The 115343-nt window shown below is 58.5% G+C and carries 106 protein-coding genes, 1 tRNA gene and 1 pseudogene; 63 read left to right on the top strand and 45 right to left on the bottom strand.

Translation table 11 applies throughout. From position 1 onward, the window contains the following. Positions 1-80: 80 nt before the first annotated feature. The 6 genes from J0909_RS05505 to J0909_RS05480 all read right to left on the bottom strand — a co-directional run bounded on the left by J0909_RS05505 (position 81) and on the right by J0909_RS05480 (position 7797). Positions 81-1844 (bottom strand): amino acid ABC transporter permease, encoded by a 1764-nt coding sequence (locus J0909_RS05505; protein WP_207261146.1) that lies wholly within the window; start codon positions 1842-1844, stop codon positions 81-83. A gap of 72 nt (positions 1845-1916) precedes the next feature. Next, complete coding sequence (locus J0909_RS05500; protein WP_207261144.1) at positions 1917-2741, bottom strand: ABC transporter substrate-binding protein; 825 nt, start codon at positions 2739-2741, stop codon at positions 1917-1919. A 73-nt stretch (positions 2742-2814) separates the two neighbouring features. Beyond that, entirely contained in the window at positions 2815-3543 is a 729-nt protein-coding gene (locus J0909_RS05495; RefSeq protein ID WP_207261142.1) for an amino acid ABC transporter ATP-binding protein, read from the bottom strand. Between the two features lie 166 nt (positions 3544-3709). Next, the gene (locus J0909_RS05490; RefSeq protein WP_207261140.1) at positions 3710-5071 is read right to left on the bottom strand and encodes an L-serine ammonia-lyase; all 1362 of its coding nucleotides are present in this window, start codon (positions 5069-5071) and stop codon (positions 3710-3712) included. Between the two features lie 2 nt (positions 5072-5073). Beyond that, the gene (locus tag J0909_RS05485; RefSeq protein WP_207261138.1) at positions 5074-7266 is read right to left on the bottom strand and encodes a malate synthase G; all 2193 of its coding nucleotides are present in this window, start codon (positions 7264-7266) and stop codon (positions 5074-5076) included. Positions 7267-7428: 162 nt separating this feature from the next. Continuing rightward, complete coding sequence (locus tag J0909_RS05480) at positions 7429-7797, bottom strand: response regulator (protein ID WP_207261136.1); 369 nt, start codon at positions 7795-7797, stop codon at positions 7429-7431. Between the two features lie 566 nt (positions 7798-8363). Here J0909_RS05480 and J0909_RS05475 point away from each other — a divergent pair. From J0909_RS05475 to J0909_RS05400, 16 genes are all read left to right on the top strand, one after another. Then, a complete protein-coding gene (locus tag J0909_RS05475) occupies positions 8364-10079 on the top strand; it encodes a sensor histidine kinase (protein ID WP_207261134.1) in 1716 nt (571 codons plus the stop codon). Then, the gene (locus J0909_RS05470) at positions 10072-10503 is read left to right on the top strand and encodes a response regulator (protein ID WP_207261132.1); all 432 of its coding nucleotides are present in this window, start codon (positions 10072-10074) and stop codon (positions 10501-10503) included. Before J0909_RS05475 ends, J0909_RS05470 begins: the two co-directional genes overlap by 8 nt. A gap of 17 nt (positions 10504-10520) precedes the next feature. Further along, the gene (locus J0909_RS05465) at positions 10521-10919 is read left to right on the top strand and encodes a response regulator (protein ID WP_207261130.1); all 399 of its coding nucleotides are present in this window, start codon (positions 10521-10523) and stop codon (positions 10917-10919) included. Continuing rightward, a complete protein-coding gene (locus J0909_RS05460) occupies positions 10916-11299 on the top strand; it encodes a response regulator (protein ID WP_207261128.1) in 384 nt (127 codons plus the stop codon). The genes J0909_RS05465 and J0909_RS05460 overlap by 4 nt, the downstream gene beginning before the upstream one ends. Positions 11300-11359: 60 nt before the next feature. Beyond that, positions 11360-12634, top strand: a complete 1275-nt coding sequence (locus J0909_RS05455; protein ID WP_207261126.1) for a sulfite exporter TauE/SafE family protein — start codon at positions 11360-11362, stop codon at positions 12632-12634. 4 nt (positions 12635-12638) lie between these two features. Then, positions 12639-13325 (top strand): hypothetical protein, encoded by a 687-nt coding sequence (locus tag J0909_RS05450; RefSeq protein WP_207261124.1) that lies wholly within the window; start codon positions 12639-12641, stop codon positions 13323-13325. A 133-nt stretch (positions 13326-13458) separates the two neighbouring features. Further along, positions 13459-14949: a PAS domain-containing sensor histidine kinase gene (locus tag J0909_RS05445; RefSeq protein ID WP_207261122.1), complete on the top strand. Its 1491-nt coding sequence runs from the start codon at positions 13459-13461 to the stop codon at positions 14947-14949. Then, the gene (locus tag J0909_RS05440; protein WP_207261120.1) at positions 14946-16292 is read left to right on the top strand and encodes a sigma-54-dependent transcriptional regulator; all 1347 of its coding nucleotides are present in this window, start codon (positions 14946-14948) and stop codon (positions 16290-16292) included. Before J0909_RS05445 ends, J0909_RS05440 begins: the two co-directional genes overlap by 4 nt. A gap of 130 nt (positions 16293-16422) precedes the next feature. Beyond that, positions 16423-17463: an FUSC family protein gene (locus J0909_RS05435; RefSeq protein WP_207261118.1), complete on the top strand. Its 1041-nt coding sequence runs from the start codon at positions 16423-16425 to the stop codon at positions 17461-17463. A gap of 635 nt (positions 17464-18098) precedes the next feature. Next, the gene (locus tag J0909_RS05430) at positions 18099-18578 is read left to right on the top strand and encodes a cytochrome c3 family protein (protein ID WP_207261116.1); all 480 of its coding nucleotides are present in this window, start codon (positions 18099-18101) and stop codon (positions 18576-18578) included. A 3-nt stretch (positions 18579-18581) separates the two neighbouring features. After that, a complete protein-coding gene (locus J0909_RS05425) occupies positions 18582-19727 on the top strand; it encodes an electron transporter RnfC (RefSeq protein ID WP_207261115.1) in 1146 nt (381 codons plus the stop codon). 52 nt (positions 19728-19779) lie between these two features. Then, on the top strand, positions 19780-20751 hold the full coding sequence (locus tag J0909_RS05420) for an RnfABCDGE type electron transport complex subunit D (RefSeq protein ID WP_207261114.1): 972 nt from the start codon (positions 19780-19782) through the stop codon (positions 20749-20751). A 2-nt stretch (positions 20752-20753) separates the two neighbouring features. Continuing rightward, positions 20754-21323, top strand: coding sequence for an RnfABCDGE type electron transport complex subunit G (gene rnfG / locus J0909_RS05415; protein ID WP_207261113.1), 570 nt, complete (start codon positions 20754-20756; stop codon positions 21321-21323). An 11-nt stretch (positions 21324-21334) separates the two neighbouring features. Beyond that, positions 21335-22027 carry an electron transport complex subunit RsxE gene (gene rsxE, locus J0909_RS05410; protein WP_207261112.1) on the top strand — a complete coding sequence of 231 codons (693 nt, stop codon included), beginning with the start codon at positions 21335-21337 and terminating at the stop codon, positions 22025-22027. Between the two features lie 3 nt (positions 22028-22030). Then, complete coding sequence (locus J0909_RS05405; RefSeq protein ID WP_207261111.1) at positions 22031-22606, top strand: electron transport complex protein RnfA; 576 nt, start codon at positions 22031-22033, stop codon at positions 22604-22606. A gap of 24 nt (positions 22607-22630) precedes the next feature. Continuing rightward, the gene (locus tag J0909_RS05400) at positions 22631-24745 is read left to right on the top strand and encodes an FAD-dependent oxidoreductase (protein ID WP_207261110.1); all 2115 of its coding nucleotides are present in this window, start codon (positions 22631-22633) and stop codon (positions 24743-24745) included. Positions 24746-24909: 164 nt separating this feature from the next. On the opposite strand, the gene speA is transcribed toward J0909_RS05400, so the two are convergent. The 6 genes from speA to J0909_RS05370 all read right to left on the bottom strand — a co-directional run bounded on the left by speA (position 24910) and on the right by J0909_RS05370 (position 32349). After that, entirely contained in the window at positions 24910-26823 is a 1914-nt protein-coding gene (speA, locus tag J0909_RS05395; RefSeq protein ID WP_207261109.1) for a biosynthetic arginine decarboxylase, read from the bottom strand. Between the two features lie 498 nt (positions 26824-27321). Then, the gene (locus tag J0909_RS05390) at positions 27322-27840 is read right to left on the bottom strand and encodes a hypothetical protein (RefSeq protein ID WP_207261108.1); all 519 of its coding nucleotides are present in this window, start codon (positions 27838-27840) and stop codon (positions 27322-27324) included. A gap of 475 nt (positions 27841-28315) precedes the next feature. Continuing rightward, positions 28316-29509 (bottom strand): tyrosine-type recombinase/integrase, encoded by a 1194-nt coding sequence (locus J0909_RS05385; RefSeq protein WP_207261106.1) that lies wholly within the window; start codon positions 29507-29509, stop codon positions 28316-28318. A gap of 959 nt (positions 29510-30468) precedes the next feature. Beyond that, positions 30469-31407: a hypothetical protein gene (locus J0909_RS05380; protein WP_207261104.1), complete on the bottom strand. Its 939-nt coding sequence runs from the start codon at positions 31405-31407 to the stop codon at positions 30469-30471. A 94-nt stretch (positions 31408-31501) separates the two neighbouring features. Then, entirely contained in the window at positions 31502-31855 is a 354-nt protein-coding gene (locus J0909_RS05375; protein ID WP_207261102.1) for a hypothetical protein, read from the bottom strand. Positions 31856-31929: 74 nt separating this feature from the next. Then, the gene (locus J0909_RS05370) at positions 31930-32349 is read right to left on the bottom strand and encodes a hypothetical protein (RefSeq protein WP_207261100.1); all 420 of its coding nucleotides are present in this window, start codon (positions 32347-32349) and stop codon (positions 31930-31932) included. A 109-nt stretch (positions 32350-32458) separates the two neighbouring features. Between J0909_RS05370 and J0909_RS05365 the strand changes: the two genes are divergently transcribed. Next, the gene (locus J0909_RS05365) at positions 32459-32890 is read left to right on the top strand and encodes a hypothetical protein (protein ID WP_207261099.1); all 432 of its coding nucleotides are present in this window, start codon (positions 32459-32461) and stop codon (positions 32888-32890) included. Here J0909_RS05365 and J0909_RS05360 read toward each other — a convergent pair. The 6 genes from J0909_RS05360 to J0909_RS05335 form a co-directional block, all read right to left on the bottom strand. Continuing rightward, complete coding sequence (locus tag J0909_RS05360) at positions 32880-33110, bottom strand: hypothetical protein (RefSeq protein WP_207261097.1); 231 nt, start codon at positions 33108-33110, stop codon at positions 32880-32882. The two genes, J0909_RS05365 and J0909_RS05360, sit on opposite strands and share 11 nt — an antisense overlap. Position 33111: 1 nt before the next feature. Then, positions 33112-33630 carry a hypothetical protein gene (locus J0909_RS05355; RefSeq protein ID WP_207261096.1) on the bottom strand — a complete coding sequence of 173 codons (519 nt, stop codon included), beginning with the start codon at positions 33628-33630 and terminating at the stop codon, positions 33112-33114. Positions 33631-34380: 750 nt separating this feature from the next. Further along, the gene (locus J0909_RS05350; RefSeq protein WP_207261095.1) at positions 34381-34755 is read right to left on the bottom strand and encodes a hypothetical protein; all 375 of its coding nucleotides are present in this window, start codon (positions 34753-34755) and stop codon (positions 34381-34383) included. A gap of 1 nt (position 34756) precedes the next feature. Continuing rightward, complete coding sequence (locus J0909_RS05345; RefSeq protein WP_207261094.1) at positions 34757-35122, bottom strand: hypothetical protein; 366 nt, start codon at positions 35120-35122, stop codon at positions 34757-34759. A 30-nt stretch (positions 35123-35152) separates the two neighbouring features. Beyond that, entirely contained in the window at positions 35153-35554 is a 402-nt protein-coding gene (locus J0909_RS05340; protein WP_207261093.1) for a hypothetical protein, read from the bottom strand. A gap of 179 nt (positions 35555-35733) precedes the next feature. Further along, a complete protein-coding gene (locus J0909_RS05335; RefSeq protein WP_207261092.1) occupies positions 35734-36417 on the bottom strand; it encodes a DnaB-like helicase C-terminal domain-containing protein in 684 nt (227 codons plus the stop codon). A 1460-nt stretch (positions 36418-37877) separates the two neighbouring features. Between J0909_RS05335 and J0909_RS05330 the strand changes: the two are divergent. Further along, positions 37878-38917: pseudogene (locus J0909_RS05330) on the top strand (IS481 family transposase). Between the two features lie 198 nt (positions 38918-39115). Here J0909_RS05330 and J0909_RS05325 read toward each other — a convergent pair. Beyond that, complete coding sequence (locus J0909_RS05325) at positions 39116-39508, bottom strand: hypothetical protein (protein ID WP_207261088.1); 393 nt, start codon at positions 39506-39508, stop codon at positions 39116-39118. 654 nt (positions 39509-40162) lie between these two features. Between J0909_RS05325 and J0909_RS05320 the strand changes: the two genes are divergently transcribed. Together J0909_RS05320 and J0909_RS05315 are read left to right on the top strand one after the other, a co-directional pair. Continuing rightward, positions 40163-40582, top strand: a complete 420-nt coding sequence (locus tag J0909_RS05320) for a hypothetical protein (protein ID WP_207261086.1) — start codon at positions 40163-40165, stop codon at positions 40580-40582. Positions 40583-40626: 44 nt separating this feature from the next. Then, positions 40627-41190: a DUF6884 domain-containing protein gene (locus J0909_RS05315; protein ID WP_207261084.1), complete on the top strand. Its 564-nt coding sequence runs from the start codon at positions 40627-40629 to the stop codon at positions 41188-41190. A 268-nt stretch (positions 41191-41458) separates the two neighbouring features. Here J0909_RS05315 and J0909_RS05310 read toward each other — a convergent pair whose 3' ends face one another. Then, positions 41459-42034, bottom strand: a complete 576-nt coding sequence (locus tag J0909_RS05310) for a hypothetical protein (RefSeq protein WP_207261082.1) — start codon at positions 42032-42034, stop codon at positions 41459-41461. 75 nt (positions 42035-42109) lie between these two features. Between J0909_RS05310 and J0909_RS05305 the strand changes: the two genes are divergently transcribed. Further along, entirely contained in the window at positions 42110-44971 is a 2862-nt protein-coding gene (locus tag J0909_RS05305) for a caspase family protein (protein WP_207261080.1), read from the top strand. Between the two features lie 278 nt (positions 44972-45249). On the opposite strand, the gene J0909_RS05300 is transcribed toward J0909_RS05305, so the two are convergent. From J0909_RS05300 to J0909_RS05280, 5 genes are read right to left on the bottom strand one after another with little or no spacing between them, the layout of a single operon-like run. Next, positions 45250-45543 (bottom strand): hypothetical protein, encoded by a 294-nt coding sequence (locus J0909_RS05300; RefSeq protein WP_207261078.1) that lies wholly within the window; start codon positions 45541-45543, stop codon positions 45250-45252. Then, positions 45540-46067 carry a hypothetical protein gene (locus tag J0909_RS05295; RefSeq protein WP_207261076.1) on the bottom strand — a complete coding sequence of 176 codons (528 nt, stop codon included), beginning with the start codon at positions 46065-46067 and terminating at the stop codon, positions 45540-45542. Before J0909_RS05295 ends, J0909_RS05300 begins: the two co-directional genes overlap by 4 nt. 1 nt (position 46068) lies before the next feature. Continuing rightward, the gene (locus J0909_RS05290) at positions 46069-47610 is read right to left on the bottom strand and encodes a hypothetical protein (protein WP_207261074.1); all 1542 of its coding nucleotides are present in this window, start codon (positions 47608-47610) and stop codon (positions 46069-46071) included. Next, a complete protein-coding gene (locus J0909_RS05285; protein ID WP_207261072.1) occupies positions 47597-48160 on the bottom strand; it encodes an OmpA family protein in 564 nt (187 codons plus the stop codon). The genes J0909_RS05290 and J0909_RS05285 overlap by 14 nt, the downstream gene beginning before the upstream one ends. 23 nt (positions 48161-48183) lie before the next feature. After that, complete coding sequence (locus J0909_RS05280; RefSeq protein WP_207261070.1) at positions 48184-49710, bottom strand: DUF4384 domain-containing protein; 1527 nt, start codon at positions 49708-49710, stop codon at positions 48184-48186. On the opposite strand from J0909_RS05280, the gene J0909_RS05275 reads away from it, so the two are divergent. Next, a complete protein-coding gene (locus tag J0909_RS05275) occupies positions 49694-50029 on the top strand; it encodes a hypothetical protein (RefSeq protein ID WP_207261068.1) in 336 nt (111 codons plus the stop codon). The two genes, J0909_RS05280 and J0909_RS05275, sit on opposite strands and share 17 nt — an antisense overlap. Here J0909_RS05275 and J0909_RS05270 read toward each other — a convergent pair. Further along, positions 50026-50313 (bottom strand): hypothetical protein, encoded by a 288-nt coding sequence (locus tag J0909_RS05270; protein WP_207261067.1) that lies wholly within the window; start codon positions 50311-50313, stop codon positions 50026-50028. The genes J0909_RS05275 and J0909_RS05270 overlap by 4 nt on opposite strands. 136 nt (positions 50314-50449) lie before the next feature. Further along, on the bottom strand, positions 50450-51034 hold the full coding sequence (locus J0909_RS05265; RefSeq protein WP_207261066.1) for a hypothetical protein: 585 nt from the start codon (positions 51032-51034) through the stop codon (positions 50450-50452). Between the two features lie 206 nt (positions 51035-51240). Between J0909_RS05265 and J0909_RS05260 the strand changes: the two genes are divergently transcribed. Continuing rightward, entirely contained in the window at positions 51241-51699 is a 459-nt protein-coding gene (locus J0909_RS05260) for a hypothetical protein (RefSeq protein WP_207261065.1), read from the top strand. A gap of 65 nt (positions 51700-51764) precedes the next feature. Here J0909_RS05260 and J0909_RS05255 read toward each other — a convergent pair whose 3' ends face one another. Next, on the bottom strand, positions 51765-53054 hold the full coding sequence (locus J0909_RS05255) for a hypothetical protein (protein ID WP_207261064.1): 1290 nt from the start codon (positions 53052-53054) through the stop codon (positions 51765-51767). 1063 nt (positions 53055-54117) lie between these two features. On the opposite strand from J0909_RS05255, the gene J0909_RS05250 reads away from it, so the two are divergent. From J0909_RS05250 to J0909_RS05135, 24 genes are all read left to right on the top strand, one after another. After that, positions 54118-54660, top strand: coding sequence for a hypothetical protein (locus J0909_RS05250; protein WP_207261063.1), 543 nt, complete (start codon positions 54118-54120; stop codon positions 54658-54660). A 66-nt stretch (positions 54661-54726) separates the two neighbouring features. Next, positions 54727-55116: a hypothetical protein gene (locus J0909_RS05245; protein ID WP_207261062.1), complete on the top strand. Its 390-nt coding sequence runs from the start codon at positions 54727-54729 to the stop codon at positions 55114-55116. A 576-nt stretch (positions 55117-55692) separates the two neighbouring features. After that, complete coding sequence (locus J0909_RS18540; RefSeq protein ID WP_353616741.1) at positions 55693-55965, top strand: DUF4258 domain-containing protein; 273 nt, start codon at positions 55693-55695, stop codon at positions 55963-55965. Between the two features lie 324 nt (positions 55966-56289). Next, a complete protein-coding gene (locus J0909_RS05235) occupies positions 56290-56997 on the top strand; it encodes a hypothetical protein (RefSeq protein ID WP_207261059.1) in 708 nt (235 codons plus the stop codon). Positions 56998-57331: 334 nt separating this feature from the next. Continuing rightward, positions 57332-58048 (top strand): 3-oxoacyl-ACP reductase FabG, encoded by a 717-nt coding sequence (gene fabG, locus J0909_RS05230; RefSeq protein WP_207261057.1) that lies wholly within the window; start codon positions 57332-57334, stop codon positions 58046-58048. Further along, positions 58029-59276 carry a beta-ketoacyl-[acyl-carrier-protein] synthase family protein gene (locus tag J0909_RS05225; RefSeq protein WP_353616738.1) on the top strand — a complete coding sequence of 416 codons (1248 nt, stop codon included), beginning with the start codon at positions 58029-58031 and terminating at the stop codon, positions 59274-59276. Before fabG ends, J0909_RS05225 begins: the two co-directional genes overlap by 20 nt. Next, positions 59276-60763: a phytoene desaturase family protein gene (locus J0909_RS05220; RefSeq protein ID WP_207261055.1), complete on the top strand. Its 1488-nt coding sequence runs from the start codon at positions 59276-59278 to the stop codon at positions 60761-60763. Before J0909_RS05225 ends, J0909_RS05220 begins: the two co-directional genes overlap by 1 nt. Then, positions 60760-61986 carry a beta-ketoacyl-[acyl-carrier-protein] synthase family protein gene (locus J0909_RS05215; RefSeq protein WP_353616737.1) on the top strand — a complete coding sequence of 409 codons (1227 nt, stop codon included), beginning with the start codon at positions 60760-60762 and terminating at the stop codon, positions 61984-61986. The genes J0909_RS05220 and J0909_RS05215 overlap by 4 nt, the downstream gene beginning before the upstream one ends. Beyond that, positions 61979-62236, top strand: coding sequence for an acyl carrier protein (locus J0909_RS05210; RefSeq protein ID WP_207261054.1), 258 nt, complete (start codon positions 61979-61981; stop codon positions 62234-62236). Before J0909_RS05215 ends, J0909_RS05210 begins: the two co-directional genes overlap by 8 nt. Before the next feature lie 20 nt (positions 62237-62256). Beyond that, positions 62257-62721 (top strand): Sbal_3080 family lipoprotein, encoded by a 465-nt coding sequence (locus J0909_RS05205; protein ID WP_207261052.1) that lies wholly within the window; start codon positions 62257-62259, stop codon positions 62719-62721. Next, positions 62721-63479 carry a lysophospholipid acyltransferase family protein gene (locus tag J0909_RS05200; protein ID WP_207261050.1) on the top strand — a complete coding sequence of 253 codons (759 nt, stop codon included), beginning with the start codon at positions 62721-62723 and terminating at the stop codon, positions 63477-63479. Before J0909_RS05205 ends, J0909_RS05200 begins: the two co-directional genes overlap by 1 nt. A 25-nt stretch (positions 63480-63504) precedes the next feature. Beyond that, positions 63505-63906, top strand: a complete 402-nt coding sequence (locus J0909_RS05195; RefSeq protein ID WP_207261048.1) for a hypothetical protein — start codon at positions 63505-63507, stop codon at positions 63904-63906. Between the two features lie 123 nt (positions 63907-64029). Continuing rightward, positions 64030-64470 (top strand): hotdog family protein, encoded by a 441-nt coding sequence (locus J0909_RS05190; RefSeq protein WP_502757429.1) that lies wholly within the window; start codon positions 64030-64032, stop codon positions 64468-64470. Then, positions 64467-65096: a LolA family protein gene (locus J0909_RS05185; RefSeq protein WP_207261045.1), complete on the top strand. Its 630-nt coding sequence runs from the start codon at positions 64467-64469 to the stop codon at positions 65094-65096. Before J0909_RS05190 ends, J0909_RS05185 begins: the two co-directional genes overlap by 4 nt. 26 nt (positions 65097-65122) lie before the next feature. Continuing rightward, a complete protein-coding gene (locus J0909_RS05180) occupies positions 65123-67456 on the top strand; it encodes an MMPL family transporter (RefSeq protein ID WP_207261043.1) in 2334 nt (777 codons plus the stop codon). 634 nt (positions 67457-68090) lie between these two features. Next, positions 68091-68477 (top strand): ApeI family dehydratase, encoded by a 387-nt coding sequence (locus J0909_RS05175; protein ID WP_207261041.1) that lies wholly within the window; start codon positions 68091-68093, stop codon positions 68475-68477. Next, positions 68474-68935, top strand: a complete 462-nt coding sequence (locus J0909_RS05170; RefSeq protein ID WP_207261039.1) for an acyl-CoA thioesterase — start codon at positions 68474-68476, stop codon at positions 68933-68935. The genes J0909_RS05175 and J0909_RS05170 overlap by 4 nt, the downstream gene beginning before the upstream one ends. Beyond that, positions 68935-70314: a lipid biosynthesis B12-binding/radical SAM protein gene (locus J0909_RS05165; RefSeq protein WP_207261037.1), complete on the top strand. Its 1380-nt coding sequence runs from the start codon at positions 68935-68937 to the stop codon at positions 70312-70314. The genes J0909_RS05170 and J0909_RS05165 overlap by 1 nt, the downstream gene beginning before the upstream one ends. After that, a complete protein-coding gene (locus J0909_RS05160; RefSeq protein WP_207261034.1) occupies positions 70311-71480 on the top strand; it encodes a DUF2062 domain-containing protein in 1170 nt (389 codons plus the stop codon). Before J0909_RS05165 ends, J0909_RS05160 begins: the two co-directional genes overlap by 4 nt. Beyond that, entirely contained in the window at positions 71477-72382 is a 906-nt protein-coding gene (locus J0909_RS05155) for an LpxL/LpxP family acyltransferase (protein WP_207261032.1), read from the top strand. The genes J0909_RS05160 and J0909_RS05155 overlap by 4 nt, the downstream gene beginning before the upstream one ends. 5 nt (positions 72383-72387) lie before the next feature. Then, complete coding sequence (locus tag J0909_RS05150) at positions 72388-72639, top strand: phosphopantetheine-binding protein (RefSeq protein WP_207261030.1); 252 nt, start codon at positions 72388-72390, stop codon at positions 72637-72639. Position 72640: 1 nt separating this feature from the next. After that, positions 72641-73828 carry a beta-ketoacyl-[acyl-carrier-protein] synthase family protein gene (locus J0909_RS05145; protein ID WP_207261028.1) on the top strand — a complete coding sequence of 396 codons (1188 nt, stop codon included), beginning with the start codon at positions 72641-72643 and terminating at the stop codon, positions 73826-73828. Then, entirely contained in the window at positions 73825-74682 is an 858-nt protein-coding gene (locus J0909_RS05140; RefSeq protein ID WP_207261026.1) for a beta-ketoacyl synthase chain length factor, read from the top strand. Before J0909_RS05145 ends, J0909_RS05140 begins: the two co-directional genes overlap by 4 nt. A gap of 5 nt (positions 74683-74687) precedes the next feature. Next, the gene (locus J0909_RS05135) at positions 74688-75857 is read left to right on the top strand and encodes an AMP-binding protein (RefSeq protein WP_207261024.1); all 1170 of its coding nucleotides are present in this window, start codon (positions 74688-74690) and stop codon (positions 75855-75857) included. 379 nt (positions 75858-76236) lie between these two features. On the opposite strand, the gene J0909_RS05130 is transcribed toward J0909_RS05135, so the two are convergent. The 5 genes from J0909_RS05130 to J0909_RS05110 form a co-directional block, all read right to left on the bottom strand. Next, positions 76237-76845 (bottom strand): hypothetical protein, encoded by a 609-nt coding sequence (locus J0909_RS05130; RefSeq protein WP_207261022.1) that lies wholly within the window; start codon positions 76843-76845, stop codon positions 76237-76239. Positions 76846-77134: 289 nt separating this feature from the next. Beyond that, on the bottom strand, positions 77135-77998 hold the full coding sequence (locus J0909_RS05125) for a hypothetical protein (protein WP_207261021.1): 864 nt from the start codon (positions 77996-77998) through the stop codon (positions 77135-77137). Positions 77999-78012: 14 nt separating this feature from the next. After that, positions 78013-78390, bottom strand: coding sequence for a hypothetical protein (locus J0909_RS05120; RefSeq protein WP_207261019.1), 378 nt, complete (start codon positions 78388-78390; stop codon positions 78013-78015). 8 nt (positions 78391-78398) lie between these two features. Next, a complete protein-coding gene (locus J0909_RS05115; RefSeq protein ID WP_207261017.1) occupies positions 78399-78725 on the bottom strand; it encodes a hypothetical protein in 327 nt (108 codons plus the stop codon). 320 nt (positions 78726-79045) lie between these two features. Continuing rightward, positions 79046-79122 (bottom strand) — tRNA-Pro (locus J0909_RS05110). A 239-nt stretch (positions 79123-79361) separates the two neighbouring features. Here J0909_RS05110 and J0909_RS05105 point away from each other — a divergent pair. From J0909_RS05105 to J0909_RS05085, 5 genes are all read left to right on the top strand, one after another. Next, the gene (locus J0909_RS05105) at positions 79362-80408 is read left to right on the top strand and encodes a protein-glutamate methylesterase/protein-glutamine glutaminase (RefSeq protein ID WP_207261015.1); all 1047 of its coding nucleotides are present in this window, start codon (positions 79362-79364) and stop codon (positions 80406-80408) included. Positions 80409-80446: 38 nt separating this feature from the next. After that, a complete protein-coding gene (locus tag J0909_RS05100; protein ID WP_207261013.1) occupies positions 80447-82378 on the top strand; it encodes a HEAT repeat domain-containing protein in 1932 nt (643 codons plus the stop codon). 15 nt (positions 82379-82393) lie between these two features. Next, entirely contained in the window at positions 82394-83269 is an 876-nt protein-coding gene (locus tag J0909_RS05095) for a CheR family methyltransferase (protein ID WP_207261011.1), read from the top strand. A gap of 58 nt (positions 83270-83327) precedes the next feature. Beyond that, positions 83328-83696 (top strand): response regulator, encoded by a 369-nt coding sequence (locus tag J0909_RS05090; RefSeq protein WP_071546983.1) that lies wholly within the window; start codon positions 83328-83330, stop codon positions 83694-83696. Between the two features lie 90 nt (positions 83697-83786). Next, on the top strand, positions 83787-86738 hold the full coding sequence (locus J0909_RS05085; protein WP_207261009.1) for a chemotaxis protein CheA: 2952 nt from the start codon (positions 83787-83789) through the stop codon (positions 86736-86738). Positions 86739-87108: 370 nt separating this feature from the next. Here J0909_RS05085 and J0909_RS05080 read toward each other — a convergent pair whose 3' ends face one another. Then, entirely contained in the window at positions 87109-88035 is a 927-nt protein-coding gene (locus J0909_RS05080; protein ID WP_207261007.1) for a hypothetical protein, read from the bottom strand. 192 nt (positions 88036-88227) lie between these two features. Here J0909_RS05080 and ybgF point away from each other — a divergent pair, with 192 nt between their 5' ends. The 9 genes from ybgF (at position 88228) to J0909_RS05035 (ending at position 97344) form a co-directional block, all read left to right on the top strand. Next, complete coding sequence (gene ybgF / locus J0909_RS05075) at positions 88228-89133, top strand: tol-pal system protein YbgF (protein ID WP_207261005.1); 906 nt, start codon at positions 88228-88230, stop codon at positions 89131-89133. A gap of 91 nt (positions 89134-89224) precedes the next feature. After that, entirely contained in the window at positions 89225-90463 is a 1239-nt protein-coding gene (dprA, locus tag J0909_RS05070) for a DNA-processing protein DprA (protein ID WP_207261003.1), read from the top strand. A gap of 30 nt (positions 90464-90493) precedes the next feature. After that, positions 90494-90766 (top strand): TMEM165/GDT1 family protein, encoded by a 273-nt coding sequence (locus tag J0909_RS05065; RefSeq protein WP_014320867.1) that lies wholly within the window; start codon positions 90494-90496, stop codon positions 90764-90766. A gap of 74 nt (positions 90767-90840) precedes the next feature. Next, positions 90841-91236, top strand: a complete 396-nt coding sequence (locus J0909_RS05060) for a hypothetical protein (protein ID WP_207261001.1) — start codon at positions 90841-90843, stop codon at positions 91234-91236. Then, the gene (locus J0909_RS05055; protein ID WP_207260999.1) at positions 91233-92075 is read left to right on the top strand and encodes an HDOD domain-containing protein; all 843 of its coding nucleotides are present in this window, start codon (positions 91233-91235) and stop codon (positions 92073-92075) included. Before J0909_RS05060 ends, J0909_RS05055 begins: the two co-directional genes overlap by 4 nt. 333 nt (positions 92076-92408) lie before the next feature. Beyond that, positions 92409-94841 (top strand): methyl-accepting chemotaxis protein, encoded by a 2433-nt coding sequence (locus J0909_RS05050; protein ID WP_207260998.1) that lies wholly within the window; start codon positions 92409-92411, stop codon positions 94839-94841. 98 nt (positions 94842-94939) lie between these two features. Next, entirely contained in the window at positions 94940-95902 is a 963-nt protein-coding gene (locus J0909_RS05045; protein WP_207260996.1) for a GGDEF domain-containing response regulator, read from the top strand. Next, on the top strand, positions 95877-96824 hold the full coding sequence (gene xerC, locus J0909_RS05040) for a tyrosine recombinase XerC (RefSeq protein WP_207260994.1): 948 nt from the start codon (positions 95877-95879) through the stop codon (positions 96822-96824). The genes J0909_RS05045 and xerC overlap by 26 nt, the downstream gene beginning before the upstream one ends. A 13-nt stretch (positions 96825-96837) precedes the next feature. Next, the gene (locus J0909_RS05035) at positions 96838-97344 is read left to right on the top strand and encodes a peptidylprolyl isomerase (RefSeq protein ID WP_207260992.1); all 507 of its coding nucleotides are present in this window, start codon (positions 96838-96840) and stop codon (positions 97342-97344) included. A gap of 88 nt (positions 97345-97432) precedes the next feature. Here J0909_RS05035 and J0909_RS05030 read toward each other — a convergent pair whose 3' ends face one another. The 7 genes from J0909_RS05030 to J0909_RS05000 form a co-directional block, all read right to left on the bottom strand. Continuing rightward, positions 97433-98602, bottom strand: coding sequence for an NAD(P)H-dependent flavin oxidoreductase (locus tag J0909_RS05030; RefSeq protein WP_207260991.1), 1170 nt, complete (start codon positions 98600-98602; stop codon positions 97433-97435). A gap of 89 nt (positions 98603-98691) precedes the next feature. Further along, entirely contained in the window at positions 98692-99888 is a 1197-nt protein-coding gene (lhgD, locus tag J0909_RS05025) for an L-2-hydroxyglutarate dehydrogenase (protein WP_207260990.1), read from the bottom strand. 2 nt (positions 99889-99890) lie between these two features. Continuing rightward, entirely contained in the window at positions 99891-100334 is a 444-nt protein-coding gene (locus J0909_RS05020) for a PPC domain-containing DNA-binding protein (RefSeq protein ID WP_207260989.1), read from the bottom strand. Positions 100335-100342: 8 nt separating this feature from the next. Continuing rightward, positions 100343-103270: a PD-(D/E)XK nuclease family protein gene (locus tag J0909_RS05015; RefSeq protein ID WP_207260988.1), complete on the bottom strand. Its 2928-nt coding sequence runs from the start codon at positions 103268-103270 to the stop codon at positions 100343-100345. Further along, the gene (locus tag J0909_RS05010) at positions 103271-106420 is read right to left on the bottom strand and encodes a UvrD-helicase domain-containing protein (protein WP_207260987.1); all 3150 of its coding nucleotides are present in this window, start codon (positions 106418-106420) and stop codon (positions 103271-103273) included. Between the two features lie 3 nt (positions 106421-106423). Beyond that, entirely contained in the window at positions 106424-107308 is an 885-nt protein-coding gene (locus J0909_RS05005; protein ID WP_207260986.1) for a DMT family transporter, read from the bottom strand. Between the two features lie 2 nt (positions 107309-107310). Next, the gene (locus tag J0909_RS05000) at positions 107311-107532 is read right to left on the bottom strand and encodes a hypothetical protein (protein ID WP_207260985.1); all 222 of its coding nucleotides are present in this window, start codon (positions 107530-107532) and stop codon (positions 107311-107313) included. A gap of 195 nt (positions 107533-107727) precedes the next feature. Here J0909_RS05000 and J0909_RS04995 point away from each other — a divergent pair, with 195 nt between their 5' ends. Beyond that, entirely contained in the window at positions 107728-108555 is an 828-nt protein-coding gene (locus J0909_RS04995; protein ID WP_207260984.1) for an RluA family pseudouridine synthase, read from the top strand. Between the two features lie 29 nt (positions 108556-108584). Here J0909_RS04995 and J0909_RS04990 read toward each other — a convergent pair whose 3' ends face one another. From J0909_RS04990 to ftsY, 3 genes are all read right to left on the bottom strand, one after another. Then, entirely contained in the window at positions 108585-109358 is a 774-nt protein-coding gene (locus tag J0909_RS04990) for a substrate-binding periplasmic protein (protein WP_207260983.1), read from the bottom strand. Between the two features lie 122 nt (positions 109359-109480). Further along, complete coding sequence (locus J0909_RS04985) at positions 109481-110941, bottom strand: 30S ribosomal protein S1 (RefSeq protein WP_207260981.1); 1461 nt, start codon at positions 110939-110941, stop codon at positions 109481-109483. A 27-nt stretch (positions 110942-110968) separates the two neighbouring features. Then, the gene (ftsY, locus tag J0909_RS04980) at positions 110969-112342 is read right to left on the bottom strand and encodes a signal recognition particle-docking protein FtsY (RefSeq protein WP_207260980.1); all 1374 of its coding nucleotides are present in this window, start codon (positions 112340-112342) and stop codon (positions 110969-110971) included. A gap of 152 nt (positions 112343-112494) precedes the next feature. On the opposite strand from ftsY, the gene asnS reads away from it, so the two are divergent. After that, positions 112495-113862 (top strand): asparagine--tRNA ligase, encoded by a 1368-nt coding sequence (gene asnS, locus J0909_RS04975; RefSeq protein ID WP_207260979.1) that lies wholly within the window; start codon positions 112495-112497, stop codon positions 113860-113862. Positions 113863-113907: 45 nt separating this feature from the next. Here the strand turns inward: asnS and J0909_RS04970 are convergent, their stop codons facing one another. Continuing rightward, a complete protein-coding gene (locus tag J0909_RS04970) occupies positions 113908-114804 on the bottom strand; it encodes an AraC family transcriptional regulator (RefSeq protein ID WP_207260978.1) in 897 nt (298 codons plus the stop codon). Between the last annotated feature and the right edge of the window lie 539 nt (positions 114805-115343).

The following is a 115343-nucleotide window of genomic DNA, read 5'->3' as shown; positions in this document are numbered from 1 at the left end:
TTGCGCACGGCCGATGCCCGGGATGCAAAAAAGGAGGACGCTTATGGCGTCCTCCCTTTTTTGCGTCCTCAATGGACCGGCTACATTTCGATACGTATGGTTTCAGGGCTGAGTTTTCGTTCGAGATGTTTGGCGTAGAGGCTCATGAAGTAGCTGAAGACGAAGTAGAGCACAGCCACGGTGGTGTAGATCTCGAAGGGGTAGACCATGATCCGGTTGTTGATGGCATAGGCCGCGCGGGTCAGCTCCATGACGCCGATGATGTAGGCCAGCGAGGTGTCCTTGAATGCGGCGATGAACATGCCGACCAGGGCCGGGAGCATCTGCTTGAGCGCCTGGGGCAGGACGATCTTGCGCATGGTTTGGAAGTAGGTCAGGCCCGAGGCCTTGGCCGCCTCCACCTGGCCGGGCGGGATGTTCTCGATACCGCCGCGCACGGTCTCGGCGATGTAGGCCCCGAAGAAGAAGGTCATGGCGATGGTCGCGGCCCAGAACGCTTGGACGTCCACCTTGAAGACGAATTCGAGGATGGCTTGGTAGAACCACAGGATGACCAGGATGAGCGGCACGCCCCGGATAAGTTCGATGTACAGCAGACAGGGGATGCGGAAGACGCGGTTGCGGGAGGTGCGGCCCATGCCGACTGCCAACCCGATGAAAAAGCTGCCGGTGATGGAGATGGCGGCCATGAGCAGGGAGCCCGCCAGTCCACCCAGGCCGTAACAGAATTCGGTGTCGTCGCCGCCGGGGAAACGCCAGATGAGCAACGTCTTGAGGTTGGCCCGGATGATTTCCCAGTTGAAGTGGATCACCGCCATGGCGGTCTTGTAGAGGACGTAGATCAGGATGGCCACGAAGAGGATCTTGAGGCCCAGGACGAGCTGCTTGCAGAACTGGCTCAGGGCGCGTCTCACGGGCGAGACCGTGCGTTGGTCCGGGCTTTTGCGGAAATACCAGAACACGTATTCCAGTTTACGGCCGAGAAAATCAAAGGGCCAGAAAAGGGCGTCCGCCACCCGGCGCAGGGGGGTGATCCTGTCGCGGGGCATGATCTTGAGGCGTTCGTTGACGATGTAGAGGATGCCCGCGATGGCCAGGGACAGGCCCAGGTAGACCAGGGTAGCCACGGAGAACGCCTCGAAGGTCCGGTAGGTCAGGGAGTACACCTCGGTCATGGACCAGCACAGTTCGGATACGCCGATGGTCATGGCCAGGGAGGTGTTCTTCATGTTGTTGAGAAATTCGCTGCCCAGGGGCGGGATGATCTCGCGGAAGGCCAGCGGCAGGATGATCTTGCGCAGGGTCTGGGGAAAAGTCAGCCCGGAGGAATAGGCGGCTTCGAGCAGTCCCTTGGGAATGGACTGGATGCCCGCGCGGATGATCTCGGCCATGAACGCGCCGGTGAAGATGCCGCAGCCCACGGTGGCGCACCAGAACTCGAAGTTCATGTCGAAGAGCTTGAAGCGTATTTCCTCGGGAAAGGCGTAGGGCAGGGCGAAGTTCCAGAAAAAAAGCTGGATGAGCAGCGGCGTATTGCGGAAAAGTTCGACATAGCACGTGGCGAACCAATAGACCGGTTTGAAGGAGGACAGTCGGGCCAGGCCGAAGACCGTGCCCATGACCAGGGCGATGGCCGCCGAATAAACGGTGATGGTCAGGGTGGTGTTGATGCCGTTGAGCATCAAGTGGCCCATGTGGCCGTATTGGCCTTCTACGAAGAAGACGGCCCAGTCGAAATCATATTTGAATTCAAAGATGAAGGCGAAATAGTAGATAACCAGGCCGGTCAGGGCGAGGAGGGTCAGGTTTTGGACCCAGATTTTTTCGAAGTACCGTTTTATCATCGTGCTCTTTTTAAGGCAGAGGTCCCGGAGCAAGGTGCTCCGGGACCTGTATTATCGGCTTAGGCGTTGCGCTTAGGGCCACATCTCGATCTTGGAGGTCAGCGGGAACGGATACTGGGAATCCGGGCCGAACCACTTGTTGTAGATCTTCTTGTAGGTGCCGTCCTTCCAGATGTCCTGGATGGTGAAGTTGATGATGTCGCGCCAGGCGGAATCGTCCTGGGGCAGGCCGATGCCGTAGGGCTCGTCGGAGATGAAGTCGCCGACCAGTTCGAACTGACCGGGCACCTTGGCTGCGTAGCCGAGCAGGATGGTGGAGTCGGTGGTGATGGCCTGCACGCGGCCGGAACGCAGGGCCTCGAACATGGCGACCTCGCCGTCATAGCCGGTGACGGAAGGATTCTGGTTGCCCAGAGACTTCAGGTAGGCGGTGGCGTTGACGATGGAGGTGGTGCCCTGCATGGAGCCGACCTTCATGTTGGCCAGGTCCGCGACGTCCTTGACCGTGCCTTTCTTGGCCAGGAACTTCTGGCCGTCGAAGAAGTAGGTGATGGAGAAGTCGATCTTCTCGTCGCGCACGCGTTTGTGGGTCATGTTGGACAGGACCATGTCCACCTTGGGCGGATTGGTCTGGACGAAGGAAATGCGGGTGTTGTTGTTGACCACGACCTTTTCGAGCTTGCAGCCGAGGCGCTTGGCGATCTCGGTGGCCATATCGACATCGAAGCCGACCCACTCGTTCTTGTCGTCGATGAAGCCGAAGGGAATACCCTGGTTGGACAGGCCGACCTTGATGGTCTTGGTGGACATGACCTGATCGTAGGTGGGCCCGGCGAACGCGACGGAAGCGGCCAAGACCAGCAGCGCGGCCATAGCGGTGACTTTGAGAACTCTCATTTACCTCTCCTGGTTATTGAGTCCGTATGAAAAGCCCTTGTCGGACACCGTGTCCGGCAAGGGCGAAAATCCGTCAGTGGCTGAGTATCTTGCTGAGGAAGTCCTTTGTTCTATCGGATTGTGGATTGTGGAAGAATTCCTCGGGCGTGTTCTCTTCTATGAGGTAGCCGTCGTCCATGAAGATGACCCGGTCCGCCACTTCGCGGGCGAAGCCCATTTCGTGCGTGACGCAGACCATGGTCATGCCCTCGCGGGCCAGGGACTTCATGACGTCCAGGACCTCGTTGATCATCTCGGGGTCCAGGGCTGAGGTGGGTTCGTCGAAGAGCATGATTTTGGGTTGCATGGCCAATCCCCGTGCGATGGCCACGCGTTGCTGCTGACCGCCGGAGAGTTGAGAGGGGTAGGCCCCGGCCTTGTCCGGGATGCCGACCTTCTTGAGCAGGTCCATGCCGATGGCCGTGGCGTCGCCCCGGCTCATGCCGCGCACCAGCGTGGGGGCCAGGGTGATGTTTTCCATGACCGTCATGTGCGGGTAGAGGTTGAACTGCTGGAAGACGAAGCCGACTTCGGCGCGCAGCAAAGTCATGTTGGTGCGCGCGTCGGAGACGTTCATGCCGTCCACCAGAATGTCCCCTTCCTGAATGGGCTCAAGGCGGTTGATGCAGCGGATCATGGTGGATTTGCCGGATCCGGAGGGCCCGCAAACCACGACCACTTCCCCTTTGGTCACATTGAGGTTGATATTCTTGAGGACCTGGAAGTCCCCATACCATTTGTTGACGCCTCTGAAAGAAATCACTGTGAACTCCCAAGAAGAAAAAGGGCAAAAGCCAAGAGGATTTTTTATCAGTGAACCGATTGTAAAGCAAGAGAATTCTGCCCCCGGCCTATGCCGCTGAAGCGTGTTCAGGGGGCGGCCGGGGGCGGACAAGAGGGGCCGGACCGGACGGGCGTCCGGCGGATCGTCAACACTCCGTGAAGCTTAGGGCCAGCCCGGCCTCGGAGGTCTCCTTATATTTGTTGGACATGTCCCGGCCGGTCTGGGCCATGGCCCGGATGGCCTTGTCCAGATCCACCTTCTGGTAGCTTTCGTCCAGGGTGGAGGCGATGAGATAGGCGTTGAACGCTTTGACCGCGCCCATGGCGTTGCGCTCGATGCATGGGATCTGAACAAAGCCGCCCACCGGATCGCAGGTCAGTCCCAGATGGTGTTCCAGAGCGATTTCGGCGGCATTTTCCGTGACCTGGAAGCGGTAGCCCCGGGCATAGGCGATCATGGCCGCGGCCATGGTCGAGGCCACACCCACTTCGCCCTGGCAGCCGACTTCGGCCCCGGAGATGGAAGCGTTGTGCTTGCACAGGAAACCAATGGCGCAGGCGGCCAGCAGTCCCTCGCGCACCTCGGTCTGCAAGGCCCCGGTATGCCGCTTGAGCATGAAGATGATGGCCGGTATGACCCCGGCGGCCCCGCAGGTGGGGGCCGTGACCACGCAGTGCCCGGCCGCGTTCTCTTCGGAGGCGGCCAGGGCGTATGCGTTGAGCGCCTTGATGAAGCCCGGTCCCTGGAAATACTCCTGGCGGGCGCGGTCGTACATGGCCGCGGCCTTGCGTTGGAGGCCGATGGGTCCGGGCAGCACGCCCGATGTCCGGATGCCGTTTTCCACGGCCTGCTCCATGACCGCGATGATGTGGTCGAGTCCCAGATTGATCTCTTCCTCGGTGGCTCCGGTGATGGCCGTTTCGTTGGCCAGGATGAGTTCGTGCAGCCGCATGGATTTGTCCCGCAGGTGCTTCTTCAACTCGGCCATGGTCGAGTAGGGGTGGAGCGGCGCGCCCCGTTCGGGCTCTTCCCAGCCGTCCCAGCGCAGGAACCCGCCGCCCACGGAGTAGTAGATGCGTTCCAGCAGGATGCGGTCCCCGACCTTGAGCCGGAAGATCATGGTGTTGGGATGGGCGTAGTCGTGTTGCACCGCGTCCATGATGATCCGGCCGGGCGCAAAGGCCAGGGTCTTGCCTCCCAGGTCCAGGTCGAAGGATTTGTCCTTGTCCATGAACTGTTCCAGGGTGTCGGCCCCGCAGGTGTCGGGCTGGGAGCCGAGCAGCCCGGACATGATCGCCCGGGGGGTGCCATGTCCCTCGCCCGTGGCGGACAGGGAGCCGAACAGCCGGATTTCGAGGTCGTCGGCGCTTTGGCGGTCCGCTTCGGGCAGTTCCCGGATCAAACGCATGAAATCGAAACCGGCCCGCATGGGGCCGATGGTGTGCGAGCTGGACGGGCCGGGGCCGATCTTGAGCAGTTCGAAGATGGATGTGGTGATGGACGCCATGTTTATTTCTCCACGGTGGCGGGTTTATCGGCGGCTTTTACTTGGCGGCGCCGGGCGTGCAGGATCGGTTCGGTATAGCCGTTGGGCTGGCGCGCGCCTTTGAAGATCAGGTCGCGGGCCGCCTGGAAGGCGAAACTCTTGTCGAAGTCCGGGGCCATGGGACGGTAGTCCGGATCCCCCTGGTTCTGGCGGTCCACCACCTCGGCCATGGCCTTGAGGGTGTTCATGACCTCCTCCCCGGTGCAGATGGAATGACGCAGCCAGTTGGCCAGGTGCTGGCTGGAGATGCGCAGGGTGGCCCGGTCCTCCATGAGGCCCACGCCGTTGATGTCCGGCACCTTGGAGCAGCCTACGCCCTGGTCCACCCAGCGGACCACGTAGCCGAGGATGGACTGGCAATTGTTGCTCAGCTCAAGGGCGATGTCCTCGGCGGTCGGGCGTTCGCCGCGCATGAGCGGCAGGGTGGTCAGGGCGTCGAGGGAGGCGCGCATCTTCCCGGCCAGCTCGCGCTGGCGTGCGAAGACGTCCGTCTGATGGTAATGCAGGGCGTGCAGGGTGGCCGCCGTGGGAGAGGGCACCCAAGCGCAGTTGGCCCCGGCCTTGGGGTGCGCGCCCTTGGTCTCGACCATCTCGCGCATCATGTCCGGCTTGGCCCACATGCCCTTGCCTATCTGGGCCTTGCCGGAAAACCCGCAGGCCAGGCCGATGTCCACGTTCCAGTCCTCGTAGGCCTCGATCCACGGCTCGGCCTTGATGGCCTCCTTACGGACCACGGGACCGGCCTCCATGGCCGTGTGGATCTCGTCGCCCGTGCGGTCCAGAAAGCCTGTGTTGATGAAGATGACCCGGTCTTTTGCCGCCCGGATGCATTCCTTGAGATTCAGTGTGGTCCGACGCTCCTCGTCCATGATGCCCACCTTGAGGCTCAACGGGGGCATGCCCAGGGCCGTTTCCACGGCCGAGAACAAGTCGCGGGTGAAGGCGACCTCGTCGGGACCGTGCATCTTGGGCTTGACGATGTATACGCTGCCCGTCCGGCTGTTTCGCCAGCGGCCGTCGCTGTGGAGGTCGTGCAGGAAGATCAGCCCGGTGGCCAGCGTATCGAGGATGCCTTCCGGCACCTCCTCGCCATCCAGCAGGACTGCGTCCGTGGTCATCAGGTGGCCCACGGTGCGGGCCAGCAGCATGCTCCGGCCGGGCAGGGTCACGGTCCCTCCGTCGGGCGCGGTGTAGGTCCGGTCGTCGTTCAGGGTGCGAGTCACGATCCTGCCGCCTTTGTCGAAACTGGCTTCGAGGTCGCCCCTGATCAGGCCGAATAGGTTCAGGTAGGTCAGGGCCTTGTCTTCGCCGTCCACCACGGCGACGGAGTCTTCGCAGTCGAGGATGGTGGATATGGCCGACTCCAGGACCACATCCTTGACGCCCGCCGGGTGGTCGCGGCCCACCGGGTGCTCGGGGTCGAACTGCATTTCGATGTGCAGGCCGTTTTTGACGAAGAGCAGGGCCTTGAGTTCGCCGTCCCGCTCGATGAAGCCCGCGAATTGGGACGGGTCGCGCAGGGATGTACCCTTGCCGTTGAGCAGGGAGACGGAGATTTCCTTGCCCGACGGGCCATCAACCACGTTGAATCCGGCCGCGTCGCGGTGCGCTCCGTCGGCCAGGGGGACGGCGACGTCCAGATGGGCGGCCGCCCAGGCCATGACCTGCTGTCCTCGTTTGGGGTCGTATCCCTTGGCCGGAATCTCGTCCCGCTCAATGACATCCGAGCCGTAGAGCGCGTCGTACAGGCTGCCCCAGCGGGCGTTGGCCGCGTTCAGGGCGAAGCGGGCGTTGGTCGCCGGGACCACCAATTGCGGCCCGGCTATGGTGGCGATCTCGGGGTCTACGTTCTCCGTGGAGATGGTGAAATCCCCGCCTTCGGGCACAAGATAGCCGATCTCGCGCAGGAAGGCGTGATAGGTTTGCTTGTCCCCGGGCTGGCCGGGGTGCGCCCCGTGCCATTCGTCCATGGCGGCCTGGATGCGGTCGCGTTCGGCCAACAGCTCCCGGTTGCGCGGGGTGAAGCTCCGGAACACGGCTTCGGCTCCGGCCCAAAAGGCGGCTTCGGTCAATCCTGTGCCGTTGGCGATGGTTCGCACGGCCCGGGCGAGATCCTCGTGTATCGACAGATTGCCTGCCTGTATTCTCTGCGTCACATTTACTCCTGATGGGCTGGTTTGAGGGACGGTCTCCAAAGGAGGCACCCTTATCAGATTGCCCGGAGTCGGGCGGCAATGCAACCATAACCAACTCTTTCGGCACCACGTTTTGCATGGCGGGAAGTTCTTCTGCCGTCCGGGCCGATCGGAGCGCGGGAATTATCGTCCGGCGGCGTCCAGAATGCGTTTCCAAAGCCGTTCCAGGGGGACGGGCTTGAGGAGAAAGTCGAAGGCGCCGGCATCCAGGGATTGCATGTGCCGGGCCATGTCGCCTTCGCCCGTGAGCACGATGACCTCAGTGGCCGGAAAATTCTTGCGGATGATCTTGAGGGTCTCGATTCCGTTCAGGTCGGGCATGTTCATGTCCAGCAGAACCACGTCCACGGGGCCGGATTCCAGCACGGCCCAGGCCTCGACCCCGCCCTCGGCCGTATGCACCCGCGCCCCCATATGGCCGAGTCGGCGGGACAGGACCGAGACGAAGGCGGGTTCGTCGTCAACGAGTAATATGCGGATGGAATCGGGCATGACGTGGTCTCTCCTGTGAGGTTTCTCTTCAATGAACATGCTGACGGTGGGAAATGCAACAGGTCATGATACTTTTTTCTCCACTTGTTGAATGTTGCTAATACTCTGTTATTACAATTTGTTATGGCATTGTGGTTCGGAAGGAACCGGCGAGCGGGCCTACCGGGGTGAAAAAAAATGCCAAACCTATTCAAAGGAATGAATGGAAAAGTGGGGCGTTTTTACCCATGTCATGCTATGGATTGGATGTGTGCCCTTTCATACGGGGATCCGGGGTGTATTGATGGGTGCGGTACTTTTTGTTCCGCCGGGGCAAAAAGTACCGATTTTACCCCAAAAGCGTAGGCATCGGGATGTCGCGCCCGCCTCCCGGTCGTCGAGAATGAGACGGTTGCGGGGAAATGTCTTTAAACAAGGTTAGTAATTCTAGTATATTGTGATTAATCGTCGTCATCACTGTCCCATTGGGGCGAAGGCGGTTATGGCACACGGCTTGCTCATGGTGATCAGGTAGAGGTGAAGGGTATACGGCCGGGACGGCCGAGACCGCAACCGAGAGTGGGGCCATGCATCCCGAGCGGAAGTCATCATACGACAACCTGTCGCGCAATCTGTCGCTGACGGTCATCACGGTATCTTTCGCCCCGCTCATCTTAGTGGGCGGACTCATCTTCCATCAGTTCCGCTCAATATATACCGAAAAGGTTTTCGCCCATCTGGGCGAGGTCGTGGACAAGCACGCGGCCGACATCAACACTTTCCTGCAAGACAAGCTCACCGAGGTCCAATACATCGCCCGGACCTCCTCTTTCGAATACCTGACCACCTCGAACCACCTGGAAAAGGCCCTGCGCGGGATGCAGCAGCAGTACGGCCGCATCTTCGTTGACCTGGGCGTGGTTGACAGCCAAGGCCGCCAGGTGGCCTATGCCGGTCCGTTTAACCTTTTGGGAGCGGACTACTCCGGGGCGGACTGGTTTCGCAACTCCAAGGAACGCGACGCCATCATCAGCGATGTGTTCGAGGGGTTGCGCCAGTCCCCCCACTTCATCATCTCCATCAGCCAGGGACGGGGCGAGGCGCGCTGGACTCTCAGGGCGACCATCGACTTCCTGTCCTTCAGCTACCTGGTCCAGAACATCCGCATCGGCGAGACCGGCTTCGCCTACATCCTGAACGGGCGGGGCGTGTACCAGACCCGGCCCAAGGACGAGCGCAACCAGGATCTGGAATTGACCCCGCGCCGTCAGGTTGGCGACATCAGCTCCTTGGCCGGGGTATCCATCTTTGAATCCGTGGACCGCGGGGGCGATACGTACGTCACGGTGACCGCGCCCCTCAAGGGCGGGGATTGGAAGCTGGTCTATCAGCAGAAGACCTCCGACGCCTTCTCGGCCATGACCCGCACCGAACTTGTGACCCTGGGCATCTTTCTCATCGGTGGCCTGGCCATCGTGGCCATGGCCCTGATCATCTCGCGCAAGCTCGTGCTTCGTTTCCAGGCCATCGATCAGGAGTCCGAGCTCATGAGCAAGCAGATCGTCGAGACCGGCAAGCTGGCGGCCATCGGCGAGCTGGCCGCCGGCATCGCGCACGAGATCAATAATCCGGTAGCCATCATGATCGAGGAGGCGGGCTGGGTCGGCGACCTCATGGAGGACGAAGGCAAGGACCTGCCTTCCTATGGCGAGATTCGGCGGGCGTTGACCCAGGTGGGCAACCAGGGGCGACGGTGCAAGGATATCACCCACAAGCTCCTTTCCTTTGCTAGGCAGTCCGATTCCCGGGTGACCGAGATGGCCGTACCCGATTTCATCCGCGAAGTGGTGGACATCTCCATGCAGCAGGCCCGGTTCGCCCAAGTGGACTTCAACCTCGATCTGGACGAGTCCATGCCGTGCATTTCCGCATCGGCCACCGAACTGCAACAGGTCCTGCTCAATCTGGTCAACAACGCGATCCAGGCCATGGAGCCAGACGGCGGCAAGCTGTCCCTCCGTTGCGGCGTGCAGGACGGCCAGGCGGTCATTGCCGTGGAGGACACTGGCCCCGGCATTCCGGCCGCGAATCTGGGCCGCATTTTCGATCCGTTCTTCACCACCAAGCCTGTGGGCAAGGGGAGCGGACTCGGATTATCCATATGTTTCGGCATTATCCACCAGATGGGTGGAGAGATAGACGTGGAAAGCGCAATGGGCAAGGGCACGCGGTTCACCATCCGTTTGCCGCTGCCCGCGTCCACCAGGCAACCTGAAACGCGACAGGAGATTCAACATGACTGATGCCACTGTTTTGATCGTGGACGACGAGCGAGGGTTCGTCGAAACCATGGCCAAGCGGCTCGAAAAGCGCAACATGACCGTTTTCCAAGCCTTCGACGGTGACGAGGCCATGGTCCAGTTGGCGGAATATCCGAACATTCAGGTGGTCATCCTGGATATGAAGATGCCCGGCAAGGACGGCCTGGTCGTGTTGCAGGAGATCAAGGAAGCGCACCCCCTGGTCGAAGTCATCATGCTGACCGGCCATGCCACGGTCCCTTCGGCCGTGGAAGGCATTCAGCACGGGGCATATGACTACCTTATGAAGCCGTGCAGCTTCGAGGACCTGAACAAGAAGATCGCCGAAGCCGTGGCGCTCAAGGGCGAGCGCGAGGAAGAGGCCATCGAGGCCCGGGTTAGCGACATCGCCGGGCGCATGGGGTAGGCGGCGTGGACAGGACCGTGGACACAGCCGGCGGCGCGGGCCGGGACGTGCGTTTGCTCATCGTGGACGATGAGACCGGGTTCGCCGAGGTCCTGTGCAAGCGCATGCGTCGGCGCGGCGTGGAAGCGGCGTCGGCCGCGAGCGGCGATGAAGCGGTGCGGCTGCTTCGCCGCGAGGAGTTCGACGTGGCCATCGTGGATCTCAAGCTCCAGGGCATGAGCGGGATCGAGATTCTCAAGGTGTTCCGGCTGATGGCCCCGGACATGCCGGTGCTCATGCTGACCGGCCACGGCAGCGAGGAGGCCCGCGACGAGTGCATCAAGCTCGGTGCGGCGGGCTATCTCTCCAAGCCCGTGGAATTTGACCGATTGCTCACCAAGGCACTCGAACTGGGGGCCGGGAGCGTACGGGCATGAACGACGTCAGGGTACTGCTCATCGACGACGAGGCCGGGTACACCGATGCCCTGGCCAAGCGTCTAGGCCGGAGGGGGGTGTCCGTAATGACCGCGGGCGGCGGGGCTCAGGCCCTTGAGATCATGGCCTCTAGTCCCTTTGACGTGGTCCTGCTCGACATCAAGATGGCGGGCATGGACGGGATCAAGACCCTGAGCGCCATCAAGCGGCGTCATCCCGAGGTGGAGGTGGTCATGCTGACCGCCCACGCCAATACGGACATCGTCATTTCCAGTTTGGCCATGGGGGCGTTCGATTACCTCCTGAAGCCGGCGGATCTGGAGGAGCTGGTTCGCAAAATAGAAGATGCGGCCATGAGGAAGAGAAGCAATTCGAAGTGATCGGCCCGAGGGTGGGTGCTTCGGACGGGTTGAACAAAACAAGAGGAAGCGAGGATAATCATGCGATTTTTCAGCCAATGGGGTAGATTCATGATGGCGGGGGCCGGAGCCCTTGCCCAGTGGGAGATCGAAAACGCCAAGTCCATCGTGAGTAGCCGCAAGAAATTGCTGCTCATCGGACTGATGATCATTCCCATCATTTTGATCGGCGTGGCCTTCGCCGACGACATCGGGCCGGCCCTGCCGCACCTGCTCGGCGGCAAAAAGGCATACAGCCCGGCTTTCTACAGCCTGGGCATCTTTCTGGTTTCCATCGCCATCGGTGTGGGCGCGGGCCTGATTACCGGCTGCATCGGCGCGGGCGGCGGTTTCATCATCGCCCCGGCGCTCATGTCCGCAGGCATCAAGGGCATCCTGGCCGTGGGCACCGACCTGTTCCACATCTTCGCCAAGGCGATCATGGGCAGCGTCATCCACCGCAAGCTGGGCAACGTGTCCGTGTCCCTGGCCGTCGTCTTCCTGGTGGGTGCCGTGCTCGGAGCCACAGCGGGCGGCGTGATCAACCGCGTGCTGTACGAGATCAACCCGATCTTGAGCGACGCCTTCATCACCACCGTGTACTCCCTGATGCTTGGCTTCCTGGGCTTTTACGCCCTGGCCGACTTCCTGCGCTCGCGCAAGGCGGAGAAGGGCGGCGACGCCCACGGCGGCGAAGGGGTCGAGATCGGCGCCCTGTGTCGTAACCTGCAGGACGTCAAGTGCCCGCCCATGATCAAGTTCGACCAGGACCTGGTGGCCGGAGGCCGTCAAATCTCCTGGATATTCCTGGTCATGTCCGGCGCTCTGGTCGGCCTGGCCGCGGGCATCATGGGTGTCGGCGGCGGCTTCCTGACCTTCCCGATCTTCGTTTACGTGCTCGGCGTCTCCTCCATGACCACGGTGGGCACCGACATATTCCAGATCGTGTTCACGGCGGGCTTCGCGTCCATCACCCAGTACGCCATCTACGGCTTCATCTTCTACACCCTGGCCATGGGCATGCTCATCGGTTCCCTGCTGGGCATCCAGATCGGCGCCCTGGTGACCAAGATCGTGCCCGGCATCACCATCCGGGGCTTCTACGCCATGGCCGTGTTGGCCGGTTTCATGAACCGGATATTCGCCCTGCCGAGCAAGCTGGCCGAAATGGAGATCATCTCGCTCTCGCCGGGGACCGGAGCCGTGCTCAATACCATCGGCATCTGGGCGTTCTTCATCGTCATCGGCGGATTCTCCGTCTGGGTGGTGGGGACCTTCCTGATGAACATTTCCAAGCTCAAGAGAAAGGAGGCTTAAGGCCATGATCTACAACAAAAAGGAATTCTATACGGGCTTCAGCCTGCTGGCCGTCTTCTTCGTGGTCCTGTTCATGATGTTCCAGCCTATCTACCATGGGCACAACGCCATGCAGTTCCTGGACAATTTGTACAATTCCATCTCGAAGGGGTCCATTGACTACTCGGGTGCGTTGAAGACCGATGTCGCTCCCTACAACGACAAGGATGTGGATCTGAACCTGACCTACGGCACCGATGCCGAGGCCCTGCAATCCGCCCAACTGTTCACCAAGGCCGGTGCGACGGCTTCGGTGGACGGCCCGGCCCTGCGCGTGACCGGTTCCCTGGGGACAATCCTGGGGGCGAGTCTGGACGACGCCAAGCTTATGTACGACAACAACGGCGACGCCATGCAGACCAAGTACGGCATAGCTCCGCGCCGTTCCCTGTTCAACTGGTGGACATCCCTCAAGCTCATGAGCAAGTCCCTGAACAAGCAGAGCATGTTCGAGTCCGCCAAGGTCGTGGACACGGTCCGGACCAAGGCTATTGAGGCGTCCTATAATTATTACAAGGTGGAGGCCCAGCACATCAGCGACGATATCGGTCTGGTGATCTTCTCCCTGGTCTTCTATGTGGCTTATACCTTGTGGTACGGCTTCGCCATCCTCTTCGTCTTCGAAGGGTGGGGGCTCAAGCTCAGTCACTAGACCTCGGAATGCGCAGCATACCCTAGCCCCGCGTGGTCCGGCGGCTTTCTTGGCCGCCGGATCGCGCATTCATCCATGAGGGGATTTACTCCTGGCCGAAATGATTGTATTTTCTTCAAATGAGGAAGCGTGCATGAATCTCCAGAACTATTACGACACCGTCATGGAGTTGACCCACGGCATCGTGGTCTCGCTCGACCTGGACGGGGGGATCATCCACGGCAACTCCGAGCTGGAACACCTCTCCGGCTATCACCTCCAGGAACTGGCGGGCCGCGACTGGTTCGAGGTCTTCATTCCCCGGGATGAGCGGGAAATGGCCCGCCGGGCCCTGCTCGAAGGGGCCCACGGCCAGGGCGTGACCGCCTTTGCCGGGCGCATCCGGGCCAAGGACGGCGACACGGTCTACGTCAACTGGAATCTCAAGCCGCTGACCGATTCCAACGGCGAGGTGGTCAGCCTGCTGTGTGTTGGCCAGGACGTGACCGACCTGGTCCTGCGCGAAAAGGGGTTGTTGCGCGAGCGGTTCACCCTGCTTGAGCGCAACAAGGAACTCAGTTGTCTCTATTCCCTGAGCCAGCTCATGGGTGAGATTCACCGGTCCATGGACGATCTCCTGAACCAGGTGGTCGAGCTCCTTCCGGCGGCCTTTCAGAACCCCGAGATGACCTACGCACGGCTTCGGCTCGGGCATAAGATCTTTCAGACTCCCGGCTTCGAGGAGAGCGGCCATATGCTCAAGTCCGATCTCGTCGTCAACAACGAGAAGCGGGGGTCGCTCAGTGTGGCCGTGCGTGACGACGCGGCTCGGCCCGGTTTTCTGGAGGACGAGTGCGATCTGTTTACCACCGTGGTCCAGCAGGTGGTCATTCTCGTGTCCAAGCGGGAAACCCGCCTGGCCAAGCAGGAACTCGAACGTCAACTGCGGCAATCCGACAGGCTGGCCAAGATCGGCCAATTCTCGGCCGGGGTCGCCCATGAGATCAACGAACCCCTGGCCAATATCCTCGGGTTTGCCGAACTTGCCCTCCAGACCCCGAACCTGCCCACCCAGGTGGCCACGGACCTGAACAACATCGTGGACTCTTCGCTGCACGCCCGGGAAATCATTCGCAAGCTCATGTTCTTCGGGCGCCAGTTGCCGCCCCAGCCGACGTTCATCGATTTCAACGAAACCGTGGAGCAGGCCCTGCGCATCACCGAGTCCGGGGCCCGGCGCAACGACATCGAGATCGTTCGCGACTTCGATCGCACCCTTCCGAAGATCCTGGCCGACCCGCAGCACATGAAGCAGGTAGTGGTCAACCTGGTGGTCAACGCCATCCAGGCCATGGTCAACGGCGGCACCGTGACCATCCGGACCATCAATCACGAGAGCGATGCCTATCTGGTGGTCGAAGATACCGGGCCGGGCATGACCCCGGACGTGCTTAAGATGATTTTCACCCCGTTTTTCACCACCAAGGACGTGGACAAGGGGTCGGGCCTGGGGCTGTCCGTGATACATGGCATCGTCAAGGCCCACGGGGGATTCATTCAGGTGGAAAGTTCGCCGGAGGAGGGGACCCGGGTGGAAGTCGGCTTTCCCTGCCATCTGCGCGACCCGGAGGATGATGGGGCATGAGCAGGAATATCCGCATATTGGCCGTGGACGACAGTAAATCGACTCTGGAGGTGCTCAAGCGCAATCTTGTGCCCGCCGGATACGACGTCTTCACCTGCGGCCGGGTGGATGAGGCCGTGGCCCTGCTCGAAGACCAGGCCATCGACCTGGTCATCACCGACTACCGCATGCCCGTGGCCTCGGGGCTGGACCTGATCAGACACGTGCGGGCCAACCTGCCGGATGTGGAAATCATGATGATCACCGGCTATCCCTCCATCCCCGGAGCGGTGGAGGCCATCAAGGACGGAGCCGGGGAATATTTGGCCAAGCCGTTCACCACCGAAGAGCTGCTTTCCTCGGTGGGGCGCATCGTGGAGCGGCTGCAGCGCAGGCGGGTGCTGTCATCGGCCGACACGCCGCCGGACAATTTCGGGATTATCGGCACCTCGCCCGAGCTGGAGCACGTCTTTCAGCGCATCGGCAAGGCTTCGGCCTCGGACGCCAATGTGCTCATCAGCGGCGATTCCGGCACCGGCAAGGAGCTGGTGGCCCGGGCCGTGCACTACAACAGCGACCGTCGGACCGCGTCGTTCGTGCCGGTCAACTGCACGGCCATCCCGGACAGCCTGGTGGAAAGCGAACTGTTCGGTCACGTCAAGGGGGCCTTCACCGGGGCCAAGGAATCCCGGGCGGGCTTTTTCGAGGTAGCCAACGGCGGGTCCATTTTCCTGGACGAGATCGGCGACGCCAGCCCGACCATGCAGGCCAAGCTCCTGCGGGTTCTCCAGTCCAAAGAATTCTGCAAAGTGGGGTCGAGCATCGGCAAGACCGTGGACGTGCGCATCCTGGCCGCCACCCACAAGGACTTGCGGCGTATGGTGGACGAGGGGACATTCCGCGAAGACCTCTTTTACCGGATCAACGTCATTGATATCCACGTGCCGCCCCTTTCCGAACGCGGGGACGATCTGCTCGTACTCATCAACCATTTCCTGGCCGAGTTCTCCAAGGGCATGCACCGCGTGCCGCCGACCATCTCGGATGAAGCCCTGCAGGCCTTGCGGCGCTACGACTGGCCCGGCAACGTCCGCGAACTTGAAAACCTTATCCAGCGGCTGGTGGTCATTGTGGACCACGACACCATCGGGGTCACCGACCTGCCCGAAGCCATGCGCTTCAGCCTGCCGCGCGAGGGCAGCGTCAACCGTACGCTGGAGGAGGTCGAGCTCGAACACATCCGTAACGTCCTGGTCATGACCGGGGACAACAAAACCCGGGCGGCCGAAATCCTCGGTATCAATCGCAAGACACTGCGCGAAAAGCTCAAGCGCTTCGAAGGGATGGCCAAGCCGGGCGAATAGGTCCTCCAACCGTTCCGGTGTGAAACTTCGGGGTTGACCCGACCCGGTCCTTATGCGAAAGGGCCGGACGGCGTTGACCTGTCCGTTCATTCGGATATGGTCGACATACAATCACCCCACAAGGCACGGAATGGCTTTCAACGCGGAAAATATCAGCAGTCACGTTCGGCACGGACTCAAGGTCGGCCTGGCCAGCGTCCTGGCCTATGCGGCCGCAGGCTGGATAGGCATGCCTTATGGCTATTGGGCGGTCATCACCACGGTCATTGTCATGCAGATGCATGTGGCCGACTCCATCCAGATGAGCCTGTACCGGTTCACCGGCACCGCCATCGGCGCGGGCATGGGCATCCTGATGATCCTCATTTTTCCGCCCACCCATGGTTTCACCCTGGTGGCCATCTTTCTGGGCACGGGCATCTGCGCCTACCTGACGCGCTACGATGTGCGCTACCGCATGGCGGCCATCACCATGTCCATTGTTTTTCTGACCAGCCTGGGGGCGGAGCACCGTATCGAATTCACCCTGTTCCGAGTGGCTGAGATCGGTATCGGCGTGCTTTGCGCCTTCCTGGTTTCGGTGGCGGTCTGGCCCAACCGGACCACCTCGGCGCTTCTCGGACGGTTGAGCGACCAATATGACCAGGTGGCGGACAACGTTTTGCTGCTCATGGGCAACTTTCTTCATCGCCAGCGGAAGACCGATCCGGACCTGTTCTTCGACCTGGCCCGCGAGGTCCAGGCCAACCGGGTGCTGTACAACAAAATCTATTCCACCGAGAGGCGGGTCTTCCGCGACGACATGGATTTGCTCGCCGTGCAGGTCAACACGCTCAATTCGGTGGTGGAGCGGCTTCAGTCCACGCCCAGCCTGCTCAACGAGGTGGAGGGCGATGGTTTCGACATCATCATGGCTCCGGAACTCACCCAGTTGGCCGAGAATATAGCGCAGGCACTGCGAGCCATCGGACGGGGCGCCCATTACGACCCCCACCCCCTGGCCAAGGCCGTGGACGAAGTGGAGAAGCGATTCATCGAATTGCGCGAAGAAGGCGTCATCGAACGGTTCGAGGTGCGCCGCTACTTTCAGGTTATGAGCTTCATCAATACCGCCCAACATCTGGCCGAATTCCTTCTGGTCGTCCTGAACAAACCGCAAATGCCGAGCTGACGGCCTTTGCGGCCGCTCGAGTGCGCGCGCGAACGGCGTTTCGTGTCGTTGGTGCGTGACCTGGACAACGCTCCGCCGGAATCGTCCCGGTTTATCTTTTGGGACAGTGAGCGCCCATCTAAAATATTGGATAAAAGTGGTGGCCGGGGGAAATCTTCCCGGTTTGTTCGCGCAAAAGGGGGGTGGCGTCGATTTTGCGCGATTCACCGGGTTGCGAGATGTGGGGGAATGCCCCTGTAATGGCGAGTTTATTGCGTTGTTGTTAAATAGAACATATTAATTTCAAAGGAGGATCTTCTGAATAACCGCTGACGGGTAGAGGCGGGATACGCCCAGTTTCTGCTAAAATCCATACCGCAAAAGTATACTTTGCGAGATCTGGGCTGACAGGTTCGGGGGGCTTGCATGATTCCCTGGCTGGACACGCTGTCTCGTTTGCTATTATTTCAGTCATTATATTAATATGTTGTAACTATTTTATCTAGTTGGGGTAATGCGTCTTAAATGGCATGCTTTCTGCTTCCTTTATTACTGATTGACTAATCAATCGGAACGTGGGAATGAGGCCGGGCGCCCAAAAAGACGGGAGTACCTCCCGTGTGTGTAAAACCCTTATCCGAGCGAGGATTGACCAGTTGAAGAACCGATATTTCATCATTTCAGCGATCGTGGCGCTCCTGTTTGCAGGGGCCGTGATCGGCTATGCCATCCCGGTGGAGAAGCAGGATGTGCCGGCGCGGGTCATCCTGGACAACACCGGCGGGCGGGTCGTGTTCGCCCACCAGGTGCACGCCCAGGACTATGGAGCCGATTGCGAAGACTGTCACCACGACGGCATTGAAGGCGAGAAAAGCTATCTGCCGTGTGGAGCGTGTCATCCGGCGGAGTTCGACGAACAATTCCGTCTCAACCACCCCAAGGCGTTTTCGGATCAGAAGGCCTGCCTGCGCTGTCATGACGGCGTGCCCGCCGGCCCCCTTCCCAAGGATGAGTGGCCGGACGTGGAATCCATTCCCACCCGGGGCGAGGCCTTCCACACCCTGTGCATGGGGTGCCACGAGGAAAACGGCGGCCCCTTCGGCGACGACGCCTGCTACCAGTGCCACGCGAGGTAATCCATGCTCAAGATACAATATTCCCTTGATTCAGAACTGATCAATTCCATTCGCGATCTGGCGCTTCCGGAAGAACTGCATATCCAGGTCCGCAACCTGGTGCTGAAAACCAAGAAGGGCAGCGTCCTGACCAAGGGCGAGGTTATTGCCGAACACCCCGCTCCCGGCGGAGGAGCCTTCCACGCGGCCGCGGGCGGCAAGGTCACGGGCGTCAACTATCACAGCCTGATCCTGCGCTGCACGGGCGGCGAAGAGACCGTTTCCCCGGTGGACGTGAACTCCATGGGCAACGGTGCGGAGCTGCTGCGCGTCCTGCAGGGGCTCGGCGTGAATGTTATTCAGCTCATGGGCAGGGCCGAGGTCCTGGTTATCAACGGCCTGAATCCGGAACCGGGCGTTTCCGTGGCCCAGCAACTGCTGCGGGACGGCCGCGAGGAGTTGGCCGCCGGTCTGGCCCTGGCGCGCAAGCTGCTTGCGCCCAATCGGACCGTCCTGGCCGCGCCCAAGGGCGATCCGGTCTCCATTCCGGGGGCCGAGACCGTAGGGGTCCGGGCCAAGTACCCATATTCCCTCGACGCCCTGGTGGTCCGGGCCGTGACCGGCAAGGAATTCCCCGAGGGCACCCGGGTCATCAACGTCATGGATCTGTATGACTTGGGCCAGGTGGTCCTGACCGGGTTGCCCATCACCGAGACCGTGATGACCATCGCCGGGCACAACTATCGCGTGCCCATCGGTACGCCCGTGCGGCATCTTTTGGATATCCTCGGTCTCGACACCCATCCCGGCGACACCATCGTCCTGGGCGGGCCGTTCCGGGGCGAGGCCATCTACAGCCTGGACGAGGGCGTGAAGAAGACAGACTACGGCCTGTTCATCACCTCCTCGGACGCCATTCCGGCGGTTCAGGACGCCGCCTGCATCAACTGCGGGGAATGCGTCCTCCAGTGCCCGGCACGGGTCCAGCCTCATCTCATCAGCCGCTGCGCCGAATACGAGCGGTTCGAGGAAGCCGAGCGGTACGGCCTGAACAGTTGCTTCGAGTGCGGTCTGTGCGCTTTCAACTGTTTCGCCAGGCGGCCGTTACTCCAATATATCCGTTTCGCCAAAGCGCAGCTCAGGGCCAAGGGCCAGGACGCCCAGGCCTAGCCGGTACGGGGAACAACCACGAAGTTCGACAACACTAAGGATGATGAACGATATGAATCCTCCCATACTCAAAGCCATGTCCGACGTCTCGCTCCGGTTGACGGTTTCGCCGCCGCCGCACTGGCGCAGCGGGCGGACCATCCAGGGCATGATGCAGGCCCATCTGCTGGCTCTGCTGCCGGCCGCCGTCATGGCGGTGGTCATGTACGGTTACCGCGCGATCTCGGTCATCGGCCTGGCCGGAACCGCGGCCGTGCTCACCGAAGTCCTCTGTCTGCGGCTCCAGAAGCGCGACGTGGACGTTGACAATTACTCGGCCCTGTACGCGGGCGTGCTCTTCGCCTTCCTGCTCCCGGCCACAGCGCCCTGGTGGCTGGTGGCCATCGGCGGCGTCCTGACCATCGCCCTCGGAAGGACCGTGTTCGGCGGTTTCGGCTGCAATCCGGTCTGCGCCCCGCTGGTCGCCTGGGCCGTCTGTCGCTTCTCCTGGCCCGCGGCCATGGATATCGACCTCAATCTGGCGAGCTACGTGGCCAACAGCCCCGTGGACCAGCTCATGCATTTCGGAGTGAGCAGCCTCCTCCAGTTCGACTATATGGACCTGTTCGTCGGGCGGCAGCTCGGCGGCCTGGGGTCGTCGCAGGTCATGGCCCTGGCCGCGGGCGGTCTTTTCCTGCTCGCCACCCGCTGGATCCGCCTGTTCATCCCGGTGGGCTTCCTTCTGGGCGTGGCGGGCACGGCGACCGCCTTCTGGATGATCGACCCCACGGCCTATGCCGATCCCATGTTCCACCTTCTGGCGGGCAGCACCGTGTTCGGGGCCTTTTTCCTGGCCCCTGACGTGGCCTCCAGCCCGGTCGGCAAGATTCCCCAGACCGTGTTCGGCCTCATTGTCGGGGCCATGGTCGTGATCATCCGCGTCTACGGGGTGTATCCCGACGGCGTGCCCTTCGCCATCATGGTGGCGAACCTCCTCAGCCCGCTGTTGGACCGTCTTCGTCCCAAGTTCTTCGGAGTCAGATAGCCATGCGTGAAATTATCAATATGATCGTGGTCCTGTCCCTTATCTGCGCCGCTTCCGGTACCCTTTTGGTCAACCTGAAGCGGGCCACCAAGGACAAGATCGAACAACAGGTGCTCGTCAATGTTCAGGGCCCGGCCCTGATGACCGTGCTCGCCGGGTGCGACAACGACCCCATCGCCGAGAGAAAGACCGTGGACGGGGTGACCGTGTTCCCGGCCAGGCGCTCCGGCAAGCTCGTGGGCGTGGCCTTCGAGACATTCGCTCCCGGCTATTCCGGGGATGTCGGGGTCATGGTCGGCTTCGACGTGAACGCCGATCGGCTCATCGGCATCGGCATCACCACCCAGACCGAGACCCCGGGCGTGGGCACGCGGATCATGAAGTCCGCCTTCCTCAAGCAGTTCAAGGGACATGGCCTCGACTCCATGGCCCTGAGTTCGAAGGACGGCGACATCGACGCCGTGGCCGGAGCGACTTATTCGTCCACCGGAGCGGTGGACGCGGTGCGTAAGGCCCTCACTCTGTACAAGGGCATCAAGCCGCAAATCGCCGACCTCTGGCCGGCGTCCTAAGGAGCTATATAATGAGTGCTTCCCTCAAGAAGGAATTCCTCAAGGGGCTGTGGGACGAGCTGCCGCCGTTTCGCGTGGTCCTCGGGCTGTGCCCGACCCTGGCCGTGACCTCCACGGCGGAGAACGGACTCGGCATGGGCGTGGCCGTGCTCTTCGTCCTGACCCTGTCCAACGCCATTATCTCGGGCCTGCGCAAGGTCATTCCGAGCAAGGTGCGCATCGCCTGCTTCATCGTCATCGCGGCCTCGCTGGTGGTGGCCGTGGAGCTGCTCATGCAGGCCTATACCTATTCCCTGTACCAGAAGCTTGGCATCTTCGTGCCGCTCATCGTGGTCAACTGCATCATTTTGGGCCGCGCAGAGGCCTTCGCCTCCAAGAATCCGGTCCTGCCGTCCATCGCCGACGGCCTGGGTATGGGGCTCGGCTTCACCCTGTCCCTGACCTTTCTCGGGGCCTTGCGCGAGGGCTTCGGCAGCGGCACGGTCTTCGGCATTCCGGTGGCCTGGGACTCCTTCCAGCCCGCGCACTTTATGGTCATGGCCCCCGGCGCATTCGTCTGCCTGGGAGTGATCCTGGCGGGCATGAATGCGTTCAACCGGTATCTGAGCCGACGCAAGGGCGAACCCGAAACCGAGCCGCAGAATACGGCCTGCGCGTCCTGCGCGGGCTGCAACCTGTGCATTACGGCCAAGAGGGAGGGCTAGATCATGGATTACTTCATGCTGTTCATCTCGGCCATCTTCATCAACAACATCGTCCTGGTCCAGTACCTGGGCACCTGTCCGTTCATGGGCACGTCCAAGTCCACGGACGTGGCCATCGGCATGGGCGCGGCGGTCATCTTCGTCATGCTCATGGCCACGGCCTTTACCTGGCCCCTGCAGCAATATGTGTTGAACCCCTACGGCATCGGCTACCTCCAGACCATTGTCTTCATTCTGGTCATCGCTTCCCTGGTCCAGTTCGTGGAGCTCTTCCTGAAGAAGGTCATTCCGCCCCTGCACGCCTCGCTCGGGTTGTTCCTGCCGTTGATCACCACCAACTGCGCGGTCATGGGCGTGGCCATCATGGTTCAGCGCAGCAACTATTCGTTCGTTAAGGCGATGGCCTTTTCCCTTGCCTCGGGCATCGGTTTCCTCATCGCCCTGGTCATCATCTCCGCCATCCGTGAGCGGCTTGACGTTTCTCCGGTGCCGGTCGTTTTCCGCGGCATTCCGGTGGCGCTCGTCACGGCGGGCATCATGTCGCTGGTCTTTCTCGCCTTTCAGGGCATGGCCGCGTAACCGTACAAGTACAAGGACGAGATCATGGTAACCTCATCCATATTGGTTTTGTTTCTCCTGGGGCTGACGGCGGCCTCCATCCTGGCCGTCGCTTCCCGCATCCTCTACGTCAAGGAGGACCCGCGTGTGGCCAGGGTCGAAGCGTGCCTGCCCGGCGCCAACTGCGGCGGCTGCGGATATCCGGGCTGCACGGCGGCGGCCGCCGCCGTGGTCAACGGCGAGGCCGCGCCCGAGGTCTGCGTGGTGGCCAGCCAGGAAGTCGCGGCGCGCATCGCCGGGATCATGGGGGCCGAGGTGCAGTTCAAGGAGCCCAAGGTGGCCACGAACATATGCAGCGGCGGCTCCCGGGCCAACCTGCTGTTCGACTACAAGGGCGTGGAGGACTGCCGCGCCGAGGCGCTGCTTTACGGCGGCGAGAAGTCCTGCGGCATCGGCTGCATCGGTCTGGGCACCTGCGTCAAGGTCTGCGGCTTCAACGCCATCCGCCTGAGCGACGCCGGGTTGCCGGTGGTGGACTGGAACGCCTGCCGGTCCTGCGGCAAGTGCGCCGAGGCGTGCCCCACCGGGGCCATCCGCATCTCCAGCGTGACCAGCGTGCTCCTGCATCTTAACCAGACCGACGACTGCCTGGCTCCGTGCATGCAGAAGTGCCCGGCCCAGATCAACGTGCGCCGGTACATCCAGCAGCTCAAGCAGGGCGACATGCGCGGCGCGCTCCTGACCATCAAGGAGCACAATCCGCTGCCTCTGGCCGTGGGCCGCGTCTGTCCGGCCCCGTGCGAGAACATTTGCCGCCGCAAGATCGTGGACGAAGGCGTGGCCATCCACACCCTGCACCGTTTCGTGGCGGACTGGGAGATGCGCTCGGGCAATCGCGTCGCCCTGCATTGCAATCCGCCCAGCGGACACAAAGTGGCCATCATCGGCGGCGGCCCGGCCGGGCTGTCCTGCGCCTACTTCCTGCGCCGCGTGGGGCATGAGCCGGTTATCTTCGAGAAGCGCCAGAACATCGGCGGCATGATGCGCGGCATCATCCCGGAGTACCGGCTGCCCAAGAAGGTGGTGGATTGGGAAGTGCAGACCATTCTCAACCTCGGTGTGGAGGCCCGCACCGGCGTGACCTTCGGCCGGGACGTGACCTTGGCCGATCTTGAGAATGAGGGGTTCGAGGCGATCTTCATTGCCACGGGCGCCTGGAAGGTGCCGTCGCTCGGCATCGAAAACGATGATGTTCAGGGAGTGCAGGACTCCATTTCCTTCCTGAACGCCGTTGGGCGGGAATACACCGACCTTCGCGGCAAGACAGTGGTCGTGGTCGGCGGCAGCAACACGGCCATGGACGTGGTCCGCAGCGCTATCCGCCTCGGCGCCACGGCCATCGCCCTGGTGCCGAGCATCCAGCGCAAGATGTCCGCCAACAAGGAGGAGATTCAGCGTGCCGTCGAAATCGGGGCAGACCTCCGCTACATGACCGCGCCGCTGGGCCTGGTGGCCGAGGACGGCATTGTCTGCGGTGTGACTTATTGCGACCTGGCCTACGACGATCCGGAAAAGGCCAAGGGCGGCCCCAATCCCGTGTCCGGGACCAATTCCTTTGTGGCGGCCGATATGGTCGTCGCAGCCACGGACCGCCTGGTGGACGACAGTCTGCTGCGCGATGCCGAGGGCAATCCCCTGTTCAATATGGATAAGAAGACCGGTGGGATCAGCGCGAACCCGACCACGTTGCAAACCGACATCCCCAACGTGTTCGTGGGCGGAGAGGTCCACACCGGCCGCAACATCCTCATCCAGGCGGTGTCCGAAGGACGCCGTGCCGCACGTTCCATCCACTTTCACGTCACCCAGGGAACGGTTCCCGAGCCGGACAATCAGCAGGTCCAGGTCATCCCGGAATCCATTCTCAAGGACATGCGCGTGACATACTCCATCCCCAGGGTTCAAGAGCCCCTGGTTAGCGTGGAGGAGCGTCGGCACACCTTCAAGGAGGAAGTGGCCGGTTCCATCTCCTACGAAAAGGCTCGGAAGGAGGCGAGTCGCTGCCTGCGTTGCGGACTGACCTGCTACGACGCGGATGCCGGGGCCGAATACACCCGGGACGCCGACGTCACGGTCATTGCCGAAGCGGGCAGGGACTAAGCTCAGGACCCTCCGGGCGATCTCCCGTTCGGGCCATCATGTGCCTCACCCTCCGAGGATAGCGCCCCCTGTCGCCCGGTGGACAGGCGCATGAAGCCGCAGCCCCGGACACCAATGGTGTCCGGGGCTGCAATTGTTTTGTCGGACGGAGCGGGCGGGGTCGCCTAACGTTCGAGGTAGGTGTAGCCTTGCAGCCCGTTTCGGTAGGCCTGGAGGATTTCCCGGCGTTGTGCCGGGGTGATCAGTCCCTTGCGCACGCTCGCCTCGGCGGTTTCGCGGAACCGGGTGAGCAGGGCCTTGGTGTCGTACTCCACATAGGACAGTACATTTTCCACGGTGTCGCCTTCGAGTTCGCTCACAAATTCGTACTTTCCGTTGTCCATGATGCGGATGGTCACCACGTTGGTGTCGCCGAAGAGGTTGTGCAGATCACCCAGGGTTTCCTGGTACGCGCCCACGAGGAACACGCCAAGGTAGTATTCCTCCAGCGGCCTGAGGGCGTGCAGGGCCATGGTCCGGTCCACCCCGGCCCCCTCGATGAAGCGGTCGATCTTGCCGTCGCAGTCGCAGGTGATGTCGGCCAGGGACCCCTCGCGAGTGGGCTTTTCATCCAGCCGGTGCACCGGCATGACCGGAAAGAGCTGGTTGATGGCCCAGGCGTCGGGCAGTGATTGGAACACACTGAAATTGCAGTAGTAGATATCCGACAAAGTGCGGGTCAATCCCTCAAGCTCCAGGGGCAGGGAGGGCAGGTCCCTGGCCAGGACCGCTATGGTGCGCATGGTCAGCCAGAAGACGTTTTCGCCCAGCGCTCGTTCTCGGAAGGTGATGATTCCCTGGTTGAATGCCTGGCGGACCTCGTCCCGGTAGTAGAGGGCGTCGTTGAAGCTCTCCTGGACGTTGTCGCGGGTCAGGGCGAGCATGGTCTCGTGAAGGTGCCGGATGTGGATGTTGGTGTCCTCGGGAAGGGCACCGGGCAGGGGCTCGGGCTCGAAGCGTGCGGCGTCAAGCACGTTGAGAAGCAATATGGAATAGTAGGCGACCAGGGCCCGCCCGGACTCGGTGATGATGGTCGGGTGGTCCACGCCCTGCTCGTTGAGTACGGTCATGACTCCTTCAATGATGTCCGCGCAGTATTCGTGGACCGAGTAGTTGCGGCTGCTGGACAGGCTGGTCCGGGTGCCGTCGTAGTCCACGGCCAGGCCTCCGCCCAGGTCGAGGTAGCGCATGCCCGCGCCTTCGGCCGTGAGTCCGGCGTAGATGCGTCCCGCCTCGGCCACGCCGGTGCGGATCGCCCGGATATTCGGAATTTGCGAGCCCAGGTGGTAGTGGAGCAGTTGCAGGCAATGGAGCATGCCCGCCTCCTTGAGGCTGTCGATGATCTCAATGATCTGGGAGGCGTTGAGGCCAAAGATGGAGCGGTCGCCGCCGGACTCGGCCCATTGACCCGTGGCCTGGGAGGAGAGCTTGGCGCGCACGCCGAGGATGGGCTCCACGCCCAGCGCCCGGGAGCGTTCGATGATCAGTTGAAGCTCGCTCGGCATCTCGATGACCAGCACGCACCGGAAGCCGAGCTGTACGGCGTGCAGAGCCAGGTCCACGAATTCCTCGTCCTTGTAGCCGTTGCAGACAAGCACGGCGTCGGGGTCGTTGTGCATGCCCAGGGCGGCGATAAGCTCGGCCTTGCTCCCGGCCTCCAGCCCGTGGTGGTATTTGCGGCCATGGCGGGTGACCGCCTCGACTACCTGTTGCTGCTGGTTGACCTTGATAGGGTAGGCGCCGAGATAGGCGCCCCGGTAGGCGAGTTTGTCCATGGCCTGGAGAAAGCTCTCGTTGAGCAGCGTGATTTGGGTTTCCAGGAGATTCTCGATGCGCAGCAGCACCGGCATGTCCAGCCCGCGCGCCTGGATTCCCCCGATGATCTCGGGAATGGATACCGCCCCGGAAAAATCGCCGGGCCGGGCGGTTACCTGCAAGTCCCCGTTCTCGGAGACACCGAAAAAGCCCGCGCCCCAATCCCGGACGCGATAGAGTTCCGCGGACCGCTCGACGGTCCATTCTTCCTGTGCATGGGTCATGTCCCATCCTCCCTTGATTCATGGACTCCGGCAACCCCGGCCTGTGTTGGCGGCATGTAGGGGCGGGGGGCTCGAATGTCAACACGAATATGGGGGAAAGCACGAATGGTGACAAGAAATGTCCTTGGACCCGTCGGAGTCGGGGCGTTGTCGCGTGAAATGCCGTTGGGCCAACCGGGCTCTCGATGTCGTTGTTGTGACGAGTCGCTCGACGGGCCATGCCGTTTTGCAGGGCGCCCCATGGGGGGGCGCAATCGGAAGATGAGCAGATGAGGAAAAGACAAAGGGGTTACGCTATTGCGTAACCCCTTGATTTATCTGGTCGGGATGAGAGGATTTGAACCTCCGATCTCTGTGTCCCGAACGGGATGGCTTGCGTTGTATGGTTTGTAATACTTGGATTTATTTTTGTATGTCACATAGAAAATACCCGTAAATGGGGTCTAGAATGTGACAAGAAATGTGACAGTATCAAGTCGTACTGGTTTGTTCTATTAATTAGACTTTTAGCCTTTTTTTTACTGTGGCTCGGTAATCAATGAAGGCTGCTTTGAATGCCTCTGCGAGTATGTCACTTTTGGGCATTACTTCCTGTTCGAACCTGACCCTTTCTCGATCCCGATCAAAAATCCCCTCCATCGTTGCGGGGTCAATAGACTGATCATCGTTACGAGTGGGTAGTCCTTCTATGGCATAGTAGCTTAGTAACTCATCGGTTGCTTTCAGGAGCTGCGTTTTCTTGTTTTCGATAATATCAAAAAGGAATTTGTTAGATGCTTTCGGTGCCTCTGAGAGATAGTGATAAAAATTATTTCTAGCCTGACCAATATGGTAGCTTGAGCGTGCGCCTCCGTAGATTGCTCTCATAGCATTTTCGTCGGCTATGGCATCAAGCGTATGAAAGACCCTGATATCGTGTTCAGTAGTGAGGTTTTTACTGTCGATATACCGCTTCGACAGGAAGCCTAGGCCAAAAGTCAAAATTGGAATTCCTATGTCCTTAATTAGTTCCCACATGGCAATATCTTGGTACGGGGTTAGGACTTATAGTGGCAAGAGCTGTAGACTGATATTTAAGTATATCTTTTTATCAGGGCAATCAATGAATGCACGAGGAGCAATCTATGCGTTCCGAGCGCAAAGCATATAGTTGATATCGTGTTATAATCTTAGCTTATTTTTGACTCGGTGTTAGAAAAATGTGACAAATGATGTGACAAAAGAAAAAGGCACTTACATGAATGTCATGTAAGTGCCTGTTTTTTCTGGTCGGGATGAGAGGATTTGAACCTCCGATCTCTGCGTCCCGAACGCATGGAATGCGTTCTAACTGTCTGTTTTTGCAAGGCAAAAACAGGCTTATCCGACAGTGAAACGGATAAAATAGGGCTAAAAACGGATAAGTTGTAGGATAAAAATCGGTTCAAGTCGGTTCGGGACACAGAGCTAAAAAAGGCGGCGCCGGAGCGCCGCCAGGTTGATGGTGGGGTAGCTATTTAGCTTTGGCGAGATCTTGTGGGCCTGTGTCCAGGTCCGGCAGTTCCAGCTCCGAGGTGGAGTTGATGACCGCCGCCTTGGTCTCCTCGACGACCTCCTGGTAATGCTTGAGGATCATGGTTGGGTCTGCGTGACCGGCGATCGTTGATATGGCTTTGAGGTCGCACCCCTTGCGAAGGGCCTCTGTTATGAAATGGTGGCGGCAGTCGTATGGGCGGATGCGGCGAGTGATCCCGGCACGTTCCAGTGTCTTCCACCAAGCCGTTTTGAGAGATTTGATCGGTTTCCCGCGCCAGTGGATGATGTGACCTACGTGTCCGGTGTCCGCGTCTTTCTTGCGCCAGTATCTCAAGGCATCCATTACATTTGGCTTAAGCTGGATATCCCGATACGTGATGTTCTTGTTTTTCTCGGCCGACGCGATACGGATGCAGCTGCGCTCGAACGACACGTCCGCCCATGTCGCCTTCAGCAACTCGGACCTGCCCATTCTTGCCCCGGTCCCGACACCGAGGACAACGGCGCGGCGGACATGATCGGAGGCCGCAGCGACGATGAGGTTGGCCTCCTCGACGGTTGGCGGGGCTGGTTTATTGTTCGGCCCACGCTTGGCCCCGGAAAAACGGAAGACCGGGTTCTCCTCGATAAGCTCCTGCTCCTCGGCCCAATTTAGGGCGCTTTGGACGATGCCGACCTTCCTGTTTATTGTCGTCTGGGAGTTGCCCTTGACCTCGCGCTTGACCTTCTTGACCTTGCCATCATTGGTGTAAGTCATGTCGATTACATGCGGCTTCCGCAGTTCTGCGACCACCTCCCGCAGGTGTGTCTTGGTCAGTTCGGAGACAGGGATGTGGCCGATGATTGGGCGGACGAATTTCAGGTGGGACAGAGTTGTCGCCATGTTCTCTTTCGCAAGATCCTGCCCCTTTTTTCTTGCGGCGACATCCTGCAGGTACAGCAACAGTATGTCGTCGACGGTAGGCCCGGTCTTCTCCGTGTCGTCAACATGCCGCTCCGGCAGGAACGACTCCCTGTCGTACTTGAGCAAATATTTCACTTCCGCATTGCGTTTCTTGGCCGCATCCTCGTCGTGTCCGAACGGCTCGTAGACAGTCTTGTCCAGATACGGGTGTCGATAATAGACGTGATACAGCGTCTCTTTCTTCCCCACTTGCCGCTTGATCGCCATAAGTCCTCCTCAAGACTCGGAATATTTCATGGAACCGATATGGTGCCCCGCCTCGAAAATGGCGTCAACGGGACTCTGCTATTCGCCGAAAAGGTCGGCCATGAGCGTCGGACTATCAAGACCGTGCGCCTTCTTGCGTGGCCGTGGCCGAGGAGCAGGTGTCGTCCGGTGCGGCCTGGTTTTTTCGAGTGCCGCAACGACATCAGCCGTCCGCCAGCGGTACCCCATTCCGCGTCCGGGACCGAGATCAGCGCACGGATCCACCCCCCACTTCTCAAGCAGTCTGACAGCCGTCTTCTGCGACACGCCAAGGGTCTTGGCGACCTCCGATCTTTTCAAATGCGATTTCCCCATATCGACGGAATCGTACCACGCCGATTCTGCAAATCAACAACTATTTCAACAAGTTGACGATTCATTGTTTTTGCATTACGCATAAAAATATTGAAATAACTGTATATTTTTAGATTGTGCAAAATATTGCATCAAAAAAAGTTTCGTAATGTGCAGTTTTTGCACCGCATATGGCAAAAAAAGTGGAAGCTGGCGGCCCTTTTTAGGGGGTGGGTCCCGCGGCTTCCAGGAGGAAGTGAGATGAGAATGGGTGGGGAATGCATCCCCAAAGAATCCGATCATCGCTCGGCGCAATCTCCAGGGTCAAGTTTTTGCGGGGAAAAAGATTTAAAAAGAGGAAGGCCCCTTTCGGGGCCTCCTGTTGCAGGTCAATAGTGATCAGATCTCGCCTCTGGCTCTTGCCATCTCGTCAGCCTCGGCCTCGGCCAGGTCGAACCTTGAATAATGGATTTCCCTGTTAAGGGGGCCGCCGGATCCACGGTCCTCCCGGAGACGTGCCGACACGGACACGTCGATCTCGTAGAGCAGGGCGGCGGTTTCGGCGTCGTCCTATTCTGTGTCGTATCCGAACGACGTGTAGCCGGCGTAGGTGTTGTCTGGTGCGGTCATGCTGTTGCCTCCAGGAGGTTGGACGGGGCGGACAGTCGGGGGACGGGGACGGTGTAGGCTCCGCGGAACGTGCCGGCGGTTTCGGCGGTGTCTGGGAGGTCGGATTCGTGGCAGATCCCTACGATTGTGACCATGAAGTGGTCGTATCCGATCTTGTCGGCCAAGACCATGACGTACGTCGTTTCATGGTGCCTCTCGTGCGGCCGTACAGCGAGGCGGAACTTTTCCGGGGCGGCGTGTCTTGCGAACCTGAGTGTCGTCTTGAAGTCGATTCGCATAGATCCGATCAGCGCATCCACGCCGCCGTCGCCGCGGTATTTGTCGGCGTTCCGGACCTGCCGCTCCGTGCTGTACCGTGCCATTCCGGCTACGGGGCCATGGAGATAGATTTGCCCGGCAGCCTCGCCGATCTGTCCGGCAAGGTTCGACCTGAACTTGCTTGTCGGTTTACCGTTGCCGTCCTTGATCTTGGAGGCGGTATCCAGGGTGCATTCCCTGGCATTTTCCGCAATTAACTGTGCCGCAGATCCGGTGAACTCGACGACTGTCCGTCCGGAGTCGTCTGTGCTGACCTTGATTTCGTGATGGCTGGTGAGTGTGGTGGGGACTGGGTGGTGGACGGCCCTTGCTCGTGTCATGGCCTCCTCGACGGTGTGTCCCTTGTCGATGACCTGGCCGTTACCGAGGTCGATCATGTCCGCCTCGGAGATGGTCCGGACAGGGGCAACGTCGTCGCCGGAGACGCGGACGATGACGATGTTTCGCTCCCTGGTCTCGACGATACAGTCGTGTCCGAGCCGTCTCAGCTCCGTGGCGACGTGATCAGCTGCGGCTTTGTCGTCGAACGCCCCGGCGCAACCGTCGATCGCGCCGCCGTTGGTGGTGAATACGAGATGGGTTTCTGCCGATTTTGCTTCTGTCTTTTTTGTGTGCATCGCTCCTCCAAGAGCGCATGCACACGGGCCTTCACGACGCCTCCTGCGGCCGCCCAGCCACTGTTTCCTGGGTCCGGCCGCGTCGCCTGTTTATTTATTGATATATCTCTTCGGCAACGATCATGTCCTCAATCATCGCAACGCCGTCCATGGCCCCGGCCGCCACGAGCACGGCGCTTGTGCGCCGGTACATCTCCCGCTTGTCGTCATCCGGCATGTCCGGGAAAACGGCATTGATCATGTGCGGGAAGAAAACCAGTTGCATGTCCGGGGACTCCGTTGCGATGCCGTTTACCGGTCTTGCCGTTGAAAGCCGATAACTGCCCCGCGTGTCCGTCGTCGCCTGGACGACGTTCTGCTCATCGACAAGCAGGTACCGTTCGACGAATCCGGTGGCGTCAACGCTGGCACCGTCATCTGTCTTGATGATTCTTCTCTTTGACCCCATTTTTTTCTCCTTTTTCTTCCCGTTTATAATCCAACGCCCCGGGCGGCCGTTGGGCCGCCTCCAGGGGCGTGTGGTTAGCTGTTATTGATCATGTTGATCTTGCAGACCTCGGCTGCGGCATCGTTCAAGATACGAGTAAATTCCTCGTCGCTGATCTCCGGCAGACCGTCGGGGTAGTAGAAAAAGTTGTCAGCAGGGGCGTTGTCGAGCGAGGTGCAACCGTAGAGCAAAAGCAGGAGCATTTTGTTTGTGAGCCGCACGTCGTAAATGGTGTCCGTCTCGCCGTAATCGTCGACGTAGTAGTGCGGGTGGCGCAAGTAGAGGTCTCCACGCCGGTCTCTGCAGACGGTCGCGCTGTGGAACTGACCGCCGTTTGGAGTCAGGCCGGGGATAAACCCGGACACGTTGCGGATTTCCATCTGCTTGTCGCCGACGAGCAGGCTAAGGAGCACGCGAATCGAGTTGGGGGGCTGTTGTTTACTGTTGTCGGTCATCTATTTCCTCCGGTTTTTTGCGGTATCTTGAACGTCCGGGCCAACCTCTCGGCCTCGGCATTGTCACCGTCATGAGCAGATTGGACACCCTCGAAATCCAGAAAGTCAAGTGCGTAACATCAAGAAATCGCTTGATAAAGCGCTGTTTCAAGTGGTCGTAAACATGGCGCACGGAAAAACCTGTGAGCGCCAGTGGTTTTTCTCCGGTGACACGCCGAAAAAAGACGTGCCACCGGCGGTTTTGAGCGGATTTTTGGCGTTAGAATGGCGGCTCGTCGCGTGGATCCCAGTACGGCAATGGGCCGATCAGCTCGGGCTCGGGGCAAGTCAGGTCGCAGCGCTCAAGGGGGCGGCGACATCTACCGAGCCGTGTCGGATCGTCATACGAAGATTCGTAGATGACATCCTCGTGGCAGTCGTGATCGCGGAGGAACGCCTCGTAATAGGGGAAATCGCAGGTCGGATGAAGGGGCCACGTGCCAGGGCGGAGATCGATAAGGTCGAACCCGACAAGGAACCTGGTCATGAGCTTAGGCTTTGACATTGCGAACCCCCTTTTTACAGCGGACATGCGGACGGATACGCGGGGCGTTGTGCCGGCGGTGTTTGGAGATGACACAGCAGCATGAGCCGTCGTCGTTGCCGATCAGACAGGCGGCATGGGCCGCCGTGATGATCTCGTTGACGGGGACGACGAGCAGGACAAGGCCACAGGATCCGGCTTCGTCGGTCAGGATGTAGGGGGTGAGACAGCTATTCACATTACACCCCCAGGGCACAGATCGATGCTGTAGGGCGGCGGCAATGGGGCTTGGCTTTTGTTGCCGCGACCAGTTTCTCGCCGTCCTTTTTGTCGAACGTAGCGCCGTTCGGAACGAGGTTGCCGTTTTCTTTTTGGATGAACGCGCTGACGCCGTATCTATTGCCGACGCGCATGATCAGCGAACCGCAGAGCAGGTCGCCGCCAAGGGCCGGGACATGGGCTGTGACTTTGGTCACGAGCAGTTCGCGGTACGGTGCCGCGCCAATGGTTTTTTTGTTTTTTACGGCGGTCCGGACGATCCAATTCGCAACGTCGTAATCGACGCGCAACGAGATATCGCGGTCCTGGAATTTGCCGGTCACGTTCGCGTACGTACCGTAATTCTCGACGAGGGTGCCGCTCGAGAGCTGACCGTCGTAAAGTGGCACCTCGCGACAGGTCGTGAAGACCTCGATCGGGGTGGTGGGGATGTCCCGGACGACGCCGGGGACAGGGTTGGTTTGGGGTTTACAGTTCATGGCCGTCCTCCTTGGAAAGAGGGTGCCGGACAACAGAATTGTTGGCCGGGTGGCAGGACCACACAACGCTTAGAATTTGTTATTTATAGGCATTCTCCCTGATTTTTTTTGGGGGTAGTGATACCGGAGGAGTCTCCGGACGAGGCTATACCTCTCATATTGCGAGAGGTTCTGTCAACCGATTTCTGATTTTTTCAGAACTATAATATATAGGCACGTTTCGTGGTGGTCGTAAACTCTTTTCTTCAACGAAAAAAGCCCTCAAAAATGAGGGCTTTATGGCCGGACGGCTTGTACAGAGAGGCAATCTGTCGCGCGACGTGCGCTATATAGCCCCCGGCAAATTCCTGAAATATCCGATTTTGGACCGATCATATCCGGCCCTGGCTTTCGATCGCAACCTCATCGCGAACGAAGAGCAAGACCCCCGAAGGGGCCTCTGGTTCCGGGAGCGGGGTGGTGTTCCGCCGCTCCCGGTTGTTTACTCTCTCGCCCGGATCCCGAGCAGGACCCGACGCTCCATCGGCCGCCGCATGAAATGACCGAACATGGTCGCCATGGCGATTTCCTGGACGTTGCCGTTCCCGGTCAGACGGTCGGCCAAAAAAAGATGAAAAAGTTGGAAAAAGATGGGGCTTGATGGTGGTGAAAATGTGGCGTGGGAGCGATTGACAGAGCGAGGAGTAAAGCCCCTGGAAGGGGCCTTGGCGGGTGTTGGCGGGGTGGCTGAAGAAGGTTGTGTTGGACGGGCTACTTGAGGCGTGAAATGTCGGTGGTCAACATCGGGGACTTGATCATGAAGGAGGTCAAGATCCTGGCCGAGATGCACATGCACGTGCCGAGCAAGACCGGGATGGCGTCGCCAGAATCGACGGCCGACAAGGCCGTGAATGCGGCCATGGCCGTGCCGGAGATGCCGATCCCGGCGAGGGTCATTGGCGTGTGCCTTGGACAATCCCAATGACCGAGGACGGCCCATATGTACGCCGGCAAGGTCAGCAGGGTCGGGGTCATGGCGTACCAGATCGACGCGTCGGACGGTGCCGCGAATCTGATCAGGAACACTGACACGAGGCCGATGGCCATGGCCACCCAGGCGGCCAAGTTGATGCGAGCGATTCCCACGTTAGACCTCCTCTTTTTCAAACGGCATGATGACCGACACCTTCGTGTTGGCCTCGGTTTCGACTGCCTCAGCTCCGATCTGCAGTATTCGATCAGCGGCCTCGGACCTGCTGACCTGCCACCGCTCGGCCAGGAGGTCGATGATGGCCAGGATGTGCGTCGGGAGTTGGAACGTGACCCGCTCGACGTCGCCCCTGGGCGTGTGAAGTGGAGACATTCCGTCTGCGAAAACGAGCCTGGTGCATGTCGCCAATGCCGTCGGCAACGAGATGCCGTTCTGCTTCCACTTCTCAAGCCGGTCCCTTGTCTCGGCGCAGAGCGTCAGGTTGACGCGTGTCCAGTTTTTTTCAAGCGATACTGTTGCCATTTTCATTCTCCTCCGAAATTTGTATCTTGTTTATGCCCCGAAGTCAGCCTTGGCCTTGGCTGTCCAGGCACCAAACCGCAACTCCCTGTTGTCCAGCCACCACTTTGCGGCGGTAGCCTTGGACAGGGTGTCGATAACGTCCTGTTCCTTGTCTGCGTTGACCATTCGAAGAGCGTCGCGAACTCCATCACGGCGGATTGTTTCGGCGTATGCGACTTGTGCGGCGGTGCCGGTCAGCTCTGGCAGCCCCATCTCGGCGTTAGCCAGGGCGGCCTCTTCGCACCGTGCGACGAACAGGGCTTCTTCGGCGGCCTTGCGACACTTCGGGCAAGGCATGGCCGCGCGGTGTTCGATCTGGCGCCTGACAGAGTGTGCAGGGCCGTAGAGCCGGTACTTCCGTTCGCATCCGTATCTGTGTCTGACTTCTTCCATTTTCGATCTCCTTCGTTTTGCGGCTATTGCCGCCGTCCATGGTGTGAATATTTCACATTTCGATAGCGGAAGTCAAGCTGTTTGGCGAATGAAATGAAAAAAGTTGAGAGATTTCTCGCTGTTGAAAAAGGATTGAAGAGGAGGAAAAGGAGAAAGCCCTGCGGGCAGCGGGGCAATGGCTAGGATTTGGCGATGATGCGGGTGGAGTGGTGATCATGGCCAGGAGTCAGCAGGATGACCATGTCGCTTGCGTCAGCCAAGGCTTGATTCAGATCCGACAGTTCTGGGCGGCGATCCGGGCGCTCATCAACATGTCGTGGAAGTTGGAACAGAATAATGACCGGTGCATCCAGATCCTCTGCTAGTTTTTTCAAGCCTGGAACCACGCGATTGATCTCGTCTTCCGGGCTTCCATGCTCAAGTCCTGACTGCAGGAGCTGGAGGTAGTCGATGACGACGAGTCCAAGTGGCGCCAAGTCTCTGCATCGGTCAGTCAGCTTTAGCTCGGATATACCCGGTGTGTCATCGATCACGATTGGGGCTTGTGACAGCAGAGTTGCGGCTTGGTGCAGGTTGCCGCAGAAGACGGCAGACAAGATACGCATAGCGAACATGTCGGTCGCCTCCTCTAATGAAAACACTGCGGACGAGACCGGTGTTGGCGTCAGTGCAGACACCCTCGCTACGACATGCGCCGCTAGGTTCGTTTTGCCGACGCTCGGCCGACTGGTCACGGTTATCAGCTGACCGCCATGGAGGTTGCCGATGACGCAAGCGGCGGCAGTTTCAGGTTCGTGGTTGGGAAATTCGTTTACGAGACCGGGGACAGTGCTGTTGATATGTGTCGGTGCCTTTCTTCTCATGTACGAGACTGTGCTCGGAGTTGCGTTGGCTGTCCACTCCGTCTCCGGGATAAGGAAATAAGGATCAGCGCCGCGAAGGCGATTCCGAGGAAAAAGGATCAAAAAGGAAATTTTGCCCCCTTCACTCTTGTCTCTTGTCCTCCCTGGCATAGAGGGAGTGGGGGAAACAGCCGTAACGAGAAGAAAAAAGGATCATCTGCGGTGGGCCAAGGATCTCTGCCCCCTTCATCTATAGTCGTATTCCCATGTCCATTGGGAAGCGTGGGGGAAACAGCAGAAATGGGGCGTCGTGTCACCGCCGTTCGCCACGGTGTTCGGCCTTGCAGTCGAACATCGGTGGATCCTGGTTGCGGCGACCGGCGAACGCCGCCAAGGCGCGGAGGAGCATCCGGTCATCGCGTCTTGGTGGCATTGCGGCGTGTGTTTGGTTGGGTTGTACATTGGATGGCCGGAGAATCGTGAGGAGGCTGTCAAGAAGCCCCATGGAACCTCCGGACGGCGGCCGTTGCCACAATCTCGTCGGCCATTGCGTATGGCCACTTCCAACGCCTCTCGGGTGGGAGCATAGCCATGCCTACTTCCCTCCCTTGCCGTTACGCTTCGCGTTCCGTCGGAGCTGAACAGCGCACTTGTCGCACACCTCGACGATCTCGGCCCCGGCCTTGCCATCTGTCTTCGTGTCGAGCTTGTTCAAATCCCTGTACGGCTGACCGCAGATGTAGCACCTGGTCAGCTTTTCCCATCCTTGCCAACAACCATCCCGCCATTTCTGATCTTTGCCATTTGATTCTCCTTGGCCGCGTTTTTTTTTGCGGTCCTACCTACTCATTCGCCGAAGGACCGCAGCTCCGGCAAAAAAGAGCATCGGATCAGCAAAAAAAAATGGAAGGAAATTGCCGCCCCCCTTTACTCGATGCGGTTCCGGGTGGGGGAAAGTGGGTATGGAATGGCGTTTTTTAATCAAAATAGACCGAAATCCGCGTTTCGATCGCAAAACGCGAAAACGATTCAAAAACGCAAAAATGGCCTATTTTGATCAAAAACGGCCATTTTTTACATCGCTAAAAACAAGGATCTTTTAAGAGATTTGTCAGATAGGGGCCTCATAAAGGAAATTAAAGAGTTGTCATCACCTCAGGCAACCCATGAAAAAAGCGGCCGCAGATAAGCAAGAAACCCACGGCCGACTTGATCACCTAAGCCGCCTCCTTTTGCAAAAGTTCCTGATGACATTTCAAAGAAAGGCGCATTGCGAAAGCAACACCTTTGAGCCAACTGACAATTTCACCCAGACTGCCCGCTTCCGTGCAGACGGTTTGGTGGTCAAACACTCGATAACGAAACTGAAGTGAAGTAGTTTCGATTTGATCTGACAGTTCCTCTTGAAAAACGAGAGGTTCTCCCTTTTGATGGAAATGTTGAACACCATCAAACCGAGCCCTGTGCTCAAGGAGAACCTCATGTCCAGTTTCAATCACAACGTCATAAAACACAAGGTCGGCCTGCTCAATCTGGCGGAAGAACTCGGCAACGTCTCGAAGCCTGCAAGCTGATGGGCTCTTCTCGGGACACCTTTTATCGATATCAGGCCGCCAAGGAAGACGGCGGTGTTGAAGCTCTGCTTGACAAGAACCGGCGCAAGCCGAATCTGAAAAATAGAGTCGATCCGGCCATCGAAGATGCCGTCGTTGCCTATGCCACCGACTTTCCCGCTTACGGACAAACCAGAGCCACCAACGAACTCGGCAAGCTCGGGACGTTTGTTTCGCCTTCCGGCGTGCGGTCGATCTGGCTTCGGCACGATTTGCACAACTTCAAGCTGCGTTTGCGAGCATTGGAAAAGCTCTCCGCAGAATCGGGAATGATTCTGACCGAAGCCCAGGTGCAGGCGCTTGAGAAAAAGAAGGACGACGATCTTGCCCACGGCGAGATCGAGACGGCACATCCTGGATATCTTGGAAGCCAGGACACGTTCTACGTCGGCACGATCAAAGGCGTTGGCCGCATTTACCAGCAAACCTTCGTCGACACGTATTCAAAATGGGCAGCGGCCAAACTGTACACGACCAAGACTCCGATTACTGCCGCGGACATGCTCAATGACAAGGTTCTGCCGTTTTTCGAGGAGCAAGGCATGGGCATCCTGCGGATATTGACGGATAGAGGCACGGAATACTGTGGCAGTGTGGAGAAGCACGACTATGAGCTTTTTCTCGGTGTGTGCGGCGTCGAGCATACGAAAACGAAGGCCAGGCATCCGCAAACCAACGGCATCTGCGAGCGCTTTCACAAGACCATCCTCAATGAGTTTTATCAGGTCGCATTTCGGCGAACCCTTTACACTTCATTGGGCTCTTTGCAGGCTGATCTTGACGCATGGATTGGCGAATACAACTCGGAACGGACGCATCAGGGGAACATGTGTTGCGGACGAACGTCCATGGAAACTATGATTGACGGAAAGCAGCTCTGGACGGAACACGTTTCAAAGCTCAACTAATCTGACAATTCAGGCTCCGTCAAAAGGGCAGACTGTCAGATCAAGTATGAACCACTACAACTGAAGTATCCACCGGGGGGCCTCATGAACATCTCCCAATGGTTTCATACCCACTCTGGCCCGCATTTCGTTGATGGTACGGATCTGATTTCGAGCAATCCGCAGCAGACTTTCCTTTTCAGACACGCCACGTCCCCCCTATGACAAATCTTCCCAGAAAAGGTCGCTGTAGCCGCCGATCTGAGCTTGTTCGATAGCTTCGGACTCCAAGAATTTCTCATGAGGCCATCCGTAGTAGTAAACGTTGTTTTCGCCGCACCACAATTTGAAGAGTTCCAGACCGGCCTGGCCCTCGGGGCTGGTGTCGCCATAGATCACACATTCGGCATCCTCCGTGCCGCCGGCCACGTACATACCTTCTTGAAGCTGGAAGATAACCCCGCCAATCTCCTTAATGTCGGACTGCTTTTGCCCAGACTCCTCAATCATTGTTTTGCTCTTCAGGTTGAAGTTGAAAAGGGAATGGACTCCCCACAACGTAATTTTACCATGCCTATTCAGAAAGGGGGAAGGGGGCAAAACGGAAAACATCAAAAAAATCTCTCTCCTTTTTTTCAAAGGAGAGAGATTTTGGCATTGTGCATTCTAAAGAGAAAACGCCAATGGCTTTCTCCGCGTAATTTTCTCACTGCTCATAACCGATCAAAAAACCTTTGATTTTTCCTTCTGGAAGTCACCGTTAGTTTTAGATATGGTTCTGGGCAGTGGGGATTTGTCCCCTCCCAGGGCTGCCTCTACCCCTGGCCAAACGGGTTGTGGTTAACGAGGTATGCCTATGAAGACGTTCATTGAGCTGTTCGTGCAGGAGGTCCTCATGGACTGCTTGCGCGACATTGATTGGCCTTCTGCACTGGAAGCCATCAAAGCCCTTCTTGATCACCTTCTCAAATAGTTAGGGATCAAAAAAGGAAGAGGCCGGTTGCAGCCGACCTCTTCCCTTGAGCTTGTCTGGGGTGAACGTGCTGAGACACGTTCCTTTCGTTTGTCCCGTAACGGGGTATGCGGCCCTGGTTCACAGAACCTCCCGTTCGCCCTTATTATGACCATGACCCTTCTGTTACTGTCAACTCCTTTTCGTCTCAACTCGCAATCTCTCCAAGCCTGACGCGAAACTCGCACTTTAGCCAAAAGCCTTGGCAGATGTGGGTAATCACCGGGAATAGAAATTGTCCGCGGGGAACAGAGTTGTCACTGATCAGCTTAGGCTTGCGGCCAAGGTCGTTCTTCTGGAGAAGAAAAGATGTTCAAGTTCAACAAGATGAAATTCGCCTACGCCTTGCGTACTGCGGGATTGGCCTTTTTCTCAAGGCCGTGCGCAAAGCCTCCTTTTCCGTGACGGCTGTTTTCGCCGGGCCGGGCTGTGACTCCCTCGTGGGACAGAAGCTCGCCCGCCAGTTCAGCCTGCCGTTTCGCGGCGTGCCTGTGGACTGTCAGAAAGAAGAGGATGTCTGCGAATATTTGCAGGGCGTTCTCACTCGAAGAAAGATCGAAGCTGTCGTAGCACTATGGGACGGCACCAACCTTGAGGTGCATAACATTCTCATTCGTGCTCAAACGGACGGGTTGCAGGTACAAATCGCGAGGGTGGAGCCGTGGCTTTCCTAGAGTGTGGTGCGACTCCTCAGGAACAGGCCATCCAGAGGCTTGAGATGGCTGCGAAGATGGGAGCTCATAAGCGGATCAGGTCCTTCCCTTGGGTTACGGTGGGGGGCGGTTTTGCCGTAAACTCTCGTAAATGGGAGCGGAGTCTTGAGCGTCGGGGGGAAGTCGAAGAGCTCGCGGCCAGGTTCGGGCAGATTGAGACTCTTCGGCGCAAGCTGGCCCGCATCCGGGGGGAGTCCTACAAGCCCGCCTCGGTGCCGATCTTCGTCATTGTGCCGTGCGACAAGAGCAAGATCTTTGATAGCCCGCACATGCTGGCCAAGCTGCAGTTGGGGATGACCCTGGAGCTCAAGGGCGGTGCCGTGGTTGTACAGGCCCAGGCCGCGTATGTGTCTCGTCTCTTCAAGGCGGGTTTGGCTTTCGCTAAATGTTTTGGAGACACGTACCGGATACTGTCTGCAAAATACGGTCTGCTCGAGGGGCACAGATTCATTGGAAATTATGACGAGAGCTTCACCAACCCGGGGCCGGGGGTGGTCTCCACTGAGGAGCTGCAGGAGCAGGCCCGGATGATCCAGTACCAACTGCTCATTTTGACTGCGGATGCCTAGCAGGAGGGGGGGGAGAGGACCGGACGGCACCCTATCAGATGGATCCCCGATCAACACATGTCCATTATTGGGAACGAACGGAGGTCAATTAACATGAAATATTTCAAAATGTTGCGTGTTGAGCCAGACTGTTTTTTTGGGTGTTGACAAGCTGAACAACATAAAGGGTTTGCACCGTCAATGGTGCAAACCATTATCGTAAATCAATTAATCAATTTCAACAAGTCAAGTCCGGCAGAATATCAACCGTTTTGGAAATTGGATCGGCTTATTGGGTAATCTTGATTGCCTCAGACGCCTTTGCGACAAACTGCTCAGCCATATCAGGATACAGTGCGTAAAAACCTTCGATATCCTCAACCTCTTTACACATCTGCAGATTGAGCAAGGTATTATCTACGTAAATAGCTAAAAGGACTTTATCATTCAAGGTGGATATACTGCTGAGGCCAAGGGCGCAGCCTCCACCTTTCAATCTATCTATGGAGGGAAGATTCCTGACACTCAGGTCAGACTGTTCGATCCCCAAAACTTCCACCAACTCAGGGTCCTGACTCATTCGATGCATGGAAGACCTGAGGTAATCATCCTTGTCGACTGTGCCTATGACTATCCAATCTTTTCCCAGTTCATACACATATGTTTTCATGCGCATGCCATAAACTATCTGATCGGCCTGCCCCACAAAGCGAGCATTCGCGACTTGGGTTACTACGGACTCCTTTGATTCATTGTCATTTAAAACGACTTTGTTTCCATAACGGCTGGTCGAATATCGTGAGACACACCCAGTCAGCAGGGTAATGGTTACCACCAAAATGGCCAGTTTGAATACGCGCACCATGGAGAGCTCCTTGACAGTAAATAAGTAGAGTGATCTAAATTACAACCGTAACCATGTAGCACAGGAAGGTCTATTTTGGCAACTAGAACAGATAATTGTCGGTTGGTTTTTCTTTTTATACTCATAGTCGTTACAATATCATTGCCCATTACGGCTTTAGCCGGGTCTTTTGATCTCAGTGCTATCATTAGCGGGAAATCTTCAACCCCGCTTTTCATGAAGTTGAATACTGAGATGCACAACGGTTTGCTTAATAGTGCGGCCATCAGCAACAATAAAAAATACCTTGTCTCCTGCTCGATAGATAAAACATGTAAGGTTTGGAATGCCTCAACTGGACGTTTGTTATCCACCATAAGGGTGGAAATGAATGCGGGCCTTGTCGGGTTAATGGCAGGTGCCTCCGTCTCTGATGATGGCAAGATGGTTGCCGCACCGCACATGGGCCCAATTGGCAGCAACTTTTTTGTATATGTTTTCTCCGCTGAAACCGGTGACATGGTCGGTTCAGTCGTAGTGCCGGGGATTTTTAGCTCCCATGGATTCACAATATCGGCAACCGCATTTTCGCCGTCAGGTGAACACCTTGTGGTGGGTGCATCCAGAACTTTGGTCATTGTCAATAGGAAGACGCTGAGGATTGAGAAACGCGTTATTATGCCCGACAGCATCAACGGTATTCACTTTGCTGACAACAACTCCATGCTTGTTTTTTACAAGACCGGATACACTGTGCTGGACAACAGATTCGGTACAATTTTCAAGGAGAATCTTAAAAAAGGAAAAATGTATGACGCCACCATCTCTTCCGATGGTGCAAAGGCAGCGTATACAACCTTCGACAATGATATACATGTCGTCGATATAATGACTGGGAGAAAAACAAAAATCCACATTGAATCAAAATATAAGCGGGAAAGTTTGTCTTGGAGTCAAAAGCTTGATGGTCCGGTGTTGTACGGATTGAGGTATGACAAGATCTACGCCATGAGTCCGAAAAATAACTATATCCCTGAAGAAATCAACGTAACCGATAAAGCCTTTGAGGAAGCATTCTACATTGAAGGCGGCCATCTCGTGATAACGCCAAACGGCTTCTATTTCCTTGACGATGATAAAATTCGATACCATCGGGTACTGCCGTCGTTGATTACTTATGTTGAAGGGGAAGTGAATAGGCTGGAGCTTTCTACTTCATCGGATGGACGGACTGTCTTCCTGCCTACTGACAATGGTCAAGGCGTCATCGTCGATTTGGAGAGGCGCCTTGTTTCAACCGGGCCAAATCCCAATCTGAGCAACAAGCCTGATACATCACATGCCACTGCATCGTTGAAAGTGGAAATGAAGAAAACCCGTTCTCCCATTATCAATGGAAAACGTGTCAGGATTCCCTTTAACTCATACGTTACCAGTTACAGCCATCTTCCAAACGGCGATACCGTCGTTGGAACGCACATGATGATAATCTGCTATACTCCCGAAGCCAAACTCAGATGGATTGACTTCACCTTAAGCCAGGTATTGAGCATCGTTCCAATAGACAACGGCAACAAAATTGTAACGGTATATCCTGATGGGTGTATACGATTCAACAATGCGAAAACAGGCTCCCTCATCTTGAGCTGCTTCATCCATCCTGATAAAAAACGCTGGATTATGTGGACGCCAGAAGGCTTCTTCGACCATTCGCCGGGAGGCGAGTCCCTCGTCGGCTTCCATGTAAATCAAGGTGCGGGCAAACAAGCGAAATTTTACAGCATAGACCGCTTTTATGACACCTTCTATCGCCCAGATCTCGTGCAATATCGTCTCATGGGCACCTATGAGAACCTCATCGCCCAGGCCAAGAAGGAGTCCGGCTCCATCATAAACCTCATTGATAAAGGTGCCCCGCCCAAGATTGCTATTGCATGTACGATTGAAGATGGAATAATTCAGGCTCGCGTTACTGCCACTGACAAGGGCGGCGGGATCGGTCCGATTTCATATTACATCAACGGCACCAAGGTTGCGGAAGACGGCTCGCCTTCCTCTGCGGCGCGGATTGGCGCACAGTACGCTCTGGAGCGGGCTTTTGTTGCCAGCCCTGGGCGAAATACTGTCGAAGTTCGCAGCTTTTCGATTGAAAGCGGTATTGAATCCGTCACCGCCACTGCCACCCTCAAAAACAACGTGTATGTCCAAAAACGAAACCTGTATATTCTGGCCGTGGGCGTCGATGCATACCTTGCAAAAGAACTCACCTTGCAAAATGCCGTCAACGATGCCCGCTATCTTTCTAGCGCCCTCAGAAAAGGCGCTCATGAAAGCTTTACCAATGTGTTTGTCGAAAACGTCGAAAACAGAAAGGCGACACGCAGCAGTATCATCAACGCTATTGAATCCATAGGAAAGAAGGCGAAACCCGAGGATTGCTTTGTCCTCTATCTTAGCGGCCATGGGCTGACATTGAACAGCAAATATCATTTCCTGCCAAGCGAATTGGAAACCGTAAGTGAACAATCCATTCTTCAACAAGCGCTCAATCAGGAACTGCTGAATCAGGCACTACTCAGCGTCCCTGCTCGCGAAAGCCTCATAATCCTCGATACCTGTCAATCCGGGGCATTTGTTGGCAAGGATTTTGAGTTCGCAATGAAGGCGGCGACGGGACGATTGAACAGAGCGACCGGGCGCGCTGTACTGACTGCTGCCTCTTCGCAGGGCAACGCCTTGGAAGGGTACAAAGGACATGGTCTATTTACATATGTCCTGGTCGACGGATTAAAGGGCAAAGCCGATAATATCGCGTCAGACAAGCAGGTAAGCCTCGTGGAGGTTGGCGAGTACGTAACCAAGGGGGTTCCTGCTCTCAGTTCGAAAGTATGGGGGATGGAGCAGCAGCCTACATTCTACCACAGAGGCAATGACTTTGTGCTGACCAACGCCGAGTAACGCTCTGCGAGACAAGCTCGTCCTTACGGGGAGCACGACAGTGCACCCCGTAAGGACGAGCGGCTCCAGCCAGAGTCCTGAAGTGTGCAAGGCTGGCAACACTGGCTTACGCACGGCACCGTCAGTAGGTCGGTTATAGGAATAGTTCGGTTGAACTCGGTCGTGATTTTATTTGTGTCAGGGAAAATGCCGCATTCTCGAATTCGGCTTCGCATTCCGAAATAATGATTCCGCTCCGGGAAAACAATTTCCCGTGTTTAGGCTGACAAAATCAAGCGTTAGCGTTTCATCTTTCCGATGTTATTCTGGGCGTCGCCGCCTCTCCCACCGGAATGCTGAAAAACATTCGTGGATGTCTGTTTGATGATAACGTCCCGCCCATGTTTTTTGGCGATGAATGCTTCTTTTGATATCTTATGCATTTCTGGAGCTCTGTCTTGGGCCAATACACCGGAGTTCTCGACCGCCGCGGTCTCATCATTTTCGGCAAAATCGGAATTATTGATACTGGCGCAGAGTCCCATGGATGATGAAAGAAGGAGCGTGAAAAGCGTCAGGGAAACGATCCTCATTGCGGCTCTCCCGAGAAATCCGTTGGCGCCTTGTGTATGGTCATGCCTTCCGGCTGAGGTGTCTTGAGAATATTGATGTCATACGCTTCAAAAGGCTGTGTAGAAACGTCGTACGCAGCGAAATCGACCTCAAACTCCTCATCTTCCTGGACCAAGCGTGTGCAAAGTCCTAGGGAGTCCTCATCGACGCACGACTCTATCATGCCATTTCTGTCTTTGGAGGCAACCGCATAGACGTTCAAGTTGATGAATTGAAACAAGGCTAACTGCCTTTCTGCGCAGCGAAACACGGTCACTGTGGTTTCCGGCCCTGGCACCTGCGGGAACTTGTCTGCGGAATAGGTCCTGATCTCTACGCATGTTGCGCTGCGCAGTTCATTCAGCGCAGGCATAGGCATGCCGGGAAGAATATCCAGAATTGACTCTGCGATAGAAGGACTTGGAAGAAGCAGAACGGCTGACGCAACCAGCCAGAAACAGAAAGCCTGCATAAGCCCGCCCCTGATCTGCTTGAAGAACGTCAAGCTAGTCACCCACTACTACAGATCCTACATTGACTTCTGCTTCACTCTGACGAGACTTCTTGATGACGGTGATATTGTTGCCACGGCCTTTAAGGGTTATATCGCCTGACTTCGCATTGCCATGTGCTTCAATGGAATGGATATTCACCTCAAGGTCAGCCCGGGTTTTGTTGATGACGGTCACGTCGTCGACTTTGGAATCGATAGTGATGTCTCCGAGATTTGGAGAACTGCTAGAGGAGTAAAGCCCAGAATTCCCTATCGAAGGATCGGTTGGTTGGTAGTTCTCGGGAAGGGAGGCCTCTGGAAGGGCGATCAGTCCCTCCACGGGAAGAGAGCTTTCCAGGCTTGCAATCATAGTTGCCAGAAATGACAGGTCCTGCTCCAGCAAAGCAATCACTGACGGGTCGAAGCTTCCTGTCCATTTTTCAATTTTTCCCATTTCGTTTTCATGTATCTGTGCCATCTCAAGTTGGATGCTGAGGTACGCGTGAGCCAGCTTGTATTGATCGAGGGAAGCACTCCAGGTAGGATCGGACTTCCTGAGGTATTGGTCAAGATTTGCCAAACAGCTTGCCTGCTTTTCGAGTTCCTTGAAGCGGCCTCCGGCGGCCCATGAACTTATTCCGTCCTTGGCAATCATAGCTGCTCCTGAAATAAGAAAACCCGCCCCTAGGGTCGAGACGGAAGCTGTCCCTACTATGTAAGCGGATATGTTGGCTGAAGCCATGGCGCCAATTTTAACATCCACGCCTGACTTCATGATTTCACCTGCCAGTTCATGCTTTCGCTCCTGCAATTCGTTGACGACGGCATCAGCATACCCTTTGTCTTCTTGAAGTTTTTTCAAGGCTGCCTCAATGCCGTCCAAAGCTGCAGTATCTGAGACCCCGGATTCCAGCATCCGTTGCTGGATGGTTTCAAGCTGTGTGATCTCCTGATCTCTTGATCGATCCGACGCCTTCTTGGCCTCCAGCATAACGTCGGCAAACAAAACGACTTTGTCCGCAATATCGACAAGGTCTCCTACGACTTCGGCGTGCCCCCCTATTTCTCCTACAATTTCAAAGTGGTATGTAGCTTTCAGGGTGTTCAGTATCTTTGATTGGGTAGCAAGGTCAGCCCCTCGGGCAACAATACCCAATGTATTTACCATTTTTTCAGTGACGTCCGTTGCAGCTCCAACGCTGTCGAGCGTCGTCTTGACATTGGCCAAAAAGTCCACGTCGGACTTCACGTTATTGTTGAGGGCATAGGTGGCAAAGGATCTAGAGTATGCTTCTACGCGTTCGTCGTAGTTCTTTAAATCGTCCTGAACAGTTCCCCCAAACTTGTTCTCGTAGTGCAAGCTGGGAATAACCATATGGTGGGGTACCAACTTGTCTCCAATCTCAAGGGTCTTATACTCAGTACGCCGCGTGTATCGTTCAATATAGTCTTCTGGCGCAGCGTGGGAGTTTGCAGAAAAGGTGAGTAAACCAATGATGCAAATTACACATGCACAGAGCAGGTTGGGCGCTTTGGGGTTCCTATTCAGCGACATTTACCACCTCTACCCGCCTGTTTGAGCCGGATTCAGGGTCAGCTTTGTCCAGCGGGCGTCTCTCACCGAGGCCCTTGGTGACGAGGCGGCTGCCATTTACGTTGCAGACAGTTTGGAGATATTGGGACGCAGCTTCGGCACGGCGTTTTGAAAGTTGCATGTTGTATGCATCGTTTCCGGTGGCATCCGTATGCCCTTCAAGTATGAAGTTATTGTTCTGGAGCTTGTCGGAATTCAGGGCTTTTCCCAGAGAATCCAACGTTTTCTTGGCCTTGGCAGTCAGGCGGTAGGAGTCGTACTCGAATTTTATGTCAAGGATGACCCGTGCGGTTTTTGGGGGAGCCTGAGGGGCAACGCTCGCCGTAGCCCCTTTCTTGCGTAGCTGGATACCGCGAATCCGGGGAGTCTTCTCAATTTCGGGTTCTGCCAGAGCTTCAACAAGTTCATCGCTGGTGGGGATTTTGTTCATGAAATTGACGGAGTCTTCAGACCAGGCAGGAAAGCTGACGGCAAGGATGACAGCCACGACTGAGAGAATTCTATTTATCATATCAAGTTCCTTAGTGTATTCGCTTAGGGAAGGGTTTCAATGGTCCATGTCGATATCGTCAACTGGGAAGATTTCGCATGCAGCTCTTTGGCAATCTCCGCCAAAGGCATTTCAAAATACCCCAAGCCGTCTGGGGTTGCCTTCATGGGAAGGTTCGGCAGAGGCTCCGGGCTGGCAAAAAGGATGATTTTCTCCGTTCCCAGTGGGGGGGTGACGTTCAAAGCGAAATTGTCATCATTGTTGGGAACGGTGTACTTTTTCCCCCCTTGAAAACGGCTCTCGTTTCGCAGAGCATTGGGTAGGAGTTGTGCTACACCACCATCCGCCATTACATAAAACAGTTTACCGTAAAAATCCTGATTACCGTCGAACTGTATCTGGACCGCCTCACCCTTTCGATATCGCTTTTTCATGGCCTGCACTTGAATCTGGAGGGAGGGCGCAGATGCGATCTGGGGGTGATTGGCGATGCTGACCTGTTTTGCAGATGCCATCTGCTGCTTGATCTTGGATCGGGTGAAGACCGGCATGTCGAGAAAAAGTCTTTCGTAGAAATCGGCATTCAGGGTATCACTCTTAACACCATACGCATCCTTATAGCTATACAGGGCGTTGACGGTATTGTTGTCGAGCTTGCCTGTCAGCGAAAGGTTGATACCATATACACTCAACAGCTTTTGGATCATCAGGATTTTGCGTTGTCCGCTCGCCTGGCTGTACTCTTCTTTGATGCGTTCCAGGACCAGCTGGTCCGCCGGGATGTCGGGGCCAATGCATTTCCAGTAGGGGATGTTCAAATACTTGCCGATCACCTCCAGGACACTCAAATCAATGAGTGTTCTGATTGCTGCGTGATGCCCCTGGATTTTTTTGACGGATCCAGACAGGCCAAATGATGCGCCCATTATGGAAAATCCCAGTTCAGCTTCATTCATTCCCTTGTAGACTCGGATTGAATTGACTGCCTGGACTTGCGGAACCATCGCCATAGTCTCGAAATCCATCATGTTGATGTCCAGAGTGATTCGCGACGTGGATGAAGCAGAGCTTTTTCCGGCATCAATCCCAAGGGAATTTTTCCCCGCACCAAAATCTCCGCCAAAATCGGCGCTGTCGTTCACGACCTCCAAAGCACGATCGTATTCCGTGATGCCGCCATGCAGGACAACATCCGGTCGGGTCTTGTTGCGAAGCGAGGTAAATTTGAGAGCAGCCTGATTTTTGAGAAAAACAGGATCGTACGGCACAAAGGTGACCTTCCCGCCAATACGATTGACCGCACTTTTGATCATTTCAGTGACGTCAAAGGGGATTTCGCCACCGGTAGCTTGCGAAACACCTGTATCGTCTACGACGCCTACAGTCTGTACCTTAACCGGCTGGGTGCGCAGTAGCTTGGTCAACCGCCCCAGCTTGACCAGCGCACCACCGTAATCCGACACCTGTGCCTGCGGCGGTTCCTTGGGTAAATCAACCTGAACAACCTTGTTGTTGCACCCCCCAACAGATAGCAACGCAACCAAAACCAGAAGAATGCCGAATGAGCGCATTGAGCAACCTTTATTTAATGATGGTGGTGTCACCCTCTTCGATTATTATCGTGACATCACCATGGACTTCACTGTCAACCACACTACCATAGTTCACATCGCCTTCATCGCCAGTGATCGCCTCTCCGGCTTTCATCCTGCTTCTGGCCTTGGCCTTGTGAAAACTAGTATTTGGCTTGCCTTTGAGGTCGTTCCCAAACTGAAAGCCGTCCCCGCTATCTATTCCGTCGGAAAAGTCGCCCGCAAAACATGCACAAGAAAGCAGCGCTCCAAGGAGCGCTGCTCGCAAGATATGTTTCACAAAGCGAAATATCATTAGTCGCCTACCTTGACACTGCCGATGTTAGTTGTGGCGATACCGCCCTTGGTTGCACTTGTAGTGACGTTTTTGGCCTTGCCTTTGATCGTAATGTCGCCGGTCTTGCCGTTAGTAACTTCGACCGAGTGTATGTTCGCTGTGGCTGAAGAGTCGTCACCGGTTGCCATGGTGTTGATCTCGCCGACGTTGCTATCGATCGTAATATCACCGGTTTGAGCCTGACCAGCAAAAGCCAGTGAAGACATCATCACCATCATTGCACATACAAGAATCACTTTTTTCATGGGAGCTCCTCTTTTTTTGAACACTTAGTATTTGTTAGAGACTAGGATCAATAACGTTCTGTTCGTGATAATTAATACCCATTAATCATATATAAACAGTAAACTGGATTTGTTTTTAAAAGTCAATATTGGGAGATTATCCCGGATTCAGCCGCTTCCAGCTCCTCGCGGAGTAATAGTCGGCGACCGCTTCGAGATATTCTTCCGTGACGACCTGGCGCACTGCCCGAACGCCGCCGCCCTCGTCTACGTCCGGCATCTGTACATCGCCGCGAACAGGATACGGGCATTCGCGGAGCATATCGTACCGCCAGAGATTGTCTTCAACGCCATCGAGCATCTGCGTGATCAGTCTGTTCGCGTATTGCCGTGAACACCGCCGCCAGTACACCACATAGTCGACCGCCCCCGGCCGCCGTTCGCCGTTATCGTCCTCCGGGTAGGTCCGGACGCACTCGCAATCAAGATACACGTCGAGTATCTTGTGCATCATCCGGTCCATCCCGTCCATCCCGTCGTCCATGATCATTTCCAAGTCGCGCCGCGTGTGGATCCGGTCTTCTGCCGACGGCCCGAACACGTCGCCATCAGGCGTAAGCCCGAGTTCTCCGTCAACTACACCTCTTCCAGTTACGGATCCGACTGTACCAGCCGTATCCCGCGCCGCGATCAACCACCGCAGCGCATCCTCTGCCGATCGGTATTTTTTATCGTACATCATACTCACGTATTCGTTGTCTCCACCTAGATTCCCGCAAAAAAGCCTCCACCATCCCCGAGAAAAACGGTCCGGTCGCCACGCCACTAAAAGATGAAAAAAGAATAAAAAGGACTGGTTATAGCATGTGGAAATGAAAAATCTCTGGGCTCCGGTGCTAAATCGAGCGATTGTGTGAATGGACAGGCAAAAGAAAAAAGGGGAAGCAAATGGAAATCGTGATCATGATTCTTGGGGCCGCAGTGCTGTTCGGTGCTCTTGTACGGAACGGCGGCGGGACGACGAACTGGTCGGCCGGTGAAGACGATGGGGAAGGGTGGCAGTCGATGTTCGGCGATGATGGGATCGGGATCACATCGACGGATGATATGTTCTGCGATGATGACGCGGATTTGCTGAATAATGACGACGTTTACTATTCTCCGATTTACAGCCATCTCCCCTGTAATATTCACTACGACTCTTCGTCCGATTTTTTGTTGTCCGATTACGATTTTATGTCGTCCTCGCCCTCGGCGTTCGGCGATGACGACTGGCCGAGTTCGTCTATTGACGACGACTTCTGCGGGTGTTCGTCGATTGGGATTGATGACGATATTTGTGGGTGCGGGTGCTTGTCGTTTGATGATGACGGAATCGGCATCGGGTGCGGGATGTGGGACGATTGATGGCTGATGAAAAATGAATGAAAATGAAGAAAGAAGAATCCCCCTGGCGGGGGCTTTCTTGTGTGCTACGCTTCGTCGTTAGCCTGTTTTTTGGCGACGTATTCCCTTACCTGCTCCGGCGTTACCCCTCTTGCCTTGCACGTCTCTGCGAAGAAGTCCTCGCCGCAATCCATCACGTACGCTGCGGCATCAAGGCGCTTAACGAGTGTCTCGTCGAACGTCTTGAGGCTCTTGTTCGCACCGACCTTTTTTGCCTGTTCCAGGAGTGTGCTGGCATTGTGCATCCCCATTATGACAGCTGCAAAATTCTTGACCTTCCTCGTGTTTACCGACTCGCACAAGACGACGACGTTTCGTTCTACTGTCTTTGTGAGCAGTTCGTTTAGAACCTCGCGGAGCTTTTTGTCTGCACGGTACTTTTCAGGGATTGCCCTGATCACGGCGTCGGGAAGTTCCGTGGACGCCGCTGCCGCTTGCGTAGCGGTTGTCTCGGCGACCTGTTCATCGTTGTCGCGGAGCTTGGCTTCTTCTTCCATTGTAAGACCGGCAACGCGGAAAGAGTTCGGAACTTCGGCCGTCGAGAATGTCCACACGCAATCCTCGCCGCGTCCGTCTTTCTTGACGCTTATTCTCCAGCCAGTTTCCCTCTCGATACGCTCGAGCGCCGGCTTGACGTAGTGCGTCAGAGCAGAGCTGACAGGGATTTCACGTCCGCGATCTTCGCCGAACAGCTTGCGCGTGATCAGCCTTGCCTTTTCCTTGTAGGGCCGAACCTTATCTGTCGCGCTGAACAGGTGCGTCTGCATCATCGAATAAATCTGGATTGCCAGGCCGGTCAGCCCTGCAATGTGCTCAAGGGCCAGAAAGTGGGTGTTTGCGTCATCGGCCTCAAGCGCCTCGAGGTAGAAATCGGAAAATATCAACTCCACGTTTCGGTTGCGGATCCTTGCGTCAAACAAGCCGAACCAGTTCTCTGCGATCCCGGAAGCGTCTTTGTACTTGAGGCGCATTCGCAAATCGTTGTATCGCCGCAACGCTTCGACAACGTTGTCGTAGTTCTGCCGTGACTTAGACATGCCGCATCCCTTCAAAATATCGAGGATAGAAATGGCTACACGGTTTCTGTCGCCTCCGTCATACTCTTGCTGCTGCCTGACACCGAGGCAGTAATAGTAGATTTTGACGTCACACTGCCTGGGGAGTGGACTTGTACTCGACACCTCGTACGTCATTCGGGTCGTTTCATACCGCAAGTGCGTGATGTCGCCGGAGGCAACCGGGCTTTGGGGTCGGTCTGACAGTTCTCGGAGCTGCTTGATCACCGGTGCGACCCTGTTCAGCTTGTCTTTAACCATCTTAGAATTTCCTTTTTGATTGACCTTGTCGCCTACATAACTAAACAAATATCTCGGTAACTATCCAAGAGTCAAGGATTATATTTATATTTTTATATCACTTTTTGGCGCAGTGGTGATATTCCCCAAAAAAGATGGTGATATTTTCCAAAAAAACAGCGCAAAATGGTGGTGATATTTTCCAAAAAACAATCGCCGGAAACCATTGTCAGCCTTTGGATTCGTGGGATCATACAAATCTCGTGTTTAGTTTACAGAATAATTACGTACGAAGAGCGTTCGTTTTGATTTCAAGATGGCTGATGAAAGGAAGAAGTGGCGATGCGCCGTTCTGAATAGATCAGCCATACCGCCGAATCGTTCAAAAAACAGGCCGCCACGGCCTTTTCTGTTTCCCTCGTGAACCTGTCCCTATGAACAATCCGAAGAACCCGTCAGAACGGAAGCCAGACCACATTCTCGAAAAAATCGAATGGCCCACCTTCCCTTTTCACCAGCCATCAAAAAAATCCAAGATCACTTTGAGATCGTCAATCCAGTTCCCCCAAAGGGGGAACCACTGTTTTAGGATGGGGGGGGGCGGCGCGGCGGCGGCCCCGGCTGTTTTGCCTCAGAGATCTGCAACGCGAACAACACAATCTGTGGCCGATGCGCCCATCTCCAACAGTGCCGCCGGTCGATGGCGGACCCAAATCGGCTGTCGACGGGTTCCAAGGCCACGTCATCCCGCTCGGCGGAATTAAGACTGGCCCAGCCGAGTACGAGCGTATAGCCCAGGACGACAAGACCACTTCCGGCCGCCGGGGACACGAAGCCTCGAGGCCGAGCCAGGCTTCGCTTTTCTGACCGCCGTTGCCGAGTCCCTGGGCGGCAAAGGCAAAGGCCCACCGCCCCTTTGTGGCGGCGAAAGAATATAAAAAAATAAATGAAATCAAATGAAAAGGAAATAAAAGGGAAAATAAAAAAAGCTTGCGGACGCAGGATCAATAGCCGGGGGCTGCCGCCCCCGGAAAGGCAAAGGAAGCGAGGATGAACTCCAGGAGGCACTGGATGACGAACGAGATTGGCGAAGAAAGAAACGATACTGGCGTTGGACGTTGCGATGAAGAACCTGGGCTGGTGCGTGTTTGTCGGCGACGAGATCGTTGACTGTGGCACGGTCCAGGTCAAGCTGAAGCAGGAGAAGCGGAAGAACAGGGCGGGGAAGATGGTGCCGGTGAAGTCCCCGAAATACGTCCAGCTCGAGGAGTCGGCGAGACAGCTCGGCAACGGCTTCATCCACCTTGTCGGCAGGTATTCCCCTGATCGTGTCGTCGCCGAGATGCCGCTCGAAGGATCCAAGTCGGTCAACGCCGTACAGGCAATGCGCATGGCCGCCGGCGTGATACTCGGGGCGGCGGCAGGGATCGGTTCCGAACTGATCACGACACGGCCGAGAGATGGCAAGACGGCTCTGACCTGTGAGGTGTCTGCTGAGAAAGATGCGATGATGTCGGCCGCCAGAAGCCGGTGGCCAAGCGCTCCATGGCCTGGGGCAAAATGCCGTCTGGAACATGCCGCAGACGCCGCCGCTGCCTATCTGGCTTGGAGGCAAAAAGCCGAGTAAAGAGACATGTTGACCGTTTTTTTGGGTGTGAGCACAATGCTCGTTGAACCAAAAAAAGGAGGGTCAATGGGCGGCATAACGGACGTTTGCAAATACGAGCTGATAGGTGATCTTGTCTGCAATCCGACACGCCACGGGCTGGTGACGGCGCTTTTCCATTGCGCTAAATCAAATGGTCCTGTTTCCCTCGTGTCGTACGGTGCGTTGATGGTTGACGGCAGTAAGTATTTCGATCTTTGCAGCGGAGAATCTATTGCCAATGTTCCGGCAGACAGAATCGAAATCGTGCGGATTGGTGGTGTCGCCGATTTCCTCCATTTGCTGACAAAAATGGTCGATTGCGGGGGGATAGCGGACTTGTGGCCGACTGCCATTGTTGTCGAGATCCACGTAAATGAGTGGGACAAGATCCCGCTCGGCGAAGCCGAAGGGGTGTGTGTATGGGCCAGAAGTTAAGCCGTCATCTAGGTCTATCCCGATGCCCGTCATGCGGCGTGGAGCCATGCTCTCCGCACCGCCCTGAGTGCGAAGTAGAACGTTGTTCGGTCTGTGTCTTCAGCGGTGCCAGTGCGAATGCGAAGGTCACGATCCCGCATTCGTACGCTGGACCGGGATTTGACCAGGCGAGGCAGAGACAATAGTCCTTGGCTTCGTCCTTCCGGGAGCGCTCTTGGCTCCAGGCATCCAGCCCGATCTCAACCGCCTTTATGCAGAAGGGTACCATAAAGTCTTTTTCGTCAAGCCAGACTCCGCATAGCTCCGACCTTTCCGTCTGTTCCCGTTTCTGCACCGCCTGTCGGCGGTACAGTAACACGTTCCGCTACGCTACACGTGTTTCCCCCCGTTTCCCCAGGGAAGGGGAATGGCTAACAGATGAAGGGGGGCGGGGATCCTTTGATCCTTGCCCTTCTTTTTTTTCATTCAATTTCCTTCCTTACCGGCCACTTTTCACGGCCGAAAAGTGGCGATTGGCGATGGGGCGGTGGTATGATTGGCGTAAATGGATTGACTGGTCAGTAGACCTAAGGAGGCATTATCAATGCGCTGATCTCAAAACATGCTTATACCCGCATGTACGAACGTGGGATCCCCACACCTACCGCCCTGGCCTGTTTGGCCGTTGGCGAGAAAAGTCCGGGGCGGCTGGGCGCCACTCGGCATCAACTAGATGAATACGTCGCGGTTACAGTCCCGCACGGTAACGCAACAAAGATTGTCACAGTTTATCGTGAACGGCCTAAGCATATCGGAGCGGCACACGAGCCGCGTCGTCAAACACGCGACCCGACCTGCTCCGTGATTTGATCGGGCGGAAGTTCCGCCCAGGCTTCCCGCGTGGCTCGGGGGGGGCCGAACCAACGTTGCTCAAAAGCGGGAACACCTCCTGCCAGGGAACACCACCCGAGAGCGAGGCATATCTCGATTTTTGGCCCCCTGATGGGGGCCTTTTTTCTCTTTCATCAGCCAAAAAGATGCGGAAGTCCGCAAAATCCACTGGCGCTCACGGGTTTTTCCGAATCAAGAAAATATCTCTTCGGATGCCCTAAAAACTTGACTTTCGCGCTCGTAGTGTGAAATATTCACACTGCCAGCGGCGGCGAGGACCGCCACAAAATAAGGAGATTGAGAATGAGGAATGAGAACGAAAAGACGAACAACGAAGCCGCAAAGCACGCTATTGCCGAAATGGTTAGCCGCTTTGAGCCGGAATCGGCCATCGATTGCATTGTCCGCGACAACCTGGCTGGTGGCACCGAGAGCGAGGACATTTTCCTCCAGGTTGACTGGCGTGACGGCGAAATCGACGTCGTGACCCGCGGCCACCACGAGAGGGGGAGTTGCTCCAGAGACGTCTGGAACAATCTTGTGGGAGAATACGGGGTGTGCAACATGGCCGACGCATACAGCCTTGCCTACTGGATCGACAAGAACATGGAAATGCTTGGCCGTGTCCGTGCCTGCTTCGAGGAGTCGTGGAACGGCAACAACTGGGTCGGTGGGTTTGACTTTGACGGGGACCTCGAGGCTGGAGATTTCTTCGATGAGCTGACAGACGGGATTTTCGACGTTGATGTCGCGGAGGCCGACATCATAACCGCAGACGAGTATTTCGCCGACTCGTTTAAGGTCATGGACGGCGCGTTGCACACCACCTTTGGTGATACCCGTGACTACACGCTGGACGACCTTGGTGACGATCCCGTATCCGCCCTGACGAGCCTGATGGGTGACGTCCTTGACGACCGAGGTTGCGGCAGTGACGGCTATATCGTTGTTGATACCAGAGACTACGCCAGGGAGCTGGTCGACGAGCTTGTCGACGCTAACAACGATTAATCGGTCCATAAGCATTGGCGGTCCAGATGCCGCCAAGGGAAGGCCCCTCACAGGGGCTTTTTCATTTTACTTATTTCCTTCTTTCTTGAAGCGAGTTTTCAATGAGCGAAATCGAAGAAACTGACGGTTGCGGCGATACCGTCAACGCCGCACAGATTGCGGTAATTCTGTAGGCGGTCTGGGCCTAACTCTATGAGTTCTTCGGCGACTCACGGGAGAAGAAAGCAAATCACAACATGACATTCCCCGCTCGCATGTTCGCTAATATGCAATTGACGGGTTACTTGTTTGCCGATATGAATAAAGATTCAGTTTCTTAAGAGGGCAAATAATTATGATAGCTTTTGTTACCGGCGCAAGTAAGGGGATCGGCGCAGCTACTGCCGTGAAGCTTGCCGAAGCTGGTTTTGATATTTGGTTGAACTACCGAAGCGATACTTCGGCAGCCCAAAAAGTCGCAGAACAGATAGTGGGGTTGGGGCGTCAATGCACCTTGCTACAGTTTGATGTAACTGCCCATGAGGCCGTAGAAAATATTCTTGCTCCGATGCTGGAGCGGGAAGTCCCCTTTGCACTAGTCAACAATGCCGGATTCGCTAAAGACGGGCTGATGATGCTCATGAGTCCTGCGGCTTGGGAAGATGTGTTGCGGGTGCACCTGAATGGTTTTTTTTACGTGACCCAGGCTGTGGTTACGAAGATGTTGCGCAAGCGTCAGGGGCGCATCGTCAATATTGCCTCTACCTCAGGCGAGACGGGCGTTCCCGGCCAGACGAACTACTCAGCGGCGAAGGCCGGACTCATCGGTGCGACCAGATCGCTTGCCATGGAAGTCGCCAAACGAAATATTCTCGTCAATGCCGTCGCTCCCGGCTTCATTGACACCGCCATGCTCGATGGCCTGCCCAAAGAGGAAATCGTTGGTCGAATCCCGTTGGGACGGATGGGTAGGCCGGACGAAGTGGCCGATGTCGTGACCTTTTTGTGTTCGCCCCAAGCTACGTACGTCACGGGGCAGGTCCTTTCCGTCAATGGTGGTATCTACACCTAACTTCATTTTATATATGTTTGAAGTCGTTATCACAGGGATCGGAATTGTTTCCGTCTTGGGCCATTCCGTGGACTCGGTTGCGGAGGCCTTGCATTCCGGCCGTTCCGGCATTGTTGCGGATCCTCTTCGTACCGAACTGGGATTTGCCAGTCCGCTGACGGGGCAGATTAGGGATTTTGATCCAGCCGCACGACTTTCGCGCAAGCAGCGCAAGACCATGACCCTGCACGCCATTCATGCCCATGCTGCGACTATGGATGCTCTGGAAATGTCCGGCTTGCACCCCGACGACTGGGCCAATGACCAGACCGGGATTGTCTTCGGCTGTGATTCGAGTTGCCTGGCCGCCCTTGAGCAGGAAGCATTGTTGCGAGAGCGAGGGGACACCGGACTGCTCGGCAGTGGAGTCATCTTCCGTTCCATGACTTCCAATGTCACCATGAATCTCAATTCCCTGCTGGGAACCAAAGGGGCGGCCTGGACCTTGAGTTCCGCCTGTTCCAGCGGCGGAAATGCCGTGGGGCAGGGCGTTGCCCTGATTGCCGCCGGGTTGCAGGAACGCGTCATCTGCGGCGGTGCGCAGGAAATTAATTGGCAATCCATGTGCAGTTTCGACGGGCTAGGCTCCTTTGCTGCGGATCCAGGCAACCCTGCAAAGGGCAGCCGACCGTTTTCGCAGGATAGGGATGGACTGGTCCCCAGCGGCGGTGCTGCCGCAATTGTGCTGGAGCGGCGTGATCTGGCAGAGGCTCGCGGTGCGAAAATCTTAGGACGGGTGGCAGGCTACGGTTTTTCCTCGGACGGTGAGCATCTTTCCGTCCCCAGCGATACGGGGCTTTGTCGGGCGGGCCGCATGGCGTTACAGGGTGCGGGGCTTGTTCCCGGAGAGATCGACTACGTTTGTGCGCATGCCACGGCGACGCCGACGGGGGATCGCGCCGAGGTCGCCAATCTCCGCGCTTTGTTTGCGGAGTGCACTCCGGCCATTTCTTCTACCAAATCCATGACTGGCCATGAGTTGTGGATGTCGGGTGCCAGCCAGGTCGTCTACTGCACGCTCATGGCGCGGGACGGATTTCTTGCCCCGAACATCAACCTGGACACGCTCATGCCCGAGGCGGAAGGACTTGATGTCATCCTGGACGTTCGGGAAACAACGCCCCGGAACGTGCTGTGTAATTCTGCCGGGTTCGGCGGTACCAACTCTTGCCTCGTTCTGAGGTTCTGATGCCTCGGTTCGATCACATCGTTGTCGGCGGTGGCATATCCGGTATGACGGCAGCCTTGCTGCTGGCCCAGAGCGGTGCCCGGATTGCCTTGGTAGAGGCGTTTCCCCGCCTTTCGCCAACGGTGCGGGGCTTCCGTCGGGGAGGTGTCCAGTTCGACACAGGGTTGCATTACGTGGGCGGGTTGGGAGACGGGCACCCGTTGGACGTGTATTTCAAGCACCTCGGCATTGCGCCGCTTATTGGGAAGAAGCCGTACAGACTTGAGGGTTTTGACCGCTTTGTGGCGGAGCCTTCCGGGCGCAGCTATGCTGTCCCGTCAGGATTCGAGGCCTGCAAGGCGTATCTGACCCGTTGTTTTCCTGCCGAAACGGTTGCTATCGAGCGCTATCTTGATGCTGTCGACCGGAACATTGCTGCTTCTCCTTTTCTCAATTTTACGCGTCCCTTTGATTTGAATGGAACGCTGCATGGTGAAACTACGACACTGCGGACATTTCTCGACGAGCTGACGGACAACGAGGAACTCAAGGCGGTCCTGAGCTTTCATACCCTGCTCTATGGCGTTCCGCCCGAGGACGCGCTTTTTTCGACTCATGCCCTGGTCGCCGGGTCCTACTTGCTTTCAACTCACGGTGTGGAAGGGGGCGGTCATGCTCTAGTGCGTGCATTTGAAACGCGACTGGCCGAGGCTGGGGTCGACGTTTTTCTCGGTCACAGTGTCCGTTCCGTGGAGATTGATGCGGAACGCCGGGTGACAGGCGTCGTTCTGGACGATGGGCGGGAGTTCGCCGCGCCGTCCTGCCTGTGGACCGCTCACCCTCGCGGTTTGATTGAAGCAACGCCAGACGCGGCCTTTCGTCCAGCTTTCAAAAAACGGCTGGCTCTGCTGGAGGACACCGCTTCAGCACTCATGCTTTTCGGCGTCAGTGAAGCGCTCATCCCCAGTCTTGACGGGCAGAATGTCATACTTTGGCCAGGGCGCTCGCTGTCGGATGACCTGAAAGGGGGGTTGCCGGTTCAGGAAAGCATGATTTTCCTTTCTGCTTCCGAGGATCCGGGATCGGGGAAGATGGGGGTGACCGCGATTGTCTCTCAGGCTTTTTCCCCATTTGCCCCGTGGGCGGATTCCCTTCCTGCGTCCCGGCCCGAGGACTACCGGCAGCGTAAAGCCGAACTGCTGCACTCTTTCGAGCGGGAGGTCTTTCGTAGGATGCCGGAACTTTCGGAGACCGTACGTTTTGTCCAGGGGGCTACGCCGCTGACGTTCCGAGACTTTTGCGCCGCGCCTTCGGGCAGCCTGTATGGGCTCTGCCATTCCATCAATCAGTTTAATCCTGCTCCGGTAACCAAGGTGGAGGGGCTTACCCTGGCCGGGCAAGGAATCGTTGCACCCGGCATTCTGGGGGCAGTCATTTCCGCCTATCTGACCTGCGGGATCATTCTGGGCCATGAATCTCTTCACTCCGAACTGAGGCAATACGCATGAGACGAGTCGTCATAACGGGAATGGGAGCCGTATCTCCCTTTGGCACAGGAGTGGAATCCTTGATGCGCGGGCTTGCGGCCGGAGAGAGTGGTGTCCGTCCTATGGCGGCACTACGCGAGATTTCGGGGTTGGTTCCGACCATTGCCGGGACCGTGCCGGACTGCGACGAAAAATCCATTCCCAGAAAATTTCGGCGTTCCATGTCGCCGATGTCCATCTATGCCGCGCTGGCCGCCCGGGAAGCCGTTGCCATGGCAGGGCTTGACGAAGCGATGTTGACCGATGCCGGGACCGGACTGTGCCTGGGTTCTACTGTGGGCAGTGTTCAGGCCATGCAGGCCTTTTTCGCCCGCTATCTGGACGGCCTGAGCATTGAAGGCACCAAGGCGACGGAATTTTTCAAGATAATGAATCATAGCTGCGCCACCAATCTGGCCCAGTTCTTCGGAATTACGGGGCGGGTTGTCGCGCCCTCGGCAGCTTGCTCCACCGGTTGCCAGTCCATCGGCCTTGCGGCGGAGGCTGTGGCCATAGGTCGGCAGGAGGTCATGCTGTGCGGCGGGGCGGACGAACTCCATCCGCTGACCGTCGGCACCTTTGACGTTATCGAGGCCGCTTCTACTGGGTACAATGAGGTGCCGGAGCAGACGCCGCGCCCCTTTGATCGGGATCGCGACGGCATTGTCTGTGCGGAGGGGGCCGGTTTGCTGGTTCTGGAGTCTCTGGATCATGCCTTGGCTCGCAATGCGACTATCCTTGCTGAGATATTGGGATTTGCCTCTACTTCGGATCCGTCAAACCTGGCCAGCCCCAGCGATGAGGCCATAGCCAGGTGCATGTCGCGAGCCTTGGACGATGCGGGGGTGTCTCCGGCCGAAGTGGACTACGTCAATGCCCACGCCACGGGTACCCGGCTTGGCGATGCTGCCGAGAGTGCGGCAATCGCTTCGCTGCTTGGAGCTGGACCTAAGGTGAGCAGCCTCAAGGGACACCTTGGGCACACGATGGCTGCCAGCGGTGGTGTTGAAACAATTGCTACTATTTCAATGATGAATAATGGACTTGTGTTCCCTACAAGAAACTTGATAGACATTGCGCCGGACTGTGTCGGACTGTCGCACGTCCTTGAAACTGAAAAATGGCCGATAACCACAGCCCTGAAGAACAGCTTTGCGCTGGGTGGTATTAATACTTCAATTGTTTTGCGGAGATATGATGACTGACGAGGAAGTTACAGCACGCATCGACGAACTGCTCGTCGAGGAATTCGAACTTGACCCGGCTGCGATGAGCCCCGAGGCCAAGTTCAAGGACGATTTGGATCTTGACAGCCTGGATGCCGTCGATATGGTTGTGGTCCTGGAGCAGGCGTTCCACTTCAAGATCAAAAAGGACGAGGCGTTTCAATCCATCCGGACTCTGGGAGATCTCCATGCCTTTGTTTTGGAAAAGAAAAAAACTTTGACCGACTAAACCCATTGGGGGGACTATCCATGCGTAAATGCGGCCTTCTCCTTTTTCTTTTCATTCTTCTGGCAATGGCAGGCTGTGGTAAATTCGACGTTATCAATGACCCCGCAGAAGGGATCAGCCAGGCCAAAAAAATCTGTATCATTAAGAATACGGAGACCCGTGAGGGGTTCATTGTCGCCATGGAGCATTGGCTCGACAAGGAAGGAATTGCTTATCGGGTCCTTCCGGCGGGCTCGCATGTAGGGGATGCGGAATGGACGTTGACTTACTACGGCTTGTGGTCCTGGGATCTCGCCCTGTTTCTCTCTGATGCTGAAATCAACGCTTTTCACAACAAGGAAATGGTTGGTCGTGTCAAGTTGCGGGTAGGACAATGGGATGCCCATAAATTCGAAAAGGGTGAGAAGCGCATTTATAATTTGATGGATATGCTTTTTGCAAAAATCGATCGTTACCCATCGCCTTCCTCGAATAAAAAAGAGTAATGTCTGAGAGTAAGATCGGTCGTTTTTTTGCTGACATCAAGGTCAATGCAGGAGTCTACGGACTGACACTCCTGTGGACAGTACTTTGTGTTTTGCTTCTACCGATTTGGTGGTGCCTTTTCCGCCTGGGGCGGGGGATGCCGCTGCATCAAACCGCAAGAAAAATAATCTGGCTGTACGGTCGAGTATGGGTGCGCCTGATAGGGGGTGTTGTGTCGGTATGCATGGAGTCTGCTGCACCACCGACGCCCTGTGTGCTGGTAGCCAACCATGCTTCGTTTTTCGATATGTTCTTCATGGGGGCGCAGCCGGAGTGGAATATCTGTTTTGCGGTTCGCAACTGGCCGTTTCGTATTCCATGGTATGCGCCGTTCATGCGGGCTGCCGGGTATATTCGGACGGAAGGGCGCGCACTGGAGGATGTTCTTCAACAGTCGAAGGACACACTGGAAAGCGGTGCTTCACTCTTGTTTTTCCCTGAAGGAACCCGATCGGCGGATGGGAAATTGCATCGTTTTCACTCCGGTGCCTTTCGTATAGCTGTGGAAACCGGCGTCCCTGTGGTTCCTCTATGCTTTTCCGGCACGCATGCCTTACTTCCCAAGGGAAACATGCTCATACAGCCAGCAAAAGTAATAGTGCGCTTGCTTCCGCCGGTGTATCCCGATAACTACAGGCAAACGGCTTGCGGACATCTTGAGATGAAGAAAGACGTCAAGGCTTTGATGTCCCAAGCGCTTGTTGCCATGGAAACATAGACAGTTTTTACAAGGAGCTAAGGTGATGAAACGTACCCGTTTGATTTTAATTTTCTGTGCACTGGCGGCAGTCCTGCTGTTGGTCTCCTGCCGCACCGCCCCAATCTACAATATCAATGACGCAGCCATCCCGCAGGCCGCACAAGGTCCCATGACAATGCAACAGGTACAAAATGCCATTGTTAAAGCCGGTACAGGGCTCGGCTGGAACATGCGTGTGATCAAACCCGGTCTTATCGAGGCGACTCTGAATATCCGAGCGCACCAGGCTGTTGTCGATATCACTTATGACCAGCAAGACTACAGCATCAATTACAAAAGCAGCATCAATCTCAAATACAACGGGACTAAAATCCATAGTAACTACAACGGATGGATCCAGAATCTCAGCCAGGCCATCAACAATAACTTGGCGGTCATGCAATAGTGTTTATCGGCCTGCGGAGAATCTTCTCCGCAGGCCTTCGGTCCATCCTGCGATAGCTTCCTACATCATCTCTGCGCCAACACGAGGGGGCCTCGATCCCACACGGTGCGCCTCCTTTTAATTATGGAATCCATGATGCATCTACCTGTACCCGCCGCAACACTTATCCCCCATCGGGGTGCCATGCTGCTTGTGGACATTCTTGTCGCCTCGGAGCAGGGGGCCGGGCGTGTCGAGACGACACTTCCCGGTGATGGGCCCGCCGCAGGTGAGGGAGGTACGATTTCTCCGCTCGTGTTCGTGGAGTTGCTGGCCCAGACCTATGCTGCCATTCGAGGATGGGAGCTGGCGGCAGCAGGTCTGCCTATCCCGGGGGGCTATCTGGTGGGTGTCCAGCGGTTTGTCGTTCAGGGCCGTGCCCGTGGCGGAGAGAAACTAGTCGTCGATGTCGAGACCGTTGGTGAATTCGAAGGGTTTTATGTGGTGGAAGGCCGGATTTCGCAGGGTGGCGACGTGGTCGCAACCGGCAACATCAAACTCTGGATACCCCCGGCGGCGAGATGATACAGCGGTTTGTTTTTCTTTTTTCCCTTCTTCTGCCGGTCATGGCCTACGGGGCCGATGCTGTTCCTAATCAGTCGCTGTTGAATGGAATGCAGGCAAGGGCTGCGTCGGTCGTCAGCATCCGAAGCAATTTTACCGAGGAAAAGCACCTCAAGATGTTTGACAGTGTGCTTGTTTCCAAGGGCGTTTTCGCCTTTCGCCGCCCCGACTCGCTTCGCTGGGAATACACCTCCCCGTTCCGGTCGGGTTTTCTTCTCTCCGGCGGCAATGGGGTGGAGTGGGATGATACCTCGGATGCAGTCCGAGAAGTGTCTGTCCATTCGTCGCCGCTTGTCGCCATGATCGCACAGCAGATCATGGCCTGGACGACCTTTGACATCTCATGGCTCGAAGAACGGTATCTTATCCGTCAGGTCAGTGCGCATCCGCTGGTTCTTGAACTGCATCCTCGGAGTGAGCTTGCCAAGGAGTTCCTTGCCAATCTGGTCATCACGTTCGCCGAGGATGGGGTGGTTCTCCACTCCCTGGAGTTGCATGAGACTGACGGCGACTTTACCCGCATCTCCTTTGACCAGTCTCAGCTCAATACCTCGTTGCCGGATACAACGTTTACCTCGGTCCAATGAGACATGGCAATGGCCCGCAGCGGGCAATGGGCTTTTCCGGAAAAAGGCGGTGGGCGCCGGTTCTCCTGACGTTGGCGATTATGGCGGCGTGTCTTACTTTGTTCGCAGTCACTCCGGTCAGGACCGATATTCGCGCCATGTTGCCGGTGGGCGAGCAGGGGATGCTGGCCCGAGATTTTGATCGGCTTACCCATTCCAGTCTGGCCAATAACGTCTTCATTTCTCTCCATGCCGCTCCGGAAGTGAGTCGTGCAAAGCTTATTCAGAGTGCAGAGCAAATGATTGATGCTTTAGCCGGTCATGGACTTGCTTTTGTGTGTCCGTCGTCCGTCAATCCCTTGCGGGCCATGACATTTCTTCTGGATAACTCGGTGAACCTGATGACAGCGGCCGACCTTGATGCCGTGAAGCCTCAGTTGAAGCCGGAGGCGGTGCGGACCGCTTTGTCTCGGGACGTGCGGCTACTGGCCAAACCGCAGGGCATCGCCCTGAAATCCCTCGTCCGTCGGGACCCGCTTGGGTGGCGTAGCCGCTTGGGGGCGCGGTTGAAGCATTTGGCCGGATTCACTGAAGCCCATGTGGAAAACGGCCATATTTTCAGTAAGGACCGCCGTTCGATTCTGTTGACGGCCAAGCCGGAAACGCGTCTCACCGATGCTGATGGTGCTGCTCGACTCGTAGCGGAATTTCAGTCTGTGAAGCGGGCGCTACCGTCCGGCATTACGGCCGATATGGTGGGCGGCCAGGTACATACCAACGCCAACGCTTCGGTCATCAAGCAGGATCTTGTCGTCATTTCCGTTGCTGCTGCGGCATTCCTTGTCCTGCTCTTTTTTCTCTTTTTCCGTTCACGGCGGGCGCTCAGCGTTTTTGCCGCACCGCTGGTAGCCATGGCAGCGGGCTTGGGCGGGGCGGCGTTGTTCGGCCAGACCGTCTCGGCCATCGTCATCGGTTTCGGTTCGGTGCTGGTCGGCATATCCATTGATTTTGCCATGCATGTATACTTTGCCATGCGTCGGCAGCCGGAGCGTCCGGCTTTGGCCGTCCATGCCGTGGCCCGGCCTGTCATTTATTGCGCGTTGACTTCCTGTGCGGCATTTGGAGCCTTATTTTTATCCGATATCCCCGGCATTCGACAGTTGGCGGTCTTTGCCATTGCCGGGCTGGTCGCTTCGGTGTTGTTTTCGCTGCTGGTATTGCCGGCTTTTGGTGCCGGAGCGTTGCCTGAGAGACGGAAGCGGAGCATTCCCCTGCCGTCCCTGCCGGTTGTCGTAACCTTGCCGCTCTGGGGCGCTTTGCTCCTTGGTTGTTTGTGGTGCGCACTGCCGACCTCCCTGGACCCGGATCTGCGCAGTGTCGGCTACCGGCCTGCATCCGTCCGTGACGCCGAGGCACGTTTTACTGCCGTCTGGGGAGATATGCGGAGCCGTGGGGTGGTCTTTGCCGAGGGCCGTTCTGTTGAAACGGCCCTGTCCGCCAACGATAAAGTATATGACGCCTTGCGTGCGGACCTGCCTGATGTCGCGGCTTCTAGCCTGGCTCCGTTGGTTCCCTCCAGGGGGACCCAGAAGGGCAACCGTGCTCGGTGGGACGCATTTTGGGCTAGAGGGCGAAGAGAGCATACGATTGAAGTCCTTCTTGCGGAGGCGGGGGATCTGGGCTTTTCCTCCGTGGCGTTCACGCCTTTTCTCCAGGGGCTGAACAGGATGCCGGAACCGATTACTCCGCATTCTCTTGATCAGGGCTCTTTGGGATTTCTTCGGGATATTTTTATGCCGGATTTAGGGTTGGACAAAGCCACCGTGTTGACCTTTCTCCCTGATTCGGAGCAGGTTCGAGCGTATTTTTCCCCGGAAAGAGAACAGAAACTTGGCGTCCGGTTGGTTTCCAACGGTCGGTTCAAGGCCATGCTGGAGTCGGCCATGAAGACGGATATCAGGAGTTTCATCTCCTTTTCCGGTCTGTGCGTCGTTCTGTTGATTTTTCTTTTGTATCGTAACGTTCGCCGGTCGTTGCTGGCTGTTCTTCCCGCTGTTACCGGTGTGGCGGCCGTTTTTGGCGGTCTGGGACTGACGGGAACACCGCTTAATTTGTTCCACATCACGGCTCTGCCGCTTGTTATCGGACTTGGGGCCGACTATGGCATCGTTCAGGTCAATCGAGAGCATGAGTCTCTGGACCTGGATACCACAACGGCCGTCCTCGCCTCCGGGGTGACCACGCTGGCCGGATTCGGGGTGCTTATTTTAGCCAGCCATCCCTCGCTGCACGCCATGGGAATCACCGTGGTGCTCGGTGTTGGAGTTGCATTGGCCACAGCCCTGCTGTTGCTCCCCAACCTGCTGCGGAGGGCGGAATGAATCGTTTTATACCCCTTATGCTTGTTCTGCTTCTCGCGGCCGGGTGCGTCCGACCGACGCCTCCTGCTGTGCCAATGGTATGTCCTCCGCTCAAAACGCAGTGGTACGACAATGGGGACGTCTATCGACTGCGTCACAGTGGCGTGCTCCGCATCGGCGAAACGGTCCTGCCTCTTTCGGGGTTTATGGTGCTGGATACAGTACATCACCGTGCCAAGGTAGCCGTCCTCACCGGCCTGGGGATGACGCTCGCCTCGTTGGATGTGGAGGAGGGGCGCTGGACTGCCCTCTCTGCAAGCCCGGTGGCGCGGCATATTCCCCATTTTTTGGATCAGTGTGCCCTGTCCATACGGCGCATGTTCCTCACTGGATTCCCGACGGCTTCGTCGTCGTGTGCCGTTGGCGATGGCCAGCCCCGGTGGCTAGTCGGGCAGGGAGAAGATCGGTGTGAGGTTTTCCTGGGACCGTCTGCCGGTGAGCTGACTAAGCGGGCAGCCAAGGGGCGGCGTCGCTGGTCGGTGTCATATAGGGGGCAAGGTACAGAAAGATCGCTTTCCCTGCCGGAGGAAATCGTTTATGCCGATCCGGGCCGACGGGTAGTCGTTACGTTGAAACTTAAAGAAGCATCCTTACAATGATCTCGCTCGAAACCGCTGTGCGGGCCGCAGGTAGCCCTCTTCACCTTACTGAGAACGGTTTTGAAAAAACGTTTGTTTTTCCGCCGGATTTTGTCGGTTTTGATGGCCATTTCCCCGGCGCGCCTATTCTGCCCGCCGTGGTCCAGCTTATGGCGGGTGCTCAGGCTGCGGCGGAGGCTCTGTCCCAACTTCGGGCCGGACACTACACCGTCTCCGGTGTGATGCGGGCCAAATTCCTCAAACCGGTTGAACCGGATGAACAACTGGTGGTTACGGGAACGCTGACCGAAGATGGGGCCGCGCCGTATGCCGTGGTGCGTATACTTTCCGGCGAGGATGCCGTCTCTCATTTTCGTGTGACTTTCAGCGAGGTGAAGCCATGAGCAGAAATGCGTATTTCAAGGCCGTTAAGGACGCCCCGGCTCCATTGCGTGACGAGGTGGAACGCCGGGTTCGTTTCGAGGAGGTAGATCCCCTCGGCATTGTCTGGCATGGTCGCTATCCCAGTTATTTTGAGGACGGTCGGGTCAGCCACGGTCATCGTTACGGCATCGGTTACCTGGACTTCCACGCGCACAGGGTGACCGCCCCGGTCAAACAGATGCATGTGGACTATATTCTGCCACTCGCCTTTGGCGATACCGTACGAATCGAAACCCTACTGCACTATAACGAAGCGGCACGACTCAATTATGAGTTCATCATCCGCAATGCGGCCGGGGAAGTAACCACGACCGGGTATACCGTGCAACTTTTTGTGGATGCCGAGCGTGAACTGATGCTGACGCCGCCTGATTTCTACACGGCATTTCTGGCACAATGGTCGGGCGGACAACTCTGATGGCCCGGGTGCTGCTCATATCAACCAATACAACCACGGAACCCTACCCGGTCTATCCGCTTGGCATGTCTGTGATAGCGGCGGCGCTGGAGCGGGATGGACATACCGTGCGTCAGTTCGATTTTTTGGCTGCGGGAAAGGAACTTGAACCACTGGCTGCGGTCTTGACCGAGTTTCAGCCGGATTTGACCGGTATTTCCCTGCGCAATATCGACAACGTGGATTCTCTTTCTTTTGCTGAAAACTGGTATCTGAGCCATGTCCGGGAAGTCGCCCATTTCTTGAAGCAGGATGGATATACCGTGGTCGTCGGAGGCTCCGGATTCTCCCTTATGCCGGAGATTATTCTCGATTACCTGGGAGCGGATTTCGGTGTCGTGGGCGAGGGGGAACAAAAGATGCGGCGGCTGGTGCATATGTTGGAAGCCGGGGATGTGCCGCCTCGGGTCATGAAGCCGGAAAAGGGCCTTGGATCGAAGGAAATGATTACTCCTGTTCGCGATGAAGCCATTCTGGATTTTTACATGAAGCAGAGCTGCATCGCCAGCGTGCAGACCAAACGGGGGTGTGAGAACCGTTGCGCGTATTGCTCCTATCCGTCCATCGAGGGCGGGTGGTTGCGGCCGCGAGCCGTTGCTGATGTGGTGGATGAGATAGAAACGCTGTACCTGCGAAACGGTGTGGATTCTGTTTTCTTCACCGACTCCGTGTTCAACGACTCGCACGGCTACTACCTTGAGTTGGCCGAAGCCTTGGTTCGGAAGCAGTTACCCATCAAGTGGAGTGGCTTTTTTCAGCCTACTTCTGTGGATGCGACGACACTGGACCTGCTTAAACGCTCCGGCCTGCACGCCATGGAGGTGGGGACGGACGCGGCCACGGACGAGACGTTGGAGGCGATGAACAAGCCGTTCTCCTTTGCGGATGTTCGCGAGTTTAACGCTGCTTGTGTTGCGGCGCGCATTCCCTGCGCTCACTTCGTCATTTTCGGCGGGCCGGGAGAGACGCTGGAGACTGCCCGGCAGGGCATCGCCAACCTCAATGCCCTGGAGCATTGTGTTGTTTTTCCCTTTTCCGGCATTCGACTATATCGAGGGACACCGCTCTATGCCCAGGCCCGGCGAGAGAGGCTGGTGGACCCTGCCGACACACTGCTTGAGCCAAAGTTTTATTTTTCTCCCTTCGTAGACCCGGCCCAACTCAATGAGATGCTCAAAAAGGGTTTTGCTGGACGTCGGGACCGTATCTTTCCTCCCTCGGACGGGCAGGAGCGAATGAACGTTCTGCGTCGGTTTGGCTATCGCGGCCTGCTGTGGGATACCCTTATCTCCTTTCCCAAGGAATCGGCTGCGCCGCCTCTCTATGGGGTTTCATCATGATTGATATCCTTGTCGTCATACCTGTCTATAACCATGGCCAAACGTTGCGTCAGGTGGTCGAGCAGGTCCTTGATATCTTTCCCGACGTACTGGTGGTGGACGACGGCAGCACGGATGGCGGGATCGAGACATTGGTCGGGCTCCCGGTCCGGTTGGTGCAGCACGATACGAACCGAGGCAAAGGCCAGGCCATCCTGACTGCGGCGGAAGAGGCACGTCGTCTCGGCAAGACGCATATCATCACCCTGGACGCCGACGGGCAGCACTTTCCTTCGGACATCCCGGCTTTTCTGGCGGCGATACAGGAAGATCCCCGGGCCGTCGTGGTCGGTGCCCGTGATTTTAGCGGCGAAAATATTCCGGGTGCATCGGTGTTCGGGCGGCGTTTTTCCAATTTTTGGCTGCGTGTGCAGACCGGGGTCTGTCTTTCCGATGTCCAATGCGGGTTCCGGGCTTATCCCTTGGCTATATTCGGTGCCGTCACTTTGAATGAGCGCCGTTTTGCCTTTGAGGTGGAAGTGCTGGTCCGGTCGGCCTGGGCAGGCTATCCATTGAAGGACGTAGATATTCACGTCCATTATCCCAAGTCGGGGGAGCGGATTTCCCATTTCCGCGCTCTGCGAGATAATGTGGAGATATCCCTGCTCAATACCCGGTTGACGGCACGTTCCTTCCTTCCTGTTCCGCACCGTCGGTACACCGAGGACAAGACCGGACGGGTCAGCCCTGTCCACCCCATGAAATCTCTGCGCTTGTTGCTCGAAAAGAACGAAACACCATGGCAACTTGCGCTGGCGGCAGGACTGGGGATGCTGCTCGGCACATTGCCCCTCATCGGTCTGCATTGCCTCGCCATCGTCTTTGTCCTTGGCTATTTCCGGCTCAGCAAAATCATGGGGCTGGCCGTGAGCCAGCTTTGTATTCCTCCTTTTGTCCCGGCGTTGTGCGTGGAGGCCGGGTACTATCTTCGGCATGGACAGTTCTTGACCGACATCTCCATGCAGACGCTTGGTGACGAGGCGCTGGAGCGTATCTGGGAATACGTCCTCGGCACGTTGGTACTTGGCCCGGCCTTTGGTCTGTTGACCGGGGTTGTCGTCTACGGGTTGGCCAGGATAGTCCGTTCCCGGCTCATCCGAGATCGGGTGGAGGAGTCCCTTCAGTGAGTGCTCGCAGATCGGTATGGTCCAGTGCGAGTCTGGCGTCGGGGTTTGCGCACCGGCTTTTCTACCATGCAATCCAGCTGGCAGGGCGGCCGTTGGCCTATGCCATGCTTTTTTTTGTCGTGGTCTTTTACACATTGCGTCCCGATGTTCGGAAGCGGTCCCGTGACTATCGTCTGCGGCGGTTCGGCAAGCGGTCGTTCGTGCAATCCCTGCTGGATTGTTTCCGGCTTCAGTTGGAGTTCGGCAAAATGCTGGTGGACCGAGCCGTTATGGGCATCACTGGGGATTTCGAAATGACGGCCACTGCCGAGGACCGGGAGCGGATGACGGAACTCGCCGGTATGGGGCGGGGATTGGTGCTGGTGACCGGGCATGTGGGCTGCTGGCAGTTAGGCATGTCTTTTCTCGACCATATCGATGCCCCCAAGGCGGTTGTCATGTACCGGGATGTTCGGGATGTGGACCGGCACTATTTCGAATTTGGAGAGTCCGGAGGACCGTCGTTCGATATCATTGACCCGACGTCTCCCATGGGCGGAACGCTGCAAATGCTTGAAGTGCTCAAGCGGGGCGGCGTGCTTTGCGTCATGGGTGACAGGCCGTTTGGCAGTGACCGGGGGACGGTCGGTGTGGAGTTCCTCGGCGGCACGGTGCGGATGCCCATAGGGGCATTCAAGCTGGCTTCTTCGCTCCAGGTTCCCGTGGTGGTGACCTTTTCCTGCCGTACGGGTTCCGGGTGTGGACGAATATGGGTTTCAAAGGTAATTGACCTCCCCGAACGTCTGGGGCGGGAGCCGGAAGCATACAGGCCGTATGCCCAGATGTTAGCGGACGGACTTGGGGAATTTGTCGAAACATATCCTTGGCAGTTCTATAATTTCTTCAACATGTGGGACGAGTGATTCGGATGGATCTCAGAGAAAAAATCAAGACGGTTTTGGTAAGGGAACTCGATCTTGTGGATATTGACCCGGCCACCATCGAGGACGATGCACCGCTGTTTGGCGACGAAGGACTTGGGTTGGATTCCCTGGACGCGGTGGAGCTCGTGGTGCTGGTTCAGAAGTTTTTCGATACCGAGATTCAGAACGCTGAGGAGGGAATGGAAGCCCTGCAGTCGGTGGAGAGTCTGGCTCGGTTTATCGAGAACGAGGGATAAGATGCTTGGCGAGGTGGCTATTCTGGGGGCGGGTTGCATCTGTGCGGCCGGTCCCACGCTTGATGCCTGTCTGGAGACCATGCTGGCCGGGAAGGGAGAGCCGGCTGCGCCTACGCATTTTATCTGTGAGCAGGCCGTCACCTATCCCGTTTTCGAGGTGCCCCAGAAGTGGGTAGATTCATCGAGTATATCTGCAGGGCGTTCCGCAAATTTACTGCATATGGCCGTTCATGATGCGTTGGATGGGGTGCCTGACGTCTTGAGCGTGCAAAACGAACTTCGGGTCGGGGTGTGCATCGGCACCTCGGTTGGCGCGTCGCTCGACTTCTTAGATTTTTATCGCAGCTGGAAAGCCGGTAAGAAACCGCAGCTGGCTCCCATCCTGCATTACCTGGCTGGGAATCTGGCCGAGGGGCTAGCTGTTCATTACGATCTGAGCGGTCCCTGCCAGACTGTGACCAATGCCTGTACTTCCGGTGCAGACGCCATCGGCATCGCCGCAGCCTGGATTCGTGCCGGTTGGTGCGACGTGGCCATCGCTGGAGGTGCGGATGCCTTGAGCGAAATTTCCTACAACGGTTTTGCCCGGCTCATGAATACCAGCCCGGAACCCTGCCGACCGTTCGATAAAGACCGTAGGGGGCTTAATTTGGGCGAGGGCGCAGGTGTGTTGCTCCTCGCCTCTACCAATGTGGCAGAGCGCTTTGGAGCCCCCCGGAGAGGCCGTGTGGCGGGCTATGGAACCTGCGGTGATGCCTACAACCTGACGGCTCCGCATCCCGAGGCTCGGGGGCTGTTACAGGCTCTGGATACGGCCCTGGGGCAGGCCAGGATAACCTGCGAGGATGTGGCCTGTGTCAACGTGCACGGAACCGGCACCAAGGCCAACGATTTGGTGGAGGGGCACGTCTTGCGCGATCGTTTCAGTCAATCTCTTGTTTTTGCGACAAAGGGGTTCACCGGGCATACGTTGGGGGCTGCCGGGGCCATGGAGGCTGCCTTCACTCTGGCCTGTCTGGAGCGTGGAGTGCTGCCGCCAAGCAAGGGGTTTGGCGAACCCGATCCGGCTATCGGCCTTTCTCCGGTAGCCTGTCCAACCGCTTTCTCGGGGCGATTCGGTTTGAGCCAGTCACTGGCTTTCGGCGGCAATAATTCCGTCCTCATATTGGAGAAGGAGGACCGGCGATGAAGCTCTCCATCCACGGGGTTGGTCTGGCTGCTCCCATCGGCGACGGTGCGTTGGTCCGCCAAGCCTTGGACGGCAAGGACGTGCCGCTGCCTGCGGCGTACGAGACTCCGACCGAGGCACTGGCCGAGTATGTCCCGGCCCGCAAGTTGCGGCGCATGGACCATTTTACCCGCATGACTTTGCTGGCGGCTTACCGTGCTTTGGAGGCTGCCGATACACTGTCCGTACTTCCCGACCGTATGGGGATCGTGCTCGGTACCGGTTACGGGCCGTCCCGGACGACGTTTGATTTTCAGGACTCCCTCATTGACGATGGGCCGGCGTTGGCTTCACCGCTCGCCTTTTCCCTTTCCGTTCATAACATCCCGGCGGGAGTGCTTTCCATGTTGTTGGATTACCCCTGTCCGCAGACAACACTCTGCCAGTTGCGGGGAGCTGTTCAGGCCGGAATCCAGACAGCGGCACTCTGGTTGGCGGAAGGTCGGGTTGATACCATCCTTTTGGGCTTTACCGACGAGACTACGCCGCTTCTTGAAGCCAACACCGAACGTTTGAACGCCGCTGAGGGGCGTTTGGATGCACCGCCGGTGGGTGAGGGCAGTGCCTTTTTCCTCTTGGCCGAGGCTGGGGGATTCGCCTCGCTGGAAATTGAGGCTCGTCCGGAAAATTTCAAAGCCGATACGGTCGTTATTGACCAGGGAGAATTCGGCACGTGTGACCTGACGGATCTCTGGGGAAAGAGTCCGACTTCCTGTGGCCTGGAGCTTGCCGCTGCGGCGTTGGGCGCCAGGGAACAAGAGCTGAAGACCGCCTGTCGGGAGGGTGACGTCTGGTTCAGCGTAACCGGAGAATAGATCTTATGCGCGCCATCAATCTTCAACTTGCAGATATCCGTGAAATAATTTCCAGCGTTCTTTTGGCTCATTTATCCTATGATGCCTGCATGCGCCTTGCGCCGGGCGGTTCGCTCAGTCCGGAGTTTGTTCCGACGTGCGATGCCGTGGACGACCTGGAGGGTGTGGGCGATATCATCGCCCACATGTTTCATGCGAAGCCCCCGGCAAACATCGGAGCGATTTCCCTGGAGGCGTGGGCGGAAAGTGTTTACCAGCAGTGGCTTGCTGCCGGTGACCGCATGACATTTTTTACCTCCGGAAGCACCAATGAGCCCAAGCCTGCGACACATGATTTTGGCGAACATGTTCAGGAAGTCGAGAATCTGGCCCTGCTTTTTCAAGACAGGAAACGGATTGTCTGTTTTGTGCCACGCCATCATATTTACGGCTTTCTCTTTTCCATTCTACTCCCGCGTGTCATGGGCCTTGAGGTCCGGTGGGTGGTGCCGTTGCCCACGCCTGGGCTGGCCCGTTCGTTGCGAGATGGAGACCTCATGGTGGCCTTTCCTCTTTTGTGGGGCAAGCTCGCCGAGATGGGCGTGCATTTCCATGCAGATGTGCACGGCGTCACGTCCACCGGGCCGTGTCCAGCAAAGACCATTGAAATGGTCAAGGCGAACGGATTGCCTTTGATGTATGAGATTTACGGATCATCGGAGACCGGCGGTGTGGGCTACCGCACCGACCATCTGGGGTGCTACACACTGTTGGACCACTGGACCCGGACCGACGACGATGCTGTTCTGGCCCGGAAAACGGAAGGTGGCGGTGCGACGGAGTGTCTTCTACAGGATCTGCTTGATTGGTACGGTCCTGCGACTTTTACTCCCCGTCGACGCAAGGACTGTGCTGTGCAGGTGGCGGGCGTCAACGTCTATCCTGCCAGGGTGCGGGAGGTGCTTTTGGACCATCCCTTGGTTGAAAAATGCGCGGTACGTCTCATGCGATCTGACGAGGGGACGCGGCTCAAGGCGTTTATCGTGCCCTACGGTTCGGGCCAGGATATAGGTGTCCTAAAGTTGGAATTGCAAAAATGGTCCAAGGCGCATCTTTCAAGATACGAACGGCCAGCGTCCTGGACCTTTGGTAAACACATCCCCGTGAACGGGTTGGGCAAAGAAAGGGACTGGTAGCCTGTTCATTGTAAACAAGTCCATCAGTGAATACAGAGATGAAACGACATCGAACCGGTTGATTGGAAAATCATACTCTTCTATCAATTCAGTCAAAGCTCTTCAGGGAGACTTTCATCGACTCAGTTTGACAGAGGTGTTCTGTGGCGGTCAAACCCTGTTAGGACAGGGATGAAGGCATTTTGGGGGGGATGGAAGCAAGATGGAATCGGAAAACAGAAAGACCGAGAAGTTCCTGGCCCATAAATTGTTTGGGGGCTCACCTTGAGGGTTATCAATATTTCTAGCAAAAGAGAAAGCCTCTTGATTCTCAAGAGAAATTGTTAAATCAAATCGAAACGACTTTTTCTCTTTGGTTGGACCTTGTCCTTCCTTCTTCTTATTCGCTTGCCACAAAATTCAACACCTTTCGGACATATTTTTCGCCATGGATTCGAATCTCTTCTCGAAAGTTTGAGATCAAACGCGCGTCTTCTGGCAACAACTGCACAACCCCCTCCACCTTGATCGTCGCAAAGTGCGTGACGCTTTCCGACGTCTTGACGGCGGCGTCCAGAGGCCAAAGATTCGCGTCACTGAAATCATTGTCTGCGGGAAGTGGGTTAGGTTCTGGAACGATTCCGACGACCGCCGTCACCGTCCTAAAACCATTGCGCAACACGATTGAGATCCCAGCCTGGACGACCGTTCCGGGAGCGAGGCGTACGGTTTGCGCTCCGGTTGCAAGATCGCCTTTCTGGCACGTATCGTTGACGAGGGGGCGGCTACGGCCGGACAGAACGACGCCGTTGTGCTTGCTTACGTACGATTGGCCATGGACGACGCACATCCAGGTCTTAACTTCATCGACATCCGGCAGCCAGTCCTTCTCTCGGCCTCGGCCGTCAAGGAACCTGACATCCGGTCGAACAGTGACAGGCACAAGGCGGTCGGTGGAGGTATTCGGTGTCCCGAAAGTATTTCTGATCGTTTCCCTGTTCAGTTCCATCTTTTTCTCTCCTTGTTTTTGCGGGGTTCAGCTACATCTCATGACTAAATAGTTCCACATCAAATATTAATATTTCAAGTAGTTGCTCTGGATATGTTATTCGCTAAAGTCGATTGCGAAAACCCCTGGCGCTGACAGGTTTTTGTCGATTTGGAAATGGCCAAATGCTGTAACACGAAAAAAAATATTTTATGCGCATGGAAAATTGGAAGAAAAAAGGTTGGAAGAAGATGGAAAAAAAAGGCCCCCGAAGTGGGGGCCTAAAGGAGGGCTGACGGCTTGACGGGAATCAGTCGTCGGCTTTGTGTGAATTATTGGGCTTGTTGTCGGGGTCGCGAACGTGTCGGACGACGAGGAAATCGAAAAACTGACTGCCGTGGCCATCGAGGCGGAATTGACCGACGAGGAGACGGAGGTGAGGGCAGCGTGGCGTTGTGTCGACTTCGTAGTGTGGCTCCCGGTCACGCAGATAACCACGGACTTTGACGGCAGTCCCGCAGTATACGCATCGTGTCTTGATCGTTGCTGGGCCGTCGTCGATGATCCGCTTGCGAACCTCGGTCATGTCGGGGAGGGAATCGCGACCTGACAACTCGAACCCTGCTCGGTAGATGGTTGCCGGCGTTACGATCGGCGATCGGAGGCATTTTTTTGCCAGGGCCTCGTAATGTTCGATCGCGTCGATCGAAGCGACTCGCCCTATATATTGGGAGATATGACGGCCGTGAACGGTCTCGTCGAGGAAGCATTGGCAAGACGCGTCGGTCGTCAAGACGGCCGGATGACCAAGATCGTAGCCGGGGAGGTCGTGCATATGGACGGTGCCGAACGACTGGAGGACGCGGAGTTTTTGCATCAGGTCGACGATATTCTGGCCGTCCCACAGCAAGTTTTGTGGGCGGATTCCGCCTGGGATCAGGCCATGGCTCTTGAGATCGTTAACTGCGTGGCCGAACTCGTTGACAGTCATCCCAGGTGTTGAGATCGTCAGGAATCCTGCACGGAGATTGATCTCTGATGCCATAGCTTCGGGGACGGAGAATAGCTCCGGCCATGAGCACAGAATCTCCTGTTGGTGTGCATCATTTTTGTCGATTTCACCGTTTTCAAGCGCACCGGTGCGGCGTGATTTTCGCGTCATTTTGTCTTCCATTTTCAACTCCACGGCTACAGATCATCGACCGCTTCGCGAAGCAAGTCTCCAAGACTTTTTTCACGCCTTCCAGCACCAGCAAACATTCGTTCTCCAGTAAAAATGTCGTAAACAACACCGCATTTTTCAGCCTTTATTACTGCATCTTTGTACGCTTGGACGATCCTTGCCGGTGCAGATTCTCTTGGGAACCAGTCTCCGAGTTGGAACGTCACGTAGTGCAATGTTCCACCATCCGCAATGAACTCGGCAACGACTTCACCGTTTTCCTCAAGATACAAGCAGATCCCGGAGAATATCTCGGATAACGAGTGCCTTGCATTCGTTGCGCTTCCGACAAGCTCGGAAAACTTTTTTTCGTCAAGAACGACGCCTTTTCTGCTGATTTCCACGACTCCCCCTAGCATTCACGGTTCATGACGATTTCGAGAAGAGCATCCTGGCTCTCGAATAGCTCGTCCCTTGACAGCGCTATCTCCGACGGCACCTGCGGATCCGTTGTGATCAACGCCGAAGTCGTACTGAACCCGGTAAAGACCCGTCCAACATGTCCACCGCTCTGACACCTGGAAATCTGGAGATGGTAAAAGACGGCCCCAGGAACCGCCACAAGCGTCTCGCTGATTACGAGATCGTCCACGGTTGGAAGCGCCTCGATCAGTGACCGCCGATCTTCGGCGGTGGCAATCCGTTCCACTTCCAATGCCAAAAAATCTGATATCCCCATCAACCCCCCCGTCGTTGCGGTTCACGGCCAGGACGGCCACGAATCGAAATCATAGCTCGATTCGTCGTGGCGTCAACAAGAGAAATGAAATAAAAATAGTAGGTTAGACTCTGGTGAGTCGGGGCGGATGGTTATGGACGGTTGCGGTGCCCAGACGGTGGCCAGGATAGCGGAGGACTCTGCACGCCTTGGCCTGAAAAAGAATGAATGGGTTGGAAGATGGGGCTGACCACGGGATATATCCGACGTGCTTGTCGGATAAAAGTGTAGGATAAAAGAAAAGGGCACTTACAACTGTTGTCGTAAGTGCCCGTAATCTCTGGTCGGGATGAGAGGATTTGAACCTCCGATCTCTGCGTCCCGAACGCAGCGCTCTACCAGACTGAGCCACATCCCGCTGTACGTGAGGAGTGGGTTTAGCCTAGGGAATTTAAAAAGGCAAGGCAAAATTTCATGTTGGGTCCAAGGTTGTGGACAAAGGGGCTAAAGCCCCTTAAAGTGGGAGATTGCAAGACAAAACAATACCCCGTCGAGGCGGGGCGGGATACTGTCGTATGATTGAGGCCGTTTTTCCCGCGGCAGAGGGGTCGCCCGGGCGGGGCGCACAGTGCGACGTTTTTCCAAGGAGTTGTATACGTGATCAAAGTTCTCGTTGTTGATGATTCCGCGTTCATGCGCAAGGCCATCAGCACGATGCTCGACAAAGACCCCGGCATTTCCGTGGTGGGTGTGGCGCGCAACGGTCGCGAAGGGTTGGACATGGTGCGCAAGCTCGATCCCGATGTCGTGACCATGGACATCGAGATGCCCGAGATGGACGGCCTGACCGCGTTGCGGCATATCATGATGGAATGCCCCCGCCCCGTGCTCATGGTCAGCTCGCTGACCACCGAAGGCGCGGAATCCACCCTGAAGGCTATGGAGCTCGGTGCCGTGGACTTCATCCCCAAGCAGCTTTCCAAGGTCTCCCTGGATATCATCAAAATCGAGCGTGACCTCATCGAGAAGGTCAAGACCGTGGCCGCACGCAAGATGCGCCACGTGGCCGCCCGGGCCGCGACCCGCAAGGCGCACAGGCCCGCGCTGTTGCCCCGGCGGGACGGCCGTCCCGTGCGCGACGTGGTGGCCATCGGCGTGTCCACCGGCGGCCCTCCCGTGGTCCAGAAAATCCTGTCCTCGCTGCCTGCCGATTTCCCGGCGGGCATCGTCATTGCCCAACACATGCCCGCGGCCTTCACCGGCCCGTTCGCGGCCCGGCTCGACAGCGTCAGCCAGATTTCTGTCAAAGAGGCCGAAAGCGGCGACGTGCTCAGGCCCGGCCATGCCTTCGTGGCCCCCGGGGGACGGCACATCATCCTCGACCAGAAAGTCAGCCGCATTGACGTGGTGGTCACGGACGAGCCCCGCGACGCCTTGTACAAACCTTCGGTCAACGTGCTTATCGGCTCGGTGGCCAAGGCGGTGGGCCGCCGGGGGCTCGGAGTCATCCTGACCGGCATGGGCAGCGACGGATGCGAGGGCATCCGCGCTCTCAAGGGGAAAGGGGGCCGGGCTCTGGCCCAGAGCGATTCCACCTGTGTGGTCTACGGCATGCCCAAGGCTGTGGTGGAAGAAAATCTGGTGGATGAAATCGTGGATCTCGACGACATGGCCGAATCCATCATGGCGAATTTATACAAATAACGAGCGACCCGCGAGAGAGAAGGGGGAGGTCTGACGATATGGCGGATTGTACCGATTATCTGGCTTTGCTGAGCAGTGACAACAAGGAAATCGTCCGGGAGAGCGCCTTCAGGGCCGGAGAGGACAATTGCGTCGAGGCCGTGCCCAAGCTGGCGGAACTGCTTAAGACCAACCATCTGGGCATCCAGGAGGCGGTGGACAGTTCTCTGCGCAAGATCGGCGGTCGGGAGACCGTGGCGGCGGTTATTCCGTTGCTGCGTTCCGACGAGGCTCCGGTGCGCAACCTGGCCATGGACATCCTGCGCGAGGTGGGCAACCAGGACATGCCCTCGCTTATCGCCCTGACCCAGGACGAAGACCCGGATATTCGAATTTTCGTGGCCGATATCCTCGGCTCCACCGGGAGCATCCTGGCGGTCCACCCCTTGTGCGAGGCACTGCTGAAGGATCCGGAAGTCAACGTCCGCTACCAGGCGGCCGTAAGCTTGGGCGAACTGGGCATGGAAGAGGCCACCCCCTGCCTGAACAAGGCCATCAACGACGAGGAGTGGGTCCAGTATTCCGTGATCGAGGCCCTGACCAAGATAGGGCACACCAGTTCGGTGGACGCTCTGGTCAAGGCCCTGGACGGGGCGTCCGACCTCGTCGCCTCCATGATCATCGATTCCCTGGGCGAAATGGGCAACGTCAAGGCCGTGACCATGCTGCTTCGGCGCATAGCCGATGCGCCCACCGCCTTGCGCAACAAGATCGTCAAAGCCATCGTCAAGATCCTCGGCGGCAAGTCCCTGACCCTGCTCAGCGACGACGAGCGTGAGCGGTTTCGCCGCTATCTGCTGGTGGCGCTGCAGGACGAGGACGAGGAGATTCAGGACGCCGCCATCCAGGGCTTGGCCTACGTGGGCGGTGAAGAGGCCTCGTCCGGCATCCTGAAGATCGCCGGACGGCTGGACCTTGACCGCGACCATGACCGCTTGCAGTCGATCATCGGCTTCCTGGCCCAGATCGGGCTGACCGAGGCACTCAAGGCGGGGCTTCTCGGCGAGGATCAGGATGTGGCCCGTGTGGCTGTGCAGGTCTTGTCCCAGATAGCTCCCGATACCTGTTCTCTGGAGGACTGCGTCTGCCAGGTGCTCATGGACGCCTTCTGGAAGGCCACTCTGCCTGTCCAGCGCCAGATTGTCGGCGTGGTGGCCACCAAGGGCGGGGAACAGGCCAAGGATTTCTTCATCAAGGTCCTCAACGAACATGAGGACGGCACCGTGCTCAAGAGCGCGGTCTATCTGCTCGGCGAGAAGCTTCGCCTGCCCAAGGTGGCGGACAGGATATTCCTGCTCATGGACCACCCGTACGACGATGTGAAAGAGGCGGCCTTGGAGGCGTGCATCGCCATCGACGGCCCGGCCGTGCAGTCCCGCTTCCAGGAGATGTTTCACAGCGCCGAACCCATCAAGCGGCTCATGGCCACCTACGCCCTGGGCAAGCTCGGGCCCATGGAGAATCTGGATATCCTGACCCAGGCCGTGGAGGACGAGGTCCCGGACATCCGCAAGGTGGCCATCGAGGCCCTGGCCGGGTCCGGCGGCGACGAGGCCATCTGGCGGCCCCTGGTCCTGCACCGGCTGGCCGACGAGAGCAAGGACGTGCGCTTGACGGTCATCGAGATCATGGGGCGGCACTATGACGAGGAGATGATCCCGCACCTCCTGCACGCCCTGGGTGACGAGGACGATTGGGTCAAGATCCGGGCCATGGACGCCCTGGGCGCGCACGGCACAACCGAGGCGGCACCGCTCATGATCGACATGCTGAATAACTCCAACCGGTTCGTGGTCATGAAAGCCATCGAAGCATTGGGGAATATCGGCGGCAGCGCAGCCTTCGCGGCCCTATTGGAAGTGACCAACAGCGACGAGTACGAGCTGGTCAGCGCCGCCGAGGAAGCCATTTCCAAAATACAGGACATGTAGGAGCACCCCACCGGAATGTCGTCCCTTTTCTCCAAGACCATATCCCTCGGCAAGGAACTTAAGATCTCCGATCAGGAGTTCGCCAACCTGCGGGATTTCATCTATGCCGAATGTGGCATTTATATAGCGGATAACCGTAAGTATTTATTGGAAAATAGACTCGGGAGCAGGCTCAAGAAGCTGAATCTGAAGAATTTTGACGAATATTACAATCTCCTGCGGTTCGATCCGGCCAAGGGCATGGAGATGAAGAAGCTTTACGAGGTCATCACCACCAACGAGACCAGCTTCTACCGCAACCCGCCTCAGCTCAAGGTCTTCCAGGAGGAGGTCCTGCCCGACGTGCTCGGCGCCTGCCGGAAGAAGGGCAGGCGGCTGCGCATCTGGTCGGCGGGGTGTTCCACCGGCGAGGAGCCGTACACCATCTCGATCATCATCCACGAGATGCTCAAGGCCGAATTGCCCAATTGGGACATCCGCATTTCCGCCAACGACCTGTCGGAACGGGTTCTGGAGTCGGCCCGGCGGGGCGTGTACAACGACTACACCCTGCGGACCACCCCGGAGGAGATCGTCACGCGCTATTTCGACGCGAACAACGGGCAGAACAAGATCAAGCCGGAGGTCAAGCGGCTGGTCAGCTTCGGCCAGATAAACCTTCGCGACCGCGTGCAGCTCAAGCGGGTGGAGCGTTCGCAGGTCGTCTTTTGCAGAAACGTCATCATCTATTTCGACGATGAGATGAAAAAGCGCGTTATCAATGCATTTTATGACAACCTGCTGCCGGGCGGGTATCTGATTATCGGGCATTCAGAATCGCTGCACAACATTACCCGTGCGTTCAAGCCCATTCACTATCCGGGCGCCATCATCTATCAAAAGGAGGAATAGGACATGTCCTGTGGTGGATTTGATAAGGTGGCGCATGCCGTGTTAATCAGGGGGAGTTATGCCTAAACATATTCTGATAGTGGACGATTCGAAGACCGTCAGAAACCTGGTGGCCTTCATCATGAAAAAGGAAGGCTTTAAGGTGACCACGGCGGAGGACGGTCTGGACGGCCTGGAGAAGCTGTACAGCCTGTCCGAGGTCGATTTGATCGTGTCCGATGTGAACATGCCTCGCATGGACGGGTTGACTTTCATTAAGACCGTCCGGGAGCAGGCCGCCTATCGGGACATCCCCATTGTGGTCCTGTCCACCGAGGGGCAGGACAAGGATATCCAGACGGGATTGACCGTGGGGGCGAATCTGTACATGATCAAACCAGCCCAGCCTGAAAAGCTTGTCCGTAACGTCAAGATGCTGCTGGGATAGCCGTTCGGCTTCGGACGGTCCATTAACGCAACCGGCGCGGCGGGGGTGCGGGCCCGTGAACGGGACCCCGGCGTCGCATGAGGAATCTCGATGAGCCAGGACTTTCTCGATCCGGAAATCTTGTCCGATTTTTTCGTTGAAGCCAAGGAGCACTTGGAGACCATTGAGCCCAACTTGCTCGAACTGGAAAAAAGTCCGGACAATCTCGGCCTTCTCAATGAAATATTTCGGCCCATGCACTCGCTCAAGGGGGCATCGGGCTTTCTCGGGCTGAACAAGATCAACGGACTGGCCCACAAGGCCGAAAATATCTTGGACGAACTGCGCCAGGGCTCCATGCGTGTGACCGCGCCCATCATGGATCTGATCCTGTCCGCCACCGATGCCCTGCGCACCATGGTGGACAACCTGGAGACCAGCGGGGTGGAGGGCGATGTGGACACCGCGCCCATCATTGCCCGGATCGAGGCCGCCCTGGTCGGGGAACTTCCGGATGAGAGCGCGGCCGAACCTGCGCCCGCTTCCGCGCCCGCCGCTAGAGCCGAAGCCGAGCCCGAGACCGAGCATATCGAACCAGAACCCGCCACGGCGGCGGAAGACGCCGGGGATGCCGACATGACCACTTTTCATCCGCAACCCGATCCCGATTTTGATCCCACCCCTTATGCCTTGACCACGGTGGGTGAAGGCCATCTGGCAGATTTTCTCGAAGAGGCCCAGGAGATCGTCGAAAACCTGAACCGTTGTCTCCTGGCCATGGAAGGGGACCCGGGCGGCAACGACGAACTGATCAACGACACCTTCCGTTATTTTCACAACCTCAAGGGCAACAGCGGCATCATAGGCTTCAAGGAACTCAACTCCCTGACCCATGAGGCCGAGACCCTGCTGAACAAGGTTCGCAAGGGCGAGATCGTCTCCAACCAGGGACTCATCGACCTGCTCCTGGCGGCCGTGGACCTCATCGAGGCCCTGGTGGGCAAGGTGGACGTTGAGACGGGCCGTGTGGAGCCGCTGGACACCAGCGTCATGGTCCAGGTCCTTCGGAAGGTCACCGAAGACGGCAACGTGGACGGCGTGGTCGGCGCGGTGCCCGTAGGCCGACAGGCTGCCGAAACGTCTTCCGAGACGCCCGCCGAAACGACATCCGAACCGGCCGCTGAGCCCGCTCCCGCAGCCTCTGCGCCCGCGCCCGAACCGCCCGCGTCCGGCGCCGAGTATGACCCCGAGGATGTAGCCCTGTTCGTCCAAACCATCGAGCAGCAGTTCGAGGCCGTGTTGGTCGCCTTCAAGCTGCTCCGCGAGGATTCGAGCCAGCGGGACATCGTGGACGGCCTGTTCCGGACTTTCCAGACCATTCAAAATTCTACCGGGTACATGGGGTTCGACGAGATCAAGGAGTACGCGGGACGGACTGTGGGACTGGTGGATCAGGCCCGCAATTCGGATATGGATTTCGGCCTGATGCTCGATCTTCTCGAACAGGAATACGCCATTCTTCGGGACATGATCCTGGCGGCCGTCGAGACCCTGCCCGGCGCGACCCTGTCCAAGCCCGTGCTCAAGTCTTCTCCCAAACCCAAGTCCGTGACGCCGGCCCCTGCGCCGCGTGCCGCCGCAGCCAAGCCCGCCGCCAGGCCCGCGGTCAAACCGGCGGTCCCCGCACCGCGTCCCAAGCCGGTTCCGGCCGCGCCGCCCGTCAAACCCGCAGCCAAGTCCGCTCCGGCGGCAAGGACGACCATGCCCACCACCGCCGCAAGGAATGGCGGCAGCCAGGCTCCGGCCCAGGTCAAGCCCAAGGCGTCGAGTACCATTCGCGTGGACCATCACAAGCTGGATCACCTCATGAACGTCATCGGCGAGTTGATCATCAACCGCAATCGTTACGCCATGCTCGCCCGCGCTCTGGAAGAGGGCCAGGAAGAAGTGCATGTGGTCGCGCAGCAACTGACCGAGACCACCTATGCCATGGCGCGTATTTCCGACGACCTGCAAGATACCATCATGAAGGTCCGCATGGTTCCGGTGCAGACCGTGTTCTCCCGGTTCCCCCGGCTGGTCCGGGACCTGAGCCGCAAGTCCGGCAAGCAGGTGGAGCTGATCATGGAAGGCGAGGAGACCGAATTCGACAAGTCCGTGGTGGAGGAAATCGGCGATCCTCTGGTGCACCTAGTGCGCAACGCCGTGGACCACGGCCTTGAGGACGAGGAAACCCGCATCGCCCAGGGCAAGAAGCCCAAGGGCCACGTCTGGCTGCGCGCTTACCATAAAGGCAACTCCGTGGCCATCGAGGTCGAGGACGACGGCCGGGGCATGGACCCGGAGAAGCTCCGTCAGGTGGCCGTGCGCAAGGGCATCATCTCCCAGGAGGAGGCCAACGCCATGGACGACCGCGAGGCCCTGGACCTGATCTTCGCGCCGGGCTTTTCGTCCGCCGAGAAGGTCACCGACATCTCCGGGCGCGGCGTGGGTATGGACGTGGTTAAGACCAACATCAAGAACCTCAAGGGCAGCGTGAATACCCAGTCCGAAGTGGGCAAGGGCTCCAAGCTGACCCTGACTCTGCCGCTGACTTTGGCCATCATCGACGCGCTTATGGTCCAGGTGGGAGGCGACACTTTCGCCATTCCGCTGGACGCCGTGTCCGAGACCACCAAGATCGAGGTCGAAAAGCTGTCCGACGTCAACAACCGCAAGGCAGTGACCTTGCGCGGCGAGGTGCTCGGCATCGTCGAACTGGCCGAACTGCTCGACATGCCCCAGTCCATGGACGAACGCTCTGTCCTGCCCATGGTCGTCATCCAGGACAACGACCGCCGTCTCGGCCTGGTGGTGGACCGCCTTCTGGAACGCCAGGAGATCGTCATCAAGCCGCTCGGTCAGTACTTGAACAATTTCAATCTCAAAGGGCTGTCCGGCGCAACCATCATGGGCGACGGCTCCGTGGTGCTCATTCTCGACCCCCATGAGATCTACAGCCTGTCCACCCAGCTCGGTCGCAAGGAACCCCTCGTTGTGGCCGGAGCCATCCCGGGCAAATAGTTCGGAGTGCCTCCGGCGGCCGGGGGAAGGAGGAAAGGAAACCTTTTGAAAAGGGCTTTCCATTCCTCCTTCCCCCGGACTCCCATCCTCCTTTCCTTCCTCAATTTTTGGGTTCCGCTTCGCGGGGTCCACGCGGTTCTTTTGTTCTTGTCCCAGTAAGCTGTGTGCATGGCGCATGGAGTGGCAGGGGGACGGACCGTGCCTAGGCACGGTTTTGCCGAAGGCACGTAAAAAGTTCTGGAGATTCTTAAGAATCTCTTTCAAGAGGGTCTTAAGCGGGGGGACTAGGGCGGCGCCCTGGCCGGATGCGGCGAAAAAAAGGCCGGGAAGCAATACGCTTCCCGGCCTTTCCCGTCGTCAGGTCCGTTGGCTATAGCATGGATATGAAATTAACGAACAGGGCGGCGTTGAGGGCATGCATGACCCAGAAGAGGGCTACGGCCAGGAAGGCCAGCCCTTTGAAGCGCAGGGGGGATTCGTTGCGGCCGAGGAACAGCCAGATGAAGCAGCAGAAGGCGCCGAGAATGGTCAGTCCGGTCCAGACGTAGGCGAGTGGGGTGCCGAGGATGAGGGTCTGGATGTCGGCGGGCAGGCGGGAGTAGAGCCAGCCCTGGCAGGCCAGGAAGCCGATCATGGGCAGCATGGCCCAGCGGGCGGCCAGGCGCACGGCGAAGTTGTAGTAGTCGCGCCCGTAGTCGTCCTTGTTCCGGCGCACGATGACATAGACCAACCCCAGGGCGGCGGCGGCCGACAGGACGAGCAGGACGTACATGACGGACATGGGCTGGGCCAGGACAAGGGTGTTGGACAGGGCGTCGCCGGTCGTTTCCGTCTGGGAGAAATTGAGGGCCAGCTTGGCCGGAATGACGATGGCCAGGCCGATGACGGCGGCGAAGGTAGCGATTAACCCCAGCGCCATGTGGGCGGCCTTGGCGTCGCGCAGTTTTTTCCAGGTGGTGCAGTAGAGGAGGCCCGCCACCACGAAGACTGCGAAGGCCACCGTGCCGTTGAAGAAGGCGGAACCGGGGGTGAGGTAAACCTGGAAGAGGTCCGGAAACTTGGTCATGACGATGCCCAGGGAGGCCCCGTAGATGAGGATCAGGGCTATGGTCAGGATCAGGCCCATGCGCGCGATCTGCTGGCCGAATTTGTCGAAAAGGATCTTTTTGCGCGTCTTGGCGGAGAACTCGGCCAGGACCGCGATGGCCGTGCTGCCGAGGGCGGCCATGCCGAGCAGGCTGAAGAAGGCCGGCGCCAGCATGTAGGCGACGAGGGTCAGGGTTTCTTGAATGCTCATGGTGGATGGACTCCGATGGGTTGTCGGGGCGGACCGTGCCCCGTGGGCGTTTTTTGCCTGAAAAACGTGTTGCGCGCAAGGGGGCATTTCCCTGCCGGATGGGCATCTTGTCCGTCAGATTCCTTGCAAAAAATCCGGCTATCGCCTATTGCCTATGAAACGCCCAAACGAGACCGTGTGGAGACCTCCCCGATGAAATGCCTGAAACTCCTTCTGCTTGCCGTGATCTGCCTGCCGCTGGTGGGGTGCGTCACCTCGGGGAAGAGCGCCGAGACCGAATCGGCGAGCACGGAGTGGCGCATTAAGAGCCTGGAGGAAAGCTTCCTGAATTTCCGTGAGCAGCAGCGCCGGATGTCCGACGAGGACGCCCAGGCACGCGAGAAGCTGGAAAAACGCATGGAAGCGGTGGAGGCGGAACTCGCCGCTCTGCGTTCCGGCCAGGCGGGTGTACCCGCCGACGCGCCGCGCGGCGAGACCTGGACCGCTGACCTCAAGCCCGATGAGGACGGCTGGGTGGAGGGCGGCAAGCCCGCCGACCAGGGAGCGCCCGTGGTCGCCGACGACGCGGAGCAGCCGTGGGCCAAGGTGCCGACGCCGCCCGAACCGCCCAAGACCATTCCCGAGCCCGAGGTCATTCGGCGCTCCCAAGCCCCCAAACCCGAGGCCGTCAAGGCCGCATCCGCACCGAAAACCGCCGCCGCTTCCGCGTCGGGAGTCGCTGTCGGCCCCAAGGCGCTGTATGAAAAGGGGTACGCCCAGTACAATGCAGGCGAGTTCCCGGCCGCGCGGAAGACCTTTGACGATTTTCTGGCCCGTTACCCGAAGGACGGCCTGGCTCCCAACGCTCTGTACTGGAAGGGTGAGACCTATTATTCCGAGCGGAATTACGCCCAGGCCATCCTGGCCTTCAAGGAAGTCACGGGCAAGTTCCCCAAGCACGACAAGGCCGCTGCGGCCCTGCTCAAGATCGGCATGTCCTATGACCGGGTAGGCGACCCGGACAATGCTATTTTCTACCTGCGCGCCCTGGTGGAGGATTTCCCCAAGTCTTCCGCCGCCGGCCTTGGCCGCAAGGAATTGGCCCGGCTGGGCGGCTAGTCCGCCGTCCCGCCCTTGTTTGCCGAGGCCGGTCTCCCGTTGTGTCCGGGGTCCGGCCTTGTCGTTTTCTTGAAGAGGTTTGGCGGGCGTTATGGACCTGCAACGAGAAATTTTCGCCTGTCTGGCCTTGAAGCACACCCCCCGGCTGGGGCCCAAGGTGTGGCGGGAGTTGTGCGCCGCGTATCCGAGCGTCTACGACGCGGTGCGCGACGCTCCGTCCTGGCATGACCGGGGCCTGGCGTCCAAGGGAGTGGCCCGCTCATGCGCGGAGGAGACCTGGAGGGAGCGGGCCGAGACCGAGTTCAAGGAGGCCCGGCGGCTTTCCATGGAAGCGGTCACCTGGTTTGATCCCCGTTTTCCCGATGTTCTGAAAGAGATTCCTGATCCTCCGGTCATGCTCTACGTGCGCGGGGACGCAACCCTGCTCGGCAATCCCGGCGTAGCCGTGGTTGGGGCACGGGAATGCACCCGGCTGGGGCTGGAGACCGCCGGGCGGATCAGCGCACAACTTTCGAAGATCGGCATCACTGTGATTTCCGGGCTGGCGCTCGGCATCGACCGGCAGGCTCATCTGGGCGGGCTCAAAGGGCTCGGCTCCTCCATCGGCGTACTTGGTTGCGGTCTGGATGTGGACTATCCGCCGGGCAACGGCGATGTGCGCCGCAAGCTCTACGAGAAGGGACTGGTCGTCACGGAATACGGCCCCGGCGTCCAGCCCAGGAGTGGGCATTTCCCGGTGCGCAACCGGCTCATCAGCGGGTTGTCGTTGGGGGTGCTGGTGGCCGAGGCCGCCCACCGGAGCGGCAGCCTGATCACCGCCCGCTTGGCCGGAGAGCAGGGCAAGGACGTGTTTGCGGTGCCCGGTCCCATCGGGCAGCCGACCTTCACCGGGTGCCATCGGCTGATCAAACAGGGAGCCGCCCTGGTGGAGTCCGCCTCGGACATCGTCGAGATATTGCGTTTTGATTTTGCCCGCGAACTGGCCCATGTGCCCGACCCGGCCCCGGCCGAAGATGAGAATGGGGTTGACGTGCGTGATGCCGTGGTCAAAAAGAAGAGGGCGTCCGCCATCCCCGAAGAAAAGGGCGGGCACAAGCGGCGACCGTCCCTGGTGGACCGCGAGTCCCTGGAACTGAACGAGGACGAGAAGCGCGTCCTGGACCTGCTCGATGCAGCGGACAAGATGCACATAGACGCCTTGGGCCGGGAGCTCGGCTGGGATTCGGCCACTGTCAGCCGCATCATGCTCGTTTTGGAGATGCGCGGCGCGGTCCGGCAATTGCCCGGGATGTGGTATCTGGCCCGGGAAGACCGCTTTAGGGAAGATTGATTACCGAAAAACCAACCATTTGAGGATAGTATGGATTGGAAGTTACTCGCCACCACCTTCGGCACGTTGTTCGTGGCCGAACTCGGAGACAAGACGCAACTTGCCTGCATGCTCATGACGGCCAAGACCCAGAAACCCTGGACCGTGTTCCTTGGGTCGTCCCTAGCCCTGGTTCTGGTCAGCTTCCTGGGCGTCATGTTTGCCCAGTTCATCTGTCAATACGTGCCCACCGACATCATCAAGAAGATAGCGGCCGTGGCCTTTGTGGTCATGGGGTGCCTGATCTTCTTTGATAAGATTTGATAAGCGGGGTTGTGGGATGGACGGTCGCCGTGTATTTCTACTCTGAACCTTGAATTCCGCAGCCCGAGACCACCATGCAGAAGATTCCCATCAACCTCGCCGCTCCCGGCATGAAGCTGGCTAAGGCCGTGACCAAGGAAAACGGCATGACCATCATGGCCGAGGGCATGGAGTTGACCGAAAGCCTGATTTCGCGGCTGGAGGGGATGAGCATCGAGCGCATCACCGTGCAGGGTCACCCTGTGGAGATGGGGGGAACCGGGGCGGGAACCCACTGGGGCGAGCGGAGGGATCGCCTGGACCATCTGTTCAGGCAATACTCCGGCGACAGGTGGATGATGCGGGTCAAGGATCGCATGCGCCAGTACTTCCAGATCAAGGCGGCGGCCCAGGAGGCCAAGATGCAGGCCGTGAAACAGATGGAGAGCGAAGAGGATGCCCCCCCGGAAAACGGCGGAGGCGACGCATGAGCGCGAACGATGACCTGAAGACCCAGGTCAAGGGTGAGATCCTGCAGGTCAAAGACCTGCCGACCCTGCCGAATGTCCTGGACAAGATCACCCAGTTGGTGGAGGACCCTGAAGCCTCGACCGAGGCCATCGCCAAAGTCATCGCCACCGACCAGGTGCTGTCCGCCAAGGTCCTCAAGATGGTTAACTCGCCCATCTACGGCTTTCCCGGCCGGATCAGCTCCATTCAGCACGCCTTGGTTCTGCTCGGTTTCAACGTGGTTCGCGGCATCATCATATCCACTTCGGTCTTCGACATGATGGTCCAGGCCATGAAGGGGCTGTGGGAGCATTCGCTGGGCTGCGCCACGGCCTGCAACATCATCGCCCGACGGGCCGGGTTCGAGGACCCGGAAGAGTTCGCCGTGGCCGGTCTGCTCCACGATCTGGGCAAGGTTGTCACCGCCGTGCAGCTTCCGGACACGCATGCGGCCATCCTCGATACTGTTCGGGCCAAGGATTTGACCTATTTTCAGGCCGAAAAGGACGTGCTCGGCTTCGGCCACGACCGCATCAACGCCTGGCTGGCCCGCCATTGGGGATTGCCGCCGAACATTCGCGAAGCCATGACTCGCCATCATGCCCCGCAACTTGCCGAGTTTTACAAGCCCATGTCCTGCGTAGTCCATCTAGGCGATTTCCTGGTCCGTCTCCTGGAGTTCGGCAATTCCGGCGACGATCAGACCGCCTACCTCCGGCCCGAGGCCCTCATCGAGCTCAAGTTTCGCATGAGCGACCTGGACAAGGTCATGGACGAGATGGCCGGGCAACTGCTCGAAGTCTCGGATTTGACTTTCTGATTTTTCATTTTTGTCAAGTGGCTGTGTCGATTCGGCCTATTGTGCCCACCTGGGGGATAATAGTGGATTTATTTTGTCCGATAATCATACCGGGTTAGGTATGAATTGCGGCTTATTGAGAGCTATTATCACCTTGTCGGATTGACCAATTGTATGGGGTAAGTTATCAAATTAACATAGATATCTACGCCGTATCGTCCGGATGCCGTATATAAACGGTACGTTGGTCTGCCTGTGCAGGGCGGTTTGCGAATCATAGATTCCGGCCGCCTGCGAGCCGGGCGCATCCGTAGCGAAACGGTGTTGTCCACCCCCAGCACAGCGAGGCGGTTCATGCTTTCATTCATTCGGCGGCGGCTTTCCCTCAAGCTGCTCATTCCCTTGTGCCTGGTCATTGTGGCCGGCATTGGCGGCCTGGTTTACTACGTGACCCAGTCGACCTTCGATATGGCCTATGCCTCCGCCGTGCACGCGGCCCAGGATCAGGCGGTGTCCGCCGCGCGTTCCCTGAGCATGTTCGTCAAGGATCAGCGGGCCATGGCCCGGATGCTTTCCCGCAATCCGGACATGCTCGCCGCAGTCGAAGGCGCGCCTGAAGCGGCCCAGGAAACCTGTTCGATCATCGTCAAGTCCAACCCCAGCCTCTGGGGCGTGGAGGTCTTCGACGCCGATGGCCAGATCAAGGCCGGGGTCAGCGGAAGCGGCAGCAAGAGGGTCGGCCTGTTTGTTTCCTCCCGGCGGTTCGCCAAGGAAGTCCTCAAGGGCAACGATACCGGGGTGATGGACAGGAGCATCCTGTCCGACCGCAAGTCCGGGGCGCACATCTTCAGCATCAGCTATCCCATCCTCGACGGGGAAGGCGGCGTGCGGGGCGGAGTGGTCCTGTTTTGTTCCTGGGACGCCTATGTGGAACAGTTCGTGTCCCCCGTGGTCATTGGCCGGGAGGGCTACGGGCTTGTTCTGGATGGCGATGGCCGCTTTATCCACAACCCGGACGCGACGCAGTTCCGCAAGGATGCCAGCGGGTTCGAATTCATCCAAAAAGCCATTGCCATAAAGAAAGGGGTCATCGAATATGATTGGGAGGGCGGCCGCAAGGTCATGGCCGTGGCCACCGAGCCCTTGACCGGCTGGATCGTGTGTATGACCGCCTCGGTGGACGACATTTCCTCGGTGGCCACCCTCCAGGGCAAGGTCATGCAATTGGTCGGCGTCGGGTTGATTCTCGCGGTCATGGCTCTGGTGCATCTCCTGCTGACTCTGTTCGTCTTCCGTCCGGTGAAGAAGACCGTGGCCATGGCCGAAGCCACGGCCCGGGGCGACCTCGGGCGGACCTACGACAAAAAACAAAACGGCGACGAGATCGCCGGCATGCAGTCAGCACTCATCGACATCCGCTGCACAGTGCGCTCCGTGACCGAGAATTTCGCTAAGGTTGCCCGCCGCATCGAGCGCGGCAATTTTCGCGAGCGGGGCCATGCGGACGGATTCGAAGGTGAATTTTCCCGGCTCATCACCGGCGCCAACTACATGCTCGACGACCTGGTCAACCTGCTCGATGAGCTGCCCTTGCCGCTGATGGCCATTTCCAAGGATCACTCCATCCTGTTCATGAACAAGGCGGGCGTGGCCTTGGGCGGCGTGGAGCTGGCGGAACTTGTGGGCACCACCTGTTCCGATTATTTCCTGACCGGCGATTGCAACCCGGAAAAATGCGCCTGCGACCGGGCCATGCGGGGCGGGGAGATGGTTCTTTCCACCACCGAGGCCCATCCCGGCGAACGGCACATGGAGATCGATTACTTCGGCATGCCGCTGCTGGATGAAACCGGCGAGGTGCTCGGCGCGGTCAAGGTCATCATGGACCAGACCGAGATCCGCAAGGTCCAGCGCGACATGCTCCAAACCGCCACTCAGGCCGACTCCGTGGCCTCCATGCTGTCCACCGCCTCCCAGGAGTTGGCTGCCCAGGTGGAGCAGACCACCCGGGGCGCGGAGCGGCAGCAGAGCATGGCCGCTGACGTGGCCTCGGCCATGGAGCAGATGAACGCCACCGTGCTTGAGATCGCCCGCAATGCCTCCAACGCGGCCAGTAACGCCGACCAGATGCGCGATAACGCCATACGCGGCGGCGAGGCGGTCACGGCCGTGGTCGATTCCATCGAGCAGCTCCGAGAGCGAGCCGGGGTGGTGGACGAGAATATCCGTGAACTGGGGACCGAAGTGGAGTCCATCGGCGCGATCATGACCGTCATTTCCGACATCGCGGACCAGACCAACCTGCTGGCGCTCAACGCGGCCATCGAGGCCGCCCGGGCGGGGGACGCCGGGCGCGGTTTCGCCGTGGTGGCCGATGAGGTTCGCAAGCTCGCCGAAAAGACCATGAACGCCACCCAAGAGGTGGGTGGGGCTATCAAATCCATCCAGGACGGCACCCGTCGCAATCTGACGGCCTTCAAAAAGGCCACCGAAGCCATTGATGCGTCCACGGATCTGGCTTCCAGGGCCGGGGAGGCCCTGGGAGACATCCTCCATGTGGTCAAGGTGGCGGACGACCAGATTCGCAGCATTGCCACCGCTTCCGAGGAGCAGGCCTCGACCACCACGGAAATCAGCCGGAGTATGGAGGAGGTCAACGAGGTCTCCAACGAGATCGCCGGAGCCATGACCGAGTCAACCACCGCCGTGGGAGACCTGGCCCGGTTGGCCGAAGAACTCAAGCAGATCACCACGCGCGTGGGGCCCGAAGGCGGGGGCGAAGAGTAATTCCCGCCGTCATGCCCGGCAGTATTTTAAGCCCTTCCGCCGACAGGCGGGAGGGCTCTTGTTTTGACGCGGCTCCGGACCGGTGCTAGATTGCAAACATGAACCAGACCCTTGAAGAATCCCTGTTCCAACGCAAGCAAACCGGTTTTTTGCTCTCCCCGGATGAGTCGCTGGCCGAGATGCTGCGTACGCTCTGGTCCCCGGAGGTCCTGGAGTTTCGGGTTTTCAATAAAGGCGCGCGGGCCATTGAGCTCATGTTCAACGACCCGCCGGACCTGCTTGTGGTGGACAACCGTCTGACCGATATCTCCGGCCGCGAGGTGGCCAACCTGGTCAAAAGCGAGAACGTCTATCGCCAGGTGCCCGTGGTCATGTGCGTGGACCCCGTCGATGTGGAGGAGCCTTGGAACTGGAACCAGGTCGAGGTGGACGATTTCCTGGTCCGGCCTTTCAATCCGTCCGAGGTGCGCGACCGCATCAACCTGACGTTGTGCCGGGCCATGCGCGCCCTGGACGCCAATCCGCTGTCCAAGCTGCCGGGCAACACCTCGATCATCCAGCGCATCCAGCAGCTCATCGACAGCGGCGACGACTTCGCGTTGGTCTACTGCGATCTCGACTACTTCAAGTCCTACAACGACAAGTACGGCTTTTCGCGCGGCGACGAGGTGCTCATGATGGCCGCCCGGATCATCGTCAACACCATCCGCAGCTATCAGGGCGTGCAGAGTTTTGTGGGCCATGTGGGCGGCGATGACTTCGTCTTCATCCTGCCCCCGGACAAGGCCGAGAGCGCATGCAGGCGGATCATCAAGGCCTTTGACGAGATCGTTCCCCATTTCTACGATCCCGAGGACCGCAAGCGGGGCAACATCACCTCCGTGGACCGCGAAGGCAACACCAAGGTTTTTCCGCTCATGGCCATTTCCCTGGCCGTGGTGGTCAACACCGACCATCGCATCGACCATTACGCCGAAGTTTCGTCCATCGCCATGGAACTGAAGAAAAAAGCCAAGGCAGACCCCAAGAGCAGCTATGTCATTGATCGCCGAAAATCCTGACCGGGGCGAGCTCGTCCGGTCCTTTCTGGCCTATCTTGAGGTGGAAAAGGGCTATTCTCCGGCTACCATCCGGTCATACGCCACGGACCTCGACCAGTTTCAGGCCTTTCTTCAGGGCCGCAAGGCGTCTTTGGAGCGTCCAGCGCGGCTCGACCGCGACCATGTCCGCGCCTTTCTGGCCGAACTGCACCGCAGGCAACTGACCAAGACCTCGATGGGCCGCAAACTGTCCAGTCTGCGCGCCTATTTCAAGTACCTCCTGCGCCACAAGCTCATGACCAAGGACCCGGCCGCAGGCATCCGCAATCCCAAGCAGGAAAAGCGTCATCCCCAGGTGCTCAATGTGGATCAGGCCGTCGCCCTTATGGAGGCGCATGTGGACCCGGACCCGGAGGGGCTGCGCGACATCGCCCTGGCCGAGGTTCTCTACGGCTCCGGACTGCGCATCAGCGAGGCCATCGGTCTGGATCTCAACGATGTGGATTCCGACGTTATCCGCGTCACCGGCAAGGGGTCCAAGGAACGCATCGTGCCCCTGTCCGGCGCGGCGGTCGAGCGCATCCGCCGCTATCTGGGGCAGCGGCATGCCTTTCTCAAGGACAACTATGCCGAGCAAGCCCTGTTCCTCAACTCCCGTGCGGGCAAGCGGCTGGACCGGCGGCAGGCCAACCGCATCGTGTCCAAACTGGCCAAGCTGGCCGGATTGCCCCAGGATGTGCATCCGCACACCCTGCGCCACAGCTTCGCCACCCACATGCTCGAAGCCGGGGCCGACCTGCGTTCCGTGCAGGAGCTTCTCGGCCATGAGAATTTGACCACCACGCAGCGGTATACCCATCTGGACATGCAGCGCATCATGCAGGTATACGACCACGCGCACCCGCTGGCGGGCCGCAACGATACCGACACCAACGAAGACTGACGGAGACACCCCCATGGACAATCCCCTGGTCCTTCTGGAAACCCCGGAAGGCGAAATCCTGATTGAACTGTTCCCGGACAAGGCCCCGAAAACCGTGGAGAACTTTCTTCAATACGTAGATGATGAGTTCTATGACGGCACCCTGTTTCACCGGGTCATCAAAGGCTTCATGATCCAGACCGGCGGCCTGACCTTTTCCATGAATGAAAAGGAAACCCGTGCTCCCATCGAGAACGAGGCGACCAACGGCCTCAAGAACCTCAAGGGCACCGTGGCCATGGGGCGGTTGCCCGAGCCGCACAGCGCCACGTCCCAGTTTTACATCAACGTGGCCGACAACCCGGACCTGGACCACACCGGCGACGATGACGACAATTTCGGTTATTGCGTGTTCGGCGAGGTCGTGGACGGCATGAATGTGGCCGAAAAAATCAGCAAGATCCGGACCCGTTCCTATCAGGGGTTCGACGATGTCCCGGTGGACCCCGTTTCCATCATCACCGCCCGCCGGTTCGAGTAGAAAGAAGCCTCCGGCCGCCGAAGGGCTTCATCAAAAAAAAGGGCTGCCCGATTAGGGCAGCCCTTTTTTTGTCATGCGGATGGTGGCGTTATTTGTTCAGGATGCCTTTGAGGCGGCGTTCGGCTTCCTCTTTGGTCTCCGCAAACTTTTGGCCCACTTCCTGATATTTGCGTTCGGCTTCCTCGCTGAGGGTGCCCATCAGTTCCTTGACGGTGATGATCTTGTCAACCAGGTAGGCGTTGGCGCCGCAAAAGGCGAATCCGCTCTTGAATTTGCCCTTGTAGGCATTCACCAGGGCCTGGGCGATGCAGTAGGGGGATTTGTCCTCCGCGCAGGAGTGCAGGCATTTGTGCACGCACTTCTTGGGGTGCCTGAGTCCGGCGGACACGGCGTCGAGGAAGGCGTTTTTGAGGGCTCGGCCGGGCATGCCCACCGGGCTCTTGATAATGGTCACGTCCTCCGCCTTGGCGTTGATGTAGGCCTGTTTGAAGGCCAGGTCCGCATCGCATTCCTCGGTGGCCACGAAGCGGGTGCCCATCTGTACGCCGGAAGCGCCCATTTCGAGGAAGCGGGCGATGTCCTCGCCGGTGTATACGCCGCCTGCGGCGATGACCGGGATCGGCTTTTCGTGTTTGTCGCGATAGGGCTGTACGGCCTCGACCACCTGGGTGAGGATGTTTTCCAACTGGTATTCGGGGTCGTCGATCTGTTCGGCCTTGAAGCCGAGATGTCCGCCTGCCCTGGGGCCTTCAACCACGAAGCCGTCGGGCAGGTAGTTGAAGTGGCTGGCCCATTTGCGGCAGAGGATGGAGGCCGCGCGGCCCGAGGAAACGATGGGCACGAGCTTGGTGCGCATCTCTTCCTTCATCTCGTCGGAAACCTCGCGCAGATATTTGGGCAGGTCCAGGGGCAGGCCCGCGCCGGAGATGATCAGGTCCACTTTTTCGCGGATGGAGGTGCGGACCATGTCACCGTAGTTGGTCAGGGCGCACATGATGTTCACGCCGAGCAGGCCGTCGGTCATCTTGGCTCGCGCCTTGCGGATTTCGTCTATGAGGCTGCGGCGGTCGGCCCCTTCGGGGTCCGTGGCGCGATGGGGATCGCGCATGCCGATCATGGAAGTGGCGATGACGCCCACGCCGCCCTCGTTGGCCACGGCGCTGGCCAGCCCGGAAAGGGAGATGCCCACGCCCATGCCGCCCTGAATGATGGGCAGCCGGGCGGTGATATCACCAAAGTTGAGACTGGGGAGTTTCATTATATGTACCTCGCGTAAAGCTGATGATTAAATGTCCCTTGCGACGAATTCTGGCCTAAGTCAAGGTAAACGGATGTTTCAGATAGAACTTACGAATGGAGGATGTGCTGTTTGACCACCAACTCGGCGAAATACATGGAGCTGGTGAATGCGGGGGAAATGGAATTAAGAATGTGGACGCTGTTTTGCGCTTCTTCGATGACAAAATCCATGACCAGTTGGCTGGTCTTGACGTCTACGAGCTGGGGCCGGATGCCCACCTTGGCCGAGGGCAGCATGTCCTCCGGGCGGATATCCCAGACCAGCCGGGCCGCATCCTCGAAGAAGCGTTTGAAGAAATATTTGCGTGGTTCCTCCATGGCGATGGTTCGGAATTTCGGGTTGTTCACGAACAGGCGCATGTCGCGGAACAGGATAGACAGGATTTCGCTGTCCATGCCATTGAAAAGGCCATAATTTTCGCGTCCGAAGGCCGGGATGGCCGTGGGCCCGACGTAGACGTCGCCGTGTACGCTGCGGGTGAAGTGAACGCCGAGGAACGGATTTTTGATGTTCGGGACCGGGTAGATGGAGCCGTTGATCCGGTCGGCGGCGGGCTTGGCGAGCACCCGGTAGATGCCCTTGAAGGGCAGCAACCGGTAGTTTTCGGCGATGCCGAAGGCCTGGGCCACCCGATCGCTGTAGGCCCCGGCCGCGTTGATGAAGAGCTTGTAGCCTATTTCCCCCTGGGAGGTGGTCACCGCGTTGGCCCCGGCCGCCCCGGTGAACCGGGTGCCGAAGAAGAAGCGGGCTTTGCCGCTGGTCTCCAGCTCTTCCCGCATGGCGTCGAGGATGCGTTTGGGGTCCACCACGCTGGTCAGGGGGGAGTACAGGGCGCGGTCCACGGTGCGGGCATTGGGCTCGATCTCGGCCAGCCGTTTCTGGTCGATCATTTCGACCAGGCCGCCGTTGGCCGTGGCCCGGCGTTCCAGCTCATCCAGGGTGGAGAGTTCGTCATCGGTCCGGGCCACGATGACCTTGCCCGACTTGAACAGGGGCAGTCCCCGCTCCTCGCACCATGCCTGCATGCGGCGGTTCCCCTCCAGGCACATCTTGGCCTTCAGGGTGCCGGGATCGTAGTAGATGCCCGCGTGGAGCACGCCGCTGTTGCGGCCCGAGGCATGCTTGCTCGGAGCCGCTTCCTTGTCGAAGATGATGACGTCGTCGCACCCGGCTTTGACGAGTTCGCGGGCGATGGTCAGGCCGATGATGCCCGCTCCGCAGATGACGGTGTGCGCGTGGTACATGATTATCCCTGGGTCAGCAGGGTGACGCCGCGCCTGGTGTCCTGTTGGCGCAGCAGGTCCGTGCCCTCGATTTCCACGATGACGACCTCGCCTACCAGCCAGACGTCCAGGCCGGGACGGATGCAGCCTGCCAGGGTTTCGCCCGCGCGCCCCAGGGCGGCGTGCATGTGCAGGACCGGATCGCCGTTTTCATCCGGGAACAGGGTGCCGAGGCCGAGCACCTCGTGGGCTCCGCGCACCGGACAGAGGAATGGGTCGATGACCCGGGCCGCGCCGTCCTTGGGACCGGAGACCAGGTTGCCGTTGTCCGCGCCGCCGATGAGCGTGCACAGGGCGGTCTTGATGGCGTGTTCCTTGGCGAACTGTTCGAGACATTCCGGAAGCCGTTCGCCGTTTTCCAGGCGCAGGGTGAAAACCCTGCCGATAGTGCCTTGGCTGTACTGCATGGGAATTCCTATTTATCCTTGGGCGGGGTCTGCCCGCACGGTTTGCAGAAGTCGCACCACTTGCAGCGGTCGCCGGGTCGGGGACCGAACCGGGGAGCCGTGAGCATGTGTCGGACCAATGTTTGTACCAGGAGCGGGGCGATCTCGTCCACTGCCTCGTCCACTTCCTCTTCGGTCCATTTGTCCGGGAAAAGCCGTTGCTCCTTGCCGTTTTGGCCCAGCAGGACCAGCCCGGCGTTGACCGGGGATTCCCCGGCCGCCTCGGCGTAGAGGTGCAGGTAGGCTGGGAGCTGGACCGATCGCGCGGCGTCGGCCAGATCCGTCAGGAGATCGGGGTCCACGTCGCCGTCCAGGAATCCGGCCATACGGTCGAGCAGCTCCATGTCCCCCCAGAAGCGGGTCTTGGGCATTTGTGCGCCACCGGTTTTGTAGTCCAGGATGAATACGCCCTTCTCGCGCCGTTCCACGCGGTCGATGCGCCCCTTGAACGGGATGTCCAGGCCGTCCTGGGTCAGGACGGTTTCCAGGGGGTGCTCCAGGCCGAGCAGGGTGGCCGGTTGTTGGGTGGCCACGAATTGTTCCAGGCGGTAGCGCCCGGCCTCCATGAGGGCCATGCGCGTGTCCAGCGGTAGCCGGGCGAAGAGCGGTCCGGCCCGGAAGGTCTCGCTGAAGGCGTTGAGCAGCGGCTCGGGGTCCAGGGCGGCCAGATCTTCGCCGGTGCCGACGTGGGGCAGGAGAAATTCCTTGAGCACGTCGTGTATCAAGGAGCCGAATTCGCTGCGGTCGCCTTCCTCGTCCACGCTGTCCACCGGGCGCACCCCGGAAAGATATTGGTAGAAGAAGCGCTTGGGACAGTTCAGGTAGGCATCCAGGCTGGATGGCGACAGCCCTTTGGCGGTCAAAAACTCGGTCAGGGCCCCGCGCACGGCGGCGGTCGCCGGTATGGGCGGCGGCCCGGCGGGCAGGGAGCTGGCCGGGAAGGTCACGGTGCGGACCACGCCGTCTTCGGGGGTCAGGAGCCGTCCGGCGGCCAGTTCACGTTCCCACAGGAGTTGTTCCACAAATCGGCTGCGCACGGATTTTTGATCGAGCAGGCCGGGCTGGACGCCGTTCTGGTAGTAGACGACCGCCTCTCTGGCGCCCATGAGCAACCGATAGAAGTTGTAGCCCGAGACGTTGTCCCGTTCGCGGGCGTCGGGAAGCGCAAGGAGCCTGCGCAGGGGGTCGGGCAGAAGCGGATCGAAGGGGTTGGTGCCGGGCAGCCGCTCCTCGACGGCGTCGAGAATGAAGAGCTTGTCGAAGTGGAGCAGTCTGGTTTCGAGCACCCCCAGGACCTGAAGTCCGGTCAGGGGATCGGGCTCGAAGGAGACGCGTTCCAGGTCGAGCATGCGCCGCAGGAAGGCGTGCAGAGTGGATCGGCCGAAGGGCTTGAAGCAGGTTTCGGCTCCTTTGAGTTGGGGGATGATCGAGTTGGTCAGCCGGAACAGGCACTCGGCGTCCAGGAGATAGGTGTGCCACAGCTTCTCCCCGTGCGCGTGGAGCATGCCCGCCAGCCCGGCCAGGGCTTCACCCAATTCGGCCAGGGTGGACGTGGATTCGAATCCGGCCAGGCAGCGGGTCAGGATTTCCGTGAGCAGGGGGCCGGCCACGGCGCGATCCACATCCTTGAGTGCGTCGTCCTCCCAGTCCGGTTCCCAGCTTTGGGGGGCGAGAAATTTGTCGCCGCGGCGGATGGTCGCTTCCCAGAAATGGAGCACGGGCCTGAGCGGCCGGTCCTCGGGGCCGAGCAGGCGGAGGTAGGGATGGCGAATGAGGGCGATGACGTCCTTCCAGTAATAGCGTCCGTCTTGGGCGCGGTTTTCCTGGAGGGTCAACAAGGTCTCGATGAGGCGGGCCAGGGAGGTCCGCGCCAGGGGGTAGCCCATGGAAATGTTCGGTTCGAGTTCCGGGTCCACTTCGGGCAGGAGGTGCAGCACGGGCAGGAGCGCGCCTTCGTCGGGCAGGACCACGGCAGTGCGGTCCAGGGTGTCGCGCTCATGGACCTCGCGCATATCCTCGGCCAGGCCGGCCAGTTGGGAGTGGCGGTCGTAGCCCTCACAAAACCGGATGTTCGGGGCGCGGGGAGTGGTGTCGAGTCCCTGCGGGATCTCCGGGCGTACGCCCCAGCGGGCGAGCCAGGCCGTGTGCTCGGCCGTGGCCCAGTGGGCGCGGCCGCCCTCGGCCAGGGCCGGGTCCGAGTGCAGCACCGGAGTGAGGAGCTCCCGCTCCCAAAGAAAGCGGAAGAGCCGGTCCTCGGTTCCGCTCAGGGCGTAGAACCCGGCGGCCAGCACGGTTCTGCCGCCCAGGACGTGGGCCACGTCGTCCAGATGGTCGAGGACGAAGCTGGCGGACAAACCCGGAGTGGTCCAGCCTTTGGCGTCGAGCCGGGCCAGATATTCGTGATGGATGGCGCGCAGTTGTTCCAACAGGGCGGCGGCGTAGGCCGAGACCTCGCCCTCCATGTATTCCAGGTCCTGGGGAGCCAGGTCCTGGCGCAGGAGGTCGTCCATGAGCCGGGCCAGGAGCATGCCCCAGGGCAGGAAGGCTTCGCGGTCCAGTTCGGGCAGGCGGGAAAGCAGACGGCCCTTGCGGCCGCTCAGGTCCAGGACGATGCGGTGGAGCATCTCCATCAAGTCGAGTGGGTTGGCCCGTACCGGCGGCGTGGGGGCAAGGCGGCGGTGCAGCCCGGACACGAAGTCCGCGATGGAGGTCATCTCCGGCATGAACGCGGGCCGTTTCATGGACGGGTGCGCGGCGAGCAGCCCCTTGAGGTGGCGGCGCGGGCGATTGTGCGGGAAGAGGACCGTTAGTCGGCCTGGATCGTCGGACGCGGCGACCATGTCGGCCAACACGGGCATGAAGTCGGTCTGCCAGGGAATCAGAATCACGGGGCGCATCTACGTTCTCCCTACTTCGCGGATTTCGCGCAGGTCCAGGTAGATCAGAAAGCCGCGCGGCTTCCCGAAGCCTCCCATGGCTGCGAGAATATCCATGTATTCGCGCACCTGGATTTCGTTGTGCGGATCAGGACGGCCTGTCTTGAAGTCCACGACCACGGTTTCCCCGCCGGTGACGAGCAGGTCGAACCGCTTGAAACCGCCGTGTTGGTCGATGACTTCGGGTTCGCGCGCGCCCTCGGCCAACCAGCCGCGCAGCCGCTTGTCGCCCAGGGCCCAACCGGCCATGGCGCGCAGGTCGGCGTCGAGCTTTGCCCGATCCCCATCGGACAGCGCCCCCAGTTCCGGGAAGTCCTGGACCGCCAGGGTCACGGCCCTGTCCGTGTCGGCCGCATCGAGGCCTGTGACCCGCATGTGCTCCATAACCCGGTGGGCCACTTCGCCGCGCATGCGCTCGTTGAAGAAATAGTCGTCCAGGTTGTGGCGGTAGACCCGCAGCCGGGGGAGCCAGCCCATGAGATCGGCCTCACCCGAGGCCGGGCCCGGATCCCGGGGCTCGGGCCGGGGCGCTTTTTGGGCGGGATGCGTCTCTGCCGGGGTATGGCCCAACTCGAACACGCCATCGTCGTCCAGCTCCAGGAACTGGTCCATGGCCTTGAGGACCACCGGGTTGGCGACGCGGATCGCTTTTTCCGGGAAGAATCCGTACAGCTCCTCGCGAGCCCGGGTCCAGGCCACGTACAGAAGATCGAGTTGTTCGCGTACGGCCCGGCCCAGGCTTTCCTGGTAGGGGCGGCCCAGGTCTTTTTTCAGGGGCACGAGCAGGTCGTGTCCCCGGTACGTCTGGACCGTGAAGTTCCGGTCCGTGTCGGTCTTCCAGTGATGGAAGGGCACGATGGTCACGGGAAATTCCAGTCCCTTGGCCTTGTGGATGGTCATGATGCGCACCGCATCGATGTTCTCGGGCAGGGGGACCTTCTCCTGGTCGGATTTTTCCTCCCAGTACTCCAGGAAGGCGGACAGGGATCCATAGCCGTTCTCTTCGGCTAAATGGACGACTTCGAGAAAGCGGCGCACATACAGTTCCGCCTCGGGGTGCCGTTCCCGCACGCGGAAGACGCGCACGGCCTCCATGGTCAGATCGTAGGGCGTCATCAGCCCGGACTGGTTGTAAAAGGGCTCGATGAGCCGCCGCCACAGGGCCGGGAAGTCCTCGCGGAACTGCACGCCCATGGGGCGTTTGCGGGGGCGGATGAGCCAGTCCAGCAATTCGGATTCGGGCAGGCCGGACTCGGCCAGGAACAGTTCGCTTCCGCCGACGAAGGTCAGGAACGCGGCGTCGTCGCGGGGAAAATCCAGGAATCCGAGGAATCCGGCCAGTTGCCGGACCACGGGGTGGCGGTCCAGTTGCAGGGAGTTTTCAGTGATGACCGGGATGTTCTTGCGCACCAGCAGGTCGCAGACCTGGGCGGCGTGGGAGTGGGAGCGGACCAGGATGCCGATGTCCCGATAGGCGCGCCGGGCGGTCAGGTCGTCCATGAGCGCGTCCAGCCGCTCCAGAGTCTGCTCCACGATCTCGCCGGGACTGCCGCCTTCGAGGCGCTCCATGCGCACGTAGCCCCGGGTGTCGCGGTGTTTGTCCGGCAGGGACTGGGCGCAATCCTTGAAGCTTTGGATGAGTTGTCCGGCGAACTCGGCGCGGAAGGGCCCATCGGCGTCGGGCAGGACGCGGTCGGCCAGATCGGCCGCCTGGTCCGGGTCTTCCAGGTTGGAGAAGAAGCGGTTGTTGAACTCGACCACGTTGCGGTGGCTGCGCCAGTTGTCCGGCAGGTTCTCGGTCCCGAGGTCTCCGGCCAGCCCGGCCACGTCGGGCTGGGTCATGACTTCGTCGAACAGGGCGGAATCCCCGCCGCGCCAGCCATAGATGGCCTGCTTGACGTCGCCCACGAAGAACAGGCTGCCGCCCTTGGCCAGGCATTCCCCCGCCAGGGGGGTGATGGCCCGCCATTGGTCGCGGTTGGTGTCCTGGAATTCGTCCACCAGCATGTGGTGCAGTCGGCATCCGAGGCGGCAGTAAGCCTCGGACACGGCCCCGCCGTCAGCCAGCAGTTCGATGACGTGCCCGGCCACTCCCGCATTGAGGACCATGCCCTGCCGGCGCTGCAATTCCTCCAGCCCATTTTCCAGGCGCAGGGCGATCTCGATGGCCGGGGCCAGGAAATAGGCCCCCGCCAGGGTGGCGTGGGCAGCGGCGTACTGTCGGCAAGCTTCCTTGAAGCGGGCGTAGACGCCTTCGGCCAGGTCATCCACCTTGTCCTTGCCCTTGGCGTTGACGAATTCGTACAGGGTGTCCTTGTAGAGATAGGCGGATTTGGTCTCGGGTGCGTCGAACAGGCCGAGGTTGTCGAACTTGGCCAGGAGTTTCGGGAAATTCGCGTGGACCGGCAGGCCGGTGTCGTTGAGCAGCTCCCGCATGCGGGCCACGGCCCGCATGAGCGCTGCGTGTTCCTCGGTCAGCAGTTCCAGGATGGCATCCTGGTCCGTGAGCAGGGCGTTTGCGCGGGTCTCGACGCAGCCGGTCAGTTCACGCAGCCGGTCGCGGACCGTGTCCTGGACCCAGAAACCGTTGCGTCCTTCCCGGCGGATCAGGGTGCGCACCGCGCCGTCCAGCAGGGCGGCGCTGGGTTCATCGGTCTCGCACAGGCCGAGGAAGTGGTCGAAGACCGCGTCGAATAGCTCCCGCTCGTCAAAGACGATCTCGAAATCCGGGCGCACGCCGAATTCCAGGGCGAAGAGCCGGAGCAGGAGGACCAGCAGGGAGTCGATGGTCCGGATGTTCAGGCGATGGTAACGGCGCAGTATCGCACCGACCGTGGTCCGGGCGGTTTCCCGCGAGCAGGCCGGGTTCTTTTCGAGGCCCAGGGCGCTCGCCTTGAGTCCGTTGACCACGCGTTCCTTCATTTCGGCGGCGGCCTTGTTGGTGAAGGTCACGGCCATGATTTCGGGCCAGGAGAATCCGCGGCCCGGCCGGTTGGTGCAGACGAACGGGGTGTCCTCGCCCGCCGCGTCCAACAGGCTCAGGAAGCGCCGGGTCAGCTGGTACGTCTTGCCCGAGCCCGCCGAGGCTTTGACTTGTCGAAGTTCAGACATGGTTTAGGCCTCGCTTCCCATGGTTTTGTGCGGGCGTGAGCCGGACAGGATTACCAGGAGCACTGCGGCGATGATCAGGGACGAGCCCGCGTAGCCTATCAGGGAGAATCGTTCGCCGAACAGGGCGTAGGCCAGGATCGCGGCCACCAGTGGTTCGAAGGTGGCGACCACCGAGGCGTGCGTGGTGTCCATGCGTTTGAGGCCTGCATAATAAAACGAGAACGCGCCGTAGGAGGTGACCAGGGCCATGCCGATCAGCAGCAGCCACACTGCGGGCGACTTGTGCGTGAAGTTGATGAAGGGCAGCAGCAGGAGCGCGCCGAAGGGCAGGGCGTAGACGAAGATGGTCGGCGTGGGGTAGCGGTACAGGAATTTTTTCCCGAAGATGTAATAGAGGGCGTATGTGAAGCCCGAGATTAGTCCGGCAGCCAGGCCGAAGAGGTTCAGTTGGATGGCCGCCGCACTCATAAGCTTGGGCCCCAGGCTGATGCAGGTCACGCCGAGAATGGTCATGGCCACGCAGGCGGCCTTGGTCATGGTCATCTCCTCCTTGAGGACCAGCTTGGACAGCAGGGCCACCCAGGCCGGGGCCGTGTACAGGAGCACGGCGGCCATGGCCATGCCCACGTCGCGGATGGCGATCTGATATGCTCCGTAGAAAAGGGTCACGCAGATGACCCCGAAGCCGAGCAGGGCGGGAAGGTCTTGGCGATGGGCCCGCAGTTGTCCGGCCACCGTCGCATGGATCAGGAAAAAGACCCAGCCGAACATGGCCCGCCAGAAGGCGATTTCCAATACTCCGACGCCCTCGGCCAGGACGAATTTGGTGAACACGCCGATGACGCCCCACATGAAGGCCGCCGCCAGGACATAGAGGAATCCGGCCATGGCTACAGCTCGCCCGGGATGCCGTAAGAGCGGAGGAAGCCGTTTTGAGAGCGGGTGTGCTTTGAGAAGGTCGTGTCGCGCCCGTGCTGGGCCGTGTTGCAGACGAGCTGTTGGCACGATCCCTCGCGCAGGCCGCAACAATGGATCCTGCGCGGGGGCACGCCGACCTTGGCGGGCATCCTGACCGGCCCATTGCCCGAGGTGGAGAAAGCGGCCTTCGTCACCCCCCGGCCCCCGGCCATGGTGATGTCGAGCCGATTCGGTCCCCCTGCCGATATAAAGAGAGCTTCGGAGCCCATCCCGTCACCTTTGCCATATGATCCATATGTGTTGAAACTTCGGATCAGAATGCTTCAAATCCCTTGCCAACGCAACTGGAAACCCTTGCCGGGGAAGGAGCTTGTGCGTATGCTCGGCGCATGCTTTTCCAAGGGACGTTCCACATCGACGCGTCCGGCGACGGCCTCCGCCTGGACCGGGTTCTCGAAACAGTCATGCCCGGAACGGGCCTGCGCCTCCGGCGCCGCCTGTGCGAGGAAGAGCGCGTGTTGGTGGACGGCCGGGCCAGAAAGCCCGGATACCGGGTCCGAACCGGACAACCTGTCGAAGTGAAGGAAGTTGAGGAGATGGCGACACCCAGTGCATTGGGATTGAGGATCGTCAAGTGCGAGGACGGGTTCGCCGCCGTGAATAAGCCCGGCGGGGTGCATTCCGCACTCATTGCAGGCAAGAGCGAAGCCAACGCCGAGGCCGTTTTGCCTAATCTGTTCCCGGGCCAGGCCCCGGTCCTGCTTAATCGGTTGGACCATATGACCTCCGGGCTGCTGCTGGTGGCCCTGACCCCCGAAGCCCGTCGGGCCTATCTCGAATACGAGGGCCAGGGGAGCATCAAGAAATTCTACCTTGCTCGCGTGCGTGGGCGCCTGGACGGCATAGTCTCCGTCCGCAACCGGCTGGACACGGACGACCGCAAGATCACTCGCGTCCTGGCCGAGTCGGACCCGGATTTCCGCCGCTGGACCGGAGTCACGGCCCTGTCCCACGACAACATGGCCGACACCTCCCTGGTGCGCTGCCTGATCATGAAGGGCGCGCGCCATCAGATTCGCGCCCATCTGGCCTCCATAGGTCATCCCATCGTCGGCGATCCCCTGTACGGCGGGGGGGAGTGCCCGCACGGGCTGATGCTCCAGCACCAGCGTCTGGAGATGCCGGGTTTCCAGGTCGAGATCATTCCGCTTTTCTGATTTCGGCCGGGTTCTGCCCGCCTTCCGTCCTAGGGGCTGAGCCCGTAGTGGGCGAGGATGGTCCGTAGTTCGCCGGAAGCCCGCATCTCGCGAATTTTTCCTTCCACTATGTCGCGCAACTTCTTTCCTTCGGGGCAGCGGGGCGAAAAGGCTATCCTGTTGTAGAACATTGCCACCGGCTCGGGGTTCACCCGGACCTTGTCGGTCACGCCCTTTTCCCGGGTGATGTAGCGGAAGGCCAGGGAGCCCACGAGCATGGCGTCGATGCGGTCGTTGAGCATGCATTCGAGGTTGGCGTATTGGGCCTGGGTCGGGTTGTCGTCGGAGTTCATCCTGATGCGCGTCGGGTCCCCCTCGTGGCTGTCCAGGTAGTCGTCTATCTCGGGATTGCCGGTCCGGAATCCCCTGGGAATGGAGAAGCGGATGCCCGCCAGGGAAGTCACGCCCCGGTAACGCCACCGGCTGTGGATACGGGTGGCGAACTGTATCACGTTGATCATGTCCAGGTTGCGGACGAAGACGAAGTCCTCGGCGTGGGTTGAGCCCGCGTAGGTGATTGCGTCGAACCGTCCGTCCAGGGTGTCGCGTATGGCTCGGACATAGGGCATTTCATGGAAAATCAGGCGATGTCCGGTGCCTTCGAAGGCGCGCCGCAGGACCTCATGCATGATGCCGTCGTGCGGTGCGTCGTTTTGGTCGCAGACCAGGGGACAATACGTGGATGTGGCCACGTTGACGTCTGCCGCATACGCATGGACGGGGAGCAGCAGGAGGAGCAGAATAAGGCGGAGTCGGCATCTCATGGCGGAATCCTCGGCTTATCTCCATTCTAGAGCAAACGCCCGAGAAACGAAATGGCTAATTCAATGAAAAGGCCCGGTCTCCATATGGAGACCGGGCCTTTTCATTGCGCGGTCGGCCCGCGTTATTTCTTCTTGTTGAGGGCTTCCTGGAGTTTGGCGCCGAGCAGCCCCATGGAACCGGTGTCCACCTTGCGCTTGGGCGCGAATTCCTTCCAGTCGCCGTCTTCCCGGGCGTCGCCCGTGGTCAGGGATATCTTGCGCTCCCCGGCCTTGACCTCGCCGATGACCACTTCCACGGTGTCTCCGCCGTGCAGCTTCTCGAAAGCGGCGGGTTTTTCGGAGCGGGCGATGACCGACTTGGGCAGCAGGCCGGTGATGCCCGGCTCCAACTGGATGAAGATGCCGAATTGCTCCTGCTTTTCGACCACGCCCTCGACCTTCTGGCTAGGCTGGTAGCGATCGGCCACTCCGGCCCAAGGATCGCCCTCGGCGTCCTTCATGGACAGGCCGATGCGTCGCTTGTCCAAATCGATGGATTTGATCTTGACCGTGACTGTGTCGCCTTCCTTGACCATGTCCGAGGGCTTGTTCACGCGCTTGGTGTAGCTCATCTCGGAAATGTGGACGAGGCCGTCCACGCCCGGGGCGATCTCCACGAAGGCCCCGAAGTCGGCCAGCCGGACGACCTTGCCGCTGATCATATCGCCCACGGCAAAGGTGGCGGACAGGGTGTCCCAAGGGTTCTGGGCCAGTTCCTTCATGGACAGGGAAATCTTCAGCCGTCCCTTGTCGTCTTTCTCCAGGCGGGTGATTTTGGCCCGGACCTTCTGGCCCACGGAGACGACTTCCTCGGGGTGAGCCACGCGGCCGTAGCCGAGCTGGGATATGTGCACCAATCCTTCCAGGCCCGGCATGATCTCGACGAAGGCGCCGAAGGCCGCCAGCCGGGTGACGGTGCCCTCGACCTCGTCGCCAACCTTGGTTTCCTCAACGAAGGTCTGGGTGGACTCGGCGGCCTCGCGTTCGAGCAGGGCGCGGCGGGAGACCACGACGTTGCGGCCGTGGTCCTCGAGCTTGATGACCAGAAATTCCAGGGTCTGGCCGACGTATTCCTCGGGATTTTCCACGAAGCGGGCGTCGATCTGGCTCACGGGACAAAAAGCCCGGCGCTGGAGGATGGTCACGTTGAAGCCGCCCTTGCAGGTGGATTCCACCTTGCCTTCCACGGGCAGGGCGCTCGCCTTGGCTTCTTCGAGCATGGCCAGTCCGCCGATGCCGGAGATGGCGCGGGACAGCTTGATGCCGCCGGAGTCCTTGCCGACCACGTACAGCTCCACCTTGTCGCCTTCGGCCACGGTGCAGTTGCCGTCCTCGTCCAGCAGTTCCTCACGTTCGACAATGCCGTCCAGCTTGGTGCCGGTGTCCACGAAGACGGTGTTTTCGCCTACCTGGATGACGGTGCCGGTCACCTTGTCGCCCACGGACAGGTCGTCACCGCCGCCTTCGCTGTACTGTTCGAACAGTTCGGCGAAGGACTCTTCGCCTTCTTCCACGCCATTACGCTCTTTGAATTCTTCGGACACGTCGTCTCTACCGTTTTGGTAAAAGGGTTAAGTAAGCAGGGCCTTGGCGAAGTCCTTACCGTCGAAGGGACGGAGGTCTTCCATCTTTTCGCCGAGCCCCACAAAGGTGATCGGCAGCTTGTTTTGCAGGGTTACGGCGACCACCACGCCACCCTTGGCCGTGCCGTCCAGCTTGGTCAGGATGATCTCGTCCACGCCCACGGCCTGGTTGAACAACTTGGTCTGGCTGAGGGCGTTCTGGCCGGTGGTGGCGTCGATGACCAGGACATTGCGATGGGGCGCGCCCTCATGCTTCTTGCCCACCACTCGCTTGATCTTGGTCAGTTCGTCCATGAGGTTGGACTTGGTGTGCAACCTGCCGGCTGTGTCGAGAAGCAGCAGGTCGTATCCCTCATTGATGGCCTTGTCCATGGCCTCGTAGGCCACTGCCGCCGGATCGGACCCCTCGGCTTTGGCATAGAAGCCGGTGCCCAGGCGGTCGGCCCAAACGCGCAGTTGGTCGATGGCCGCGGCCCGGAAGGTGTCGCCCGCAGCGATGAGCACCTTGCGGCCCTGCATCTGGGCGCGGTAGGCCAGCTTGGCGATGGTCGTGGTCTTGCCCACGCCGTTGACGCCGATCATCATTAATACTTCGGGCGGGTTCACGGCCTCGATGCGCTTGGGAACCTTGAAGATGTCCTCCAGCTCCGCGCGCAGGATGTCCTTGAAGTCGTCGGGATTGTCGGTCCCCGCCTTGCGGGCGCGGGCCTTGAGGTTGTCCATGAGCTGGTCCGCCGCTTCCATGCCCACGTCGGCCATGATCAGGATTTCTTCGAATTCCTCCCAGAAGTCGTCGTCCAGGGAGGAGTGGGCGGAGAGCAGTCCGTCGATGCGTTTGGTGATCTGTTCGCGGGTTTTGGAAATGCCTTCGGAAAGTTTGAGGAACAGGCGGTCGCGCTCGTCTTCCTCGTCCTCCAGGTCCAGGGCCAGGGCCAGTCGGTATTGGAGTTCGGATTTGAAATCGGCCACGGCATCGTAGCCCATGTCGTCCAGCCAGGACTCGAATTTGGCGATGAAATTCCCGGCTTCGGCGTCGGGTGCGCCCAGCGCCTTGAACAGGAAGGCCAGCCGGTCCCGGAGAGCCGGTCCCTTTCGGTCCACGCCCTCAAGAATGATGTTCAGCCATTGGGAGAGTTTGGGGTCGGCTTGGCGCAGGGCCAGGGTCAGTCCGGCCTGCCAATCCTCGGAGGGCGTGGGCGCGGCGTCCGTCGCCTTTGCTGCCGGGGCGGGTTCGGGCGCGGGTTCGGGCTTGGCCGGATTGTCGAGGTCCAGCCCTTTTTCCCGCTTGTATTCGTCCAGGGCCTGTTGGGCCGCTTCCTCCGGACTTGCCCAGGCCTTTTTCAATCTGCTAAAAAATCCCATCAGGGCCTCTTATAAGAATTACGTTTTCAGTTCGGGCGTAGTTAATAGCCTACCTCGTGGGTGGTGGCAATAGAGGATATTGCGTCCCGTGTATTGCCATTGCCCGACCGAGCGGCTAAGAGCGTGTAAAAAAATAGCAGAAGGACGGCTATATGAAACGAACCAAGATTCTCGACGCGCTGAATGCACAGGCCCCGGCGGATACTATCCGCATCATGGGCTGGGTCCGCTCCAAGCGCGACAACAAGGGATTTTCTTTTCTGGCCCTGAACGACGGCTCCTGCCTGGGAACCATTCAGGTGATCGTGGACCACACCCCGGAGACCGAGGAGGCTCTTAGCCGTACCGGCACGGGCGCGTCCGTGGCCGTCACCGGTTCGCTGGTGGAGTCTCCGGGCCAGGGACAGAAGTGGGAGGTGCGCGGCAAGACCCTTGAGGTCGTCGGTGAAGCGGACCAGGAGACTTTCCCTCTCCAGAAGAAACGCCATTCCGATGAGTTCTTGCGCTCCATCGCCCATCTGCGTCCGCGGACCAACAAGTTCGGGGCCATGTTCCGCATGCGTTCCCACTTGGCCCAGGCCGTGCACAAGTTTTTTGCGGACAAGGGGTTCTTTTACATCCATACGCCGATCATCACCGGCAGCGATTGCGAGGGCGCGGGCGAGATGTTCCGCGTGACCGCGCTTCCGGCGGGGAGCCGGGAGCCTGTGGAGAACGATTTCTTCGGGCGTCCGTCCAATCTGACCGTGTCCGGCCAACTTTCGGTGGAGATGTTCGCCCTGTCCCTCGGGGATTGCTACACCTTCGGTCCCACCTTCCGGGCCGAGAACTCCAACACCCCGCGTCACGCTGCCGAGTTTTGGATGATCGAGCCGGAGATTTGCTTCGCCGATCTGACCGACGACATGGATCTGGGCGAGGAGATGATCAAGTATCTGGTCGGGTACATGCTCGACAATTGCGCCGAGGACGTGGAGCTTTTCGCCAAGTGGGTGGACAAGACTCTCATGCCTACGCTTACGACCATCCTCAAGGAGCCCTTCGAACGGCTGCCTTACACCGAGGCTATTAATATATTGAAGAAGACCAAGAAGCAGTTCGAATATCCGGTGGAGTGGGGCATGGATCTCCAAACCGAGCATGAACGGTTCCTGTGCGAGGAGAAGTTCAAAAAGCCGGTCTATGTCTATGACTACCCCAAGATCATCAAGCCGTTTTACATGCGTATGAACGACGACGACAAAACCGTGGCCGCCATGGACTGCCTGGTCCCGCGCATCGGCGAGATCATTGGCGGCAGTCAGCGCGAGGAGCGTCTGGACGTGCTCACGGCCCGGATGGACGAGGTGGGGCTCGATAAGGAAGAGTATTGGTGGTATCTGGACTCACGCAAGTTCGGCTCCGCGCCTCACGCTGGATTTGGCATGGGCTTCGAACGCATGCTCATGCTCGTCACGGGCGTGCACAATATCCGTGACGTCATTCCGTTCCCCAGGACGCCCAAGAGCCTGGAGTTTTAGTTCAGCCCGAACGGGACCCGGCCGATATCGGCCGGGTCCCGTCGTTTATTCAATTGATATATAGATGTCGGTCAGCAGTTCCTCGGGCGGCGTGGATTGGTGGTCGTTGAGATAGAGCTCAAAGCAGAGGTTGCTCCCGAACCTCTCCCCGCTGTGCGGCAGCCACTGCCCCATGAGTTCGGCATAGGTCGCTTCCAATCCATCATACGGCCCCTTGTGTGTTGTCACGGCGTACCGGCCTCCGCCCACTGTCTGGATGCCGATCTCGCCTTCCCCGTTCACGTCTCGGTCCACGGTGAAGCATGCGTCGTAGCGGATTTTGTCCGGGGGCGTGACCTGGGGAGCGTCATGGCTCACTCCGAGGAATTTGGTGTCTGCGCGGAACAGCCCTTTGGAGTCCGCCCATGCGCATAGCCTGTCCCACGCATCGCCGCATTCGTTGTACGGCCCGGTCTTGCGGATGAATGCGACCCGCATGGCCTCCACATTTTCTATTCTCACTTTCATGTTTGTCTCCGTCCGTTCTTTCAGGCGAAATGCCTCGCGCGTTGCATCCGGCCTGTAGTGAATAAGTCCCGGGAACTTGTCGTGGGTCTCCTGCCAATGCCGCTCCTGGTATTTGGAGGGAGGGCAACCGAACATCTTCTTGAATGCCCGGCTGAATGATTCCACGGTCTCGTAGCCTGCGTCGAAAGCGGTGCCGGTCACGGTGTGGTCGCCGAAGCACAGGCGCAGAGCCGCCCGTTCCAGGCGAATCCGCCGGATGTGATCAATCACTGTTTCCCCCATCATGCCCTTGAATATGCGATGGAAGTGCGTGGGCGAGAAACAGGTCTGCGCTGCCAGTCCCTCAAGGGACAGTTCCGTGTCCAGGTTGGCCTGGATATGGAGCAGCACGGTATTCATCCGCTCGAGATAGTCGTTTCTTGTCGTTGTCCTCATGATTCCTCCGGGAGCGATTGAGACAGCATAGAAGAGGGGGAGTGGCTCTTGCTTGACCTTATCTGCCATGTTTGCTGCCGTGTCTGCGTCATATCGGGACTCGTACATAAGCGCTATCCCCTGGCCAAAGGTGGTAAAAGGGAGGGGAAACCTGGCTCTTGTTTCCTGACTAGCGTACGAGATGAGAAAAGGGCATGAAAAGTTTTTTTCAAAAAATCATTTATTTAAGTATGTTGAATGACAAAGTGTGATTTTGGAGAAGTTTTTTTGAAAAAACCGCTTGACCTCCGAGAGCGATTCACCTAGAACCTCTTTCGCCGCACGGGGAAGCCCTGTTGGAACGACCCGGCGGCTTGTTCTTTCTCAAACATAATGAACGGTTGGCCGCTTCGGAAATTTGAAAAAAAAGTTTCAAAAAGTGGTTGACGGCCGGTCTAGAAAAATCTAGATTGTAATTTCCCGCAAAGCGCGGGACGTTCTTTGAGAAACAAGACGTACATGGTCTTTGACAATTAAATAGCGAGTTGAGCAACAAAGAT

The organism is Desulfovibrio sp. Huiquan2017, from assembly GCF_017351175.1.
GTDB lineage: Bacteria > Desulfobacterota > Desulfovibrionia > Desulfovibrionales > Desulfovibrionaceae > Pseudodesulfovibrio.
Note: the sequence above shows the minus strand (reverse complement) of the source record. Positions and strands in the feature narration are given on the sequence as shown.

Excerpts from the sequence above, each read along its gene's own strand:
- J0909_RS05505 (WP_207261146.1), bottom strand. The coding sequence starts at position 1,844 with ATGATAAAACGGTACTTCGAAAAAATCTGGGTCCAAAACCTGACCCTC.
- J0909_RS05500 (WP_207261144.1), bottom strand. The coding sequence starts at position 2,741 with ATGAGAGTTCTCAAAGTCACCGCTATGGCCGCGCTGCTGGTCTTGGCC.
- J0909_RS05490 (WP_207261140.1), bottom strand. The coding sequence starts at position 5,071 with ATGGCGTCCATCACCACATCCATCTTCGAACTGCTCAAGATCGGCCCC.
- J0909_RS05480 (WP_207261136.1), bottom strand. The coding sequence starts at position 7,797 with ATGCCCGATTCCATCCGCATATTACTCGTTGACGACGAACCCGCCTTC.
- J0909_RS05475 (WP_207261134.1), top strand. The coding sequence starts at position 8,364 with ATGCATCCCGAGCGGAAGTCATCATACGACAACCTGTCGCGCAATCTG.
- J0909_RS05470 (WP_207261132.1), top strand. The coding sequence starts at position 10,072 with ATGACTGATGCCACTGTTTTGATCGTGGACGACGAGCGAGGGTTCGTC.
- J0909_RS05460 (WP_207261128.1), top strand. The coding sequence starts at position 10,916 with ATGAACGACGTCAGGGTACTGCTCATCGACGACGAGGCCGGGTACACC.
- J0909_RS05455 (WP_207261126.1), top strand. The coding sequence starts at position 11,360 with ATGCGATTTTTCAGCCAATGGGGTAGATTCATGATGGCGGGGGCCGGA.
- J0909_RS05450 (WP_207261124.1), top strand. The coding sequence starts at position 12,639 with ATGATCTACAACAAAAAGGAATTCTATACGGGCTTCAGCCTGCTGGCC.
- J0909_RS05445 (WP_207261122.1), top strand. The coding sequence starts at position 13,459 with ATGAATCTCCAGAACTATTACGACACCGTCATGGAGTTGACCCACGGC.
- J0909_RS05440 (WP_207261120.1), top strand. The coding sequence starts at position 14,946 with ATGAGCAGGAATATCCGCATATTGGCCGTGGACGACAGTAAATCGACT.
- J0909_RS05435 (WP_207261118.1), top strand. The coding sequence starts at position 16,423 with ATGGCTTTCAACGCGGAAAATATCAGCAGTCACGTTCGGCACGGACTC.
- J0909_RS05425 (WP_207261115.1), top strand. The coding sequence starts at position 18,582 with ATGCTCAAGATACAATATTCCCTTGATTCAGAACTGATCAATTCCATT.
- J0909_RS05420 (WP_207261114.1), top strand. The coding sequence starts at position 19,780 with ATGAATCCTCCCATACTCAAAGCCATGTCCGACGTCTCGCTCCGGTTG.
- rnfG (WP_207261113.1), top strand. The coding sequence starts at position 20,754 with ATGCGTGAAATTATCAATATGATCGTGGTCCTGTCCCTTATCTGCGCC.
- rsxE (WP_207261112.1), top strand. The coding sequence starts at position 21,335 with ATGAGTGCTTCCCTCAAGAAGGAATTCCTCAAGGGGCTGTGGGACGAG.
- J0909_RS05405 (WP_207261111.1), top strand. The coding sequence starts at position 22,031 with ATGGATTACTTCATGCTGTTCATCTCGGCCATCTTCATCAACAACATC.
- J0909_RS05400 (WP_207261110.1), top strand. The coding sequence starts at position 22,631 with ATGGTAACCTCATCCATATTGGTTTTGTTTCTCCTGGGGCTGACGGCG.
- speA (WP_207261109.1), bottom strand. The coding sequence starts at position 26,823 with ATGACCCATGCACAGGAAGAATGGACCGTCGAGCGGTCCGCGGAACTC.
- J0909_RS05390 (WP_207261108.1), bottom strand. The coding sequence starts at position 27,840 with ATGTGGGAACTAATTAAGGACATAGGAATTCCAATTTTGACTTTTGGC.
- J0909_RS05385 (WP_207261106.1), bottom strand. The coding sequence starts at position 29,509 with ATGGCGATCAAGCGGCAAGTGGGGAAGAAAGAGACGCTGTATCACGTC.
- J0909_RS05380 (WP_207261104.1), bottom strand. The coding sequence starts at position 31,407 with ATGCACACAAAAAAGACAGAAGCAAAATCGGCAGAAACCCATCTCGTA.
- J0909_RS05375 (WP_207261102.1), bottom strand. The coding sequence starts at position 31,855 with ATGGGGTCAAAGAGAAGAATCATCAAGACAGATGACGGTGCCAGCGTT.
- J0909_RS05370 (WP_207261100.1), bottom strand. The coding sequence starts at position 32,349 with ATGACCGACAACAGTAAACAACAGCCCCCCAACTCGATTCGCGTGCTC.
- J0909_RS05355 (WP_207261096.1), bottom strand. The coding sequence starts at position 33,630 with ATGAACTGTAAACCCCAAACCAACCCTGTCCCCGGCGTCGTCCGGGAC.
- J0909_RS05345 (WP_207261094.1), bottom strand. The coding sequence starts at position 35,122 with ATGGCAACAGTATCGCTTGAAAAAAACTGGACACGCGTCAACCTGACG.
- J0909_RS05340 (WP_207261093.1), bottom strand. The coding sequence starts at position 35,554 with ATGGAAGAAGTCAGACACAGATACGGATGCGAACGGAAGTACCGGCTC.
- J0909_RS05335 (WP_207261092.1), bottom strand. The coding sequence starts at position 36,417 with ATGAGAAGAAAGGCACCGACACATATCAACAGCACTGTCCCCGGTCTC.
- J0909_RS05325 (WP_207261088.1), bottom strand. The coding sequence starts at position 39,508 with ATGTTTTCCGTTTTGCCCCCTTCCCCCTTTCTGAATAGGCATGGTAAA.
- J0909_RS05315 (WP_207261084.1), top strand. The coding sequence starts at position 40,627 with ATGGCTGCGAAGATGGGAGCTCATAAGCGGATCAGGTCCTTCCCTTGG.
- J0909_RS05310 (WP_207261082.1), bottom strand. The coding sequence starts at position 42,034 with ATGGTGCGCGTATTCAAACTGGCCATTTTGGTGGTAACCATTACCCTG.
- J0909_RS05300 (WP_207261078.1), bottom strand. The coding sequence starts at position 45,543 with ATGAGGATCGTTTCCCTGACGCTTTTCACGCTCCTTCTTTCATCATCC.
- J0909_RS05290 (WP_207261074.1), bottom strand. The coding sequence starts at position 47,610 with ATGTCGCTGAATAGGAACCCCAAAGCGCCCAACCTGCTCTGTGCATGT.
- J0909_RS05285 (WP_207261072.1), bottom strand. The coding sequence starts at position 48,160 with ATGATAAATAGAATTCTCTCAGTCGTGGCTGTCATCCTTGCCGTCAGC.
- J0909_RS05275 (WP_207261068.1), top strand. The coding sequence starts at position 49,694 with ATGCCGAATGAGCGCATTGAGCAACCTTTATTTAATGATGGTGGTGTC.
- J0909_RS05280 (WP_207261070.1), bottom strand. The coding sequence starts at position 49,710 with ATGCGCTCATTCGGCATTCTTCTGGTTTTGGTTGCGTTGCTATCTGTT.
- J0909_RS05270 (WP_207261067.1), bottom strand. The coding sequence starts at position 50,313 with ATGAAAAAAGTGATTCTTGTATGTGCAATGATGGTGATGATGTCTTCA.
- J0909_RS05265 (WP_207261066.1), bottom strand. The coding sequence starts at position 51,034 with ATGATGTACGATAAAAAATACCGATCGGCAGAGGATGCGCTGCGGTGG.
- J0909_RS05260 (WP_207261065.1), top strand. The coding sequence starts at position 51,241 with ATGGAAATCGTGATCATGATTCTTGGGGCCGCAGTGCTGTTCGGTGCT.
- J0909_RS05255 (WP_207261064.1), bottom strand. The coding sequence starts at position 53,054 with ATGGTTAAAGACAAGCTGAACAGGGTCGCACCGGTGATCAAGCAGCTC.
- J0909_RS05245 (WP_207261062.1), top strand. The coding sequence starts at position 54,727 with ATGGGCGGCATAACGGACGTTTGCAAATACGAGCTGATAGGTGATCTT.
- J0909_RS05235 (WP_207261059.1), top strand. The coding sequence starts at position 56,290 with ATGAGGAATGAGAACGAAAAGACGAACAACGAAGCCGCAAAGCACGCT.
- fabG (WP_207261057.1), top strand. The coding sequence starts at position 57,332 with ATGATAGCTTTTGTTACCGGCGCAAGTAAGGGGATCGGCGCAGCTACT.
- J0909_RS05225 (WP_353616738.1), top strand. The coding sequence starts at position 58,029 with ATGGTGGTATCTACACCTAACTTCATTTTATATATGTTTGAAGTCGTT.
- J0909_RS05220 (WP_207261055.1), top strand. The coding sequence starts at position 59,276 with ATGCCTCGGTTCGATCACATCGTTGTCGGCGGTGGCATATCCGGTATG.
- J0909_RS05215 (WP_353616737.1), top strand. The coding sequence starts at position 60,760 with ATGAGACGAGTCGTCATAACGGGAATGGGAGCCGTATCTCCCTTTGGC.
- J0909_RS05210 (WP_207261054.1), top strand. The coding sequence starts at position 61,979 with ATGACTGACGAGGAAGTTACAGCACGCATCGACGAACTGCTCGTCGAG.
- J0909_RS05205 (WP_207261052.1), top strand. The coding sequence starts at position 62,257 with ATGCGTAAATGCGGCCTTCTCCTTTTTCTTTTCATTCTTCTGGCAATG.
- J0909_RS05200 (WP_207261050.1), top strand. The coding sequence starts at position 62,721 with ATGTCTGAGAGTAAGATCGGTCGTTTTTTTGCTGACATCAAGGTCAAT.
- J0909_RS05195 (WP_207261048.1), top strand. The coding sequence starts at position 63,505 with ATGAAACGTACCCGTTTGATTTTAATTTTCTGTGCACTGGCGGCAGTC.
- J0909_RS05190 (WP_502757429.1), top strand. The coding sequence starts at position 64,030 with ATGGAATCCATGATGCATCTACCTGTACCCGCCGCAACACTTATCCCC.
- J0909_RS05185 (WP_207261045.1), top strand. The coding sequence starts at position 64,467 with ATGATACAGCGGTTTGTTTTTCTTTTTTCCCTTCTTCTGCCGGTCATG.
- J0909_RS05180 (WP_207261043.1), top strand. The coding sequence starts at position 65,123 with ATGGGCTTTTCCGGAAAAAGGCGGTGGGCGCCGGTTCTCCTGACGTTG.
- J0909_RS05175 (WP_207261041.1), top strand. The coding sequence starts at position 68,091 with ATGATCTCGCTCGAAACCGCTGTGCGGGCCGCAGGTAGCCCTCTTCAC.
- J0909_RS05170 (WP_207261039.1), top strand. The coding sequence starts at position 68,474 with ATGAGCAGAAATGCGTATTTCAAGGCCGTTAAGGACGCCCCGGCTCCA.
- J0909_RS05165 (WP_207261037.1), top strand. The coding sequence starts at position 68,935 with ATGGCCCGGGTGCTGCTCATATCAACCAATACAACCACGGAACCCTAC.
- J0909_RS05160 (WP_207261034.1), top strand. The coding sequence starts at position 70,311 with ATGATTGATATCCTTGTCGTCATACCTGTCTATAACCATGGCCAAACG.
- J0909_RS05150 (WP_207261030.1), top strand. The coding sequence starts at position 72,388 with ATGGATCTCAGAGAAAAAATCAAGACGGTTTTGGTAAGGGAACTCGAT.
- J0909_RS05145 (WP_207261028.1), top strand. The coding sequence starts at position 72,641 with ATGCTTGGCGAGGTGGCTATTCTGGGGGCGGGTTGCATCTGTGCGGCC.
- J0909_RS05140 (WP_207261026.1), top strand. The coding sequence starts at position 73,825 with ATGAAGCTCTCCATCCACGGGGTTGGTCTGGCTGCTCCCATCGGCGAC.
- J0909_RS05135 (WP_207261024.1), top strand. The coding sequence starts at position 74,688 with ATGCGCGCCATCAATCTTCAACTTGCAGATATCCGTGAAATAATTTCC.
- J0909_RS05130 (WP_207261022.1), bottom strand. The coding sequence starts at position 76,845 with ATGGAACTGAACAGGGAAACGATCAGAAATACTTTCGGGACACCGAAT.
- J0909_RS05125 (WP_207261021.1), bottom strand. The coding sequence starts at position 77,998 with ATGGAAGACAAAATGACGCGAAAATCACGCCGCACCGGTGCGCTTGAA.
- J0909_RS05115 (WP_207261017.1), bottom strand. The coding sequence starts at position 78,725 with ATGGGGATATCAGATTTTTTGGCATTGGAAGTGGAACGGATTGCCACC.
- J0909_RS05100 (WP_207261013.1), top strand. The coding sequence starts at position 80,447 with ATGGCGGATTGTACCGATTATCTGGCTTTGCTGAGCAGTGACAACAAG.
- J0909_RS05095 (WP_207261011.1), top strand. The coding sequence starts at position 82,394 with ATGTCGTCCCTTTTCTCCAAGACCATATCCCTCGGCAAGGAACTTAAG.
- J0909_RS05090 (WP_071546983.1), top strand. The coding sequence starts at position 83,328 with ATGCCTAAACATATTCTGATAGTGGACGATTCGAAGACCGTCAGAAAC.
- J0909_RS05085 (WP_207261009.1), top strand. The coding sequence starts at position 83,787 with ATGAGCCAGGACTTTCTCGATCCGGAAATCTTGTCCGATTTTTTCGTT.
- J0909_RS05080 (WP_207261007.1), bottom strand. The coding sequence starts at position 88,035 with ATGAGCATTCAAGAAACCCTGACCCTCGTCGCCTACATGCTGGCGCCG.
- ybgF (WP_207261005.1), top strand. The coding sequence starts at position 88,228 with ATGAAATGCCTGAAACTCCTTCTGCTTGCCGTGATCTGCCTGCCGCTG.
- dprA (WP_207261003.1), top strand. The coding sequence starts at position 89,225 with ATGGACCTGCAACGAGAAATTTTCGCCTGTCTGGCCTTGAAGCACACC.
- J0909_RS05065 (WP_014320867.1), top strand. The coding sequence starts at position 90,494 with ATGGATTGGAAGTTACTCGCCACCACCTTCGGCACGTTGTTCGTGGCC.
- J0909_RS05060 (WP_207261001.1), top strand. The coding sequence starts at position 90,841 with ATGCAGAAGATTCCCATCAACCTCGCCGCTCCCGGCATGAAGCTGGCT.
- J0909_RS05055 (WP_207260999.1), top strand. The coding sequence starts at position 91,233 with ATGAGCGCGAACGATGACCTGAAGACCCAGGTCAAGGGTGAGATCCTG.
- J0909_RS05050 (WP_207260998.1), top strand. The coding sequence starts at position 92,409 with ATGCTTTCATTCATTCGGCGGCGGCTTTCCCTCAAGCTGCTCATTCCC.
- J0909_RS05045 (WP_207260996.1), top strand. The coding sequence starts at position 94,940 with ATGAACCAGACCCTTGAAGAATCCCTGTTCCAACGCAAGCAAACCGGT.
- xerC (WP_207260994.1), top strand. The coding sequence starts at position 95,877 with ATGTCATTGATCGCCGAAAATCCTGACCGGGGCGAGCTCGTCCGGTCC.
- J0909_RS05035 (WP_207260992.1), top strand. The coding sequence starts at position 96,838 with ATGGACAATCCCCTGGTCCTTCTGGAAACCCCGGAAGGCGAAATCCTG.
- J0909_RS05030 (WP_207260991.1), bottom strand. The coding sequence starts at position 98,602 with ATGAAACTCCCCAGTCTCAACTTTGGTGATATCACCGCCCGGCTGCCC.
- lhgD (WP_207260990.1), bottom strand. The coding sequence starts at position 99,888 with ATGTACCACGCGCACACCGTCATCTGCGGAGCGGGCATCATCGGCCTG.
- J0909_RS05020 (WP_207260989.1), bottom strand. The coding sequence starts at position 100,334 with ATGCAGTACAGCCAAGGCACTATCGGCAGGGTTTTCACCCTGCGCCTG.
- J0909_RS05015 (WP_207260988.1), bottom strand. The coding sequence starts at position 103,270 with ATGCGCCCCGTGATTCTGATTCCCTGGCAGACCGACTTCATGCCCGTG.
- J0909_RS05010 (WP_207260987.1), bottom strand. The coding sequence starts at position 106,420 with ATGTCTGAACTTCGACAAGTCAAAGCCTCGGCGGGCTCGGGCAAGACG.
- J0909_RS05005 (WP_207260986.1), bottom strand. The coding sequence starts at position 107,308 with ATGGCCGGATTCCTCTATGTCCTGGCGGCGGCCTTCATGTGGGGCGTC.
- J0909_RS04995 (WP_207260984.1), top strand. The coding sequence starts at position 107,728 with ATGCTTTTCCAAGGGACGTTCCACATCGACGCGTCCGGCGACGGCCTC.
- J0909_RS04990 (WP_207260983.1), bottom strand. The coding sequence starts at position 109,358 with ATGAGATGCCGACTCCGCCTTATTCTGCTCCTCCTGCTGCTCCCCGTC.
- ftsY (WP_207260980.1), bottom strand. The coding sequence starts at position 112,342 with ATGGGATTTTTTAGCAGATTGAAAAAGGCCTGGGCAAGTCCGGAGGAA.
- asnS (WP_207260979.1), top strand. The coding sequence starts at position 112,495 with ATGAAACGAACCAAGATTCTCGACGCGCTGAATGCACAGGCCCCGGCG.
- J0909_RS04970 (WP_207260978.1), bottom strand. The coding sequence starts at position 114,804 with ATGAGGACAACGACAAGAAACGACTATCTCGAGCGGATGAATACCGTG.